Source organism: Faecalimicrobium sp. JNUCC 81, from assembly GCF_053667625.1.
In genome coordinates this window covers 1,441,023-1,556,365 of the sequence record NZ_CM132203.1, presented here as the reverse complement: position 1 = coordinate 1,556,365, position 115,343 = coordinate 1,441,023, and the positions used below count along the sequence as shown (strand labels likewise).

Here is a 115,343-nt window from a genome sequence, read left to right as displayed (position 1 = left end):
CATAAGTGTTTAAAATATTATCTATTCTTTTTGATACATCCATCTTGCTTATATTTTTTTCAAAAAATTTCCTTATGTATTTATTATGTATCTTTTTATCATTAGATGACACCTTTATATAGGATTCTATATATGCCTGCAAGTATTTATCACAATCATCTTTTTCAGCTAATTTATCCCAACTACTAGCTACTTTAGCAGAGTATTGACTTCCCTCTAACAATTGTAATGTATACGGTCTTAATAAGTCTACAATCCCTAAACTTCTCCCTCTATCATTTAATACTTGGAACATCGTATATGCAGAATCTTCATTTGTAGATATTATAGTAACAATATGCGTTTTTTTCATAAATGTATTAATCAAACTCATTAACTCTTCTATTTGTTCATTTCTATCTTCTATATTAATTATAGGCCTTATTAGTTCATCTTCTATAACATTCCATGCATCAACTATTTTCTTATGAGAAGTAATTTTTATATTTTCATATTTAAATGATCTAAATATATCTAAGTTTTCTTGTTCCTCTATTTCCACTTCCATTTCCATATCTTTTATATAATCATTTAATTTTATATTATATTTAGTAAGTTTTTCGTCTAAAAATTTTAATATCAAATCTTCTCTTAATTTATGTTTATCATACTTAAAATTAATATTTTTTGATAATTCGTTATATAAATCAATATATTTTATATTTTGTATTTCACTTATAACATTACTTCTTATTTTTTTATTTTCTGAGACTAATTCGTCTAACTCATCAAAATCTGTTAAAATTTCTTTTTCTTCTTCAATAGACTCTATTATAAGCTCTAAAATATTTAATATCTCTCTTTTATTTGATATTCTTATATATTCTTCAAAAAATGCTTTATCTGTATTTGATAACTCTAATTTATATACAGTTTTATTATTTAGTTCATTAAACTCAATGCACTGAGATAAGTCAGATATTTGCTCTCTTAATTGTTTTATTTGCTTTTTATACTTTGTCTTAACTTTATTATTTATCTCTAAGCTGTCAATAATCTCTTCACATAGATTTCTAAGTTGCGCTATTAACATTGTAAATGTAGTTATCCTTTGCTGACCATCTATTACATTCCTTATCTTTTCCTTTTCTGAATCTTTAATCATTATTACTGCTCCAAAAAAGTAATCTTCAGCCTTAGACTTATATGCATCATACAAGTCCTCACAAAAAGCCTTTACTTGTTCTTCCTTCCAACTATATGCTCTTTGATATTTAGGAATTCTATATTGTTCAACATCTGTATCTCTAAATAAATTCAGTATACTACCCGGTTTCGCTTCGAATGCCATTTTATTACTCCTTTATTTTTAATATTATAATTATTTATATCAATAAATTTATTTATCTAAAATTAAACATTAGATGATATTAAAAATAAATATCATCTAATTCCCTATAATCCAATTTTTAATATATATTTTGCAAGCAATAATTTGACCTAAATCATATTAATTGCATATTATACTAGATTAGCTCCCAGAATGCTCTATCCTTCATAAATATAGGTCTATCACTATCTCCCATCTTAACTAAACTATAATGCTTACTTAATCCTTTAATCTTAGTACATATAGTCTCTTGATCAGCTTTAGCTTGTGCATTGAATATATACTTAGCATCCTTAGTACTTATCTCTGCTACATTATGAACTATCCAAGTTAATATATAATCAGAATACTTATTCTCTCCTGTAGAGAAATGACTTAATAACTGAGTTGAAAGTATTGTACCTACTCCAAACTCTCTACCTTCTTTAAGTATTTTCTTCAACGTTTCAAAGTCTTTACTTAAGAAGTTATCAGCTTCATCAACTAATATCATCTTATTTAGCTGTCTTAGACTTCCATTCACTCCACTATGTCCATAAGATTGCATTTGTGAATAGAATAAATCTAATGTAATAGCTACTACTAAATTTTGAATATCTGGATCATACCCTGATAAATCTATTACTGTTACTCCATCTATTAATTCAAATAAACTCTTAGTATTTAATGGATCTGGTTCAAATATTTCAAAGTCTATTAAGTTACTAAAAGCTGCATATAAGCTATCTTCTTTTAAATCATCTCTATTTACATATATATCATATACATCTTTTAATGTTGGCGCTGGATTCTCCCATGTATCTGGTTTATGCTTTATTATACCTTTACTTTCATAAGCTTCCATTATTAAATCTCTTAATAATGTTTCTTGCTTAATTCCAAGTCCAAAAGCTTTTGCTAGTGTTACCTTTAAGCTATTTGCCGTATGAAGTGGTAACATTGGTTTAGAGTTAACAGCTTTTATAACTGATAGAGGGTTAAATGGTAAATGATATAACTCATATACGTTAGCATTTGTAGCTTCAATAAAATCAGTTTTAGATTTATTGTAATCCCCTTTGTAGTCAAATATTAATATTCCTACATCTTTTCCATCTACATTATTTTTAGATTCTCTATAAAGTTGAGTAATCATAGATTTTGTAAACTGAGTTTTACCCGTTCCCATAGTACCTATAATACCTGTGTTAGTATGGAATACTTTATCAGTATCATTTGGATACCATATTACTTCTTTATTATTCTTTTGATTAATTCCAAATAATATTTCCATATTTCTTTCTTTATCTTCAGCTTCAATATCATCTTCTTCAACTAAATGAGATGATATTGCTGTTTCTGGTAAATCTCTTGAATCTTGTGGTACTTTAACTTCGTATTCAAGTGTATCATCTGCTATTAAAGTTTTATCTACTAAAATTTCACCATCTTCATCAATTACTTTATCTTTTGGAGGTAATCCATCAGTATCTATATTTGTACCTTCAATCTTAATTGCTTCTACATGTTCTCCTATTTCTTCAACACTCTTAGTTATAAAATTAATTCCATCATCTTCTGACATTTCTATAACCATTACTTCATCTTCTATTCCTATATGAGTGTATGCCATTCCTTTTTTAAATGAAATTACAGACGCCTTACCTAAATAAGTTTCTATTGAATTACTTATTTCATATTCTTCATTAAGTAATTTTTTTCTTAAATCAGAATCAACAACGCTACTCCAATCCTCTTCAGTACAAACATTATATAAATTTAACTTTTCTGCACTTGTTATTACTAATTGCATTAAGAAGTTTCTATATACTTTTTGAGTACTGCTTAATTCCCCATTTTCATCTGGAAGTAATGTCTCATCAAACATAGATTTAGTAGCTTTAGCTTGTTCAATCCCTTTTTTTACATATGATGGATCATTTATTCCTATCTTAACTTCTACTGGATAATAGTGAACAAATACCCTATCATTTATTTCTTCTATACCAACAAATAATATATCATCACTACTTACTCCACCTTCAAAACCTAAGTTCTTAGCAGATAAGAAACCTTCACTTTGCTTTAATCCAGATCCTCCTGATACTCTTAGTATTTCTTCAAGTGATATAGGAATCCATATTATATTCTCATTTTTAAACTGAGCTAATCCTAATTTTATTGCTGATAATATGCTTATTTTTTCTTTTGGGAAATGTGACTTACTTGATAGTAATCTTAAAAGCCAATCTCCATTAATAGCATTAAACATATTTATTACTGATGGTGAGTATTCTTTTGCATTTTCTATACCTTTTTTGATTAAAAACTCTTCAATAACTCTTTGGTATGGTCCAGACTTTCTAGTCACTGTTATAGCATCATATCCTCCAGCTGTTGTATATTGATCACTATAATGTATTATTAGTAAGTCTTTTGCATCTGGATCATTCTTAAAGAAGTTTAAATCTACTTTAGGGTCTATAAAAGTAACCCAATGACTAGCATCATATATATCATCTAATGTTGTTTTATTTTTATTAGGTATTGATATTGCTTTACATTGATTACTATTAAATGGTTCTCCAGAAGATGCTGCATTTAAAGCATTTAGTTTTGTTGCTACATTCATGAGTATAGTTTCAGTATTAGTGTACTTAGTACCAAATCCAGTTCTATAAGAGTCCCCTAAAAATACAGACGGAACTCCTGATATACTTCCATTTAATATAACTCCCGATGGAATATCATCCATATTAGAAGTAATAGTTTTTACATCATTATTCATTTCTAAGAAAGTAATATGTGAGTACTCCATACCTTCTTCTAAATTCTTAGCATAAAAATGTACTTTTTCTCTATATAGATTTAATATATCTTCTTCTGACATACTATCTACTGATAAATCTAATTTATATATCTCTTTTAATGATTCTATATTTTCATTAAATGCTACTTCCTCAAAAGCATTAGTTATATTCTTATCAGAATATATAAATAAATCTATTGGTAATATTTCATCAACATTTTTGCTTTTAATCTTTTTGATATAGTATTTAAATATACCTTGTAATATTTCTTTACTATCACCTGTATTAATTAAATTAATTCTAATAGGTGCATTATTTGCCATTTCAAACATATATTTAAAATGTCCTATAAATTCTTCTATCTTTTCCGTAACTAATTTCGAAACGAAATCTCTTGAACTTTTGTATCTGGGTAAGTTTTCATCAACATAATACTTCCATTCAGGAGAATGATGTTGTTCCATTGGTATATATAGTTTATCATCTTCATCCATTATATATGGTAAAAGATATGTTGAAGTAAATTTCTTTAATACTTCTTCATCCATTTCTTCACAATCTATTCCATGGCTTAAATGTAACTGATATGCAATATTTAATGGATGTAGCGAAGTAAATATTAACTCTCTATCTTCTATATTTCTTTTTATTGTACCAATTCTAAATAAATTCTTTTGAGGTTTTGTAAGATAAGAACCTTCTTCTATTTTGTTTAATCCCTCTATATATGATTTTATAAAAGTTTTATATAATAATTTTAAATCATCATTTAAATATGCTAAACTTGGTAATTTCTTAGATCGTCTATAGTATTCTAATATATCTTTATATAGATTCTTTACGTGAGGATCTATGTCTATATCTAAAACTTCAAGACCTTCACTATTCTCCATAAAACATAGTCCATCCATATCTATAATCTGTTTTTCTATATTTAAGTTTCTTCTAAACTCATCTCTAGCAAAATACTCTTTTGTACCATGTTGAAGCTTATTATCACCTGTTAATCTAAAATCATAGCACTTTTCTCTTTTTAACTTCCAAACTTTAAATCCTTCAATTAGAGTGACTTTTTCACTAGTTCCAACCATTCCTAAAGGTACTATCTCATTTCCAATTTTTAAATTAAATCTAGCTAAATCACTATCATTTTCATACTCAAAGTTATCACTAATTTTAATAGTTAATCTTTCATCTTCTATTATATCTATTACATCATTGTTTGAATCTATTTCATAAGTTGTACTTTTGTCTACAAATTCATTGAATACTATACTTGATTCATTAGTATTAATTGATATATAACTATCTTTTTTCTTAATTATTAATGAATACCTAGATTTTATTGATTCAAAGTACTTAGGACTACATCTAAACATTACAATTTTGAATTCAAATTTAATATTGTCTACCTTATATATAACCTTATAGAAGTTTGACTTACCTTCTATATCTTTTATAGTAACTTTTAATTTATGTCCTGATGTTTTAGCTGCTGCTTCACCTTCAACTTTTTGTATATATTCATTTTTTAAACTTCTATCAAAGATAAATTCTAAATCAACTTCTTCTTTTTTATCTTCATTAAATACAATAATATTTCTGACTCTTGACTTAGCTTTAGAAGTTCCTTCTTCTTTATCCCATTCTTGAGAACTAGATTTGTATTCTAATGGTTTTGTTTCTTTCTTCTTTTCAACTGATTTTTGTACTACTTTATACTCTATCTCCATCCAATCTTTATTTTTTAATTTAGCAATTCCATTGTCATCAAAATATTTTTCCAACTGAGTTTCTGGATTTCCATAATTATGAATTTCATCAACTTTAGTAAAGTATGATGCATTATCTTTTATTCTCTTTTTTAGTTCTTTACCTTCAATATCACTAAGCTGTCCATCGTAAAAAAGTCCAAAATCTTTATATTGATATCTTTCTATATATCCTTTGTATAAAATATCAAGAACATCTTCATATTCAAATATAGAATTATTATCAGTAAATAAAGTATTCCTTTTTTTATCTAAGTCCATCTCTATAATAGCTTTATCAACTTCTGTAAATGAACCTATAGCTAGTTTTTTCTTTATATACTTTTGAATAGAATCTATATGAAAAGGCATCCCTTCTTTAGCAAATGATTCTGTTCCACCCATAATACTATCTAATGTAGTATTATGGATAAATAATATAGCTTTTCTCTCATATCCTTCTTCCATACCAACCATATTTCTAAGTCTAGTTAAAAAATCTGGCTGAACATTGTCCATTGTAGATGATACAATTAATGATACTTCATTAAATTTTAACTGATATGATTTATATTTAACCTCTCCACTTGGATCTGTATATTCATATTCTCTATATAAATTATTTTCTTGTAATTTCTCATACAAAGCCTTTACCTGTTCTTCTATTTCAAACTGAATATTGTACTTCGAACCAGGTACTAATGGATTTTGCTTAAAGAAATTAATTATCTTATTTGATAAATAATTATAAAACTGATTTGACATATTGCGCATCCCCACTATCTGATTTCTTTTCTAGTAAATTTAATTTTTCATATAATTGTATTATTTTCATCTTTGAGTCTCTGTCAAAGAATAATCCTCTTGATTCAAATTCTTTAAATAAAGTATTTAATTTAAGTTTTTCTTTATTATTAATACATATCTTTGTCATTAATATAATATCATCTTCTGTAAAGTTTAAATTATATCCTAACTGACCTCTTCTTTTAGAGAAATTCTTTTGAACAAACCATACAAACCAATTTTTGTATGCATCATTTGCTCTGCTTCTTTTAGAAATTTCAAATTGATATCTAACTACATTAAATAACTTATATACTGAGTTAAATCCATTAGATTCTGTCTCTTTATCTGTATATTTAAAGCCATCCCAGCTGATATCTTTAATTTGGTTTTTGTAAGACTCAATTAGTTCTTCTATCTGATCATTGATGTTCTCTTCATCAACTTCATTAAATAAATTAGATAGTTCTTTATATCCTAATTGCTCTTCTATTTCATTGTGATTTAACATTTCTAATACTATCACATGAGAAAATAATGAACCTGTGCTATTTTTTATTTTCTCCCACCCAAATTGGTATGCTATTCTAGTTTTTGATGTACGCTCCCAATCTAATGTATAGTATAATTTATCAGGTTTACTTAAATCTACATTTTCAAAGTTATTAAGCTTCATTACAAGTTGAGATACATAAAACATATAATAATATTCTAAAAATCTCTTTAATGAATCTTTATATAAATCTTCTTTTGAAAGAATAAATTTAAAATCTTTTATAAATTGCTCTTTAACAAAAGGTAAGTAGCAATTATATTCGCCTATATTAACTACTTTATCTTTTAACTCTGGTAATGATCTTAGTACTAATTTATAAAGTATATTATCTACATCTCTATCGTAATGTTTACTAACATCACCTTTTATACTTTCGTCAAATAAAACAGAGTATAAGAAGTTCGCTATCTTTTCATCGGAATTTGTTGATGATATATAATTTATAGTCTTTATATCAAAATCAACTAAGTTACCATTATCTATAAACATAGCTCTAACTATATCTTTGAATGACTCTCTAGACATATCACCTTCATATTCTCCAATTTGATCTGCTACTTCTTCAATAAAAGCTTCTACTTCAAATTCTCCATTAATCTTTTTATCTGATATAAGCCTAGAAAAAGCGCCTACAACCCCTGAAAACTCAGATACTAAAGTTTTTTCATTTGCTGCATATGGCAAAAGCTTATAGTTAACACCTTGTCTATGACCTAAACCTAATTCTCCATCTTTTACAATTTCTTTAAATTTAAATGTTTCTTTTATACCATCTAAATCTATATTAAAACTTTTTACTTCACACATATCTAAATCTCCATAAATCTATAAATTTCAAACTCATCATCGTATTCTAGTCTGAACTTTTTATTTTCATCTCTATTTTTTTCTGTAAAAATTAACTGACTATTTTGTGAACCTGCACTTTCAACTTTATTCATAAATTCTATAAACTTTATAAAATGATTTTTATCTTTTTTATTTGGTCTATATCCATTTCCAACTCTTATTAAAAGCTCATATAAAGGAAAATCAATATCTACTCCACAAGATTCATCTAATCCTTCACCTTTATATTTAATTTCTATTGTAGTTAAGAATTTATCTAACTTATTTTCTTTATTAATTGGTAAGTTAGTCGTATCAGCTTTTAATTCTAATTCTTCACTCACTTTGTATTTTATTTGATTCTTCCCAATAAATATATTAATTTGATTTTTATCAGCTTCACCGTTCCATTTTAATATACCTTGCTTTATATCTGAGTAAATCCCTTTTAACTTTGACTTATCTCCTTTGTTCCAGTAATAAACATATCTTATAAAGTCCTCATATATTTCATCATTAAGATTAAATATATCTCCTTTTCCACATAAGTAATAACTTCGGATAAATAGCTTTAGAAGTTCCTTCTTAATCTTTTTATCTACTTTGTCATTGAAATCAATGCTATTAAGTTTATTTATATATCCCTTTGGATAGTCTATATAATCATTAAAGAAATCCATAAGTTCTACCGAGTTATTAAATTTAATAATAAAATCATCAACTTCTTTATTTCTAACATTTAATGGATCTAAAGTATTTAATGCTTTAAATATAAATGATAATTCGCCATGATCAAATATTAAGTTTGGTGTTAATGAGTTTATATACTCCTCATTTTTAAGTCTTGCTATATCATTTTTAAACATTGGTGAATGTACATCTATATAAGTCCTAGCTATTAATAAATCATACATAAAGTTAAGTAGTGCCCTCGTTGATATAATAACTTTATTCTTTATAATACATTGAACAAGTAAATCTACTATAGCATCTTGTGTTTTTTCTTCACTAAGTAACTCATAGTTTGATTTTATAGGACACTTATCTTTATTTTTACAGTTTATACAGTTGTTTCGATAAGATTGATAAAAAACATTTATTTCTGATTTATCAGTAATCTTCTTTAAAAGTGATTTAATATATTCAGATTCTACTTTTTCATCTTTTAGTGTATATAAACTATAATCACTAAAGTTGACAAACTGAATGTTAGTGTCATTATTAAAGCTATTGTCAGCTATGCTTGTTTCTAATATTTTCTTATCATTAACAAATTGTCTTAATTTTGCGAAATTTTCACCATATTCAGAATCTATAAAATTATTTAAAGTGCCTAAGTTTATTGCTAATATTATCTTTTGGTTACTTGACTCTATCTTTTCATCAGTGAAATTTTCTAATAAGTCATTTAATGTATCCATAGATGTTTTATTAGGTTCTAAACTTTCAGTAGCATCATTATGTAATGTAAATTTCTTCATTATATCTGGATATCTATTTTTAAAGTATGAAATAATATGTGATTTACCGTCTCCAACACTACCACATACTAGGATTAATTGTGAATTATCTTGCTTTTCTGCTTCTAATATAATTTGTTCTAATTCTCTTTGTGCATTTCTATCAATATGCATGTATTTTTTAAATTCTGTAAATAAATTTAATCCTTCTACCGCTTCTCTTGATGATTCTTTAAGTCTAGATAATTCTTCTATAAGACATTCACTGCTTCTAGTTATAGCTATCTCCTCTTCAATTTGATTATTATCATTTTCAAAATTCTCTTTTGGTAATTCCTTATCTTCTATCTTTTCCACTTCATCTTCTTTATTCTTATTACTGTTTATAAAATCTTCAAACTTTCCCATTAATTTCATTAACATACTAGAGTTATTACTATCTTCAGTACTAGTTACAGGTTTTGGATTTTTATAAATTGGTGTTTTGAAATTATAATCTATGTATGTTTCAATAAACCACCCTGTAACTTTATATATATTTTTATGTACTTTTAATGCAAACACTATTTCTTCTTCAACTTCTTCATGCGCTGCTTGATTTCCGATTTTTCTTATTTCAAAGAAATAGTTATCTAATTCTTCATCTATAATATGATTTCTCTTTAACTCTGTTAATCTTTGTGCTAGATTTAAATCATTCAAGTTTTCCATTTTTTCTAACTTAGCTATTTCTTTGCTTAATTGTTCAATAAACACTCTTGATTTTACTATTACACTATGAGGTGATGTAAATACAAGGTTATTTATATCTACACTAAGACTATATAGTTCGCTATAATCTTTTTCTAAAAACTTATAAATATCTATACTCACTCCGTTACTTCCTTCCAATAATAATTTATAATCTATTTATCAATATATTTTATTAAATGCGCTTATCTATTATTTTTTTAGTAAAAATTAATTATATATAAATACACTATTTATATTATAATGTGTATTTATATATTTGAGATCCCTTAAAACAAGATAAACAGCATGTATCTCTATATTTTTTGTCATTATTAGATAGATAAATTTATATACATTTTTATTATATAATCTATTTACGTTTTATTTTGTCGAATCTTGTTGTTCCCTATTTATAAATTTTAATATATGTACTTGTAAATTGTTCAATAGCTTAGACAAATCTGTTAGTTGGTATGAATCAACTTATATTAGAAAAAATATATCTAATTATATTATGTTAAAACGATAACTTATTGCTAAAAAATAAGTTGCTTTTTTATAAAATATAAATCTCTACTTATTTTTATCTTTAATGTTATCTCTAACATATTCACCTACTTTATTTTTAGGTACTGAAGTTAATCCAATTTTATGACCACTTGAATATATAACAATATTTATTTAATTCATTATATGAAAATAAATTTATAAACAAAAAATAGTGTATATAAATACACTAAATAACTATATAAATTAATTTTTATTACATTTTATAACTCCAAGAATACTCCCTATAATTCTAGCTTCACGTAAACTTACTACTATAGGGTCATAATTCTTATTTTCCGGTATCAGTATTAACTTATTCTCCCTGTACATCAAACCTTTTAAAATAATGCTTTTTTACTAACATTATTATCTTTTCTTATGACAACATAATCTCCATCATCAATACCTGCATCAATCATATTGTTTAAACATAAATAAATCCTTATCCCTCTTTACAACACCCCTTGTTATATATCTAACATAAAAAGTGTGTGCCTCCATTTTAGATGATAATATTTAATATCTTAATTATTACTAATCATGGAAAATACACACTTTTTTATACTCTATAATTCTTTCTTTTTCTTAGATTTAAAATACCCAAATCCAAATACTCCAGCTACTACTACACCTGCACCTACTGCCAATTTCTCTGTGCTGTCTTTTTTAGCATCTGCTTTCCCCTTCAAATTGTATTTAGAGTATATATCTTCTACATCACCCATACCTTCTGGAACTTTATAAGAACCATCGTATCCATCATTATATGCTGTATCTTTAAGTTTTTTTAAATTTTCAACTCCCGATTCATACCCTTCTTTATACCAATTGTTATACTTTTCCTTATCATAATTTGCTGACTTGTATTCCTTTTGAGTAAATGCAAATTTATATCCATTTTCCTTATAGTGATTTAATAGTTCTTCTTGACCCTTGTTAAAATTTTCTATGTATACTTCTCTAAACTCTTCTTCTATAGTATTAATATCAAAATTATCTATATCCTTTTTCCCATTTTCTAGTCCTAAATTAGTATACTCATTTGATTTTTTCTCTTTGTATTCAGACATACCTGTACTATATCCTAAAACGAATGATTGCTGTAATACTTCATTTTCATATAATTTAGACTCTGAATTCTCACCTTTAATACCTATATCATACCCCTTTTTGTTTGCTAACTCTTTTTCACTGTTTAGATTTTTTTCTCCTATATAAAAGCCTTCATTATATTTTTCTTCATATAAATCAGTATAACTACCTGAATAATCTATATACTGTGTATTACCTTTATATCCATCTTCATATCCTGCATTATATGCTTTAGTTTTAACATCTTGTTTTATCTTCTCTTCATTATTTACACTAGATACTGAACTACTAGATTTACTACTATTATTTGAACTGCTACTGCTAGAACTATTATTGCTGGAGCCATTATATGGACATCCGTTTGTATGTAAATGTGCTGGGTGTCCACCACAATGATAGTGGTAGCTTCCTAATCCTGATTTATTTTTGTTGTCCTTATGACCTCCACTTGAATCAGTTCTACCTGAATGAGCATCTACTGATATAGCACTTATCATAAATATTGCAGATGCTAACGATATTAATTTTTTTGATTTCATGTTTTTCCTCATTGTATCCTCCTAATTTGTAGTCATTAGAAGTATATCATCATTTTTTCGCATTTTTTGTCAAATTTTGTATATTTTGTTTTATTTTCAAATTATTTTTCACTAACTTAATTTTTATAAAATAAAACACGTAAAGAAATTAATATCAGGTTAAGCATAACTCTATCTGTATTTTTAACAACAGTTGTTTAGTCCATTACATGAGAATCATTATATAAATACAAAAAAATAGTGTATATAAATACACTAAATAACTATATAAATTAAATTGTATTACATTTTATAACTCCAAGAGCACTCCCTATAATTCTAGCTTCATGTACATTTACCACTATAGTTTCATAATTCTTATTTTCAGGTATCAGTATTAACTTATTCCCCTGTACATCAAACCTTTTAAGAGTAGCATGTCCATCTACTTCTACAGCAACAATACTTTTTTTGCTAACATTATTATCTTTTCTTATAACAACATAATCCCCATCATCAATACCTGCATCAATCATACTGTCTCCCTTTACTTTAAGCATAAATAAATCTTTATCCCTTTTTATAACGTCCCTTGGAATATAGAAATATTCGTCATACTCTTCATTCATATATATTGGAGAACCTGCTGATATTTCACTTAATAAAGGTAATTTTAATGAATCAACTTCTTCTCCACTATCTGATGATATTACACATTGATTAAGTGACCAATCTTTTTCAAATAAGTACTCTCTCCCATTATCTATTCCTACATACTTATACTTTTCTATACAATCATATATATTAACAGGGGCATTATATTTAATTTCCTTTTTACTTTCACAAATATCAAATGTTAATTGCTCTTGGTTTAATTTATCTTTTTTATCTTTTTTAGTTTTATTATTCATAAATTCACCTTTTCTTTATTTTAAAATTAACACTATCTTAGTTATAATTATACAAAAGAATCTGATTTATATAAATAAAAATTATGCATTAAATCTATCAATTTTTACATAAAAAATGAGTAGCGGTTTATAAAATATAAATTGCTACTCATTTTTAGTATTATCTATTTCTTATATATAGTCTAAATCCTTAATATTAATTATTAATAAATTTCGCGTCTCCAAGTACGCCCCAATCTCCTGAATTCCCATTTCCACCATTATTTACAACTATCTTTAATTTTGATTCATTAGTTATATTAAAGGAAATATCTTTTTTAGGAGTATTAAAATTCATAACATCTGTACTTGCAACTAATTTATCGTCTAAATAAAATTCGTACTTTAAAGAGCTTGAATTTTTAGCACTACTATTTTCATTTTGTAATACTCCTACAGAAGTTTCAAATTTATTATATCCTTTATCTTTTAAATCAATTACTATTTCCCCATTAGCATGGATACCTACTCCTTTATCATAGGTAATTTTATTATTATCATCTACTTTTAATATTAATTTAGTTGCACCATCGTGTGCTATATCTCTTCTAATAGTACCATAAGAAGTTGTTGCTTTTTCCCAAGATATATCTGATAAATATGTTACATCTTTATCTGAATCATTATTGATTGATAAATAATAATCTGTTAAATCTTTATGAACTATATTTCCATCTGCTTCATAAAGTATACTTAATTTATCATTATTAAAAGATAAAGAAGAGTATCCTCCACCCTCTTTATTACCATTTTCAGGATAAGGAACACCTAATTCCTTAACACCCTTAGATAAATCATCAAAATCAATCATATAAACAGTTATATTATCTCTAACATATTGACCTACAGTATTTTTAGGTGCTGAAATTAATCCAATTCTATGACCATCTTTAGCAGTAACTTTAATAAATGATCCTTGGCAACCTGCTCCTGAACCAGTTGAAATTTTACGATGTAAAGGCTCATAAGTTTGCCATGTATTTCCTAAATCATGAGATATGTATGCTGATCTATATCCAGTTGAATCATGTCTTGTACTCATGATTAAAGCTCCATCTAATTCAATTACCATATTCTCAGAAGTTCTTGAATTAGGTACTTTATTTCCCATAGTCCATGTTTCACCATTATCTTTTGAATATATAATAGTTGAATAATAATTGTTAGTATTATTTTCTCTTAATGCAATTTGCGCTGGCATAACTATTGTTCCATCAGGCATTGTAATACCAGATCCAACACCACCTAACCAGCCAATTGTATTACTTGGTTGATTTTTTATTCTTTCAGTGTTTGTTGTTAAATCTATTTTATCAGACCATGTTAATCCATTATCATCAGAATAAGTCATTTGAACAGACCAATCACTTCTTAATGAAGTTGTGCTACTTGCCCAGTTACCATTTTTATTCCATGATCCTGCAATTAATATAATTCTACCTGTATCTGTAACGACTGTTGTTGAATCCATTACACGAGAAAAAGTTGAATTAACACGGTCATTTTCCATTACTGTTTTATAGTCCCATGTTTTTCCACCATCAGTACTTCTAGCAGCTCCAATATCAATAAATGCATGATCTGCTGCTCCATTATAGCGAATATCTGAAAATGCTAACATAGTTCCGTCTGATAACGTTTGCCCGCTGGGTATTCTAAAATATTTTGCATTCCATGAATTATTACTTCTATCAAATACAGTTGTTTGTTGAGGTTGATTACTTGTGTTTAAATTACTTGCAAATACACCACTGATATTACATACTGCTAAAACAATTGACATACTTAGAATTTTAAAGCTTTTGATAATTTTTTTCATTTTTATCCCCCTTTAATTAATTCTGTTGCAAAATTGCACCTATTTATGAAAAATTATACCATTTTTTTCCAACCAAGTATAGTATTTTATAATTTTTATTTATATAATTTTTTTTATATTTATAATAAATTGAAAATTCTATTAAAGCTAATTTATAAAATAAAAAAACACCTTAAACATTAAGGTGTTTATATAATACATATTTAGTTAAAATAGTTACTATTCAAAATCATCAATATCTTCGCTATCACTATTATTTCGATTTTTCTTTATTATTTTAGAAATTATTATATTAATCTCTATCAGTACAGCAGTAATTACAGCTAATCCATAGTAACCAAGACCGATAGTGACACCTATAGCTGCCAAACTAAAAATAATACTTGCCGTTGTTAAACCTCTTACAAGTTTTTCATTTTCATTTCTTTGAGTAAATATAACTCCACCACCGATAAAACCTATAGAGCTAATTATTGTTGATATAAGTCTTGATGGATCTGCTTCATTTCCTATTCCATAGGCTGATAGTACAGTCAATAATGTACATCCAACAGTTAGTGTTGACAATGTACCAAATCCAACTATTCCTTCACCTCTATTTGATCTTTCAATTCCTATTCCCCCACCAATAATAGCTGCTAGTATCAATTTTGGTATATGTTCTTGTAATAATATTAATTCTTCCATTTATATCTCCCTTTCTTATTATGTAAAATTTTATCATGCACAGTATATACCCTAATTTTATTTTCAGATTAATTTTGATATTTATATTAATTATATTACATATTTATCAATATCTAAACATCTAGTATAATTAAATCTAGAAAGATAACTATGGGGTGAATTAAATGAAGAAAAAAATCAAGGTCGTTGCGGCTGTCATAGAAAATGAAAATAATGAGATACTATGTGCTTTAAGGTCTCCTAAAATGTCAATTCCAAATCAATGGGAGTTTCCTGGTGGTAAAGTAGAAGAAAATGAGTCTCTACAAGAAGCAATAGAAAGAGAAATCCAAGAAGAGCTAAAATGTGATATAAAAGCTTTAGATGTTTATCATAACAACACACATGAATATGATACATTTATAGTAAACCTTACAAGTTTAAGATGTAAACTAATAAAAGGAACTCCTATAAATGAAGAACACTCTAAACTTGTATGGCTAAAAAGAGAAAATTTAGATTCGCTAAAGTGGGCTCCCGCTGATGTACCTACTGTACATGAATTAATAAAAGAAATATAAAAAATCTTAAGTTTTTAAATATAAAATAATAAATACAGGATAAATAGCTAAGTATATCACTATTTATCCTGTATTTTTATATAAACAATCTATACTTAAAAACTTTATTCATCAACAAACTTTGCTAACTCTTCATTAAATTTATCTTTTTGATCATAAAATGATGCATGACCACTGAAATTAAATGGCATAAGCTTTGAATTTTTAATACCTTTATGTTGTATTTGACCAAGTTCAAATGGAACAACCTTATCATGAATACCATGAATAATTAAAGTTGGAACATTTATTGTTCCTAAATCATAAAACAATACTTCATTTATCCAAGTGTTTGCAATAGCCGCAGTTGACCATCCAGCTGCCTGTAATCCTAATTGGAAGAACCAATCAGAGAATGGACCTGTTATATGCTGATAAAAAAATATATTTCCAAAATCCTGAAGCATTTTAGGTCTGTCTGTATGTGTTCCTTCTATAATTTGTAAAACTGTTTCTTTCTCCAATCCATAAGGAAAATTAGAACGCTTTATCAAGCTTGGCGCAGCAGCTGCAAAAAGAGCAAGCTTTGATACACCATGGCTATTATGTCTAGCCATATATCTAATAGCTATTGCTCCTCCAGTTGAATGCCCTGCTAATGTAATATCTTGTAATCCTAATGCATCAATTACATATCTAACATCATCTGACAATGTGTTATAATCATATCCGTCCCATGGTTTATCTGATTTTCCAAACCCTCTTATATCTATTCCTATACATCTATATCCCATACTTGGAAGTTCATTAAACTGATATTCAAATAATTTATGGCTTCCAGGCCAACCATGGATAAATAGTATTGTCTTTTTTCCTTCTGGATTAAGATCCTCTACATATATTTTTACATTTGTCGCAACCTTAACATAATATCCCATCTATAACCTCCAATATTTAAATAATTATACTAATAAATTATTCGATTAGATAATAATTTATGAATAATTAAGTATTTTTAAATACTGGATTATTTAGCCTCCAACAAATCATTCAGTAAAATGTATGGTTTTATTTTCTAAATCTAAAACCTTACTCTGCGTTCTCTATTTTATATATTATGTGAGATATAGTAATAAACCATGCAAATAGAAATATTACAATAAAAATTATTGCAATAAACCTATAAAAATCATTTGGGAATAAATCATATATAAATATTTTGGTTTCTAATGGTATTAGTCCAAATATAGGTACAAATATAATGTTTAAAAGTCTCAATATAAAAATTTTAATTTTTTTGATTACACTTTTACTAGAATTATTCTTCATATGCATTAGTTTCTCCCTTTCAGAGTTTAGATATTTGCTTTACTTAACCATATATTTTGAAATCCTTTCAATCACCGTTTTAGCAAAATCTCCCCTTGACTCTTTATAATCTACATCATCAAATTTGTTTTTGCCTATGATTTTTATGTATATTAATTATTAAATTAATTATAACATTTTATATTTTCTCATATATCCACTAAAACAAATGATTTATAGAAACTTTTGTTTTGAATACCTTTTATATCAAATTAATTAAATAATATTTTATTTTCATACAATAATATTTTTAATTTATAATATATTTAAAAATATTATTATAAAATATTTTTAAATATAGGTTACATTTCTCGACAAAATGCATATATTAAAATTAGGTTACCAAAAATAACCTATTTATAAAAATAGTTATACAAAACATTTAAATCGACTTAAAAATTTAGCCGACTCTAATTTAAAAGAAATAAGGTATGTTGAAAATCAAGTAGATATTTTAAGAAACTTTAGTGGTTTGGAGGTTTAAACACAAACTCTTTCTGCATCTTGTTCATTAACTCTTCCTATTTATTATATAAGATTGTCATCTCCTCAAAATAGAACAAATGCAAAATTTAAGCTTAATTTTTATTATAGTGCTCAACCACTTATTATTCTTACAGATATAGTGTTTATTTATTGGGTGACTAGACATTATTAAATTCCACCCTACTTTTACCTATATCAAAAGCTGGCAGTAGCTTTTGATATAGGTATGACTGCAACAAAAGTAGAAAATAACGGTCCAAAAGTATTTGGCTTAGGTTATAGATTTAAAATGAATTCACAAAATAGCACTTACTATTGAAGATATGATAAGTTCACATTTAATTGTTTATAATAATTACACTCGAAAAGATATAGTACTATATGCAGAATATGGTCATAGTACTATTTCAGTTTCGCCATCATTCTCAATCCCTGGAGGTGGTTCACTAACAATCACCCCTGGTTCAGTAAAAGTAATATCAAGACAGTGGAATAGCCGAAAATGTAGTTAAATATAAATAAAAATAGTCCCAAGATATATTGGGACTATTTTTTAGATTTATCATTGTGAAACAGTATAATCGCTATACTTAGCCGTTCTATTAGCAATATAATATTTCCCCTTTTCGTAAACTTTTCCTTTATAAGTTACATCATAATCAAACTTAACAAGTAAAGTATCAGATAATTTACCCCTCAATGGTTTATCGTTAATACCATAAATTTCACTGAAACTTGCAACCATATATGATTCGAATTCTTTTTTAGGATTAAATTTATAAAAATATTTCAAAGATTTTTTATCTATAGTCTTTCCAATAAGATCTAATACCCTTATATCTCTTTCTGAAGACACTTTATAAACATCATTTGAAACACTAAAAATAGAACCATTATATCTAAATATAGGTGTAGAAGGTTGTGCTATCTTAAATCTTACACCCATTACAACCATAATTAAAATTACAAAACTTATAAAAATATACATCTTTTTAACATTCACTCTATTGCCCATTTCAATTTACCCCTCATTTAGATTATATTCGTTTAATAGTTGATATCTACATTATAACATAACCGATTTTTTACTATTTATCACGAAATTGTTTAACTTAATTATATTGACAAATCACGAAAAAACGTATGATTTATAGACGGTAAAGATTATTTTGTTAATGCTGAAAAATAAAAATTATAGTTAGAATGTACGGATACATAAATATTATTATTAACTTTTTTAGTTACAATTATTAAATGACATTTTATAGCAGTAGATTTTTTGAAATTTTATTAGTATCTATAATTTAAATAACACTATTTAGAAAAAATTAAGTATACTTAATTTATTATCTATAAAAGTAATACGGTGGAGGTACTAATGAGGGCATTAGAAATTTTATTATATTTAATGAAAAAACATAAAACAACAGTAAAAGAATTATCTGAAGAATTTAATATATCAAAAAGAACAATACATAGGGAATTAGATAAACTTTCTATATTAGGTATACCTATCATAAGTAAACGTGGAAGTGATGGTGGAATATTTTTAGATAAGAATTATATGATATCAAAGGTTATCTTAACTGAACAAGAATATAAGTCTATGATTACATCATTATATATAGGTGAAAATATAGGTGAAAATATAGAATCAATATCCATTTTGAAAAAACTTTTTTTAATAAATCCAATTAAATTAAAAGAATTCCATGATGAAGTAGCTGAATATTTTGTTATTGACTTGGTTGAGAAAAAAATGAACATGTTTGAAAAATCTAATGAATCAATAAATTACGCTTTAGAAACTAAAAGTATAATTAAAGTTTATATAGGTAAAAGATCCTATAAAATAAAACCTATCAGCTACATATTAAAATCTGATAGTTTATATCTGTACGCTTATTGTGAAGATGAATATGTACTTATAAATATAAATGAAATTGATAATATAGAAATCTTAGAAGAAAATTATGATAGGAATTTCATACATTATAAGATTAATAAAGATATTAATATTAGAAAAATAATGAAAATTTAATATTTTTTGATAAAAAAGGTATAAATAAGACGTTATATGTCATATTTATACCTTATTTTATTTATATATACTAAATTAATAAATAAAATTAGTTTAAAAATTTTATAAGGAGGTTGCCTATTGAAAGTAAAAATAAAAGAAAGTAAGCGATTAAGCATTATTATCTTGCTATTAGTAGCATTAAATTTAAATGTTGTTTTCGCTAGTGAGGAAAAGCTGTATCAAGCATACAGTCTTGCATCGTCAAATAATATTAGAGTTCTTGATGGGAAAAATGGTGAAGAAAACATTGCTTACTGTTATAATCGTGACTATAATATTCCAGGGATAAAAGAAGGTGATGAAACAGAAAAAACATACTATACAAGAATCGAAAGCTATTTAGATTCAAACGATGAATCTACAGATCAATATGGTAAAGAGAAGAAAGAAAAAATAGCAGCAGTATTAGTTGCAGGATACCCATTAGATACATATGGATTATGTGCCAAATACAAACTAACAGAATTTAAAGCAAGATATATTACTCAAAAATTAATATGGGATATAAATGATGGAAAAGATGAATACATTAAATCAGATTCTAGTGATGACTTATATTATAATGAGCTATTGAGACATTCTAAGATAGATAAATTTAAACAAGGTAACCTTGATTTAATAGGTAATTTTGAATTTGAAAAAAAACAAGATTATTGGAGCACATCTAAATTGTCAACAATCGGTGAAAATGGTATTTTAAAGTTTGATAACTTACCTGAAGATATGAAAATAGTAGATTCTAATACTAATAAGATATTAGATAATGATATTAAAGTTGGACAAGAATTTTATATTGTATCTAAAAATAAGCCATCTGAAGATTTAAATTTAAAAATAAAATATGAATATCAAATAGTAAAACTTTATTTTTATAAGTATCATTCTGGGGGAATGCCATTTAATCCTAACAAGCCTTTTCAAAATTTAGTTAGAGGTGACTTAACAGATAAAATAAAAGAGATTCCTCTAGAAATAAAATTAAATGGAAATTTTGAGAAGCCAACTTTACCTGGAGATAGTGAAGAATCAGGTAAACCAGAAACTCCAGAAATAGGTGGCACTACACCTGACTTATCTGGAGAAGAAGGTACTACTCCAGATTTACCTGGAGATAGTGGAGAATCAGGTAAACCAGAAACAGGTGATTCCACTCCTGACTTACCAAGTACAGAAGAAAATACTCCTTCATTGCCTGAAGATAGCCAAGAATCAATTAAGCCAGAAACTCCAGAAACAGGTGATTCTACTCCTGACTTACCAGATATAGAAGTAAATACTCCTTCATTGCCTGGTGATAGCCAAGAATCAGATAAGCCAGAAACTCCAGAAACAGATGGTTCTACTCCTGACTTACCAGATATAGAAGTAAATACTCCTTCATTGCCTGGTGATAGCCAAGAATCAGATAAGCCAGAAACTCCAGGAACAGATGATTCTACTCCTAACGTACCAAACTTAGAAGAAACTAAGCCACCATTACTTGAAGATAATGAAGAGTCAATTGAATCCACACAAAACACAATAAATCCTAAGACAGGAGATACAAGTACTTTAGGATTTATTATGTTAGGATTTTCATCATTAATAGGACTTGCTTTAAATAATTATAAATTTAAATAATTATATTTATACGAAAAAACTTTATTTATAAACTAAATAGAATATATTTTTAAAATTTGATATATAAAAGAGTGAATGTATTGAAATTACTAAATTCCTTTGCATTCATTCTTTTTTCTTAGTTTATTATGAAACTTTAATTATAAAGTGTTTAGTTTGAAAAATTATCCTTTACTTTATTTGTAATTTCTTCAGTAGCATATGGAGAGTTTACACTAAAAAGTTGTAAGGCTTCTCTACTTTTTGGATTTATTACATCAACTTCTATAGTTTGTACTACTTCTCCTTTTGTATTAACCATTTCTCTTTTAGTCATTTTTCCTGTTTCAATATTGATATATACATTTCCGTACTCACTAGTAAACTTCTCAATTCCTTTTTCTGATGATTTAGTTTGTTTCCATTTACTATTACTAAGTGCGTCAGTTTCTACATTTAAATATGTATCTATTGTAGAAACATTAAATAAATCTTTATTCATCTCAGCTATTTCATGCTTAGTAGTTGTCTTGTGAGCTGAATATTTGAGTGTTCCATCTTCTTGCATATCTCCGCCTATTGAAATGAATGTTTTACCAAAATCTGTAGTTAAAATTCTAGATAAGAAACTTCCATCTGTATCATATGTATCAACTTGCTCTTTTCCATTTACACGATCCATATAAGTTTCAGTGTGTCCACCCTTAGAGTACGAAACCTTAACAACTTCTACCCCATCTTCTTCAACTAAATTATTATACGATGACATTATTTTGATTTTCATTTCTGCTAAAGAGTATGTGCTTTTTTCTGTATTAGCCATAGCAACTCCACCAATACTAACTAACCCTATTAGAGCCGTAACTGTTATATATTTTTTTAATTTCATATTTTATCTCCATTAATAATAATCTTTATTGATATGCATTTGCTACCATAAATTCATGTCCCTTCCAATCATTTAATTTAGATGCATTAATATCATATATTATATAACGTCATAGATTTAGTATTTGTGACAACTAAAAAAATAAGAAAAGTTATATATTTAATAAGTTGAATAATAAACAGATAATACAGAATTAACGAGTACTACTAGTAATGTATTTTGCATATCTACAAGTTTTGTTTATATAGTTTTAAGTATAATATAGAGATTTTTATTTATATAAAAACTGAAGTTAAAAAATAATTTTAATAAATTAAATAAACTTAATTTAAAGTATGCTTAATAAATTAAAAAGTTATCTAAATTTAATAAATAAAGTTTCAGAAGAAACGTATAAATAAAAAAGAGTGAACTTATAAGAATGCAATGATTCCAGCGTATTCATTCTTTTTTATTTATAACCACTCCCTAAACGTAAATTTAGAAACCAGTAGGTATTATTTAAATTGAATTTTTATATTGTCACTATTAAAGTACACCAAGTCACCATCGTCATAGTGCCATACCGCTTTAAAATGAGTTGGTTGAATTATACCATTATTATTTTTATACTCACTGCATAATGCAGACCACTTTCTTTTTTCATAACTACCATAACCTTTGTCAGCCCACCTATCGTCAGTTTCAAAAGAAGTCATTTCACCTTTTTCATTAAATGTAAAAATTCCACTTGCTGTTATCCCACCATATGATATAGTTGCCTTCGAATGTAAATCATCGATTGATTCCCATTGTATGAAGTCTTGTAATGCTGCATTTGGTACAATCAAGCATTCTGCAAGATAAGTTACCAATGCACTCTGATTCATTTCTTTACCAGTAACATCGAATATGCTAAATGTCTTCGCTACTACACCCTTCATTCTAGCAGTATTGTCTTTATATATATATTCTATCCCCTCAAATGGTACTCCAAATAGTGAACTATCTATATGTGCTATACGGTATGGTTTTTCAACTAGATTATATTGATTATAATCAATTGATAACTTCTTACCATCTTTTCCTTGTAAGAATGGTACATCTGTAAAAACAGCATTCATATATGACATCTTAGGTTTTCCAATAAATCCACAATACTTAAAGTATTTTTGTACGGGTTCTGGTAAATTCTCTATATCTCTTTGAGTAAATTCACCCACAAAGCTATTTTCTTCTTTAGTTATTTCTTTTACCATTTTTTTAAACTCTGTTCTTTCTTTTGAAATAGGTATATTAAAGTATAGTACAATAATCCCTATTAAGACTAATACTCCCCAAATAAATATTCTCATAGATCTTTTACTCCTTATCCTCATTTTTAATCTCCATTTTTTCTAAATTATTTATAAGTAAAGCAATTCCATTTGATAAATCCTCAATATTTTTTTGAGAAAATCCATAAAACAAAGATTCCATAAATTCTTCCTCCATTGATTGCCTATCTTGAAAGTACTCAAAACATTTTTGAGTTAAACTAATACGAGATATTCTTTTATCGCTTTTATCCTCTTGAATTATTAAAAATCCTTGATTTTCCAATAGTAATGCCATTTTTTTTACATTTTGTCTTGATGTTCCTATAAGCTTTGAAATTTCACTTATAGATGGATTTGAATTTATCATAGATACCGTTGCTATAAAAAACCACTGCTTAACAGTAATTTTTTCATCCATTTTATCCCCTAGTACTTGTAGTCGATTTGCAAGTGCAAATATTGAACCAAATACATACTCTCTATGTTGAATATTTTTCAAGTTAATCACTCCTTATATAATTAATACTATATATAAATAATAGGTAACTAGTTGCTCATTTGTCAATAAATAATATAACTAGCTACCTATTATTTAACTCTTCTTTAAAAACACATTTAAAGATATCTAGTAAAAATGCCCTTAGAATCAATTTATTTGGATTCTAAGGGCTTTAACTTTATCTCAAATACCTAAAACTACTTATCTATTTTACATAAAACGGTATTTTTGAATTTTAAAAAGATTATCAATTGTTAATGTCCTAGCTAAAATTAAATTTCATCTAAAAATTTTTTATATTTACCTAGAAATTCCTCTATATCTTTAGATTTATCCCAAATTTCTATTGCACAAGGATCAAGTAAATAAAGTATAGAATCATTTAAAAGTTCAACATATTCTCCATCTTGAGATCCAAGGGCATTTCTTCTAACTTTCAATCCTTTACTTTTATAATATCTTTTTGTTTCTTTATATAATTCTTCTCGTTTTGTTATATAATTTTTGACTTCATTGTTTGAAAAACTATAGGCATCTACTATTGTTTCCCCTTCTATAAAAGTTTCTTTTGGACCTATTTTTTTATCCCAAAGATGAATTTCACTCCAACTAAAATATATCTCATCTTCGCCTGGTACAAATGAGAATTTTGAAATAACATATAAATAATTATTATAATTTATTTCATAGTAATCAGGTAGATCTTCAAAGTTAAAAAAATAATTTGTATAATCATTTGAAAGAACTTCTTTTTTTACAAAAGGAATGCTTTCAATAAATTTGTATATTGATTCTTCACTTTCAAAAACTCCTATATCATAGCATTTTTCATATTGTTCAATTTTTAATAAATATGACATAATATCTCCTTAATCCTAACTTATTTATTTTTTAATTTCTTCAAATATTAAAATAATCTTTATTTCTCATTATACAGTAGTTTTTAGCTTAATTATAATAAAAATTAGATTTTAACAATAGTCGTTTAAATCAGTTAAAACAGATGTTTTCAGGGTCATTTCTGAAAATGCTATTCTCTAAAAACACATTTAAAGATATCTAGTAAAAAATCCCTTAAAATCAATTTATTTGAATTTTAAAGGATTTATATTTGTTTTAAATACATAACTAGTCCCTAAAGTAAAATTTTAAGACTTATTGTTTTAATATAAAAAAACTGCACATAAAATCATATGTTTTATTTAACAGTTTATTAAAATTTATGACTACTTTTTAATTAAATATTTTTTATCATTATTAAACATATATTTATTTCATCCCAAAGTTCTTTTATTTCTTCCAATGGATAAAAACCGACACTTTGATAGAATTTCCTTGTATCTGCATAGTACTTATTTGAATTTGATGGTCCTAGTGTTTTAACCTGAAGAAACTTAGTACCCATGTTGGATAATGTATTATTAGCAACCTCAACTAATGATTTTCCTATATGCTTACCTTGATATTCTTTTAATACTCCTATAACATATATTTCTGATGTATACTCATTATTATGCTTTATACTTATAAATCCAATAGGTTTCTCTAAGTCATAAGCTACATAGAATTTAGTATCTTTTACACCTTCTACATATTCAACTATAGCCTCTTCAATATCAAACCACTCAGGAAGTTTTCTTAATATACAATCAGTAACGTTAGACTTAACCTCAATATCATGTATTTCTATAATCTTAAACATAATTCCCCCCCTAGCATTTTTATCATTCATCTTGAAACATTTTCTAACTAAATTATATCAGAACTTTTAATTTGAGTGTGTTCACAATAACAGATGTTTTCGTAGCTATTATTTAAAATAATTTTTATTGATATGCATTTTCCACCATAAATTCATGTACCTCAATATAACTTATTTTGCTTTAGTAATTATAGTTTTTGCAGCCTCATAAGCAGATAAATTAGTTATATCTATTTTAGGATAAATCACATCATCAAAAGCTTTTCTTGATTCATTTAAAGCTCTTTGAATACGGTCATAACTTCTATTATCAATATTCATTCTATTAATATTTTCCTCTTCGCTACACCAAAGTAAAAACGGAATAAAGTTATATTCCAATTTAGAAATTTCCATTAAAACATTTTGAAATACTTCTTTCCTTCGACCATGAAATCCATACGAAAAAACTACAGTATTAATAGTAGAACATTTTAAATAATTAATTAGTAAATCGCTAATATTCTTTGATATTGTAGGTATTGTGTCATCATTTAAAATAAATGGATTCATCATCCTACATGAATCAGAATCAACATAAGCTGAATTTGGTAATTGTTTAATAATTTCCTTACAAATAGTAGTTTTTCCTATTCCATTTGGCCCATATAAAAATAAAATTTCTTTCATCAGAATACCTCTTCTTATTAAATTAATATTTACAATAAATATTAATTTAATTGTATCACAACTATTTTTATCAAGTCTTCGCTAAGATAGTTGTGATTGATATCATTTTTAATAAATACTATTTCCTAAAAACATATTTAAAGGAGTATTGCTATTAATACTCCTTTGTTGTGGTTAATATTTAATTAAATTCTTGATTAATTAATTCTAAAGATGATTTTATATTTTCTTTTTCGATTTCACTCAAATTCTCTTCCTTTAATCTTGATTCAAATTCTGTTTTAATGAATGTAATATTGTTTAAAAATAAATTTTTTTCAATTTCTTTATTAACTAATCTATCGTCAAACTTTTTATTCTTAATGTTTTTTAATTTATTTAATAGAGTAGCTTGTTTTTCTATGGGTATTTCTTCACCTGCATAACTGAAATAAATCAAATTAAAAACCATATATTTATTTAAATCTGTATATTCATATATCTTCTCAAAATTATCAGCTAAAACATCTGGATTAAAATATTGTTTTTCTTTATTTTCTTTACTCCATAATTTGTTAATTGTAAAAAATTCATTTAACTGATAATTTATATTAGTCTGATTCATAAATTCTCCAGCTGGATCAATACCATAATTAAAAGAATCTGAATACTTAATCAATTTTATTTGTTTTATTAATTTATCTTTTTGGGACATATCACTATAAAGGCAATTTGCAAATCCGACTAATTGATAATGGTCATTTCCTAAAATTGCTTTTTTTTGTTGATCATAATCACTTTTTTTTAATCCTTTTAATTCCTCATCAATTAATTTATCTCTTAGTTTAACTAAGTCACTACTATTCATATTTTTATATTCTTTAGTTTCATAATCCCAAGTATGGACATATTTATCATTATTATCAGAAGAATTACATCCAACAGATATTAATGATATTACCATACTCATAACTACAATAATTGCTTTTTTCATAAAATCATCCTTTACCAAAAACTTTGTAATATTTTATTTCATTATTTTTTGTTCCGTGAGAATTAGATACTTATAATTTTGCTAACAAGTTAGTTCTTTTTCCTTCATCTGAATGAGCAGCATAAGAAAAAGAATAAGTTTATTTTGTATAATAATAGCCCTTCTTATGATTATTCCAAGATTTATTTAGTTGAATTTAATCTTTTTATATAAAATATTCAAGATAAAGCCGTATATTAACCCTGATATAATATAACCACTTATTTTATCAAATTTTAAAACATCCATAATTATAAAAAATATTCCTATAGCAATTAAAGTTAATATAGCTATAATAGCAAATTTATTTTTCATCACTTGAAATCTCTCCCATCTCTATTTAAATAAATACCATACCTCAATAAAATTATAGTATATTGTTTATTTTATAAAGTAACACTAAAACATATGTTTTCGTGGTTATTATTAAAAAATATTGTTCTCTAAAAACATAATGCCCTTAAAATCCAAATAAATAGATTATAAGGGCTTTAACTTTATTTAAAATGCATAACTCTAGTCCCTAAAGTGAAATTTAATGACTAGTTACTTGTTTAAATCAATATACTTTATTGCTTTTTTTGCTTTTTTACTTAAATTATTATCTTGACAAGCCTTTTTGAAATCCTCTCTCAAAGATTGCTGTTGTTCTTGACTTTGCAATCCAATTGAGCTTTGAACAGACTCTAGGGCGTCTTTTAAAATATCAGAACCAACAAAGTCACATAGTTCTTGTAAATTATCAATTAGAAATTTTAAACTATCATATGATTCATAGTACTTAATATCTTTGCCTTTTTCTTGTAAATATTGGCTGATTTGATATATTGTATTTATACCCTCAAGGAAACTACCTGATGGATCTATCACATCATTTATGCTGTTTTCGTAGTCAACAATTTCAATTTGTTTTATTAATTTTTCTTTTTGGGTTAAATTGCAATATTTTTTATCAACAAATCCAACCAGTCCAACCTCAGGGTCTAAAATTGCATCTTTACGTATTTGAATATGTTCTTCCCCAAATTCTCTAAGAGGTTCTATATTTTTATCAATTGACTTACTCCTAATATCTATTAATTGGTTCATATTCATAGATTTTAAATCTTTTTGGTTCACATTTGTAAATTTTAAATCTTTTTGGTTTATATTTGTAGATTTTAAATCTTTTTGGTTCATATTATTTTTATTAAAAAATATTATAATTAATAAAAATAATATTGACAATAAAGTAATAAAGAGAACTTTATTTTTATTAATAAATATCACCACCTTATTTATGATTTATAAAATACGCATTAAAATCAATTACATATTATACGTGCCACTTTCCCAAAACGTTACATCATCTGTACGCAAGCATTGTGAAACAAAATTGGCACAGTCTCTATATCCATGCTTTCTTGCATAAGCTAAGGCATTTTATCTATAACTAGCAAAATTTGTTTTCAATGAAATTGAATAAACTTCACCATCATAATGATTTTTACTATTTTGGTAATGCTTTTAATGCACTTTTAACTTTATCACTTAAATTATCTTTTAAGTATACTTTTTCTAATTCCTTATTCAATGATGCTTTTTCTTTTTCTGAAATATATAGTTTTATTGAAGGATCAATACGTTCCACTACATTTTTTTCATCGTAATCAACAAAGTCACATAGTTCTTGTAAATTATCAATTAGAAATTTTAAACTATCATGTGATTCATAGTACTTAGGATTTTTGCCTTTTTCTTTTAAAAATTGGCTAATTTGGTACATTTCATTTGCACCTTCAATGAAACTACCTGATGGATCTATTACGTCACTTCTGTAGTTTTGGTGATCAACAATTTCAATTTGTTTTATTAATTTTTCTTTTTGGGTTAAATTAGGATATCTTTTATCAACAAATCCAACCAGTCCAACCAGTCCAAGATCAGGATCTAAAATTGCATCTTTACGTCTTTGAATATCATCTTCCCCAAATTCTCTAAGAGGTTCCAAGTTTTCATCAATAGCTTTATCCCTAATCTTTATTAATTGATCAACACTTAAATCTTCTAAATTTTGTACGTTTAGACTGTCGTTATAAAAATTTTTTTGATTTTCACTATCTAAATTATTTTGATTTTTACTATCTAAATTCTTTTCCACAAATGATGTACTGGTAAAAGTACAACATATTAGTAATGCTGATAATGAAACTATTAAGCTTCTTTTGATTTTTAATTTTTTTAATATCATAATATACCTACCAATTTTAAATTATATACTGTTGTATTTTCAAAATACTTAAAATCTCAATATTTGTTGCCTTCGTCCTGCAAACTCCCATAAACATGATATAAATCTGTCTATATTTATAGTTAAGTAATAAAAGGGAATTATAAAAATTAAACTGCTTTATTTAGACATGAGTTAATTATACAAAAACTTTCAAAAAAATAATTAAAAATGGATTAAAATGAGTTTATTTGGGAGTTAAATATAAAAATTAATATATTATACTCTAAAAACACATTTAAAGATATCTAGTAAAAAAGCCCTTAAAATTCATTTACTTGAATTTTAAGGGCTTTAACTTTATGTAAAATACATAAACTAGTCTCTAAAGTGAAATTTTAAGACTTGTTATTTTAATATAAATACTTATTTTGAATATAGAAAAACACTAAGTAATCTTACTAAGTGTTAGCTTTATTTTTTTCTACGATAACCATTACTAAAGAAATTGTTATTAGTACTATAAAACCAGTATAGTTACCAGTTTTCGCAAAGTTAAAGTCCCAATTCTTATTTCTAAGCTGTGATATAGGCATATAATATAACAGAATATGTATTATTATTGTTAGTTTATAACCAAATTTTTGCACTTATAATAAGAAATCCTAAAGTCATAATAGTGCAAATTAACTTACTTAATATCTTTTCATCTTTTTCTCTCCAAGTTTCCCATATATCTATTATAGCATCTACAATATCTATAATAAAATTAAACATATTTATAAATTTCCCCCTTTAAAATACTAGCAATATATAACAAAATTATATTATAAAATAGGATTTATCATATGTATACTAAAGTAGAACTATTTATCCACATTTAAGAAATACTATTGCCTAAAAATTTATTTAGTTAATAGTTATACTTATTTTGTTTTGTTAAGTGTTGTTGCATAGATACGAGATTCATCTCCCCATGGGTGATACCCCATACCTATGTGATCAAAATCGTAACGTTCATAATATCCTATGTGATCAGTACATAAATATAGTTTATTAAAGCCAGCATCTATTGCATCCTTCTTTGCCTCATTAAGTAACAGCTTACCGTAAGAATTTCCACGATATTTTTCTTCAATATATAATGCACACATCCAAGGATACAAATCCATTCTACTGATAAAATCATTAGTAATCAAACCTGCACCCCCAATAATTTCATCATTGCTGTAAAGAAGATACCACTGTGGAAGTGATCCCTGTGCTGTTATACAGTTATTGATACAATCTTCATACACTTTTAGAGTGTCTTCATTTGCCCACTTTTCTTGAAAATATTTTATTGCGATCGAAGCATACTCTGGTTGCTTTTTAATAGATATAATATTCATTTTTACCCCCTATTATTTAATTAATCTTCTCCACAAATCTCTATTTACATAATAGTTAAATAATATAATTGTCAATTCGATTATATATTACGTAATTAAAATTAACTACTCCCTAAAAACTTGTTTTAAAAATGCCCTTAAAATTCATTTATTTGAATTATAAGGGCATTTTATTTGTTTTAAATACATAACTTAGTCCCTAATATTAAATTTTAAGTATCGTTAGTTACATCTATAATTAATCTTATAAATTGTAACTTTTAGTATTTCTTTGATTTGAATTCAAATATTAAAGCAATTATTAATGATAAAGTAGAGAATATAAATTCCCATTCAAATCTAAGTATCTTCTCCCATGGTAAACCTAAAAAGAACTTAGTGTATATAAAACTTAATACAAAAGTAATTAATGGTGCTAAGAAAACTACTCTTGTTTTTCTAGATACAAAAACACCTAGTCCAATTGATATAAATGGAACTATTAAAAGTTGCATAATAAAAGGATCTACATTTGAATTTATAAATTTGATTATGTCCATAATTATATTCTCCTTATATATAGTTATATTATTACTCTGAAATTAACTCAATATTAGATATGGAATCAATTCTTATAACTCTTATTTTTGTACCATGCTTTTTATCTATATAAGAAAGTTTTATCCATTCATCATCAGCCTCTAATATTAAAAAATTTACTTCTCCGTTTCCACCAAAAAGTAATCCGTCCTCTGTTTTTATTTTACACTTTTTCCCTATAAGTGAATTTATTATATTTGACATCTCACAATCCCCTTTCTGATTTCTTTCAAGTTTTTTCACTTTATTTTCAAGTTTTTTTATTTTTCCTGGATATGAAGAATAAAACATGATGCAAATAAAACAAATCAAAATCATCCACTCCAAAACTTTCCCCCCTTATTATTAATAGCTAAATTCATAATATATAACAATTGTTAAATCTAATTAAATTATAACCTTAATAATAATTAAGGTAAATAAGTACTATTCTCTAAAACACTTTTAAAGATAACTAGTAAAAATGCCCTTAAAATCTATTTATTTTACTTCTAAGGGCATTAACTTTATTCGAAATATGTGTCAGAAATTTTAAGACTTGTTACATATTTAGACCAATTAGAGCTTATTCAAATCAAATATATTCATAAGAGATGAAACTATAAATGCAGTTGAAAATCCTAGTATTATTTTTCCAGTTATATATGTATAGGATTTACTGACTATTACAAGTGCCATTAATAATATACTAACTATTAAGATTGCAAAGTAAAACTTTTTATTTTTCATACTTATTTACTCCTTTCTGTTATACGAGTGGACCATTAAATCATACCATTGATAAGTAATCAAAATAAAACTAATACTAGTCTTTAAGAACTTATTTAAATATATCTAGTAAAATACATAACTTAATCCCTAAAGTAAAATTTAATAGGCTTACTAAAAAATTTATTATAAATCTATTTATTTTGTTTACTATTTATTTTATTTACTAAGTTTTTAAAAAATAATTGTAGTAATATACTTAATATAGTTATAAAAATTACAAAATCACTAGGCCAAAATGGTTTAAAATATCCTCCCCATCCACCACTTGTTACTCTATTAGCTAACAAATATGATAATAAAAATGATATAAAGTTTCCTAAAAAAATAATATATTTGTTATTATTAAGTTTATGTATACATGATAAGAATATATAGGCTAAAATCATAATCAAATATCCTAACATTGACCTTTGTGTATAATCTAAATACATTGATATAAATACAAAGGGAGTTGCATATATAAGTAAAATTAAAATGCTTACTATATTTTTTTTCATTTATTAACCTCCTTAGACGATGTCCAGCCTTAACGTATAAAAATTTTAAAATTATTTAATTTCTAAGATTAGTTAGTAATTATACAAAATAAAATGCAAAATAGGTTAAAAATGGACTAAGATAACATTTTTTCGGAGTGAAATATAAAATATAGTATAGTATAAAGATACATTTAGATATGTTATAGAGTAGTTAAGCATGTTCGTCAAAACATATGTTTTTGAACATTAAATTTAATTTACTTAATCATAAAAAACATTCTATTGAACATATTATACTCATCAAAATATACATGGATAAAGTCTTTTTCTTTAAAGTACACTGTCAATAAAATTCTCCATTTGTCTGTTGTCTGATTCCATAAAAGCATACCATCATCAATAAGATCATCTTCTATAACTTTTAGTTTAAGATCGCTAAACTTCTCTGGCTCTATATATGGATTAAGTTTTATCAAAACTTTGCCACCTTCTTTTAATATACGCTTAACTTGTTCTAAAACTGCTATAGAATCATTTGGTCTTAGATTATCAATTATATTTGAAAGAATTACTGCATCAATTGATTCACTTTTTATCTGATTTATTTCTGAAATACTTCCTAATATAAATTTATATGTTCCGTGTTTCATTAAATTTGCTCTTTCTTTAGCTAATTTAATTCCTTCATTAGATAAGTCAATGCCAATTAGTTTACTAACTCCCCGCATAGCACAATAAAACATCATACTTCCACTACCACAACCAAAGTCAAGTATAGTATTAGAACTTTCACTTATCCAATCAATTCCCCTATCTAATTGAATATTTCCTGTGCTTAGATTATCAGGAATATTTACTTTAGCATTTTTATAAATTTCATTTTCTATTTTTATAAATTCATCGTAGCCCTTTTCCATAATACCCCCACTTTTTATGAAAATTATATACTTATATATAACATACTATTACCTAAAAATATCTAATAAAAATACCATCAAAATCCATTTATACGAATTTTAATGGTATTTTTATTAGATATACTCTACTTTAGAAATTTTATTTATTTTTATTTTTGTTACTATCTAATACTACTCCAATAAGTAACCCCATTGATAAACCAATAGCTAAATTTTTAAATACTAAACCTAAAGTAACACCAAGGCATAGTCCTAATCCCAAATAACTTATATTTTCATTTTTCATATCTTTTACTCCTTCAAATTCCTATTTATTTATAATTATATTAAAATAAACGATATTAAACAAACAGTATACTAAAATAGATATAAAAAGAGATTAATAAGAGGATATATTAAAGTTGATTAATCCTTTACTATTATTTTTATATTTAGATCAAATAAGAAACTGTGCTTTAAATTAATAAAACTATTTTGCAATTGGAAAATAATTGAATATTCTGTATAATATAATTAAATTCGCAATTATTATATAATGCGAGTTAGCTATAAAATCTTATAATTCTCTTACTAAACTTTTAAGTAATGAATAAATATGTTTATAAGGAGGTGAACCTTATGCCATTTTCAATAGGGGATACGGTAATGTTTGTGATACTGTTAGGATTTTCATTACTCTCTATTATTAAATATCACAAATCAAAGCAACAAAAATATATATTATTTTTATTAGTTTGTATATGTGGAATATTTAATAGAAACAATATGATTTATATTAATGGGATAGAAATTAATAATACAATATATGTAGAGATATTTACGTATATCATACTAACTACAATAGTGATATTTGGATATAAACTATATAAGAAAAAAGAGTTGTTTTAAGTATATAAGATGTATTAGTACTTTCAGCTTAATGATTAGGCTCAATGAACAATATTAATATATTACGAACAATTTTAATAACAAAAAAGTAGGGGTATACCGATTGATTTATATACTCCTACTGTTCTGTTCGCATTATATTAATATTTTTTATAAAAACTGTCTTACAAATTGGAGGTATATATTCTTATTTCTTTCTATATTTTCCTTCAATTTTTATTGTATAGACAGCAATTAATATAATAACTCCTAAAATACTACCTATCGTTGAAATTATAAAAAGCGGAGAATTTTGTTCTGCTCCCAATAAAAATGGTGTTCCTAATAATATAAAGAAAAAACCAAATACACACCATAATTTGCCCAAGGCTTTGTTGTAGGCTTTTATATTTTTTTCTTCTATTTGAGGTTTTTTTCCATTTGTCCAAAAACCAAAAGCGACTTCTTTTTTAGATTTAATACAGTAAATTCCTTCCCCAATAAAGAACATTCCCAATAGTACGAATATTATAAAAAACATTATTTCTCCCCCCCCTTTTATTTATTAGATTTATACAATATCAAAAATATCTTTATTTCACATTATATACCAATTTTGTACTTGTTTTTATTATAGAAAGATATATCTGTAAGCATTGTCGTGCAAGCTTTGATGAGTTCATTTTTTCTCCATTCTCTAATACAAAACTAAGTTTAGATAAGCGGCTTAAATACTGCGAATTTGCGAATTAATGATATTAGGACTTTCTATAAGAAAATGTGCAGAAGAAGTATGTATATGTGTTAAAACATCTTTTTATATGCGTCATACAATACCAGATGTAATTAATTTATCATTAAAAAATGATAAAGTTGAAGTCATAGTTGAAGTTAATGAATGTTTTATCAAGTTATCAAGAGTAAATTTTAATAAATGTTAAAAAAACTTGATTATAATATATTATATATGTATAGTATGTTAAGATGAAAAAATCCATTTGATATATAATTATATATAATTAAATGGATTTTTCGGTTCGTAATATATTAAATTAGCGATTATTTTTTGTTTCTAAAAGTATAGGTACTATGTTAAGTATAATAGACATAATAGTCAAAATCCATAATGCAGTTTCCATATAAGGAACTACATCTAATAAAGCCGTCCAATCATTCAATTTTACCCATTCAGATACCATAGTGTATTCTGAACAAAGTGTCAATGCCGTAAATGATAACCCTATAGCCATAGCAAGTTTATAATTCTTTCCAGATTTATACATATAAAGATTTATAAAAGTAGATACTACAGCAATCCCTCCGAATACTATCCACATATTTTTACCCCCATTATAATTTTATTTATTTCGCATTATATAACAATTGCGAAGTAAACAGTTATAATATAATTATATTATAACTGTTTATATAAGTCAGTATAATTAACTTTAAGTTGTTCTTTAAGTTCTTTATTTTCTTCTTCAATTCTTTTGATTTTTCTTTTTAAACTTGCAATAATTGCATCTTTATTATTATCATTCATTTCTCTTTTAACTTGTGATTCCTAGAAAAAGATGTAAAAGTAAACACAATAAGAAGAAAAGAGAAATTTCAAAAGAACAGGCATGTATAGAAACAGCTATTGATAAAAAAAGAATTATCCTTATTGTTGGGATTTGTAATGGTAGGATTATGACAAATCAAATAGTTGACTTCTTTGACAATAAAATATGTAACTAGAACTAATATTAGAAATATATTAATTACCAGATTTGGCTTGAAAGTTGCATAAACGAGGGGTGGCAAAGTGGGTGCTTCCATCAGGTAAATATAATAGTAAAATTAATAAATTTGCTATAAAAAATGTAGAAGATACTAAGTATAATAGTTTTTATGAAACTGAATGGGAGTTTTGTAAGGAAGTTCTTGTAAAAAACGGAGTACATCTTGAAGCAATTCTCAAGGAAGATGAGTCAACTAATACATATGAAAATGCATTATTTTCCAAAAAAACAATAGATAATACTGATATTGAAATAAAGAAGGCAATTATAGTTTGCCAGTCTTTTCATGCAAGAAGAGTATTAATGACATATAGTGTTGTATTTCCACATGTAAAGTTTTATGTTTGTACTATAAATACTCAAGGTATTTCTAAGGATAATTGGTTTAAACATGAGTATGGAATTAAGAGAGTTCTTGGAGAAGTTGAAAAATGTGGTAAGTATTTTAGTGAATACATAAAAGAATTGATATTAGATTAATGAGTTTAATTGAGTAAATTAAATGAATAATATTAATATATTACGAACAATTTTAATAACAAAAAAGTAGGGGTATACCGATTGATTGATATATAGATAAATAGGAATTTGTAAAGGTGATATAGAATACGGATATTTAATAAACTGGTAAATTCCAATTTGTAATAATCTTTAGACATAATATGGGCTTTATAGTATAATAATTATATTAAATACGGAAGAGGTGCTGAAATGATTAAGTAATCTATTTTGGAATGACATAGTTTTTGGGCGTACTGAGGGTGCGTTTTATCGTGTTGCCAAAGTTAGATTATATATCATGGATGTGCTTAGTTAAATAAAAATAAGTACGTTTATTTTGTGTACATCTAAAAATCATTTGGCAGCAAATGATTTTTTTTATTGGAAATTATAGAAGATTAAAAAGGGGGAAATTATATGGATAAAAATTTAAATATAAAATTAATAGAAGATAAAATTAATAATATGAAAGAATTTTCAGGTGTCATAAGAATAAATAGAGCTGAAGAGGTATTATTTGAAAAGGCTTATGGCTTTGCTGATATTTCAAATGATAGGATAAATAATATTAATACAAGGTTTGGAATTGCTTCAGGAGCTAAGTTATTAACTGCAATTTCTATATGTAAGTTAGTTGAACAAGGAAAACTTAGGTTTGACTCATTATTAAAAGAATATATAGATTGTGATAATTTTGATCAAAATGTAACAGTAAGGCATTTATTAACACATACTTCAGGATTGCCAGATTATTTTTATGTAGATTTTACTGAAATAAGTACTCCTATGTATATGCTGAAAGAACCAAAAGATTTTCTTCCTCTTATTATAAGACAAAAAAGTATTTGTAAGCCAGGTGAAAAATACCAATATAATAATGGAGGATATGTAATCTTAGCTTATATAGTTGAAAAAGTAAGTGGAATAAGATTTGTTGACTTTGTAAAAGAACACATCTTTAATGTTTTAGAAATGAATTCAAGCGGTTATTTTAGTATGGACATGTTACCTAAAAACTGTGCTTATGGATACGAAGAAAATAGTGATGGTACTTTAAAAACTAATATATTTTCGATCCCAATAGTTGGCGGAGGAGATGGTGGAGTTTTTGTAACAGCTACTGATATAAGTAAGCTATGGGATGGATTATTAAATTATAAATTATTAAATAAGGATATTACTAATGAATTATTGACCCCACAAGTATATATTAATTCCGACGTATACTATGGTTATGGTATTTATATAGTAAAAAGAGATGATGGTATTTATAAATATTTTATAGCTGGTGGAGACCCTGGTGTTAGCTTTGAGTCAACAGTATATCCTAATAAAGAAATTGAGGTAACTATACTAGGAAATAGAAAATTTAATATCTATGAATTATTAATGGAAATAGAAAGCATAAATTAGATAATTAACAAATTTAAGGTTTTCAATATATAACCAAATTCCAATTTATAGGTCAGTTTTGATAAACAATATTAATATAATACGAACTAAAAAAATGCAATATACAATCTCTATTCAAGGGATATATATTGCGTTTTTTTATTGTGAAAACATGTGTGAATTTACTTGTGAAAGTGTATGATATTTCTATTGATAAAACAACTTTTTCACCTCAAAAGTAAACCCGTTAGCATCTGTTTCTACTCTTTTACAAAATTAAATTATTATAAATTAAGAACTTTAATTTAAATATAAAAAGGACATAATCCATTTTTGATATGACCTTTAACTTTATGATTAAAATTGTAAACCTCAATCTATTTTTTATACTTATATTTTTCGTTATCTATAAAAAAGTATTTAAATTTTATAACTTTTCATCGCTTTTGTTACTGTTACAACCTCTTCTTAAAATCTTTCTAGACTGTACTTCACTTATTCCATACATTCTTGAAATCTTTTTATAATCTCCACTAAACTCTTTTCTTATCCTTCTATTTCTAACAGCCTTTAACATATTATTCTCACTTGGAAAATAAACAGAAGTACCACCAACCACCTTAATCAGCTCAATAAAATTATCCATACCTATAACCATAGATATATCCTTTAAACTATCTGGAACATCATCATAAATCAAATCATCAACCCTCATCATATCCCCCCAATATTTACTTAAATTATATCATCTAAGATTATCCTATTTTTACAAATTAGTTTATTATCTTTATTAACTCAAAGCTTCTATACTTAACCTATAAGAAGATAAAACTTCTTACAAAAATTCTCTGCGCTTTAGATGTATGGGCGAACCATTTCATATCGCTCACACATGGCTAAAAAATTTAAAAGGAGGTAATTTAAATGGCTGTTATAGAAACAAAAAATCCATCTACATTAAAAGTGAAACTAGACCTAGGAATGGTAAATGGAAAAACAAAAACTAAAATCAAAAGCTTTTCAAATGTAAAACCTAATGCATCAGCTGAAGATATCTACTTTGTTGTAGACGCTTTAATGAGTCTTCAAGAACACAGCATACTAGATATTATAAAGCAAGATAACACATCACTTGATGCATAAAAATTAAAAGGAGGGTTAAATAATGGAAACTAACAAAAGGTTAATAATGACCTTTAAAACTAACGATGATAAAAAAGTATCTTTATCAATAGACGATCCAAGAGAAGATGTAACTGAAGAGGAAATAAAAACAGCAATGGAGGCAGTACTTTCTAAAGGAATATTTGCTCCAAACGGTGCACAGTTAGCATCAGTTCTTGATGCAAAAATTGTAGTTACAGATACAACTGAATATGACCTAGTTTTAAACTAATACATTAGGCTATGCTTTAAAAGCATAGCCTAAAATTATAGAAAGGATAGCTCCCACGCGGTGGCTTAAAGGATGATATTATGAACTTAGAACTTCAAGCACTTATAACCTCAGTAGGCTTTCCAATAGCAGTTAGTATGTACTTACTAATTCGAATTGAAGGCAAACTACAAATACTAAGTGAAAGTATAAATGAACTATCTAAAAACATAATAAAACTAAAATAAAATTCGCTTCGCTCATGTCGCCAACGATATATCTTCGCTACCGCTTCAGATACATCCGTTGCTCAAATTTCCTTCACTTGATCCATGTACGGGCGAATCATTTCTCTAATGTTTAGTTTTGGACTTAGATATAAATTTTTCTAAGTCCTTTTTTACCCGTAAAGTCTATAATTTAACTTCCTACCCTTTAGTTCTACTAGGTATCCCTTACTCATTTCTATTATTCTACTTCCAAGTGCCTCATCAATATCTATAAGTTCATCAAATCTTTTTTCACTACTTATAATCATTGCTAAGTTATTAAAGTATCTATAATTTATTATCTCAAACATTATATTAATATCACTTTTACTAATACTTCCCTTAAAAAGATCATCAATTAGAAGAACTTTCGCAAATTTATATCTACTTATAGTTTTTCTATAATACTCCTCATCCATTATATTTTGCTTTATCTGAGTTATAATATCTCTAAATGGCATGTATATAACACCAATACCGCTATCCATTAGATTATTAGCAATAGCCATTGATAAATGAGTTTTGCCTGAACCAACTTGTCCCATAAATAGTATTGAATTATTTCTTTTACTTTTTATTTCATTAAAATTTTTAACATAAGTTTTAGCTTTATAAAATGCATCTAGACTTTGTGTATCAAAAGAATAGTTGTAATTTTCAAATGTCTTTTTTCTAAATTCTTCACTTATTCCACTATTTTTAAGTATATTTTTAGCTTCTATTAATCCCCTACACTCACATGGTATTGCTGTATTATCTTTTATTATAAAAGTTAAATCTCTACATTTATTACAGTTATATCTTTTATAATCATCATCTTTGTAACATTCTTCTGACTTTTTCAAGTTGCTGTGAACTTGGCTTTTTATAAATTGGCTCATCTTCACCTTTAGGTGATTTGGCATATTCAGACTTTGAATACTTGTTTGTAAATCTTTCATAGTTTTTTTCATCCCCGTTTTTTATACTATCTTTAAAAGTTTTTAATTTATTTAATTCTTTTTCTTCATCTTTATCTTTTTCTTCTTCTTTTTCTTTTTCTTTTTCTTGTACACAATTTGGTGACGATTCGTATGACGTATCGTTATATACATTATCAAAGAGTACTTTTAATTCTTGCCTTTCTATATTCTCACTCACATAATGTATAAGTGATTTATCTTTTACATATTTTAGTTCCTTTTTAATACAGTCTATTATAGGCTTGCCTCCTCTATCTAGATTGTATTTCCCCCAATGTTTTATTGCTAGCTCTCTAGTTTCTTTGTTGTATTTTATTAGTTTGTACTTATTTTCAAATATGTCCATCAGAGCATTTATACTTTCAGTTGAAAATCCAAGTTCAAATGCCATCTGCTTTTTTGTTATTTTATAAATTCCTATTTGTGTAGTATTTGGGTTTGTTAATGTATATAAAAACAATAGTTTACCCTCTGGAGTCAGCTCTTCTAATACCTTAGGATCTCTCCAAAATTCTGTATGTACCTTTCTAAATATTGCCATAGCTCCTCCTATTTAATTTTAAAAACTCTATTGCTACTTACCTTTATATAATTACTAACTATATCTGGATGATCTTCTTTAAGCTTTTTACTGTCTATACTATTTTTAGTTACCTTTTTCCAAGTTATTTTTCTATCCATACAAAAGGCATTTTCATATTCTTTCATTTCATTTTGAAGTTTATGTTCTATTATCTTCTTCTTGCATTCAAGTTTACTTAAGCTATCTATTATTTCATCATACTCCAGTAAGTTAGAGTATAAATCTTCATTTAATAAAATTGTTTCATCAATACTTTCTTTATAAGTTTCTTTTAAAAAGCTTCCAAATTCTTTACTTCCAAATGGTAGGTTACATTCTTTAACATTTTTAGTTTTATTAATTATATTTGTAAGTATTTTCATATTCAAAATCCCCCTTTATAAGGTCTATAAAATGTTTTTGACCTTTCCCTGTTATATAAGTAGTTATTTTAATTTCACTTCCATGGTTTGTGTTTATTATAAATTGACGTGTTTTAAATAGACCTTGTTCTATGTATTTTTGTTTTGGATGATTTTCTATTCCTTGATTCATAAGATATCCATTATTTCTAAACCAAGCAAACAATCTATTTCTTCCTACATTGATTTCAAATGTGTTTAAAAGTTTTGCAAAAGCTCCTATACTTATGCAGTCTTCACAATCTCCTACTAATTTACCTATTTTTATATAAGGTTCATATTCCTTTATCCTTTTATTTAAGACTTTTACTTTTTCTTTTTCATCTTTTAGATTTAATACTAATTTAATTAAAAATTTTGGATTATTTAAAATTTCATCTAATAATTCATCTTCTACGTATGCTCCATATTTTCTTATACTTGGTAGTATTTCATCTATAACCCAAGCTTCAAACTTCTTAGCTGACGATAGTTTTGACTTTAAAATCAATCTATATAAATTACCTTCATCTATAAATTTTTTATTTACCCTTTGCTTAGCATCACTTCCATCTAACTTTTTGCCAGTAACAACCTCTACTGAACAAATCGTTAGCCCCTCTTTTTCACAGTGATTTCTTATTGCTTTATGAGGATTAGCGTACCCTAAAATCTTAGCTATTTTAGTTGATTCAAAGTATACTTTACTATCCTCAACTATTACACTTATTTGCCCATACTCTTCATTTTCGAAAATTTTTAAATCATACATTAAAATCTCCCCTTATTTTTAATTATTTAAAAATATAGCCTCTAAACTTACACCAAGAGCCTTAGATATTTCAATTGCCTCTTCTATTGAAAATGTACTCTTTTGATTTTCCTTTTTTGCATAAGTTGATCTTGACATATTTATAAGAATTGCCAAATCTTTTTGTGTAAAACCTTTGCTTACCCTTATTCCCTTTAGTTTTCTTTTATAAGACATTTTTTTCTCCCCTATTTTTATTTGTAACCACTTTGGTAACTTATTTCTCAAGTTCATTTTATTACCATTTCGGTTACACGTCAATCAAATTTTATATTTTTTTGTTAGAAAAAATTACAAATTCTCGCTTTCGATGCTTTTAGTTTGTATTTTGGTACATCTTGGTATAATTATGTTATAATTTTAATTAAGGTAGGTGAAATAATGGAAATCTTTTCAAATAGACTAAAGTCCTTGAGAAAGGAAAAAGGATTAACACTTGAGCAAATGGCAAAAGATTTAGGTACCACTAAGGTTACACTTTCTAGGTATGAAAATGGCTCTAGAGAACCTAAGGGAGAAACATTAAATACCCTTGCTGATTATTTTAATGTTTCTATAGATTATTTGTTTGCTAGAACTGATAATAAGACTTTTTTATCTACTAAAGATATTACTGATGTAAAAAAATCAATCGATGAAGTTCTATTAAGTTTTAAATATAGTGATGCCTTAATGTTTGACGGTGAGCCTATGGATAAAAATGAATTTGATAGTTTTTTACAATCATTAGAAGTTATTTTTAATATTGCTAAGAAAAAGCAACTTGATAATCTTAAAAATAAATAGAGATTAAAACTGTACATGAAAAGGTAATTTTAATTTCATGTACAGTTTTAATTATATTATAGATACTTTTAGATATTTTATTGTATAGATTAAAAATGTTCACGAAAAAATATGTTTTTTGAACAATAGAAATAACTGTGCAATTTACTTCACACTCTCTTTACTTATCTAAAAAATCAGGTGACTCTTTTGTCCAGTCTGTTGGTCCTTCATTTGGCTCAATGAATTTCCTCCAATAATCTCCTGTTTTAGAGTCAAAAATTATTATATTCGTTTGACTAGGACTTATCATTTTGTATCTATTTGTATCATCTTTGCTTCCATACGTATTTATTAAGAATAAACTTATAGATAATATACTAAACCCAACAATTATTGAAATGCAAATATATAATATCGACTTTTCTTTCATATCAAATCCACCCCTAATTTAATTATAGCAAAACTTAGGACCTAACATCATGTCCACTAAAACAAATATTTTAGTAGATATTTTGTTAATTTATAAGTTTTGGTATATTTTAGATAAATAGGCTAACTTGTGTTTTTCATGAAAAAATACAAATTAGCCTATCATATTAATATAAAAAGTATTTTGTAATTGACAAAATGTAAATAAGTGATTACAATTTAAAATGTAAACAATAGATTACATTTTGTAAAGGAGGTAATACCTTGATACAGAATCGAATTAAAGTTTTGAGAGCTGAGCGTGATTGGACACAAGCTGACTTAGCTGAAAAGGTAGGTATTTCTCGTCAAGCTGTTATATCAATTGAGAAATATAAATACACACCATCTTTAGAGTTAGCTTTCAAAATTGCAGATGTTTTTGATGTTTCAATAAATGATGTTTTTGAATACAAGGAGGATTAGTGTAATGAATGAACAACCTATTCTTTTATTTTTCATAATTCTAAGTATTGGAATTATGATTTATCTTGATGTGTGGAAGTCAAAAAAGGCAAAAGTTTATAAAAATGACGAACGCTGGCAATTAATTAAGAACAAAGCTAATGATGTAGCAAATCAATCACACTATGTAGTGATATTATTATTAGCTATCTTGCAAACTATATCAATTAATCATGATCTTAACATAACTATTACATTGAATCGCCTTATGACGTACGGGATGTATTTCATTGGATTAAGAAAGTTATTAGAGCTATTGGCATTGAAATATTTCGATAATCAAATATAATTTAGAGAATGATATTGAGTTTAGATGGTACTATTAAAAACATATGTTTTTGTGAACGTAAAATAGAGTAATACTTTCATTATTACTCTATTTCTATTTATTTAGTTACACTATAATTTGTATTATTTATTCAAATCAAATTTTATTTGTTGATCATATAATAATTTTAGATTATCATGGCTATACATTGATACAGACTTTATTTTACTTACCTTATCTTTATCTTCCTTACTGCTAAATTTGTAATACACTGTATACCTTCCATTTTCTCTATCTACAGATACTTCTCTAAGACCTTCCATCAATAAATTTTCTCCACTTTCATCAATAAAGCTTAAGTCAACAGTCCACGGAACTACGCCATCTTTATAATATGTATAACTTATTTCATCTTCTTTTATTTTCATATCTTCTATGATAACTTTACCGTATTTACTAGTTTCAAAAGTTATAGGTAAATTTTCAATACTTTTTGATTTTAGCATTTTATTTTCAATACTTTCATCAAATTCAAATGGAACCAAAGTCATTGACTTTATATCTCTATCAGCCTTTATAAATTCAAATGGATGAGTTGTTGAATTAGGATAGGCAGATTGACTAAAACCTTTATCTATTACATCTAAAGATTTATTATTTTCATCAAATAGTGCAAAACTATTACATATAGAAGGATAAAAATTATCATACATTGGATCTACTTTTTCAGTTATTGTTATCTGATCTCCAAGTGGTGCTAATACTACATTTTCTATATTCAAATCAAATTTTACATCTATATCTTTATTATTATAATCATAAGTTTTAACTATCCTTTTATTTTTATTTATAATATATTTATGAGTTTTATCTTGCGAAGATTTTTTATCTATACTAAATTTAATACTCCAATTTCCTTGTGTATTAAATATCTCATCAGTTCTAAGTTCTAGTTTTGTATTATCTTTTATATTATATTTACTTGAACTATATCTAAGAATTCCTTTAAGCTCATTATCAGATACAATGGTTGCTTCAGTTTCAATATTTCCATCAGGGATTATTTCTTCTTTTCCCATAAATAAAGACAGAAATGGCTTTGCTACAAATGGATCACTATACGATTTATCTATATCAGTTAACTTTTTATCACTCTTAATAGTATAAGTTATATTTATAAAACTATCATCTGCTGCTACATTATCTATAATTAACTCTATTCCTTTGTCACTTGAACTAGAATTAACTTGTTTTCCATAAGTTATAATATTTTTTTCTTCGTGTATATACATAGATTCTTTATTAAAATTAAAATAGTCAATTATTATATCTAAGCCATAAGCAGTAGTAAAAGTCGCTACTGATACTGATGCAACAATCATAGCTATCTTTAAAGGTTTTTTTGTTATTTTTTCTTTCTTTATTTCTTTACTTACACTATCAAATATATTTTTCTTATCATCATCAGATAATCTATACTCTTTATAATCACTATCATCTATAGACATATTGTTAAATACCTTATATTTGTTATCCATAATATCCTCCTTTATCTTTTAGCGCATATATTTTGTAATTTCTTTTTACCTCTAGAAATTCTAGAGTATATATTAAATGGTTCTGTATTCATCTCTTTTGCAATAGTTTCTACATCCATATCATCTACATATCTTTTAATAAATAGCTTTTTATCCTTTTCACTCAGATGTTTTAATAAATCATCTATACCATCTTTGATTTCTTGATCTAATAAATTTTCATCTATAACTTTTATATTCTCTGGTATATCTTCATATTTAAGTTCATTTAGATACTTTCGCTTATAATCAATAGTTTTATGCTTAGATACTACCCCTATCCAATTTTTAAATGTATTTTTTTTAATATCAAAACTCTTGATATTTAGCCATATTGCCAAAAATATATCATTAATACATTCTTCTTGATAATTTGAAATTGTCTTTAAGTTATTTCTAACTATTGTATTGATGTAGTCTCCGTATACATCAATTAACATTTTTATTCCCTCTTCTTTTCTACTTTTAATATTTTTAATAATTATTTTATCTTCCAAAATTTATCCTCCTTGTAAGTACTTACATATAAACATACGTTAAAATATTTTAATTTCTAACATAGAAACAAAAAAATTTTACAATAATAACTTATTTTTTAATTAAAACTTAAATAAAAAAGTGCTACGGCATAAATTTACTATACCGTAGCACTTTCATATATTATTTATTATACAAATAATTTATCTTTTTGATTTTTTATATCTTCGAATAAATATACATTAAATAATCCAGTATACACTACTGTAATTGTTGTTAAAACAAATGTAATTAGCATACTTAGTATATCTATAAAAATATATCCATTTACTAATAAATTTGGTGAACATAAAGATATTGTCACAGCACTTATTACAGTAATAAATAAATTAAATATAAATATCTTCCATTTAAATCCTTTACTAAGCTCTTTAGTTTTCTTTAAAATTTCCTTTGATGATAATTCTGGATGTTTACATAAAACATAATTTGCTGGTGCATATTTTAATCCTATTATTATTCCTGGTACTATAAATAATATAAGTCCTAATAAAATCTTTAATACTACTATTAAATTTACTTTTACAACTAATCCTAAAGATGCTCTCTCTATATTAGTATCAAATAAAACTTCATATACATTATTGTATAAATAATATGTTATTATAGAAACCAAAGTACCTATTACAAACATAATCACAACAAAAGCTAATATTGCTAATAATCCAACTACAGCTATTGCCCCCAAAATCTCATATTCATTTTCTAATATTTCATCTTCAGTTTGATATTTATCTTCATAAACAAAATCTGAATCTGTATCATAATTGAAGCTTTCCTCTAGCACAAGTCCCCCAGAAAATACAGCTATTATCACTCCTATTATCCATATTTTCTTATTTGTTTTCCGTAAAGCTAAAAAGCTTTTTTCAATTAGATTAAATAACTTTATTTTCTCCATATTTACTCTCCTTTTTATAATCTTAATAAATTAGACATACAGATTCAGATTATACTATAATTTATCAATTTTTTCAAATCATTGCATTTTTATATAAGTTAGATTTATTACATTATTGTAATGTACTAAATCTAACTTACCATGATATAATACATATCATGATATAATACAACAGTATTTTACATCATATAAATTAATCTTATATGTTTTAATAATACAATTATAGAAAGGACATTATATGGAAAATATTTTAAATTTTTTTACAACCAATACTGGTGCTAATAATTTTGTAACTTTTGGACCACTGCACTTATTTATATTATCTATCGCCTTAGTTATTAGCATTTTTATTAGTATAAGAAAAACTGAAAGTAGAAAGTTTGAGTTGTTTATAGGAAGTATTTTAATTTTTCAACAACTCTTTTTATATTCTTGGTACTTTGCTGGTAAATATAATACATTTACAGAAGGGTTACCTCTATACCACTGTCGTATAGCTATTATTTTTATAGGAATAGGAATGATTTTTAATAAAGAAATGCTTATGAAAATAGGATCTTATTGGGGTATATTTGGTTCAATATCAGCCTTATTATTCCCAGGACTTGACCCTTTTGCATTTCCTCATTTAACTCAATTTTCTTATTTTGTAGGTCATTTGTTTTTATTATGGGGGGCTATATACTTATTATCTGTAAAAAAGATAGGTATGTCAAAATCAGATTTAAGAAACGTTGCAATTTTTACAAATATTTATCATGTATTAATGTTTGTTATAAATAATGCACTTATATCTAATTATGGGTATATGAGTTCACCACCTATTAGTATAGGAGCTAAACTAAACCCTATAGTTTATGGTTTAGTAGTTATAGTAATATTTAATATTATATTATTTTTAGAATATATTTTAATTAATAAAACTAAGTACAGAGAAATCGATAGTGAATATAGTATGTTACAAGAAGCTTAGTAAAAGTAAATCTATATTAAAAAATCCTATATACTAGATACATTTAAAATGTGTCTATCTATATAGGATTTTTTTGTTCAATATATAAAAACTATTAAGATATAGATTCACTTAGTTTATATAAGCCATCTACTATTAAATCACCAATTTTCTCAGTTCCCACTACTTTTTTCCCATCTACATATAAATCTTTTGTCACGTATCCATTTTCTATTACCTCATCAACTGCTTTTTCTATTAAGCTAGCTTCTTTTTCTAAGTTAAATGAATATCTTAGCATAAGGGCTAATGACATTATCATTCCTATAGGATTTGCTTCATCCTTACCTATAATGCTTTCATCTGGATAATGTAGCTGATTCGGTGTAAATATACCTTTTCCACTTTCATCTATTTCTGCTGATCCTAACATAGAAGATGCTCCAGTTATTTGACTAAGCTCATCTGCTAATATATCTCCAAACATATTTGATGTTACTATTACATCAAATTTAGAAGGATTTATTATAACTTCCATAGCAGCACTGTCTACTAAGTGGTGTGTAACTTTAACACCTGAGTACTCTTTTGATTTTTCATTTATAACTTCTTTCCAAAGTTTTGAACTTGCTAATACATTTGATTTATCAATGCTTGCAACTTTATTTCTTCTTGTAAGTGCAGATTTAAATGCTCTATTAGCTGATTTTTTTATAATGTCTTCATTGTAATATTCTAAATCGCTTGCTTCCCTTCCATATTTTCCTCTTCCATAATTTTTATCTGCACACAGCATTCCTCCAGCTATGTCTCTAACTACTAATATATCTATACCATTTTTTATAATATCTGCTTTTAGAGGAGATAGCTCTATTAAATTTTTATTTAAAAATATTGGTCTTAAGTTAGTGCTAACTTTTAATGCTTCTCTTAATTTTAATATTGCTTTAACTGGCTTTTTATCAAGTTCAATATTGTCCCATTTGCTTCCACCTAAATTTCCAATTATAATGGCATCACTTTCTATACAAGATTTAAGTGATTTTTCTGGTAGAGGTTCTCCATATTTATCTACTGCTTCTCCTGCACCAACCACATTTTCAATTTTAAATTTATATCCATATATATCTGAAATAGAATTTAATACCTTTACAGCTTGTGCAGTTATCTCAGGTCCAATTCCATCACCTTTTATTAATGCTATTTTATATTCCATAAATTATCTCCAATCATTATTTTACTTATGTTTTTCATTATTTATTTTATACAAATAGATATATATAGTAAAATACATATTCATCTATATACCCTATATGAAAATACCTATAGGTAAATACTTTATACACCTATTTATTTTTGGTAAAATTATATAAAATATGTATTTTAATAAAGAGGAGACTTAAATGAACTTAAAAAAATTAAATTATATTATTACAATCGCTGAATTACAGAGTTTTTCAAAAGCAGCCTCTAAATTATATATATCTCAGCCATCACTAAGCCAAATAGTATTAAATCTTGAAAATGATTTGGGAATTCAAATTTTTAATAGAACTACAACTCCTATATCACTTACTTATGCTGGAGAAAAGTACATACAAACTGCAAAAGAAATTATTAGATTATCTAATAATCTTCAAAAGGAATTTAGTGATATATCTAATATGAAAAAGGGTAAGATTACTATTGGTATAACACCATTAAGAGGTGCTTTTATATTGCCTCTAATTTTACCTAATTTTATGAAAAAATATCCTGGAATCGAGATTAAAATTATAGAGGGTGATAAAAATTTAGAAAGTTATCTTGTTGAAGGTAAAGTTGATTTAGTATTTACATCACTTCCAACTACTGATAAAAGAATAACTCAAGAATTATTGTATAGAGAAAGAATTATGCTTGCTTGTAAAAAAGGTTATTTAAATGAATCTTATTTTTTAGATGATAAATCTAATATTATTGATATAAATAAACTAAATGATATTAATCTTATATTAACTAAAAAGGGACATAGGATAAGAAACTTTATGGATAGTATGTTTAATTCTCATGAATTTAATCCTAAAATTTTATTAGAAACAGATAATACTAGTACCGCTTTTAGACTTGCTACATCTGGACTTGGTGCATGTTTCGTTTCTGATATGGTTATAAATACTACTAAATCAATTGAAAAATATGATTTATTTAATATTGAAGATTCTAACTCTAAGTGGTCAGTTGCTATTTTATATCTAACAAATTCTTATTTGAATAATTGTGAAAGATATTTAATAGATTTATCTAAAAATATTTTTAATAATATAAAGCTTTAATAGTAAATTAAAGTTCTATATCATTAGAATAATACTATTTATAACTAACAAAATCAAGATTATTGCTCTATTTTACAACTTATTTACAACTTGTCTATAAGTCATTTACACCTAACACAATACTGTAATCTTATACCTATTGCTAACCTATATTTCTCTGTTATATACTAAAAAAAACAAAATAATTCAAAAGAATGGAGAAATTAAATATGAAAAAACAAGCATTAAGTATATTTTTATCAGGAGCAGTAGTATTAACTGCATCAATGGCTTTAACAGGATGTACACCTACAGATTCATCTAAAGACAAAAAAGCTCCTACAAACGCTTCACAATCAATAGATAAAAAAGATGATAAAACTAAAGACGATAAGTCTAAAGTAAATGAAACTAAAAAAGATGATAAAGTTAAAGACGATAAGTCTAAAGTAAATGAAACTAAAAAAGATGATAAAGCTAAAGATGATAAGTCTAAAGTAAATGAAACTAAAAAAGATGACAAAGCTAAAGATGATAAGTCTAAAAAAGTAAATGAAACTAAAAAAGATGATAAATCTAAAGATAATAAGTCTAAAAAAGTAAATGAAACTAAAAAAGATGATAAAGCTAAAGATGATAAGTCTAAAGTAAATAAGTCTAACTAAGGTCAAAAACCTTTGTAGAGAAACCAAAAGTATTAGCAACATCACAAGTTGGTGCACCAATACCTAAACCTATTAAAATCTAAAATGATCATTTAATTAAATAAATATAATAAAAAGGTTACTTTTAGTAACCTTTTTATTATATTTTTATACTCTCTCCAAAGCCAATTACTACAACTTTAGCATTCATATTTTTCTCAACATCTTCTTTAAACTTAATAGGATTCTTATTTAAATAATTGTGAAAGATATTTAATAGATTTATCTAAAAATATTTTAAATAATATTTATAACTAATAAAGTCAATATTATTTTTCTATTTTACAACTTATTTACAAATCATTTACATCTTACACAATACTGTAATCTTATACATATTGATAACCTATATCTCTCTGTTATATACTTAAAAAACAAAAGACAAAATTTCAAAACAGAAATGGAGAAACAGAATATGAAAAAACAAGCATTAACTATATTTTTATCAGTAGCAGTAGTACTAACTGCATCAATGGCCTTAATAGGATGTAAACCACAGGTTCATCTAAAGATAAAAAATCTCCTACACAATCTTCGCAATTAGTAGATAAAAAAGATAATTCTAAATAAGATCAAAAACCTATTTACAACTATAAAAGTTGATAAATTAACAACATCACCAGGTGGTTCGAAATATCTAGACATATTCTAATGGAAAATAATTATTTAATTAAATAAATATAATAAAAAGGTTACTTTTAGTAACCTTTTTATTATATTTTTATACTCTCTCCAAAACCAACTACTACATGCTTATATAAAAGTATTTTTACTACTATTTATAACTAATAAAGTCAATACTATTTCTCTATTTTACAACTTATTTACAACTTATCTATAAGTCATTTACACCTTACACAATACTGTAATCTTATACATATTGCTAACATATATCTCTGTGTTATATACTTAAAAAAAACAAAACAACAGAGAATATTATTCAAAAATAGAATGGAGAAATAAGATATGAAAAGACCAGCATTAAGTATATTTTTATCAGGAGCAGTAGTATTAACTGCATCAATAGCTTTAACAGGATGTACACCTACAGATTCATCTAATGATAAAAAAGCTCCTGTAAAAACTTCACAATCAGTAGATAAAAAAGAAGATAAATCTAAAGAAGATAAGTCTAAAGATAATTCTAAAGAGTCTAAAGAAAATGAATCTAAAGAAGAGAAAAAACCTTTTGTAGAGAGTGAAGAAGTATTAGCTCAACAAGCTAAAGTTAAATTAGAAAAACCTAGTTATAAATCATTAAATTATACTAATTTAATTGATAAAAAAACACAAGATGATGTAAAAAAAATATTAGCTAAAAATAATATTAAATCAGAATATGTTAATCAATATTTTGATTTAGTAGATGATTACAATAAACAATATAAAGTAAATTTAACTAATACTTCAGGATTTAGTACAACTGATAAATCACAAGTTCCATATAATGGAGATGATTTCCAAGAAAAATGGTTAAATTCAAATAAATATTCAGATGTAAACTGTAGAATATCAGCATTTACTCTATTTAGAGATTTTGTAGATTCTAAAGGTAAGTTTACTGGTGATACAGCTCTATTAGGTCAAGATCTTGACGCTTTAAGTGAAAATAAACTTGCTAAAGCTACTAAAATTGTTGACACTAAAGTTGAAACATTTAAAAGTTTATTTGCAAATATAAAAGTTGGCAAATTTGGTAGTGATGAAGAAATGGCTAAGCTAATAAGTAAAGAATTAAATAAAAGAGGTATTAAGTTTACTGATAATAAAGATGTAACTTTAATAAGTGGATTTATGAGAGATGAAGACTTAAAAGATGTATACGTTGGACATACTGGTGTTGCTGTTAAAAACGGTAGTGAGATACTATTTATAGAAAAATATACTCCAGGTATGCCTTTCCAAGCTACTAAGTTTAAAAACAAAGAAGAGTTAAGAAGCTATATGTTTGATAGATTAACAACATCACCAGGTGGTGCAAAAATGCCTAGACCTATTGTAATGGAAAATGATCATTTAATGAAATAAATATAATAAAAAGGTTACTCTTAGTAACCTTTTTATTATATTTTTATACTCTCTCCAAAATCAACTACTACAACTTTAGCATTCGTATTTTTCTCAACATCTTCTTTAAACTTAACAGGTGACTGAGATATAGGTTCCCAAGTATTATAATGTATAGGAATAACAACTTTTGGATTTAACATTTTTACTGCTTCAACTGCTTCCCTAGGTCCCATAGTAAAATTATCTCCTATTGGTAAAAGTGCATAATCTATATTATTCATACTACCTATAAGTTGCATATCTAAGAAAAGTGCTGTATCTCCTGCAAAGTATATAGTTTTTCCATAGAAGTTTATTACAAACCCACAAGCACATCCACCTTCTATACCTGCACTATGTATTGCTTGAGTAACTTTAACAAAACCAAATTCAAAATCAAACTTTCCACCTATATTCATACCATGAGCTCTACATCCTTGATTTGAAACCATATCTGCAATTTCTGCTGTACTTATAATTGTTGCATTAGTTCTTTTTGCTATGTCTATTGCATCTCCTATATGATCAAAGTGTGCATGAGATACTAATATATAATCGCAATCTATTTCATTTGGATTAACTTTATTTACTGGATTATCTGTAAAGAATGGGTCTATTAATACAGTTATATCATTCTTAGTTAAAGATATATTCGCATGTCCATTATACTTTAATTTAATCATAGATTTATCCCCTTATTTTATATTTAAAAGTTTTTAATTTATATTAATATAATTATTTTATCATATTATTCAAATAAAACTAAAATAATAAATATTTATAATTATCTGTGATATAATAAACCCATAAATTAACAAAGGATGGTAATATAAATGACTGAAAAAAGTAACAAAGGATTTTTCTCAAATTTTCTATCAAAACTAACAGGTTCAAATGGAAATATTGCAGATGAGGTTAGAACTCCTCCTGAAAATCTTCCTATAGCTACTATAGTATTTAAAGATTTTGGCACTATTGAAGCTGAACTTTATCCTCATATAGCTCCAAATACAGTAAATAACTTTATAGAACTATCTAATAGTGGTTTTTATAATGGCCTAACTTTTCATAGAATTATAAAGAATTTTATGATTCAAGGTGGAGATCCTGAGGGAAGCGGTTTAGGTGGACCTGGTTATAATATAAAAGGTGAGTTTAGTAGTAATAAATTTAGAAATGATTTAAAACACACTGAAGGTGTATTGTCTATGGCTAGAAGCCAAAGTAAAAATAGTGCTGGTAGCCAATTCTTTATAGTTACTAAATCTTCTCCTCACTTAAATGGAAAATATGCTACTTTTGGTAAAGTTATAAATGGCATGGATATTGTTCATACTATCGAAAATGTTGAAAAAGGTCCTATGGATAAGCCTATTAATGATGTTGTTATTGAGTCTATAAGTGTTGATACTAAAGGCGTTAACTATGATTCAGTAAAGAAAATGTAACTTTTACATAATATAAAAGACATATACAAAAATTTGTATATGTCTTTTTATTATTTATATATTAATATTCATTCATTGCAAGATAATCATTTTCATCTCTATTAAAATTAATATTTTTTCTAGATTTATTTGTATCTTTTAACTCAAAGTTTTCAATAAGTGATTTTAGCATTTGTGCTTGTCCACTTAATTCTTCACTAGCAGCAGCACTTTCTTCTGATGTTGCAGAGTTAGTTTGTACTACTTCTGAAATTTGTTCTACTCCTAATGTAACTTGAGCTATTGCACTAGCTTGTTCTTCAGATGCTTTAGCTATATCATCAACTAATGTAGTTGTTTTATTAGTTGTATTTATTATCTTTTGAAGTGATTCTGCCGTACTATCTACTATATCAGTTCCCTTATTAACTGCTCCTATTGAGTTTTCAATTAATGTAGCTGTATTTTTAGCTGCTTCTGCTGATTTAGCAGCAAGGTTTCTTACCTCATCAGCAACAACAGCAAATCCTTTACCAGCATCCCCTGCTCTAGCTGCCTCTACAGCAGCATTTAATGCTAATATATTTGTTTGGAATGCTATATCATCTATTGTTTTTATAATTCTTCCTATTTCATTAGAAGCAAACGAAATTTCTTCCATTGCTTTAACCATTTGTCCCATTTGTTCATTTCCATCTTTAACTTGTCTAGCTGAGCTTACTGTTAAATTATTAGCTTTTTTAGCATTATCTGCAGTATCTTTTATTTTATCAGATATTTCTATAATAGTTGCAGATAATTCTTGTATTGAACTTGCTTGTTCTGTAGCACCTTGTGATAACATTTGTGATCCACTTGCAACTTGTTCCGATGCTGCTTCAACTTCTTCAGATGCAACATTTATTTGTGACATTGTTTCACTTAAATCGTGAGTTATTTTATTTACTGAATCTTCAATTTCTTTAAATATTCCTATGTATTCTATTTGTGGTTGTGTATTGAAATTACCTAATGCTACTTCTCCTAAAACACGAGCTGTATCATTTATAATTTCTTTAGTTGTGTTACTCATTTTTCTCATACTTTCTGCTAAAGAGCCTAATTCATCTTCTGACTCATAACTAATTTCAATGTCATAATCACCAACAGCCATTTTTTCTGCAGCTTCTTCTATCTCTTCAATTGGATTTTTTAAGCTCTTTGTAATATATAAACATATAACTCCTCCTGATATTATAGTAAATACACTAATAGCAATTGAAGCAAAAGTTGCTTTTGATACTGTATCTTGTACTCCCTTACTAAATTTAATTCCATCATTTTCTGCATGCTCATTAAGAACCTTTGAATATTCTACACACTTATCGTATATACCACGATATACAGTATTTTCTTCTACCATTTGTAGTGTTCCTTTGTAATCACCACTTTCTGCAAGTGCAAAAGCTTTATCAAATTCTTGCTTTAGCTTTCCTACTTCATTTTCTAGATCAGTAAGAGCTTTTTCATCTGTATCAAAAGAATTTCTAATTAATTTAATACTTTCATTTATATCATCAAAATCCTTTTGAAGTATAGGTTTATACTTAGTATGATCCTCTCTAAGTATTGTATAAGCAAGATCTCTACCAATAGCAACTATACTTTCACGAATATTTACAGATTCAGTTGTTGATACATAAGGTCCAGTAAATAACTCCCTGCTTAGTTCTTCTGATTGTTTTAATTTAGATATTGTATAAAAACTTGTACTTGCCGCAAGTATTAACAATATAATAAAAGATATTCTTAATTTTCTACCTATTTTTAAATTCTTCATATACATATAAACGTCTCCTTATAATTTAATTTGTCATAATATTTCTACATTATTGCTGTAAACTTTATACATTATTAATGTAGCTTTTTAGTTTACTTATACGGACATATTTTTGTATACTTTATACATTAAATAAATTATTATCTTTTTTGTAACTTTATTTTGAATTTTAATTTAAATTAAAAAATAAAAAACCAGCAAAATTGCTGGCTTTTATAATGTATTTTTATTTTTTATCTAAACATTTTTCAGGATTAATATATACTTGTTCCCATTTACCTTTTTTATTCTTTTTATAATCAGAAATCTTAACGTCAACACCATTAGTTAATTGATAAAAAAGTACATAGTATTCATTTGAATTTTTATCTTTAAAATAAACTCTTTTTTCATATCCATTTTCCTCTACCTTAACATCTCCATCTATTAAATGACACCAATCACCGTATTCAATTTGGACAAATGACTCAGCATCATAAGACCAACCATGATAAGGGGCACAAAGATAGTTTTCTGGAGTGTATTTCATATCAACAATCTTATAAACTCCATCTATTTTTTTCAGATAAACATATCCATAATAATAAGCAAAAAGCCCTTTAGCTTCATTGCTACCTTGTATAATTTCAAGTTCAACAAAGTATTTTATAAGGTCAGGTCTATTTTCATCTGGACCTACTTGATTTGCTTTTATTAAGTTAATGTGTAAAGTATTTTCAAAAGACTTTAAATACTCATCATAAGAAACTCTCTTTTGATAAGAATCTGATAAAAACTTATAGGCAATTGGATAGGGTGCTTTAGTATCTCCTAAACTTCCACAGCCTGTTTTAGTATCGTCAAGAGGATTAGCCGCCTCTCTTAAAACACTAAAGTAATTTATTATAGTATCTTTGGGTGTTTTTAAAAATTTATTAGGTATTTTATAATTAGTCGTATCTGTCCCATATATATCATAAAAAGTTTTTTCTATTTTATTATTTAAAATAGGAGATTTAGATGGCCTAAAAAATCTTTCTAAACTATAATACTCATCACTATTTTCTACTGTCTTTTCTTTTGGTAGTTCAACTTCTTTTACATACTCTCCACCAAATATTAATTTTTCATGTTTATTATCATAACAATTACCTATTATAGTGCTTCCTATAAAAAACATTGCAATAAGTGTAACAACTTTTTTCTTGAACATAATTATAGTTGTCAAAGCAATATAATATTTTAATATTATATTGCTATTATCCTTGACAGTCTCCTTTCATTTTTTATCATAAATATTGTTTATCTTATTATGTTCTTCATTAAGTTTTTTAACTTACTTTATATAAATTTATTTTTTAATTTATATAATATTTAAAGTGTTATTATTTTTGTAGCTATTTTTTCTCCAAAATAACTGTCATGTTCTACAAATAGCATTGTAGGTTTTTTATCGAGTATAAGTTCTTCTATTTGAATTCTTGATATAACATCTATGAAATTTAGTGGTTCATCCCAAATATAAAGTTTTGCCTCTTCACATAAACTTTTAGAAATAAGTAATTTTTTCTTTTGTCCCTCACTCCACTCTTTTATATCTTTTTCAAATTGCATATTTTCAAATCCAAGCTTGTGTAGTGTACTTTTTAAATGCTGACTATTTATTTTTTCTTCTTTAATAAAATCATCTAAGCTACCTTTTAAAAAAGATGTTTCTTGGGAAATATATGATATTTTATCTGTCTTTTTAATATATCCACTATGAGAAATATCTTCACCTATTAATAATTTTATTATGCTAGACTTTCCACATCCATTTTTACCTTTAAGCCAAGCTCTTTCTCCTTGCTTTACATCAAAACTTAAAGAATCAAAAATTACTTTTTCTTCATAGTTTATCTTAAGATTTTCAACTTCTAATACATCGTCTATTTCATTTTTTAAAATTGATAAATCTAGTTTATCAGCTATATCTAAGTTCTTTAAAAGCTTAGATTTTTCTTCAATTGCTTTGTTTTGTCTAGCTTCAATGCACTTAGCACGCTTCATCATTTTAGCTGCTTTATGTCCAATAAATCCTCTATCACATGGTCCATTTCCTATCTTACTAGCTTCTAATTTATTAGACCATGATGATTTTTGCTTTGCAGTTTCACTAAGTCTTTTAATATCTTTTTGTAGCTTATCATTTTCATTTTTTTCAAACTCATCTTGTCTATCTTTGTTAAGCTGCCATGTTGAAAAGTTCCCCTTTTGAATTTCTATATCAGATTTATTAATAGAAAGTACATGATCTATGATATTATCTAAAAAATTTCTATCATGAGATACAATTATAAACCCTTTTTTGCTAGCTAGATACTTGCCTACAATTTCTCTTCCTTCGCTATCTAAATGATTTGTAGGCTCATCAATTAAAAGGAAATGATTTTTCCTTAAAAATAAGCTTACTAAAAGTAGTTTGGTTTGTTCACCACTACTTAAAGTTTCAAAATTTCTTTTAAGAATATTCGGTTTAAGTCCAATTTTTCGTGCTTCTTTTTCTATTATTTCATTAATTGTATAACCATCATTATCTATAAATTTTTCTAAAACTTCTCCATACATATCAATCTTTTCAGGAGTTTTAATATATTCATCCATTTGTTTTTCCCAAATACTAAAAGGTGCAATACTTTGTCTTACAACTTCTAAAGCTGTCTGATTTTTATTTTCAACTTCAATCGGAAAATACTCAAATTTCACGTTACTTGAAATACGACCACTATATTCATACTCTCCCATAAGAAGTTTTAAAAAAGTCGTTTTTCCTCTTCCATTACGGCCAATTAGTCCTAGTTTCCAATTTGTATCTATTAAAAATGATACATCTTTAAATATCTCTTCACCATGGGTATCATATTGAAAGCTTAAGTTATTTATATTAATCTGTGCTATAATAATCATCTCCTATCATAAGGAAGTTTTAGGCATAAAAAAACTTCCTTAATTTTAAGTAATTGTTAACTACTTTAAAATTAAGAAAGATATGATTATAAGTATATAAAAACACTCAAATAAAGCTATTTTGAGCAATTTTTACGTGGTGATTCCTATAACATGTAATCCTATTCTTAATCTAAAGTAGTTTTAGGCTCTTTTAATAAAGCATCTAAAAAATGCTTTTTAAACCTTTTTAAACTATCTTTAATTTTTTGAATAAGATTAACACTTCATTTTATCTAATCACCTCCGCATTATTATATTAATAATACACTTATCAAGTTCATATTTCAAGCATAAAAAAGTAAATAAATAAATATATTTAAGTGATACTATACAAAATAAATTTAATAATACATTTCAGTTTTATGTTTACTAATAGACTATTACTCTCTAAATTTTATGGAGGTTAGAGCATGAATCGATCGAGATTAAAAAGTAATAGAAAAAAGAAATTAGATGAAACATCTATTGAACTAAATGTAATTCAAAATGGAAGATTTTCCACTATACTTTTTATGATTGGATGCTTTCTTAACTTTATTGAATACAATTATTCTGAAAGAGCTATACTCCAATCAATATCTAATACAGATGGAGATAATCTAGACTTTGATGATGAAATTAAGGCTGCTGAAATAGCAGAAACTGTAAGTATAATATTTTTAATTGCTATGATTATATTTACAAATAATGCTCTAACTAATTTTATACTTCAACTTGACAATTCTACTTTTGTAATAGGTTCCGACCCTAAAACATCTGATACAAATAATAAACAAGGATCTAGAATTATTGCATTTTTTGATTTAATAAAAGTCCTAGGTTATGCAGGTGCTGCTATAGGATACCACATAGCTTTAGAAGAACTTAAAACTTCACCTAAACAAAAAAGGTATTAACTTTTTAGCTAATACCTTTTTATAGTTTTAATACATTTTATATTTAACTTTTATATTTAATTACTATATAATTTGTTATCATTACCTTATTGTACTGTCTCTGTTAATCTATCTATAATGCTAACAAGATTAGCTATTTCCGGTTTAGTTATTTGTTCATCTGCTCCAAGTGCTTTACCTTTAATATGTATTTCTTCACTTATTAAAGAAGAGAATAATATTAATGGAATGTCTTTAAGAACACTATCTTCTTTAACAAGTTTTGTTAATCTATGTCCGTCCATTAACGGCATTTCAATATCCGATACTATACATGAAACATGCTTTTTAATTGGATCACCTGAAATTTTACATTCTTCTAAATAATCCCATGCTTCTTGCCCATTATCTACTTTAACAGTATTTTTATATCCTGCTTTATGTAGACATTCAACAATCATTTTAGAAAGTAACATTGAGTCTTCTACAATTAATATAGTTTTATCACTATTTTCACGCTCACCTAGTTTATCTAAAGATTCAAATTGAATACTAGATTCAGGGCTAATTTCTGCAACTATTTTTTCAAAGTCTAAAATAGTTATAAGTCTGTCTCTATATTGTGCAATACCTGTTGCAACTCCTTCATCTCCACCATAAATAACTCTATCTGGTTTATTTATATCTTTCCAAGAAACTCGATTAATACCAACAACTGAATCAACATGAAAGGCAACATTTAATTTATTAAAGTAAGTAACTATAAATATGTCCTTACCTGAGTTTTCAGATTTAGGAATATTTAAATATTTTCCCAAATCTATTACCGTAATAATTTCATCCCTTGATTGAAATACTCCTTCTACAACATTATGTGCATTTGGCATTTTTTTGACATCTTGAACCATCATAATCTCACGAACTTTTGCTACATTTATACCAAACAGTTCTCCTAAAATAGTAAATTCCATAATTTCAAGTTCATTAGTTCCTGATTCCAAAAGTATTTTTGTTTGACTTGTATTTTCTGAAAAACTCATAGCAGCCTCCTATATTATAAACTCTTATATTATAAATTTTATAATTATCAAAATATTATTACTTATTTTTATATACGGACGTTCTCAATAAATCTAGAGTATTTTTATTTATTTTATGATAAAATCTTAAACTAATAAAATAAATAAAAATAAGTTTATAATATAATTTAATAAATCATAAAAAATAATGGGATATATTAAACTTTTAATATATCCCACTATTTTTATTTTCTATTATAATCTGCTAAAAACTTTTCTATTCCTATATCTGTAAGAGGATGCTTAGCCATTTGTTTTAATACGTTAAATGGTATTGTAGCAATATCTGATCCTGCTAATGCACATTCTGATACATGTATAGGATTTCTTATACTTGCTGATATTATTTCTGTTTGCATATTGTGAACTTCAAATATGCTAGCAATTTCTGTTATTAATTCAACACCTCTAGCTCCTATATCATCAACTCTTCCTACAAAAGGACTTACATATGTAGCTCCTGCTTTTGCCGCAAGTAATGCTTGCTGAGATGAGAATATTAAAGTTACATTAGTTTTTATTCCTTTATCAGTTAATACTTTAACAGCTTTTAATCCTTCTATACACATAGGTATTTTTATAACTATATTTTTATGTAATTTAACTAATTCTAGAGCTTCTTCAACCATTTTATCAGCTTCTAAACTTATAACCTCTGCACTTATTGGCCCATCTACTATAGAGCATATTTCATTTATAACCTCTTGTAAATCTCTGCCTTCTTTAGCTATCAGAGAAGGATTTGTAGTAACTCCATCTATTATTCCCCAACTATTAGCTTCTACTATTTCACTTATATTTGCTGTATCTATAAATATTTTCATATCCTTAATTTCCCCCTATTTATTTAAATTTTCTTTTATTAACTTAACTATGTTTTCACTAGTTAATCCATGCTTTTCTAATAATTCTTTCGGAGTTGCTGATTCTCCAAATACATCATTAACACCTAATTTAACTACTTTAGTAGGTACTGTTTCTGATGTAACTGATGCCACAATTTGTCCTAATCCGCCTATAACAGAATGTTCTTCACAAGTTAATATAAAATTAGTTTCTTTTGAAGCCTTCTCTATTATTTCTCTATCTATAGGCTTTATAGTAGGCATATGTATAAGTCTAACATCTATATTTTCCTCTTTTAGTAATTCACAAGCTTTCTTTGCTATAGCTGTCATAAGACCTGTAGCTACTATTGTACAGTCTTTACCATCCTTTACACAAACGCCCTTACCATATTCAAATTTATAGTCATCTTCAAATATATCTTCACTATTTAATCTTCCTAATCTTATGTAAACAGGTCCATTATGATTTGCAGCATATTTTATTATTTCATTTGTTTCTTTTGCATCAGCTGGAACTAATACACTCATATTTGGAAGAGAATTCATTATTGCTATATCTTCTATTGATTGATGAGATCCACCATCTTCTCCTACTGTTATTCCTGCATGAGTTGCGGCTATCTTTACATTAGCATTTGGGTAACATATTGAGTTTCTTATTATTTCAAAAGCTCTTCCTGATGCGAATACTGCAAATGTACTTGCAAAAGGTATTTTACCATATCTAGCTAAACCTGCACTCATACCTAATAAATTTTGCTCTGCTATACCTGCATTTATAAATCTTTCTGGATATGCTTTTGAAAAATCTGCTGTTTTAGTAGATTTTGAAAGGTCTGCATCTAATACAACTATATCCTTATTTTCAGCTCCTAATTCAACTAATGCCTTTCCATATGCTTCTCTTGTTGCTAATCCCATTATAAGCACCCCTTTCTCATTTCTTCTAATTCATTTATTGCCATGTCTCTTTGCTCTATATTTGGTGCAGTTCCATGCCATCCTGCATTATTTTCCATAAATGATACGCCTTTTCCTTTTATAGTGTTAGCTATTATTACTGTTGGCTTTCCTTTTGTTTCTTTTGCTTTATTTAATGCACATTCTATTTCTTTAAAGTCATGTCCATCTATAACTAATACATTCCATCCAAAGCTTTCAAACTTCTTATCTAATGGTTTAATTCCCATTACATCATCGTTATTTCCATCGATTTGTAGTTTATTATAATCTATAAAAGCCACTAAATTATCTAATTTATAATGAGCTGCACTCATAAAAGCTTCCCATACTAGTCCTTCTTGTAACTCTCCATCTCCTAATAATGAATATATTCTAGAACTATCTTTATCTATTTTAGCTCCTATTGCAAGTCCCACTGCATTAGATATACCTTGTCCTAGTGAACCGGTTGCTATATCTACTGCTTTTATTTTTTTACTATCTGGATGTCCTTGTAATTTAGAGCCTAACTTTCTTAAAGTCATTAAGTCTTCTTTAGGTATAAACCCTTTTTCACTTAATGTTGAATATAATACTGGAGCAGCATGTCCTTTACTAAGTACAAAATAATCTCTTTCTTTACTATCTAGATTCTCCTTATTTATATTCATTTCTTTAAAATATAAATATGTAAGTATTTCTACTGCCGATAATGATCCACCTGGATGACCTGATTTTGATTCAGTTACCATATTTACTATATTTTTTCTTATATTTATAGCATGATTTTGTAAATTATTATACATATAGCTTCTCCTTTTTAGTTTTCGATTTTTTATATATTTTTAAACAAATTCGCCCACATATTTATTAGAACTAATGAATATGTGGGCAAAATAGTTATCAATTAAATTATTAATTGTAGTAAATTTATATTATATAGCTATTATTAAACCTACTATTAAAGAACTTAATAAACTTACACAGAATCCACCTAACATTCCTCTAAATGCTAATCTTGATAATATATCTCTTTTTTCTGGGCAGAATACTGATATACCTGATATACATATACCCATACTAGCAAGATTTGCAAATCCTGCCAGAGATATTGATAGCATTAAACCTGTTCTATAATCTAATGTATTTAATATCTTCCCTAATTCTCCAAAAGCAACAAATTCATTTAATATTAACTTACTTCCAAGTAATTGACCTGCTGTAAATGCATGTTCTTTACCAAGACCCATTAAGTATCCTATTGGTGAAAATATCCATGATAAGATTTGTTCTAATGATACTCCAACTATACCTAATATACCATTAACAAGTGCTACTAAAGATATTATTGCAATTAGCGATGCTCCTATACCTAAAGCCATTTGAAGACCTTCATTAGCTCCTTGAGATATTGCAGATATAAGATTTGCATTGTCACCTTTATTATCCATACTTACTTCCTCTGTAGCCGTTGTTGAAGCAATTTCAGTTTTTGCTATAACATCTACATCACCATTTTCTACTTTAGTGTTAGTAACACTAACTCTATCAATAGCAACTTCTGGAAGTATCATTTTTGATACTATTATACTACCTAATGGAACTAGCGCTCCAGCTATTAAAAGATTCTTCATAGGTATACCCATTGCCGTATATCCCATGAGTACAGTTGCAGACATACTACCCATTCCTGATATTAAAACTAACATTATTTCACTTTCAGTCATACGCCCTAAATACTTAGATACAAGTATTGGAGACTCTGTTTGACCTAAAAATACGTTCGCAACAGCAACAAAACTTTCTACATTACTAGTTCCAAGAGTTTTACCTACTATTCCACCAATTACTTTAACTATTGCTCCAAGAATACCAAGATAGTATAATGCAGCTACTAATGATGATATAAATATTATATTACCTAAAACCTGAATACCAAATATAAAACCTGTTGGAGCACCTGCATCTTCTAATGAACCAAATATAAATGTTAATCCTTGTGCTCCGTAATTTAAAATACTAGTTACACCATCAGATACCTTTTCTAAAGCCATTTGGCCTAACGGGAACTTTACTAATAAAAATGCTATTACAAACTGAATTAAAATTGCTTTTAATATCATTTTTTTATTAACATCTTTTTTATTAGATGATGTTAGGTATAGTACACCTAATAGTACTATTATTCCTAATATGTTTAATATTATTGTCATCTTATCACCCTCTGCTTTTAGATTAACTATTATATTTTACTAACTATTTTCTTTACTAAATTTAAAAACTGTTGTTTTACTCTTTGAGTTGTTTCTATAACTTCTTCATGATTTAGTGGTTGTTCTAGTATTCCCGATGCCATATTAGTTATACAAGATATACCTACTACTTTAAGTCCACTATGTGATGCAACTATAACTTCTGGAACTGTAGACATTCCTACTGCATCTGATCCCATTATTCTTGCCATTTTTACTTCAGCTGGTGTTTCATATGTTGGACCTGTAAAGAATGCATAAACACCTTCTTTTACATCTATTCCTAATTCTTTTGCACATTTTCTAGTTAATTCTATATACTCTGGAGTGTATGCTGTTGACATATCAGGGAACCTAACACCTAATCTATCATCATTTTTTCCTATTAATGGATTATATCCTCCAAAGTTTATATGATCTTTTATTATCATTAAATCTCCTGGTGTATAGTCTTTATTAACACCACCTGCAGCGTTTGTTACAAATACAGTTTCCACTCCTAAAGCTTTCATAACTCTTACTGGGAATGTTGTTTCTTGCATTGCATATCCTTCATAATAGTGAAATCTTCCTTGCATAGCTACTACATTTTTACCTTGTAATTTACCTATAACTAGTTGTCCCTTATGACCTTCTACAGTTGATACTGGGAAATTTGGTATATCATGATAGCTTATTTCTACTGGATTTTCTATTTCATCTGCTAAAACACCTAAGCCCGATCCTAATATTAATCCTATTGTTGGTACCACATCTATTTTAGATTTTATATACTCTGCACTTTCATTTATTCTATCAAATAAGTTATTCATATCGTCCACCTCAATTATTTTATATTTTGTAAAAATGATTTTCCTATTTCAAAATCATATTCTTTATTATTGTCATTAAAATTATCTAATATTGTTACTCCTATATCTGCCATACTTTCTAAAATAGGCATTTGATTACATTTTTCTATTTGTTTACTGTAAACTAATACTGGAACATATTCTCTAGTATGATCAGTTCCTTTAAATGTAGGATCATTTCCATGATCTGCAGTTATTATTAAAAGATCCTCTTCTTTAAGTTCTTTGATAAGAGTTCCTAATTGAGAATCAAATTCTTCTAATGCTCCCTTATATCCTTCACTATCTCTTCTGTGTCCATATAATGCATCAAAATCTACTAAGTTTAAGAATATTAAACCTTTATAAGATCCATCTCTTGCAATCTCTATAGTTTTATTCATTCCATCTTCATTGCTCTTTGTTTTTATACTCTTTGTTATTCCTTGATATGAGTATATATCTCCTATCTTACCAATTCCAACTACATCTAAATTATTCTCATAAAGTGCATCTAAAATTGTTTTAGTTGGTGGTTTTAGAGCATAATCTTTTCTATTTGAAGTTCTTGTAAAGTTTTCTTTATTAGTTCCAACAAATGGTCTTGCTATTATTCTTGCTACTTTGTATTCTTCCTTTAAAGTAATTTTTCTTGCTACTTCACAAACTCTATATAGCTCTTCAAGTGGTATTATTTCTTCATTTGCAGCAATTTGTAAAACACTATCTGCTGATGTATAAAGTATTAAACTTTTAGTTTTTAGATGTTCTTCACCTAAATTTTTTATTATTTCTGTACCTGATGCAGAAATATTTCCTATAAATTTATGACCACTTTTTTCTTCAAGTTCATCTATAAGTTCCTTTGGAAAACCCGTATCTGTAAATACTTTAAAAGGTTCTTTTATAAGAATTCCTGCCATCTCCCAATGACCTGTTATTGTATCTTTACCTTTTGATAATTCTCTACATTTAGTCGTATATGAAGTTTGACTCTCTGTTGGATTAACACCTTCTATATTAGATATATTACCTAGACCCATTTTTTGTAGGTTAGGAAGGCTAAGCCCTCCTGTTGCTTTAGCTATGTTGCAAATAGTATTAGCACCTAAGTCACCATAATCATTTGCATCTTCTAGAGCACCTATACCTACTGAGTCTAATACAGTTAAAAATACTCTATTAAACTTTTTCATTTTAATACCCCGCTACTTCTTCATTATTGATTATTTTTATTATAGAACTTGTCCCAAGTCTTGAAGATCCTTTAGCTATAAAATCCTTAGCCGTATCTAAATCTTTTATTCCTCCAGCTGCTTTTATTGAAACATTTTCGCCTACATTCTCTTTAAATAAAACTATATCTTCAGCAGTTGCTCCACCTGTGCTAAATCCTGTAGATGTTTTTATAAAATCAGCCTTTGCATCAGTTACACACTTACACATTTTTATTTTTTCATCTTCTGTTAAAAGGCAAGTCTCTATTATAACTTTTAATATATTTTCACCACAAGCTTCTTTTATTTGTCTTATTTCTTTAGTTATTTCATCGTATTTTTTATCTTTTAACATACTTAAATTTATTACCATATCTATTTCATCTGCACCATTTTGTATAGCATCCTTAGTTTCAAATACTTTTACTGCTGTTGTATTATATCCATTAGGGAATCCTATAACTGTACAAACTTTCATTTTGTTCCCTACATATTCTTTAGCTTGTTTTACAAATGATGGTGGTATACAAACTGATGCTACTTCATATTTAATTGCATCATCACATATTATTTTTATATCATTCCATGTTGCTGTTTGCTTTAATAAAGTATGATCTACTGCTTTTAAAATTATTTTGTTATCCATAATTCTTATCTCCTTATTTATAACTTTTTAGATGCATGATTTAGATTTTTAGTTATGTTTAAATTTTAAGTACTTTATATTCTTTGTTTACTATCTTATTATTTTGTGTATTATTGGACTCTTTTCTGGTTTTTGATTTTGTATATTGTAAGCTCTTTGTAATTCTTCTTCTGCTTTTTCAAATTTAGATTCATCACTTGAATATAATGTAGCTAATATATCTCCAACTTTTACATAGTCACCCATTTTCTTTTCAAGTATTATACCTGCTCCATAATCTAGATCATCATCTTTTGTATGTCTTCCAGCTCCTGTAAGTAATGATGATACTCCAACACCTTCTGCATTTAAATCATATACATATCCTTCTTTAGTAGCTTTAACTTTATGAGTTAAAGGTGCTATTGTGAATAATTCAGGGTTATCTATAACTTTTGGATCTCCACCTTGAAGTACTACTAATTCTCTTAATTTAGATAATGCACTTTTATTTTTTAATATAGATTCTAATTTAACTCTTCCTTTTTCAACATCTTGTTCTATATTTCCAAGCTTAAGCATTTGAGCTCCTAATTGTAAGCATAATTCTCTTAAGTCTTCTGGTCCTTCACCCTTTAGTACTTCTATAACTTCTTTTAATTCAAGTGCATTTCCTATTGCATAACCTAATGGTTCTCCATTTAAAGTTATTGCAGCTGATGTATTTCTTCCTACGCTCTTACCTATATCAACCATTGCAGTTGCTAATTTTTCAGCATCTTGTGCTGTTTTCATAAATGCACCTTCACCATACTTAACATCTAAAACTATTGCATCTGAACCTGATGCTATTTTTTTACTCATTATACTTGCTGCTATTAGAGGTATACTATCTACTGTTGCAGTAACATCTCTTAAAGCATATATTTTTTTATCTGCTGGAACTAAATTTTGAGTTTGACCTGCTATAACTAGTCCTGCATTTTTTACCATATCTATAAATTTATCTTCTTCAACTGATATATTAAATCCTGGGATTGATTCTAATTTATCAAGAGTTCCTCCTGTATGACCTAATCCTCTACCTGATAACTTCGCTACTTTTCCACCTGCAGCTGCAACCATTGGTACTAATATAAGAGATGTTTTATCTCCAACTCCTCCTGTACTGTGCTTATCAAGTTTTATGCCTTCTATCATACTAAGATCTACAACATCTCCTGAATTTACCATTGCCATTGTAAGATTTGCAGTTTCTTCTTTAGTAAATCCATTTAAATATATAGCCATTAATAATGCTGATGCTTGATAATCAGGTATTTTACCATCAGTGTATTTTTCTATGAAAAACTCAATTTCTTCTTTAGATAATTCCTTTTTATCTCTTTTTTTAGCTATAATATCGTATAGTCTCATGATACTCTCTCCCTTATAGTTTAATTTTTATATTGATTTTCTTTATTCCATTTTTCTAACTCTTTTTCATTTGAAGGTATTTTTATTTTATCTTCTATTATTTGAGTTTTAATTTTTTCTACTATTTCTATTATTTTTGGTGATACAGAAACATTTGAACCTTTTGTTGTATATCCTATAACGTTTTCCTTTATTCCAAATTGATGTACTCCATTTTTCCAAGTATTATTTGTAATGGACTTAATTTCATTGTATATAATTTCATTTGCATATCTTGTTGCTGTAGATACTATATGATTTGGTTCAAATAAATTTTGATTATCATCTATTCCAAATGCATACTTATCTGTTTCTTTAGCTGCAGCAAAAACTCCAAGGCCAGACTCTCCAGCTATATGTTGTATATAATTTACACCTTTACTATACATTGAAAGTGCTATTTCTTTTGCTTTTGCTGGATTATCAAAATCATCTACAACACCTACTATTACATCTATATCTGGATTTACATACTTAGCTCCTGCTTCAAATCCAATTGTACCTTCTCTAAGGTGCTGCATATCTTTTCCTAATATTACACCTAATGAATTACTTTTATCTAAACTCTTATTTTCATATTTTGTAATTAGCCCTGCCATAACACCATTTAAAAATATTTGTTCAGGCCAATTTGTATATGTAGAGCTTACATTTGGTAATTCTATTTTAGAGTCTATTATTGAAAATTTCTGATTTAAAAATTCTTTAGAAACTTTACTAACAGATTTTTCATGATCTAATCCAATTGATATGATTAGTTCATAATTTTGACTTTTTGCATATTCTCTACAAATTTTTTCATAATCATCTTCAGATTTAGGTTCTGAATAATCAAACTCAACTCCTAACTCTTCTTGAGCTTTTAATGCTCCATCATAGCATAGATCATTAAATGACTTATCGCCTAAGCCTGCTGTGCTAAAAATAATAGCCACCTTTTTATTTCCAACTGTAGTATTTGTAAATAAACCATTTTGCATTTCTTTATTATATTTACTAGAACTTATTATTATAAGGACAGCTACTATTGTTAGTAAAATTATCATAGCTATTTTTTTGTAATGCTTTAACATGTTGTGCCCCCTATGTTTGATCATAGCAAAGCAGCTTTTAAATTTTTTCTTTCTACTTTACTAAGATTATATTAAATAAAACGTTTTCTTTCTATAGATTATATTGATAACTCTCTCAATAATATTGATGTATATTTCTTAAAAGAGTTACCTTTAATGTAAAATTTTGATATTTGTGAAATATATTAATTTTAGTATCTATCTTCATCTGGAGATACACCTTTATATTTTTTATATGATTTAGAAAAATATCCTGAGTTTGAATATCCTACTTCATTTGAAATTTGAGCAATTTTCATATCTGTGTTTTTTATAAGATATTCTGCTTTTTTCATTCTATATAAAGTTAAATACGTTATAAAATTTTCTCCAACTTCTTCTTTAAAAAGACGAGAAAAATACTCTGGCGATAAATAAACATATTTAGATATAATGCTTAAAGATATATGTTCTTTATAATTCAAGTTAATATATTCTATAGCCTTGTCTATAGCTTTAGAGTACTTTTTACTTTGAATACCTTCAGTATCACTATTTTTATTTGTTAATATTTCCTCTTCTTTATCATTTTTTATGTTACTATCTATACGATCTAATAACTCTTTTAACTCCTTTGGTCTTATCTCTGATTTTATTAAATATTCGTATACACCACAGCTAATTGCTTGCTTTGCATATGAAAACTCTGCATAATTAGTTAATAATACTACTACAACATCTGGCATTACATCCTTTATTTTTTTTGTTAACTCTATTCCATCCATTATAGGCATCTTTATATCGCTAATTATTACATCTGGTTTTAACTTAACAGCTAATTCATACGCTTCTTTTCCATTACATGCACTTTTCAAAACTTTAAAGTTACTTGATATATTTGAAATTGTATATACTACCCAATCTCTGATCGGTGCTTCGTCTTCTACTACTAATATATCTAACATATTAACCTCCCTAATTTGGTAATATAAATGTTACTTTACTTCCTTCTCCTTCTACACTTTCTATTTCTAAACCATATTCTAATCCATAATTTAATTGAACTCTTTCTTGGACATTTATAAGCCCAACTCTGTTTATACTTGCTTCTTTACTTAAAATGCTTTCTAACTTATTTCTAGACATTCCAATTCCATTATCTTCTATTACTATTCTTATACCATCTTTGCTTCTATATCCAGAGACACTTATTTCACCTAAATTATCTTCTTTTTCCATACTATATAAAATTGCATTTTCTACAATTGGCTGTAATATAAATGATGGAACTTTAAAATCATTTATATTGGAATCTATATCATAAATAACTTCAAAACAATCTGGATACCTCATTTTTTGTAGTTCAGTATAATTCTTTATATTTTCAATTTCTTCTTCTAGACTTATCATCTCACTTGCTTTAGGTAACAAACTTCTAAGTAATTTCGTAAATCTATAAAGCATCTCTTCAGATTCTTCTATTTTATTCATTGAAACTAAAAATCTTATACCACTTAAAGTATTGTATAAAAAATGTGGATTTATTTGAGCCTGAAGGAAACTTAATTCTGCAGTTCTTTTTTGTTCTTCTTTATTTTTAATCTCATCTATAGATTCTTCTAACCATCTAACCATACCATTAAAAGATTTTTCTAGTTGTCCTATTTCATCATATCTATTCTCTTTAATTTGTATTTTCAAATTACCTTCCATAACTTCATTCATATTATTTCTTATATTTAATATTGGTCTAGTTATACTTACGGATAATCTATAAGATACTATAATCGATACTATACTTACTAAAAGCAAAACTAATATTGCCTTTTCAGTTAAATCATCTATAGGTTGTCTTATAACACTTAAGGGAATTTCTTCAACTATAGCCCATCCATATTCATTTAAATTAGAGGTAACTTGCATATACTTGACGTTATCTCTTTCGACTTTATGTTCATCTTCATAAATTAAAGATTTTTTTATTTTAATTCCGTTGATATAGTTAGTTCCTATTAATCTTTTATCTTTTGTTGATATTATACTTCCATATTCATCTATAATATAAATATAACTTCCTTCTGTCAGTACTTCTGAGTATTTATCATATAAAATAGTTTCACTTATATCTATTATAAGTACACCTAAAGTTTCTCCTGTTATCAAGTCTTTTATCAATCTTCCCATCTTAAATATACATTTATATGGTCCAATTGCATTTTCATCTTTATATGTATTTATCAATATTGTTTTTCCATCGGCCTTAACAATTTTCTCATACCAGTTATTTTGCTTTATATCATTAAGATTATATTTTGTTTTTGAATAAGTATCATAAACTAATCCATTTTCGCCTATAACATATAATTCTGGTTTCATATTAAAATTTCCATATTTCCAAACTTCATCGGTTAAAAGCCCCTCTGCATAAGAGTCCATTTCTTTATTGTGTAATTTATATTTATCTAAATCTTTTTTTGGAATTGATAATATTTCGATTAACTTACTGTCTATAGAAATTCTTTTTGCTATACTTTCCACATTAGCTAATAACAAAGAAACATTATTGCTTATTTGATTTAAAGTTTGATTGCTCATATTATACATTTCTTTTTCTACAGTTCTATTTGTATCCTTTATAAACCATACTCCTAAAATCATGGAAACAGATACTGAAAGCCCAAATAAAACTAAGAATAACTTATATGTTATACTCTTTTTTTCTAACTTTATATTTACCATCTCCTAATCAAATATAAATATATTAATACTGTACATTGTATAATATTAATATATTTATATTTTTTTATCAATTAAATTCGACCCTTTATCTATTTAATACTTATATTAACTTATTTATTTTAAATACATTAATGTATCTTTAATTACTCATAAAAATAATATAAAACCAATAATAGCTTTTTTAATAATCATAATAAAAAAGCTATATTAAGATATTTACATAAATATCTCAATATAGCCATTACATATTTTATAAATGAAATATCAGTTCGTAAAATACGAAGTAAATTTATTGCATATGAGAATAAATTAAATTTTCTCCCCCTAAATTAAACATACTATTACTTAAATCCAATGATAACACACCAGAACTTAAATCATGTGGTGTATTTTCTACAAATCCTTTTATTGCTAGTCTCCTATTTTTTTCTGAATGAGATAACTTTAAATAATCTCCATCACTATACGAAGCATTATTTAGCCTTTGTGCTATACTATCAGCTGCTTCATTACCTTTTACTAAGTATTTACCTTGCAGCTCTCTGTCTTTATTGTAATGCTCTATTGTTGTATACACAGCTCCACCCATATATGTATTAGCTATTTTTCCAGATGATATTGCTATAAACCTTTTATTTTCTGTATCAAATCCTAACTTTAAGAATATTTCATTGTTATATCCCTTAAACTGTATCTCATTTATTTCTCTTAATTCATTAATTGCTTTATCTATATTTGATATAGCTTCTGTTATATCTTCTTCATATAGGTTTGGTTTTTCTATTAATAACACTCCTGATGATATTGCATTTTGTAACTTCTCAAATGATGATTTTGTATATCCTTCATTTAAGATTTTTTTAGCTTTTTTTAATTTTTCAACTAATTTTAATTTATCTGATGATAAGTCTAGTTGAGTATTTGAATATCTTAGATTTTCTCCATCTATATAGAATAAACTCTTAACTAGATTTAAATCTCCTACTCCAGCACTTAAATCAGATGGTTGATCTATTATATATCCTTTTATTACTAATCTTCTATTTTTTTCTGAATGACTTAGCTTTAAATAATCTCCTTCTCTATATTGAACTTGATTTAATTTTTCTGCTATACTGTTTGCATTTTCATTTCCTTTTATTGAGTATTTATTTTGTAACTCACCTTTTTTATTGTAATGTTCTATTGTTGTATATACTGCACTTCCCATATATGTATTAGCTACTTTTCCAGTTGATGTTACTACAAATCTTTTATTTTCTGTATCAAATCCTAACTTTAAGAATATTTCATTGTTATATCCTTTAAACTGTATCTCATTTATTTCTCTTAAATTTTCTATAGCAGATTTTATTTTACTTATCACTTCTTGAATTTCTTCTTCATATACATTTGACGCATCTATTACTTTTTCTCCTTCTGTTATTGCATCTTGTAATTTTTCATAAGTTAATTTTGTATATAAACTTCCTTTTATCTCTTTTGCTTTTGATATTTGTAATATTAATTCGTTTTTATCTGCTGATATATCTAATTTCTCATTTGAGTAATAGATATTGTCTCTTCCTAGATAAAACATACTTTTATTTAAACTTAATTCACCTACTCCATTACTTAAATCATGTGGTGTATTTTCCACATATCCAATCACGGCCAATCGTCTATTTTTTTCTGAATGACTTAGCTTTAAATAATCTCCTTCTCTATATTTAACTTGATTTAATTTTCCTGCTACATTGTTTGCATTTTCATTTCCTTTTATTGAGTATTTATTTTGTAACTCACCTTTTTTATTGTAATGTTCTATTATTGTATATACTGCACTTCCCATATATGTATTAGCTACTTTTCCACTTGATGTTGCTACAAATCTTTTATTTTCTGTATCAAATCCTAACTTTAAGAATATTTCATTGTTATATCCTTTAAACTGTATCTCATTTATTTCTCTTAAGTCCTTTATAGCTTTTTCTATATTATTTATGGCACTTTCAACTTCTTCTGCATCAACATTTTCAGTGTTTACTACTACTTGGCCTTCTTTTATTTTTTCTTTAAGGTTTGTCCAAGTACCATTTGTATATTTACTTTCTTCAATTTTATTCGCTTTTGATATTGTTTCTTTTAAATCATCCGTATTTGCACTTAAATCCAATTTTTTATCTGAGTAAATTAAACTTTCTCCTGTTAAATAGAATAAACTATTATTTAAATCTAAGTTTCCTACACCATTACTTAAATTATTTGGTGAATTTTCCATATATCCATTGATTACTAATCTTAAGTTTTTCTCTGCATGATATAACTTTATATAATCATCTTCTTTAAAAACTAAATTATTAAGTTTACTTGCAACATCATTAGCATTTTGATTTGCTAGCATCTTATAACTTCCTTTTTTCTCTCCTTTTTTGTTAAAATGGTCTATTCTTACATATTCATTTGAATGCATATATGAATTTGCTACTTTACCACTTGATTTTGCTATAAATCTATTTTCATCAGTATCAAAGTCTAATGTCAAAAATGTTTCATTATTGTATCCTTTAAATACTACTTCATTTATTTTTCTTAAATTATCTATAGATTCTTTAAGGCTTATAGTTGCATTACTTATTTCTTCATCACTTGCTTGATTGTTGTTATATACAGCATTAGCTTCATTTGATTTTTCTATCATGTTAGCCAAAGTAGTTTTTGTATAATCTTGTTCTTTAAGTGTTTTCACATTTTTTAATAAATCTTCTAAGTCATCTTTATTAAATCCTAAATCTAGCCTTTTATCTGAGTAATTTAACTTACCCTTTTGAATATAAAAATAACTACTATTTAAATTAACATTAGTAAGACTGTCATTTATATATCCTGGAGCATTTTTTACATTACCTTTAATAGCTAGTCTTCCTTTTTCAATATGATCTAATTTTAAATAATCTCCATCTCTGTATTTAGCTGAATTTAGTCTTTTAGCTAATTCATTAGCATTTTGCCCACCATTTAAAGTATACGTAGCTTTTTTATTTCCGTGCTTATCATAGTGCTCTATTTTAATATATTGACCTCCTATGAAAGAGTTTGCTACTTTTCCACTTGATGTAGCTTTAAAACCTTTATTTTCATCATCAAATTTTACTGTTAAAAAAGTTTCCTCTTTATATCCTTTGAATATTATTTCATTTGTTGAATCTTCTATTTTTAATTTTTTATAAAAACTTTTTTCTTTGCCATTTTCTTTAGATGCTACTTTTATATCACTATTTAAAGATATAGATTCACTTAATTCATAACTAAATTTTCCATTTACATCAGTAGTAGTTTTATATTCTACTCCATCTACATTTATAAATATTTCTGAATTAGGATTACTCATTCCTGATAATATTATATTACTTCCATCAAATGCTGATTTTAATGTTGGAGGTATAGATATATTTTTATATTCATCAAAATTTTCTGTATCTGACATATATATAAAGCTTGACGTTGAATTCTTTATTACATCATCTATTACCTGTTTTCTTGTTATACTATTTCCTGTTGCTTCTATATATGGAATTACATTTAATTTATACTCTTTTGCAATAAAATAAGCTATATAATCCCATCCACCATATGGGTATCCATTTTCTCTATAATAAGTTTCAGCCTTTGCCATAAATTCACTATCTATGTTGTCTATGAAACTTAAGAAGAAGTACATAGAGTGTATACTTCCCTTAGAACCAGACTTTAAATACTTTTCATAGCTAGGAACTACTGTTTTAGCATCATAATTATTTTTTGTATCACCATAAATCCAAGCCCATTGAGGTTTTTCAAAGTCTAATCTTCTAAGTGTATTTGCAAACATATTATTCCAATACTCTACAAATCCCCAACCTTGTTCATATATGTGTCCATACTCATGATACATTCCCCATGTATCTGATTTTTTTGGGTCTTTTAAATATTCATGTATATTTTTAGGAAGAGTATCTAACATCTGTCCTCCAGCAGACATATATCCAACTTGTTCATTTCTTGCACTAACTAATACAAAATTTTCTCTTGGTCTATTTATTTCTTTATCGTTACCTTCTTTTAATCCTGCTGTTTCATTAAATGTTGATATAATTCTTTCATGTGTATCTAGTGTATCACTAGCATCTATATTCTTTGGTATGTATTTTGATTTAGGAACATAAAGTCTTACATTATCACTTATAAATAAAGCTCCATCTTCTTTATTTTCATTAGAGTAAATAGCGTTTTCAAATTCATCCTCATCTACAATGACCTTATCAGATAATTTCTCTTTTCTCATATCATAAGTAGGTGTAATTTTATAATCACTACCATCTAATGTGATTACTACATCTACAGAGAAATCATCATCTACATTACCATCATATTTAATATTTCCTACTTCTAAAAATAATTGACCTTTTCTAGGAACTTCTACAGTAGTTTTTTCTCCTACTTTAATAGTTTTTAATTCTCTTAAGTTATTTACATCATGTAAAGATAATGTTGCGCTACCTGATACACCTTTACCTTTGATGAAAATATCCACTTCAGTTTTTTCCATTACTTCTATACCTAGTGGTTCACTGGCATGAAAAGGTATATTGAATTTTTTGTTGTCCTGATTAGGACTTAGACTTGTCTTTCTATAAACCTTTAAATTTTCTACACTATCTTTTTTTACTTTACTATCACTTGCAAAAACTGTTGTGATATTAACATTTGTTGCTAACATAGTTACTAATAATCCTGTCATGATAAATTTTTTATTCATGGCTCATCTCCCTTTAAAATAAATTTTATAATAAAATTTACCCTAAGAGCAAAAAAGACTGCACTAAAGAGCAGTCCGCAATATCTTAAAATACAAAGAATATTTACTCTTTGGCAACTGGCTGGCATAGTATAAAACCTTAGCCCCTATAGCTTTGCGTCATTAGATTTCCCTAATTTTGCCTATTTATTTAAAAATTATTTTAACATATTTTTTATTTTAATTCTATCTTTTTCATAATGTTTTTCTGAATATACTAAAAAATCAATTTATTCAAGATTATAATAAATATATTTCTATTTTAATTTTATGATATTTATACTTTATGTAAAAAAAAGATATCACCATAATTTTGGTAATATCTTTTCATAACTAATAAATATTATTTTTAATAACTTAACTATTTTTAATTATTTTATCAAATAATTTATAGATACCATAACCTAATACACTACCAATAAAATTCATAATAATATCGTCAATATCGCAAGATCTGCCTATAAAATATTGTACAAATTCTATTAAAAAAGTAAATAATAATGCGTATAAGCATATATACTTAAACTCTCTACATTTTTTTAATACTATAGGTAATAATAACCCAATCGGTATAAACATTATAATATTAGCAACTACTTGTGACATCATTGCTTTATATCCCATATCATAGGTTTCAATTAAAAACTTAAATGGAACAATATTTATAAATCGGTATGGTGGATTAAAATCTATTCCTCCTAAAAATATTGTCACTGTTAAAATAATAAAAATACTAAAACCTAACAATAAACAACTAAACTGTCTCATAAATGGTATCTTCTTTTTTCTCAAAATAAAGTATACTGGTGAATATAAAATACATACACCTAAAAATCCAATTATAGCTATTACAAAATACCCTAATATTCTGTCCATAAAATCACGTCCTTATATTAACTAACTATTGTTGTTCTTTGATTATATTTTTGCTACATAGATAGGTAATAATAAAGTATCCACCATATATTACAAATAAAAATATAGCTGTCATAATAATAGATTTAAGAATTTTTGCTTTACCAAATGTTTCTAACATCATATTACATACTTGTATTCCAAATATAGAGTGAATAGCTGCAAGTATTAATGGAAAAGCAAAGAACACTCCTATTTGTATAAATAAAGATTTATTAATCATCTTTTCATCTAAGCCAATTCTTCTTAAAGTCATATACCTGTCCTTGTTATCCGCACTTTCTGATAATTCCTTTAACGCAAGGATAGCTGCACTAGATATTAAGAAAACTATTCCTATATAAAGACCTATAAATGTTGCCATTGCACTAGTTCCTATATTGTCGTTATAAATATCTATCTTGGTATTAATATAGGTATTTAATTTTTCATCGTATAACTCATTCTTTATATCAAATATTTCATCTTCAATATTTTGTTTATCTACTTTACTATTCCCTTTGTAATTTGCAGCTAAAATTTCTTGACTATGCATACTTTCATCTACTGCATCATCTGGAACTAAAACTATACCCATATTACTTGGATCTGATGATATTGTAATAAATCCATTTTTACATTCTTCATATTTTGGTTTGTAAGTTTTTCCCTTTAAATTTATAGAAGGGCTATCTTTTAAACCTTGATTACGCATTTCTATAGAACTTTTATAATCACAAATAATCATATACTCATTATCTTTTAAAGTGTATGTTGTATTTCCATACAACTTTGCAATTTTATTATAATCACTTATTTTTATAATGTCCTCTGGTGTATCAAAATAAGAATAAGGATCATCTTTTCCTATTTCTTCATAATAATTACCCAATGTATCTTTTAAAGATACCTCTTTAGTAGAGTAAGTATTAAATTTAACTATATCCTTAAAATTTTTATCTACATCAAAATTCATATCAGTTAAAGTTTGATTAATACTTTGCTTTGAACTTTCTATTTGATTATTAGAATATTCATTTCCCTCATTATCTACTTTTTCTAAATTTACAAGTTTTTTAATAGTTATATCTACTTTTGCTAATTCTTTTAAATTATTTTTAAGAGTAGAATTCATGGAAACTGAACTAGAAAAAATACATATTGTTAAAAATAGCATTAAGCATATTATAGACATCGAAACTACTGTTGTATTTATTTTGCTACTAATTTGTCTTAAGGTAAAATTATTTAAATTTTTGTAATAAACATTCTCCATAGACATTATTATTTTCAAAATAAGTCCTGAAATAGACCAAAATACTAAAAATGTACCTAATGCTCCATAAATTATTTGCATTAAAACACTGCTAAACTCAACTAAGTTGCTAGCGCCAACAGTTACATTGTAGTAAGCATAAGATAACAAACAAACTGCAAATATAAATACTAATATACAAATATATGGATTTTTAATTTTAACTTGTTCTGATTTATTTATTCCTTGTATCAAGTCAATTAACTTACATCTACTGACCTGTATAACATTAAATATCATTACTATCAAATATATTATGCAAAAATAAACAGATGTTTTTAAAATAGCACTATATGAAACTACAAATTTAAATTTATTCATATCTGCTTCAAACATATTTGCTACTACTATTGACATTACTTGTGATAATGCTAGTCCTAAAACTAATCCTACAATTAAAGAAATTATACCTATTAAGATAGTTTCAAATAAAATTATTTTTGATATACTTCCTTTTCCCATACCCAATGTCATATATATACCAAATTCTTTATTTCTTCTTTTCATCAAAAATCTATTAGCATAGATAATTAAAAAACCTAAAATAAAAGATACAAATACACTTATACCAGACAATGCACTATTAATCATTTCCACTGCATTATTAGTAGATTTAGATAAATTTAACATTACAGTTTGACTTTCTATTGAGTTAAATATATAAAATATTGAAATTCCTATAATAAGGGTAAAAAAGTAAATAGCATAATCTCTAAAACTTTTATTTATGTTTTTGAAAGATAGTTTAAATAACATCATTCACATCGCCTCCTAGCAATGAAACAATATCAAGTATTCTTTCAAAAAATTCTTTTCTACTATCATTTCCCCTCATAAATTCATTAAATATTTTTCCATCTTTTACAAAAACTACGCGAGAAGCATAGCTAGCAGTAAAAGCATCATGTGTAACCATTAATATAGTTGATTTTAATTCTTGATTTAAGACTTGAAATATTTCTAACACTTTTCTCGCACTGCTAGAATCTAGTGCACCGGTTGGCTCATCTGCTAATACTAGCTTAGGATTTGTGATTATTGCTCTAGCACTAGCAACTCTTTGCTTTTGACCACCTGACATTTGGTATGGATATTTATCTAACACCTGTAAAATATCAAGTTTAGTAGAAATTTCATTAATACATTCTTTTATTTCATCTGCTTTAATATTTTGAATTTGTAGTGCTAATGCTATATTTTCATAACCAGTTAATGTATCTAATAAGTTAAAGTCTTGAAATATAAATCCTAATTCTTCTCTACGAAATTTATTAAGTTCATTTCCCTTTAATTTTGTTATATCCTTACCATCTAAAAAAATATGACCACTTGTAACTCTATCAATGGTAGAAATAGTATTAAGTAATGTAGTTTTTCCAGAACCACTAGCACCCATAATAGCAACAAATTCTCCTTTTTCTACTTCCAAAGAAATATTATCTATTGCCTTAGTGAGATTTGATTTATTTCCATAATACTTGCTAATTCCATCAATTTTTAAAACACTATCCATATTTTGTATCCTTTCTTATCTAAATAATTATTTTACTAACTCTTACTATTTAATTATATAAAAAAGGAAATATAACTAACATCGAATTATATTACATTATCTTACATCACTGTAATATTTATTATCTTTAAAGTAAATTGATACTTTTGTAAAACAGTCTTTATTAGATTCTATTTGTATATTGTGACCTAATTTATTGCATAGCTTTTTCGATAAGTACAGTCCCATACCTGTTGAATTTGCAATTTTTCTTCCATTTTCTCCTGTAAATGATTTATCAAATACTTTTGAGATATCTTTTTCACTTATACCTATTCCATTGTCTTTTATTTCTAAAGCAATAATATCTCCAAAGGTTTTAGTATTAAACTTTATTTTTGCATTTTCTTCTTTTGAGTACTTTATACTATTGCTGACAATTTGATTTATAATAAACTCTATCCATTTGCTGTCACTTAAAATAATTTTATCTACATTACTTATTTCTATTGAGATATGTTTTAAAAGTAAGCTATCTTTATTTTTCCTTATTACACTATTTATTATTTGCTCAAGATTGCAAGACTTAATTAAATAGTCTTTTTCTGAATTTTCGCTTCTAACAAAATATAGCACCTGTTCTACATAGTTTTCAATTTTATTTACTTGTTCTTTTATTTTTTTATTTGAATCTGGCTTATTATTATGTAAGATTAAGGTCGTACTAGCTATTGGTAGTTTTACTTCGTGAATCCACATTTCAATATATTCCTTAAAGTCATTAATGTTATTTTTATATACTTCTATTTCTTCATACATAGATTTATCTATTTCATAAAGAGAATCATAAAAAATCTTTCCTTCAATAAAATTAGGTCTTTTAGATATTTCTGTAATTAAACATTTTTTATCTAGCTGGTTTAAATTATCAATAAAATCATTATAAAAATTTCTTTTTCTAAAATAATCATAAAAAATAATTGATATTATAAACATTAACATTACTATTACTATTGATATTATTAAAGAATTTGGAACTCTAAACATAAATAGAAAGAATAATATAAAAGTCATCAATGCTATATACATTAAAATATGTACAATTTTATCATTTAAATAATCTTTTAATCTCATATAAGTATATATCCTTGTTCTCTTCTAGTTTCAATTACTCCGCTTAATTCTATTTCTTCTAGCTTTTTTCTTAATCTATTTATATTAACTGTAAGAGTATTATCATCTATAAACCTGTCATTTCCCCATAAATAATTCATCATTTCATCTCTAGTAACAATTTCTCCCTTATTCATAAGTAAGAAATAAAATATTGTTATTTCATTTTTAGATAGTAATAATTCTTGTTCCTTTGATTCTATAGTACTTTTTAACAGATTAATCTTTACATGTCTGTAGGTAAGATTTTTGTTATTTTTATTTATTCTTTTTAATAATGTCTCTATTCGAAGTAATAATAATATAGGACTATAAGGCTTTGTTATGTAATCATCTGCTCCATAACTCATACTAAGAACTTCATCTACTTCAGTATTTTTACTTGTTAGCATAATAATTGGTATATCTGATTCTTTTCGAACTGCTTTTAGTATTTGTTGTCCATTTATGTGTGGTATTTTAATATCAAGAAGTACTAGATCTGGATTTATATTAAGTATATCCTTTTTTACATTTTCAAATGAATGTAGTATTATAGCACTATATCCATTATCCTCTAACAAAATTTTTAATTCTTCTCTTAATTCAATATCATCTTCTATAATTAAAATTTGCATATATTCCCTCCTATTTACATTAGCTCATATATTTACTATTCCTATTTTAACATAAAATAAAAAACCATATTGACTATTATATCGATATGTTTTTTGAATAATCTTTCTTATTAATACTCTCTTTTTTATTCATTTTTTCTATACTTTAAATCTTAACTAGCTTGTGTTATATTTATATAGCTATATTTAACTAACTATTTAGGAGGTCATTCATATGAGAATTTACGAAAATTCAAGTGACATTGTAATCGAAAATATTAAAGATTTTGATATACATAATATCTTTTCCAGTGGTCAAAGTGTTAGATGGAAAAAACAAAAGGACAACTCATATACTTGTGTAGTGAAAAATAAGATTGTAAATGTTTCTCAAATAGATGATACTCTTTATTTAAAAAATACTAACTTAGAAGATGTTAAAAACTTTTGGGTTCATTATTTTGGACTTAATATTAATTATTCGCTAATAAAAGAAGAAATTTTAAACATATCTCCTAACTTATCTCATATTATAGATTTTGGATCTGGACTTAGAATTCTTAATCAAGATGAATGGGAGACTTTAATTACACTTATACTATCTGCCAATAACTCTATACAAATGCTTGAAAAGATAGTTGATAACCTATGTTCTAGTTATGGAGATTATATAGGCGAATACGAAGGAGAAAAATACTACTCATTTCCTACTCCTGACAAGTTATCTTCTCTTTCATTAGATGAACTTAGAGAATGTAAGGTTGGATTTAGAGATAAGTATATAAAATCTACATCAATAGTTATTTATAACAATGATATTGATTTATATAACCTAAATAAACTAGATACTAAATCGTGTCTAGAAAGTTTAAGAAAACTAAGTGGTGTTGGCGAAAAGGTCGCAGATTGTGTTGCCATGCTATCAATGAAAAAGTACGATGTATTTGCCGTTGATATATGGATAAAAAGAATAATGGAAGACATATACTTTAACAACGAAAACAATTCAGCAAAGAAAATTAGATTATTTGCAATCGATAAATTCGGTGATTTATCAAGTTTTGTTCAACAGTATTTATTTTTCTTTGCAAGACAAAATGAAGTAGGAAAATAATAATTTAAATATAAAATAGCTATGTTTAGTAAAATTTTATAGAGGCTAAGCTTCTCTTCATACTAAATATAGCTATTATCATTTTTAATTAATTTATAATTATAGTAGTTTTATCTAATACATTATCATAAATCCACTGAGCATTATCTACAGCTAATCTAACACATCCATGACTCAAAGCCATTCCCAATCTATCATCTATTATTTCAGTCCCGTCTGAGTTAAATAAAATTGAATGATAATAATAGGCACCTCTAATTCTAGTAGCGTATTTTACTCTATAAGTATCAGAACCAAAGTAAGGCTTTCTACCACTAACATAAAAAGTACCCTTAATAGTTGGTGTACTAGGTTTACCTATTGTACATGACCACTTGTGAAGTAAATTCCATGAGCCATCATTGTTTTTTTCAAATACATAGGTAAGCTTATTTTCTAAATCTGTTGTAATCAAATTTATAGTTGGACTTTTAATTTGATTGTCGTTTACAAACTTTGTCATATCCGTATAAAAGTATTTAAAATCATATCCTTGCGGTGGATTTCCATCATCAGAAAGAAAATAGCTAAATATATATCCTTCTTGATTATCATACATAACATTACTCCAGTCTCCATTTACATATAACACTTGTACTATAGATTTTGGAGGAATTGTAGTTACCGGATTTGACTCAGCAGATGGATAAGACCTTAAAGTAACATCTGTCCATGTATATTTTGTTTTAGATAAGTAATCACTATATACATACCCTCTTTGTCCATTATATGATACTTCATACCAATCTTCTTCAGCGTCAATAACTTGAACCTTAGACCCTCTAGGTATTACAGTAATTATATTTGAAGAAGTAGATTTTTCTTCCCTTAAGTTAGTATTAGCTAAGGTGTATTTTTCTGAATTTTGTTGTTGTCTTTTATATTTTCCCATACTTCACCTCTAAATTTACTTTTTGTAATATCCTATGAGATTTTTTCTTTATTTGATACCATTATACTCAAAACTAGCTGATACAAATTTTATTAAGCTAGAATAAATATATTTGGAATTAATCTTTCAAAGCAAAAGACGACTAATAAAAATATATTTGTAGATTTAAATGATGGGGATAATTCTCAAGAGTAATATACACTATAAAAAATGTAGTTACTAAGTTTTTATACTTAATAACTACATTTTATTTAATAGGCTACTATTTCTTTAATTATAAACTCTTTTCCACTAAGTAAATCCCACCTTTTACTGCTACAATGAATACACTTACCATTATTTTCCTTTACATTAAATACTTTATTGCAACTTTTACATATACCATTTGCAGGTATAACTTCTATTTTCAGCTTCGTATCTTGCAAACTTGTATTATCTACTGCTACTGGAAAACAACTTTCTATATATTTAGGTATCATAGAAGATAACTCTCCTATCTGCAATACCACGCTATCTATTTTTGTTAAATTATTTTCTGATGCTACCTTTTCCACTGTTTTTACAACCTCTATAACTACTCCTAGCTCGTGCACTATTTTCACCTACTCCTGTTTTACGTCTACTTGTTTTCAGCAAGTACATCTCTATAAGCATTAGTATCTGTGTAAATTTCATCCTTTATTGGATTAAGTTTATTTTTTCTTATTTTACTAAATTGATAAACTGCTAAAGCTGCATTAACAATTAAAGATATTAAACTTACCACAAAGAACGCACTCTTGTTATGTGTTGTAGCAACTGGTGCTATTCTATCAGCAAATTGTGGCACAGTCATAACAAACATAATCCAAAGAGCTAATGTTTGAGCACGATGTTGTAACCAAGCACCTCTTTTTATAAAGAAAGTTGGTATAGTACATGAAAGTAGTAACGCCGCACCACAATAAATTGAGTGATCTGATATACAGTTATAAGTATAAGCAAAGTTCCATACATCATAAGCTATAATCCATGTCCATATCATATCTGGCCATATCATATCCTTTGTTTTATCTTTCGATATAAATATCCCATAACAACCACAAATTGTAATTATATTTAATATTCCTGCTATACCATTCATAATATTCCAAGGTCCAGATATTGTCCAAAGATTATCTACAACTCCACCATCAATTAATCCATAAGTAAAAATTTGGAAGTCCCTAATAGAAGCTTCAAATATATTTAATGCTAAAATCACTGCTGGAAGAGCCAATGCCCATTTTTTCTTTTGTAATGATGGAATATATCTAAGCGCCATAAACCAAATACACCCAGCCAGTGCTGAATAAGTTTTCACCCAGTTAAACCAAGTTCCCGTTCCATATTCATTGCCTGGTGCTGCTGTAGTTGGCCAGACAAAAATAGTTAAAAATATAGGTACTATTATAAACAATAGTATCCCTGCCCATTTTGTTGATCTTCCAAATTCATTGAATACCATCAATGCAAGTAATACAAATAGGAAAATTCCCCCTCCTTCAAAGGTCATTTTTTCATATAAAATTCCCATAATGCACCTCGTATCTATTATATTTTTATTTTACAAATACATCCTTAACTTTCTTTGTTATTATTCTACCTTTTCGTCTTATAATTGTTTTAACTATTGCGGGTTTCATATCTTCATAAGCTAAACCTTCTGCATCATATTTTCTAACAAGTGATATGGCATCAAACTTACATTTTGTAGTACATTGACCGCAACCTACGCACATATATTCATCTACAATAGTAGCTCCACAACCTAAGCATCTTTCTGTTTCTTTTTTTACTTGTTCCTCTGTAAAAGTAAGACGTGTATCCTTAAAAGATTCTTCTGCCCCTACATCAGATTTATGATGTGGTTTTTGTCTTGGAATATTGTCGTATCCTTCTAATTGCAAGCTTTCCTTATCAAATTCATGATAATCTCTTCTGTCACGTCCATTTACTAAACTTTGTCCTGGTTGAACAAAACGATGAATTGATATAGCTCCTTGTTTACCTGCTGCTATAGCATCTATGGCAAATCTAGGACCAGTATATGAGTCTCCTCCAGTAAATATATCAGCTTCATTTGTTTGATAAGTAAATCCATCAGCTTTTATTGTATTGTTAGGATTTAACTCTACCTTACTACCTTTAAGTAAATTGCCCCAGTCAATACTTTGCCCCACTGAAATTAAAACGTAATCAGCATCTACTACTTTTAAATTAGTTTCATCAAATATTGGAGAGAATCTTTTATTTTCATCAAATACAGAAATACATTTTTTAAATTCTACGCCTACTACTTTTTCATTTTCTATAATTATTTTATTTGGTCCCCAAGAGTTATTTATTACTATTTCTTCTTCTAACGCTTCTTCTATCTCTTCTTCTAGTGCAGGCATTTGTTCACGATTTTCTAAGCAGAACATATCTACACTATCTGCACCTACTCTTGTTGCATTTCTTGCCACATCTATAGCAACATTACCTCCACCAATAACTACTACTTTTCCATTTAGCTTTATATCTTTTCCTAAATTGACATCACGTACAAATTCTATTCCAGGAATAACTCCTTTTGCATTTTCACCTTCTATATTCAATCTTCTACCAGCCTGTGCACCGATTGCTAAATAGAAAGCTTTGTACCCTTCTTTTCTCAATTCATCTAATGTAATATCATTACCTACATCTACACCTGTTTTAAACTCTACTCCCATTTGTCTTAGTATGTCTATTTCAGCATTAACTACTTCTTTTTCCAATCTAAAAGAAGGAATCCCTAAAGTTAACATACCACCAAGATCTTTTTGCTTTTCAAACACTGTTACCTTATATCCATCTATTGATAAATAATAAGCACATGAAAGTCCAGCAGGTCCACCGCCTATTATTGCAATCTTCTTACCATAATTATGTCTTTTTTTAGGGATAAATCTATGTTCTTCTTTTAAATCTTGTTCAGCTATAAACTTTTTGATTTCATCTATGGCAATTGGTGAATCTATATCTCCTCTTGTACATGCTGATTCACATTTTCTAGGACAAATACGACCACATATAGCCGGGAATGGATTTTCTTGCTTTATAAGTTGTAAAGCTTCTTTATATCTTCCTTGTGATGCAAGTTTAATATATCCTTGAACAGCTATATGAGCAGGACATGCGCTCTTACATGGACTTGTTCCACTTTCTACCACATCTTCTCTATTAGTTCTATAATTCTCATTCCATTTATCTGGTCCCCAATTAGTATTTCTTGGTGTCTCTTTTCTTTCTATTTTATCTACAATAGGTTTGTTGGAACATAGTTTTTGTCCTAGTTTCAAAGCATTAGTTGGGCAATTTACTACACATTCACCACAAGCAACGCACTTATCTTTATCTACTTTAGATACATAATTAGAACGTACCATGTCCATATTAGCAAACATATTTCCTCCCTTTAGTGCTAAACAAGAACATCCACAACAGTTGCATATAGCATGAGTTTTTCCTGAACCATCTAAGTTTGGTATTTGGTGCATTAAACCATTTTCTTCAGCTCTTTTTATTATCTCAAAAGCTTCTTCTCTAGTTATTTCTCTACCTCTTCCTGTTCTTATGTAGTACTCTGCTGCATGACCTAATTGAATACACATATCCTCTTTTAAATGACCACATCCTTCTCCCATACTTTCTCTCGCTGTACGACATGAACAATCTGATACAGAAAATTTATCACTATCATATAGATATTTTGATATTTCCTCATATGAGGCTCTTCTTGTTTCACCATCTATGGCAGTTTCTATTGGAATAACACGCATAAGTCCCACACCTGGAGGAAAACTTCCTGTAGATCTTGGTCCATTTTCCACACCATAATCATGAAATGCCTTAGGGATTTGTGGATATTTTTTAGCCTGCTCCTTATTATTAACCATCATCTCCATAATTCCTGGTACCCAAGTTTCATACCAGAAAGTATCTACACCATCTATCTCATTAACAAAAACTACCCCTATTTCTGATAATTCTAATAATAACTCTGTGCACCTACCAACACTTTTTCCACATAAAGGTGCCACTTTCTCAGCCGTTGTTTTTTGTCTAATCTTCATACAAAGCAAAACTTCTGCCATTTCATTTGTTACAACTGGCTCTAAGATTTTATAACGTGCATCATTTTCATCAAAGTATCCTCTAGACCCTGGCTTCTTACCACTAACTTGATTTGCAAACTGAAGAACTTTTTCTTTAACTCCCATCATAATCCTCCCCCAAAATTTAAGTCTTATATTACTGATTCCATACTTTTATTTCTTTTCTTATCCAATTAACCCATTCATCCATACCTTCACCAGTTTTAGCTGATACCTCTATAACTTTTATATTTGGATTCAATTTTTTAATATATCTTCTAACTAAATCTAAATCAAAGTCAAAATACTCCATAGCATCAATTTTATTTATTAAAACCACATCCACTATGGAAAACATTAATGGATATTTAAGAGGTTTATCATGTCCTTCCGGTATGCTAAGTATCATAGCATTTTTTGAAGAACCAGTATCAAATTCTGCTGGACATACTAAATTCCCCACATTTTCTAATATTACAAAATCTACATCCTCTGTTTGAAGTTCTACTAAACCTTGCTTGGTCATATCCGCATCTAAATGACACATTCCACCTGTATGCAGCTGTATTACTTTTGCTCCTGTTTTTGAAACAGTATTAGCATCAACATCTGAATCTATATCAGCTTCCATAACCCCTATTCTCATTTCATCTTTTAATGCCTCGATAGTTCTTAAAACCGTTGTAGTCTTACCTGAACCTGGAGAAGACATTAAATTTAATAAAAAAGTATTATCCTTCTTTAAATCTTCTCTAAGCAAGTCTGCTTGTTTATCATTGTTTTCAAAAACGCTTTCCTTTATCTCAATAACTTTATATTTTTCCATAAAATTCCCCCTTAATATTTCTAATCAATCATTTAATTTTGCTTAATTTCACATAACTTATTTGTTAATTTTATAACATTTTTAATTGCAGAATCATTTTCACCGAATCTCATTCTGTAATTAAAATATATCAGTTTTAACATATTTTGTAAATATATACTTACAGTTTTCATTTATTTTCTTTCACAACTTTTCATTATATATTTCCTTTTTTTATGCTATACTAAATAATTATATAATTTACTGTATTGACATTGCAGTGCTATAGAAAGGTATTTGTCATGAAAAAATTAACTAATAGACAAAAACAAGCTATTGCAACCAAACTTAGAATTACACAAGTAGCAACTGAACTTTTTAAATTAAATGGCTTTGACAGTGTGAAAATTCAAGATATCTGCCAAGCTGCAGAAATTTCAACAGGAGCTTTTTACCATCATTTCAAATCAAAGGCAGAAATAATTAATACAGCTTACGAACAAGTTGATATTCTAGTAATGGATAGACTTGAAACAAGAAATTTTTCTTCAAATCTTGATAAATTATTATTTTTATTAGGTGAAGGTGCTAATATGATGGAGGAACTTGGATGGGTATTTGTAAGTGAAATATATAAAAATTTACTTTCAATAGAAGGAAAGTATTCTACTAAACCTGACCGTTATATAGCATTAGAAGTTAAATCTATTGTAGAAGATTCACTAAAAGATGGTGAATTGGATATCTCTATTTCTTCATTAGATTTGACTATGATAATTATGAGAATATCTAGAGGTACTATATTTGACTGGTGTCTTCATGAGGGAAGTTATAATCTTAAATCTAGAATGGAATTTGAATTAAACTTAGTTCTTTCTAATTTCAAAACTCAAAACTAGATGGAAAGAGTCGCTAATAAGGCGACTTTTTTTATTTTAATCTAAATATTAAAAGTATCTAAAAATTCATATTTTTTAGTAAATACCAAAAACTCCCAAATATATTTCGATTTCTAACTAAAAGTGCTACAATAATCCTGATTCATAACTTTATATATTTAATTGGGAGGTAAAATTATGTTTTTATTTGAATCACAACCAATTACCAATTGGCTTATGTTATTTTTAGTGTTCATTTTATTAATTATATTAAACGAAATTGGACGACGTTATAAATGGGGTGGGGTTTTTCTATTTATAATATTACCAATCATTCTTACATTATTTGTATGGCCTAATACCACTAAAGGTACTAGTGTGAATGACTGGTTTCACTACGCAAAAGTTTATTCTGCTTTAGCCGGATGTATCGGCTTTTGGCTAATACGTCATTTAAAAGATGCTACTAGTCATAAATGGGTTTTATATTTTCCACCATTAATTCTTGCAATTAATATTCTTGAGGCTGTTTCTCGTGATTTCCAAATTGGTTCACTAGGTCTTACAAAAGAAGTATTTGAAGGAATAATGTTGTATAGTGGTTCTTGGAACTACTTAAATGGTATTGCAGGTATATTAAATATAATTACAATCACAGGTTGGGTAGGAATCTGTATTAGTAAAGATAAGAGCAAAGATATGTTATGGCCAGATATGTGCTGGTTCTGGATTATTGCTTATGATCTTTGGAACTTCGCATATACTTATAACTGTTTAGGTGATCATGCTTGGTACTGTGGTATTGCATTACTAATCGCACCAACTGTAGCTGCCTTTACGCTTAAAAAAGGTGCTTGGTTACAACATCGTGCACAAACCCTTGCTCTTTGGTGTATGTTTGCAATGACATACCCTGCATTCATTGATGAATCACAATTTGCTGTTAAATCAACACAAAATCCAACTGCATTATTTATTATAAGTTTAATTGCACTTCTTGCTAATGTAGCATTATTTGTTTATATGATCTACAAAGTAAGAAAAACAAAACTAAATCCATACAAAGGTGAGCTTTATACAGATCTAAAGTGCTATGAAGAAGTAAAAGCATTTGCCGAATAATAAAAAAATCAAGCTTTGCATGAATCTGCAAAAGCTTGATTTTTTCTTCTATTTAAAAGCTTATATTATTTTTTATCATCTATCAATTAGAATACCCTGATTTACTTTGTCTAATAATTGATTCAAGGATAGACCTATAACTCTCTTTCAGCAGTAATATATACAACATCTAAACCTGTTGTATCAACTGTAAATGCTGCTTCTCCTTTTTTATTTTTAACATTAACAATCTTAACATCAACAGTACCGTCTGTCTTACCTAATGTTACTTTATAATTTCCTGACTCTTTGGCAGAAAGTGTTACAGTTACTGTTCTCTTTGTACTTCCTGCTGAACCATTTCCACTGTTTGAATTTCCAGGGAAGTGAAGTACACCAAGAGCCCTTGCATCTACCCCTTCAAGTACATCTAAAGTAGGTTGCCCTTGATTTCCTTGACCATTACTTATTTCTTTTATTTCCATAAATATATTTGTTGTCATATCTTTTGTAACTGGTAATCCTGAATGGATAAGCTCTTTGTTATCTTTTAATACTTTAAGCATTGTTTCAACTGTTCCAAGAACTGATTTTGGATATTTTGTTCCATTTGCTTCAAAGTTATTATATAGTTCTCCATAACAGTATAAACCTATTCCTTGACCACCTCTAGCTATTGTCTGAGCTGTAATCTGTTTTGTAACACTTCCATCATTCATCGTTGCACTGATTTCTGTTGGAAATAAAATAGGGAATCCTGTTGCATATGTATTTTCTGTATCTCCATTTTTATAAGTATTATAAACTGTATCAAGATTTTTATATAATGAGCTAGCATTTCCATAGAACATACTTCCTATCATATCAACACTCTTGTAAAAATCCATAGTCGTTCCATCATTAGAATATCTATCATCTCTAATATTATTTTGTTCTGTATACCCACTTTGAGTATTTGTAGTAGTCGGCTTATAAGGATCACCTTTATGAAGAGAATTGCTAAAACATTTCCATAGATTATTTATTGTCTCTGCACGGAACTTGTTATCATCTTTACCAGCATTTTTCGGATCAACCTTATACATTTTTTTCAATTCTTTATAATATGGATTTTTATCGTCTCCACTATCAACATAAAAATTAAATCCTTCTTCATTTCCAATTTGATATCCTACAATATTAGGTGAATTTACAAAATTTTTCCCAAGTGCTTCTAAAGCATTTGTAATTCCTTCAAATACAGTTGGATGCCAATACGCTAGGAAATTTTCAATTCCTGCATGATTTCCACCATGCTCATCTCTATCAGCTCTAATATCTGCTGAAGATGTAAAGTTATTTCCCCACTGCATAGATAATGCATAATCACGACCATCAATATTATGTTTATCAAAATTATATCCCCAGAAATTATCCATTTCTCTTGGAATATTATCTGTTTGACTGTGGAAGAAAATTACAAGCTCTGTCTTTAAACCATTTTTAGCTGCAAGATCTGTCACATGATTTAAGAAAGTAAAATCATATTGTCCTTGTACAGGCTCCCAATCACGCCAATATGTCATCAGCTGAACTGTATTAAAACCAATATTTTTCATATCTGAAAAATATAAATTCCATTCATCATCAGTAACTTCTTTAAAATTATCTCCTACATCAGCTGGATTTGGACTCATCTGTCCATTGTCATCTACACGAGTATCCCACCATCCCGTTTCTATAGCTAATGGATAATATGGCTCACCATTAACATAATAAGCTACCTTTCCATTCTCTAACTTTACCATAGCAACTGGATGATCTTTAGCTTCATCTTCAGGTACTATCTTAACATCTTGCTTGATAAGATTTTCATTGAATATTGTGTCATAAACCTTCTTTAATCCCTCTTTATCAACATACTTATCTAGTTTATCATATGGCAATCCAGCAGCCTGTGCCTTATAAGGTCCAACCATAAATACTGAAAGACATACAAGCATAAAAAAAGATATTATTTTTCTTCCCATATTCCCTTTCATCCCCCTTTTATTATTATGTTATGACTAAATATTTGTTGTATAACTAAGCTTATTTTACTTTCCTGTTTGACTTATTACAAAATCAACAGCCTTTTTAGGATCTCTTGTTAAATTAATATACTCTGCTCCTTTTGTAGCTGCTAATTTAATTCCTAGACGATCAGTATCTTGCTTTATATCATCATAGTAAGAACCAACTTGTGGTGCTAGAATTATCATATCAAAATCTTTCATAATTTCGTAATGTGAACCATATGCTCCGGCTGCTGAGGTTATAGGAACATTACACTCTTTTGAACCTTCTTCTAAAGCATTTGCCAACATAGCACTAGTTCCTGCCCCTGCACATAAAACTAATACATTTATACTTTTTTCTACTTTATCTGATAAACTTGAACCAACTTCCGCTTCAACTTCACTAGTACTTAAAACAGCTTTAGCTTCTACTTCAGCCTTTTTATTTTCTTTTTTCTCTAATTTTATATTCTCTAATTCTACTTCTAAGAGATGTGTATCATACGCTCTACAAAATGGTAAGTATATTATAAAGTCTACAATAATTAAAACTGCCATTAATACAACTGCCCATAAACTAAATCCTGTGCCTAATATTAGTCCCATTGGAGCTGGCGTTGCCCATGGTAGAACATACATAAAACTATTCATTCCAATTACATCTACAAAGAATTTAAATAAACAAACATTTACTATTGGTGTTAATAAAAATGGTACAAAGAAATATGGATTTAATATAATTGGAGCTGCGAAAAGTAAAGGTTCATTTACTGCAAAGCATACAGGTACTACTGAAGCTTTACCAACTGTTTTTAACTGTTTAGACCTTGCACATAATAAGAATATAAAAGGTACAATTAAAGTAGCTCCTGTTCCTCCCATTGTTCCTACAAAGTTACCTAATCCAACTGTTAAAACATTTGATGCATGTTCTCCTGCCTGGAATAATTCTAAGTTAGTCGCAACATTTGCATATATAATAGCTGCTATTGCAGGCTCTACTATTGATGGGCCATGAACCCCAACAAACCAGAAAAATGCCATAGCTCCCCAAATTATTGAAATTCCTAAATATCCATCTGCTGCTGTAAATAATGGTTGCAAAAGATTTATAATAGCTTCTGCAAAAGAAGTTCCTACAGTACTTCTAACAGCTAAGTCAATACAAACCATTGCTAATACAGAAAAACCAAAAGGGAAAACATCCTTAAATGTTTGAGAAATTGTTCCTGGAACTTCTTTTGGCATTTTTATAGTTATGTCTTTTTTTACGCAAAACTTATAAATATTAACCGTAATAAATGCTGATACAAATGCAGCCATAAGCCCCTTTGTTCCCATGTATTCAGTAGAAAAACCACCTTCAATTTGATTTACACTTAAAAGTAAAAATCCTACTATTGATGCTAACATAGTTGAAGTAGAGTTTATAACTTTATTCTTTGGCATAATTCTATTCATCGACTCAGTTAAACATCTAGCTGTAGTTCCAGCAACTAATAAGCCAACTACTCCCATTGAATATCCATAAACCTTCCATAACCAGTTAGAAATATTATCCGGCCAATAAAATCCAAATGAATTTGGAACTGCTGCAATTAATATAAATATACTTGAAAATAAAATGACTGGCATGGCTGTCAAAAATCCATCTCTAATAGCTGATAGATATATATTTCTAGAAATCTTTTCAAAAAACGGTTTACCCTTTTCAATTTGCTTTATTATAAAATTCATAGAAAAATCCCCCTATTAGATTCTTTTTACTTTGTTTTTTTATAAAGCTCAATAAAATCTTGAACAAGATCCCTTAATAAAAGAGTTGTCATTAAGTGATCTTGACCATGAATAAATATTATACCTAAATCCATGCTTTTTCCTGAAGCTTCTTGTGCTAGCATTTTAGTTTGTGCATTATGAGCTAATGAAAGATTTTCATCTGCATCTTTTAGTTTTGCCTCAACATTATCAAACTTGCCATTTCTAACTTCTTTTAATAATTCCATTAATGAACTCCTTGCATCTCCTGCATAAGCAACTATCTCAAATCCAAGCATTTGTAATTCTTCTTTGTTCATATCAATTCCCCCTAATAAGTATTAAGTATAATATTTTTATATTATTGTTTTAGTTTCGCTAACACGCTTATACCAATATGCAGATTCTTTCGGATATCGTCTTTGAGTTTCGAAATCTACATAGAATAGACCATAACGCTTGTTATATCCATTTGTCCATGAAAATAAATCCATTAAAGACCAAAGGAAGTATCCTTTTACCTCTACTCCATCAGATATTGCATCACTGATTGCTTCTAGATAAACTTTTATATAGTCTATACGTTGTTTATCCATTATTACTCCATTATCAAATTCATCCTTATATCCCATACCATTTTCTGTTATATAAATTTTATTGTAATTAGGATAATCATTTTTAATTCTCATAAGGATATCATACATACCTTCAGGGTAAATTAACCAATCCCAATCAGTCCTAGCTAAACCTTCCTTATATACACGTTCTCCTATACCTTTAACTCTATATACCGAACTTCCTTTATCACCTGTTCCATTATGATAGATCATACTCTCACCATCATATGCTTTAACAAAATGGCATTGATAGTGGTTTATTCCTAGATAATCATTTCTATTAGATGCTTTTTTCATAATCTCAAAATCTTCATCTCTAAAATCATAAGTTGCATTATTATTTTTGCAAATATAATCAATAGCTTCCATAGTTTCATCAGAATAATATCCAAGGTATGTAGCATCTAATAAAAATCTTATTGATAAGGCATCCTCTAGAAAACAAGCTCTTTTATCTTCTTTTGAATTACTATTTGGATATTTAGTTTCTAAAGAATGGACAACCCCAATCTCTCCAGGATATTCATTTTCCTTAAATAAATTAACTGTCATAGCATGAGCTAACATCATATTATGTAAGCATTGAATAATTTTAGTAAAATCAAATTTTATTGATGGAGGAAAAACTCCTAATAAGTATTGATTTGTAGCTACTGGATAAATTTCATTAAATGTAGCCCAGTATCTCACTTCGCTAAACTCTTTAAAACAGAATTCTGCGTAATCTACAAAAGCACTTATAGTATTTCTATTAAGAAAATCCCCTTCATCAAATAAAGTTTTTGGAGTATCAAAGTGATGTAGAGTTACAAATGGAATTACGTTTCTCTTTTTACATTCTTCAAAAATTCTATGATAGTAGTCTACTCCTTCTTTATTTACTTCCCCAGTTCCAGTTGGAAAAATCCTAGTCCAAGCTATAGATATCCTTATACCATTGACACCAAACTTTTCACATAATTCTATATCATCTGCAAATTTATTATAAAAATCACTTGCAGGATCTGGACTAAATCTTCCTTGCTTTTCTAAAAATTCATCCCATGCAACAGCTCCCTTCCCGCCTTTTTTTGTAGATCCTTCTGCTTGGTATGCCGCTGTAGCACCACCAAATATAAAGTCATCAGGTAATTTTTTGAACATAAGTAATACCCCCTATTTTTTAATTAACAACTTAAGAGTTTTTAAGCACTGTATTAAAAAAACAAGATTTTCTAACCTTGAACTTTTAAACTCTAGAATTAATCATTCTTGTTTTATTTTGTTTACTTATATTTTATTTTTGTTTTCTTTTGTTTTAATTTTAACTCTACATTTTCGTTTAGTCAAGCGTTTTCTTGAATCTTATTTTTTTGTATTATAAGCTAAACTTTAGCTATATTACTACACTTCAAACATTTATATCAAAATAAAATACAGTTACTCTTTTTTGTTCGTTTTTTGTTTGTTTACATTGACTTAGTTTTATTTATGTGATAAATTATGTTTAAAGTTATAAATAAATTATATTTAAAGTTAGTGAGTGATAAATTATGTTAAAAAGAGAACGATTAGTTAAAATATTAAACAAAATAAATAATCAAGGTATAGTAACAGTTAACGAAATAATAAACGACATAAATGTTTCTGATATGACTGTAAGAAGATATTTAGATGAATTAGATAAATCAGGCAAAATAATTAGGATACACGGAGGAGCACAAAGTATTTCTTATGCCATAGACCAAGAGCTCTCACACTCTGAAAAGCTAAACCTTCAAATAGATGAGAAAGAACAAATTGGAAAAGTTGCAGCTTCCTATATACACGATGGAGATACAGTCTTTCTTGGTCCTGGAACTACGATTGAATTATTAGCTCATCATCTAATAGATAGACGTATCCGAATAGTTACTAATAGCTACCCTGTCTTTGATATACTAAAACAATCTATTTCAGCTGATATAATACTAACAGGTGGTGATTTCAGAAAAAATACAGGAGCACTTGTAGGACCTATTGCAAATTCTACTTTGAAAAACTTAAACTTCACAAAGGCCTTTATAAGTTCAAATGGAATTCATAACGAAGATATTTCCACTTATAATGTGGAGGAAGGCGAAGCTCAAAGAATAGCACTTAATAATTCAAGGACAAAATACTTAGTTGCAGACAACAAAAAATTAAATAAAGATGATTTTTATGTGTTTTACGACCTACATGATATAGATTATCTAATAACAGATTATACAATCAGTAAAGAAGTAAAACAACACTATGAACAATATGTAGACATAATAGTAGCAGATAGACATAATTAAAATCTAAAAATATAAAGGGGAATAGTTATGAAGGGAATAATTTTTGATTTTAATGGTACAATGTTTCAAGATTCACATTTACATGAAGAGGCTTGGATTTATATGGTAAATAAATACACTAGTGGATTTATGACAGATGAAGATATTTTAATTAATTTACATGGTAGAACTAACAAAGAAATATTAAATCACTTTATATCAAGTTCGCTAACACCTGATGAAATTGAAAAGTTATCTTTCGAGAAGGAAGCATATTATCGTGAGCTTTGTCTAAAATATCCAAAAGATCTTAAACTAACCCATGGTTTAATCGATGTTTTAAATGAACTAAAATATCAAGGAATTCCTATGACCATTGCAACTGCAACAGTTAAAGAAAATGTAGATTTTTACTTTGAAGTATTTAATCTAGGAAATTGGTTTGATTTAGACAAAGTTACCTTTGATAATGGTAGCTTTCCAGGTAAACCAGAGCCTGATATATTCCTAATAGCTGCAGGCAAGCTTAAATTAAAAGCTGAGGATTGTTTAGTTATTGAAGATGCATATTCAGGACTTTTAGCTGCAAAAAAAGCTGGAATAGGAAAAGTAATAGCAATAGATCCATTTAATAAAAATTCTGATTTGTTTATTAAAAATCAAATGTGTAAAAATGGGATAATCAATGATTTTACAACATTTTTTAAAGTACTCAACGAGTCAGATGTAGATATATCTTGTTAGTAAACAGGGTACTGTAAGTAGATTTAAGTAAAAACTACTTACAGTACTTTTTCATGCACTAATTTCATCATCTAATTTTCTATATATATCTTTTTCATAACTTCACCCCGGTTATATATTTACTTAAATAAATTATAAATATCCTCATCTGATAAACTTCTAAGAGCTCCTCCATCAGATAAATTCCCATCTATTATATTATCTATTAATTCCTTCTTACTTTCCTGTAAGATTACAATTTTTTCCTCAATAGTTCCTTTGGCTATAAGTTTAACAACTTCAACTACTTCTCTTTGCCCAAATCTATGAGCTCTATCGCTTGCCTGATTTTCAACTGATGGATTCCACCAAGGGTCAAAATGAATTACAGTGTTGGCAGATGTTAAGTTAAGTCCTGTTCCTCCTGCTTTTAATGAAATTAAAAATACTTTCTTTTCTTTACTTTCATTAAATTCGTCTACAAGCTTTATTCTATCTTCAGCCTTAGTTTGTCCATCTAAATAAAAGTATTCTATATTATTCTTAGATAGCTTTTTACCTATGTTTTTTAGCACACTTGTAAACTGAGAAAATACTAATATCTTATTATCTATTTCTATATATTCTTTTATTATTTCTAAACAAGCATCAATTTTAGCACTTTTACCTTTATAATCTTCTATTATTACACTCGGATCTAGGCAAAGTTGTCTTAGCTTAGTTAAATAAGATAATATAGTAATCTTATCTCTAATCTCTTCTTTTTCTTTAAGTTTTCTTTTTATATCATCTACATATACACCATATATTTTTCTTTGTTCTTTACTTAGTTCTACTAAATACTTTCTTTCTATCTTATCTGGTAACTCTTTTATTACTTGCTTTTTAGTTCTTCTTAATATAAACGGTCTTATAATTCTTTTTAGATTTTCTATTTGACTTTCATCTTTTATAAATATTGCATTAAATTTAGATAAACCATATAAATGTCCTGGCATTACAAAATCAAATATTGACCAAAGCTCAAGTAAATTATTTTCTATCGGAGTCCCTGTAAGTGCAAATCTATTTTTAGCTTTTATTGACTTTACAGCATCAGTGCTTATTGCTGTTGGATTTTTAATATTTTGAGCTTCATCTATAATACAATAATCAAAATTAATATCCTCATAATACTCTAAATCATTTCTAAGTGCTCCATAAGTAGTTAATATAACATCATATTCATTAATATTTTTTATTATATTTTCTCTTTCCTTTTTAACAGAGTGTGCTATTCCTACTTTTAGATTTGGTGCAAACTTATCAATTTCATTTTTCCAATTATGTATAAGAGATGTTGGAGTTATTACTAAACTTTTCTTTCCTTTTTTTGATAATAAAAATGTTATAGTTTGTAATGTTTTACCTAATCCCATTTCATCTGCAAGTATTCCTCCAAAACCACAATAATCAAGTGTTTCAAACCAATTAAATCCTTCTACTTGATAGTCACGAAGGTTAGCATTTAAGTCTTTTGGAAGTTCATATTTTATATTATTAATATTTCTAAATTTATCTACAATAGTTTTAGCATTATCTATCCCTTCTATAATATGCAACTTCTTCTCTGATATTAAGTTATCTATAAATAATGCCTTACTTATATGTATTTTCATTTCATCTAATGTATTTGTAAAGCCTAGACTCTCCATTAACTTAAACATTTCTATAGTTTCTCTATCTTCTAAATTTACAAAGCTTCCATTTCCTAACTTATAAAATCTCTTGTTTATCTTAAAAGCATTTATTATGCCTTTATATTCATTTTCATTTACACCTTCAATTTCAAATTTAAATTCAAGATAATGATTAACTTCTTCCCCTAAACCTACCTTTATTGAGCTAGAGTTATATACTTTCTTTTCTTTTAATTTATCTGAATAATATACTTCACCTATATTTTTAAGTCTGTCTATTTCTTTACTTAAAAAATCATATAGTTGAATGTCATTACCTCTAAATATATACTTATCATTATCTTTTTCAAAATAATAAGTGTGTAGTCTATATATTGCCTCTTCTTCTTTTTCTATTTCTTTTATTACAAACTTACCTTCATTTTCTCCTTCATATACAAATTTTAAATCACAAGTTATATTTGAATCTTCTAAATCAAAGTAATACTTAACTACTAACCCCTCACTTATGTTTTCTTCAATTTTTGGATCAACTAAAACCTTATTTGATATATCTTTTAGTTTTGGAATCATATTAGTAAGAACTTCACTTACTTCATCTTTTTTAAAGCTTATTTCTTTATATTCATTTAGTACTTTATATAATTTTTTATAATAAATTCCACTTTCTATGCTTAATAAATATATATCACCATCATAAAAAACTACATCACCTCTTTTAGATAATGGAGTAGGTAAGATGTCTTTACTTTTAAGTAATATTTCATCATTTGCCATTTCAAAATCTATATTTATAGGAAGTTCTCCATTTATTATTTTGGGTGTATGATACATATTTTTATATTTAAATTCAAAATCCTTATACTTAAGTATTTCAATAAATCTTCTAACCATATTTCCATTTATATTCATATATCTGTAATTCATATTTGAAGATAAATTAGATAAATTTATACCATACTCTTCAATCATCTCAACTAGCTTCTCATCTTCCTCAGAAAAATAGCTACTAGTAGGATCATATAAAAAATCTATTCCATAAATTATTTCATTTCCTTCTACTCTTGAGTATGCAAATTCTCTAAGGTTTTTTAGTACATACATTTTATCTATTCCTATTTTAAAATCTGCACTTATAGTTCCATCTCCATTAGTTTCTAAACTTACTTCTAAGTTTACTTTTTCCTTAGGTTTACTTTTAAAAAAGTTTAATAAGTCTTTATTCATAAAACCCATATTTCTAGATAGTTTATGTTTATTTTTTACTATAGAAGTCTTTTGTTTAAGATTATTAATTATATCTTTTTTTAATGAGTTTATAACATCTAAAGTTATTGCTACTATATGTTTACATATGGCTGGTTTGTATGGTGTAGTTCTTGATATACAATCTTGGCAATCACACATTGCAGATACTATACTTTTATTTTCTAAGTCCATAATTATATGACTAGTATAAGTACGATTTTGATTTTCTGAATTTACTTGTCCATATATACTTAGAATTTCTTCTTGATTTTCATAATTTACTTCATCTATATATCCATCTTTTAAGTAGTCACTACCTCTACTTAACCTTAGATTATCTGTATTTTTAATTAATATTTCATTTACTATTTTAAAGTCCACTTTATCACCTATTTTCTTAAGTTATAAGTTTTATTATATATTTCTTAAATGTATCAATCAACTTTATTATTAGTTATATAATATATCAACTGAAAAATTATAATTAAAATAAAAAACTATATACCTATTGAACAAATTGCTCAACAATGTATATAGTCTCTCAAATTTAAAATCTATAATTTAATTTCTTTTAGTACGTTCATCTTTCCTAAATTAGTCATTTCTATATTTACAGGTGTTATAGATATATATCCATTCTTAACTGAATAGATATCACTATCTTCATCTTGTTCTTCGTCTCTAACATCTCCACCTATCCATACATATCTTTTTCCACGTGGACTAAATCTATCTTCTATTACATTATCATACTTTCTTTCACCTAACTTAGTTACCTTAAATCCTTTTACTTCAGTCTTTGGTATGTTCATATTTAGTACACAGTCATCTAAAAGTTCTAATTTATCTTTTATACTGTTTATTAAGGTTACTACATACTTAGCTGATTTTCTATAAACTTCTTTTTCTATATTAAAATCATCATAAGATACAGCTATTGATGGCTTATTTTGAATAAGACCTTCTATTGCTGCTGATACTGTTCCAGAATAAACTACATCCGTTCCTAAATTAGGACCATTATTTATTCCACTTAAGACCAAATCTATATTAATATCTTTAAATAGTGCTTCTATTCCAACTTTAACACAATCTGCTGGTGTTCCAGATATTGAATACGCTTTTATGTTTTTATCTATAAATTCATCATTTACCATTATTGGATTATGTATTGTTATAGCATGTCCTGTTGCACTTTTTTGACTTTCTGGTGCCACTACATAAACATTTCCTATAGTTGATAGTTCTTTAGCTAGTTCTATTATCCCATCCGCTCTTATTCCATCGTCGTTTGTTATAAGTATATTCATAATAATCTCCTTGTCTTTTTATTGATTATGTTATAAAACTTTTATTTTTATATGTGTACTTGCTCTATATAACTATAATATAAAACTTTTATTAAAAATAGAACATATACATTAGTTAACAAATAGTTTTATATAAAAAATATAAATTCATGATTTATCTCAATACGATTTTAATTTAATATATCGATTTATAAGCTATATATAATATCTTTATTAAGATTTAAAAACTCAGCCTTTCTTTCTCTATATAAACATACATATTTAAATCCTAGAGATTCTAAAATAGCATAAGACATATCAAAGTCTCTACATACATCAACAGCTCTATGAGCATCAGATCCTAGAGTAATTATTTTTCCACCAAGTTCTTTGTATCTTTTTAATATATCAATTTTAGGATGTGTTGCATTTAAATTATATCTATAACCAGATGTATTTATTTCGATTCCTTTTCCTGAATCAATTATACTTTTTAATAAATTATCTAATACATCTTTATAATCATTATAAATTATTTTATTATCTTCATACTTTCCATATCTTATTATATAGTCTAAGTGACCATAGGTATCATAGTCGTTAAATTCTTTAGTAGTTTTTATTATACTTTCAAAGTATTTTGTATAGGCTTCCTCTTTACTTAATCCATTAAAAAATTCCGATTGAACTAATCTTTGTTTATCTACTCTATGAGTTGAGCATAATACAAAATCAAAAGGATTTGAATTTAATACATCCTCTATTTTATCCTTTATATAACTTTGATACCCAACTTCTATACCTATTAATATTTCTATATCTTTTTTATATTTTTCTTTATATTTTTGTATTTGCTTAACGTACTCATTACAGTCTAAGCTAAATCCAGTATCACGATACTCTAAATGGTCTGTAAATGTTAAATGTTTAACCCCTATATTTATAGCTCTTTTTATTACATCTTCCATATTATCTTTAGCATCACTTGAAAAATGTGTGTGCACATGATTATCTAATATATTCATCCAAGGCCTCCTTAAAAATTTCTACTTTTATATTATAATACTTTTATAAATTAAAAATTTATATTTATGAAAAATAACTCCACCGTTATAGTAATTTACTACTTAGGAGGAGTTAACCTATATTATTAAAATTTACTTTTATCTAAATCTTTGATAACAATTTTTATTTTATATTTTTATGCATCCTGTTGTATTTATCTACTTCAAATCCATATTTTTTATATAAATTTATTAAATCATTTTCTTCAATTATATTTTTGTCAGCTACTACTAAGCCTTCTACTAGCTTTATTTCTTTTAAATTATACTTATTTAAAACATTATTTATCTCTTTTATATTAAAATCTAAATTAGAAAGTAGAATGCTTCCATATCCTCTATTGCTTATTCTTGATTTAAAATTATTTATATAAAGCATTGAATAATCATTTATCTTATAACATGTACAGTCCATATGAGCTTTATTTAAACTTCCAGTTAGTAAGATTATATCCATTTGTATTCCTATATCTTTTGAATTAAAATCAATAATATTTAATATTCCTACTAAAAATTTATTTTTATCTTCTTTTATATCTAATATAATATATTTACTTTTATTTGATTTTATATACTTTTTTATTTTTTTTATTAATTTTATATAGTATTCATATTCATTTAATAAATTTGTGCTTTCTAAATCTAGATTATCATACTTTGTACTTAATTTAAGCTTTTTAATTTTACTTATGTCTTTGTCCATTAAATGCTTCTTCATTTCTTTTATTTTAATATCTAGAGTACACATATCTCCTCCATATAAAATTAACCTTTATTAATTTTATATGGTTAAACAAAAAAAATATGAACTAATCATTCTTAGATATATGATTATATTTTGTATATTTATCCTTTCTCAACCATATAACGAAGAACTGTCTTTAGTTTTGATTGTTCAGTTTTTCTAAAATCTGAAATATATATTTCTCTATGTACCTTACTTCTTAGTGCTAAATTATTCTCTTCACAATATTTTTTCATAACTTTAAATGCCTTTTCTTCTTCATCAAAAGGCCCTATATGCATCATTTGAACACATAGACCATCTTCTATAGTTGAAAACTCAACTTTATCTAACAATTTATTTGGCTTTTTCCTTTTAACAATATTTATTGCTTCTTTAAATATATCCTCTGTTACAAATTCAGGTTGTCTTATCATTATAGTATAAATTAGTTCACTTTTATCGAAACTATCTTTATTCCTAGCCTCTTCTTTTAAATCCCATAAACCTTCTAGTGGATAAACTACATACTCAAAATATCCAGGTATTTCAACATTATTTCTAGGCATCATTTTTATAGCATATGCAACTGAGTACAAAACTCCTACTGCTTCAGAAAAAGCTTCTTCATTTGGATTGCCTTCTCCTTTTATTTGGATAAATTTCATACTTTCGATATTTACCAGTTCTGCCTTAGTCTTTGGAATATAATATAACTTCTCCTTTTTTCTCCATTCATGCTTCATAATTTATCCTCCTATATAGTATACTTTATTATAGTATACTTTGTTTTTATTATCTAAATTTCATGCTTATTAACTAAAAAAATATTATATATTTTTATATAATGATATCATCAATAAGAAAATAAGTATCATTAACTTACTAAATATATTAAAATATAATTAACAAATTATATTTTAATATATTTAGTAAGTATGCTATTTATTTTATTGGAGGTGCTTTAATGGAAACAAGTAATTTTAATAATGAAAGGATTTTATGCTCTATTAACTGCTATAAAACGGTAAAAAACTCTGAAGTAGCAGTAAACTTTATAGCAAATTTATTTTCAGAAGGGGTTGCAGGTTCTGTTGCAAGTGATTTTAGACTAACTCTAACTGAAGAAAATTTATATATAGAAGCCATAAATTACTGTGCTTGGGGTGGTTTGCCCGAAGTTAGGTCTGTAGAAAAAATTCCTAGAACTAATATAAAATCATTTAATGTTAAATCTATAGATTCTAATGAAGTTGTTGAATTAACTACTACTCAAAATAAAATTATAGTTTTTATAAGAGATAATGAAAAAAATGATAATTTAGCTTTAAAAATGTCTAGTATTATCTAAACAATTCATTTATTATATTTATCCTATCATCTTAAGTTTTAAATCACCTTAGTTCTTAAGTATATACCATCTCTTTTTATTTAGAAAATACTTTTAAAATGCAAAATTAATACCTAATGGGGGGTGAAGTTGTTATGAAAAATAAGTTTTTTTCATACACTTTTGAACTAATGATACTATCCCTAGGTTGCTTTATAATGTCAGTTGGTCTTAATATGTTCTTAGAACCATACACAATAGCATCTGGTGGACTTACAGGTCTTGCAATTGTACTTAAAAGTCTTTTTAATACTCCTTTATGGCTTATAAATTTAGTTTTTAATATACCTTTATTTATATTCGGTGTTAAAATTCTCGGAAAATCTGATGCAATAAAAACTTTAATAGGAATTCTTTTACTTACATTTTTCCTAGGACTTACACAACCTTTAACTACTACTTTTAATACTGATGATATTTTATTATCTGCTATTGCAGGTGGAATTGTACTTGGTATAAGTCTTGGGATGTTATTTAGAATAGATGCTTCAACTGGTGGTACTGAACTTGCTTGTCTTATTTTAAATAAGATATTTCCATCTATTAGTATTTCAGTATTTATGTTTATAATCGATGGTACTGTAATTCTTTTAGCTGGAATTGTTTCTAAAAATATTGAAACAGCTTTATATGCTACAATATCTTTATATATTTCAGTTAAAATATCTGACGCTATTGTTGAAGGATTTGATTTTTCAAAATCCTTTATTATCGTTACTGATAAGCCTAATATAATTGGAAACTCTATTATGGATAGTTTAGGAAGAGGAATTACTTTTTTAGAGGGCCGTGGTGGATATTCTAATGATAAGAAAGATGTTTTATTAGTTGTAGTTTCTAGACGTGAGGAAGTTATTCTAAAGAAACTTGTTAATGAAATTGACCCTATGGCATTTATTATTATAAATAATGCTCATGAAGTACTGGGAGAAGGATTTAGTAGAAAAGCATAAATTTTGTTTAATCCCCTAATAATTTGTGTATAAATTAAAATATAAATTATTAGGGGGCAAATTATGCAAAAATATTTTAAATTATCAACATTTTATTTAATACTAGGATTAATATTAGGGGTATTTTACAGAGAGTTTACAAAACTAAATAATTTCACAGACCCAACAACTTTAGGATTACTTCACGCTCACACTTTAGTTCTAGGATTTGTATTTTTTATATTAGTCTTATTACTTGAGAAGAACTTTGAAATTTCTAAAGTTAAAAATTTCAAATCATGGATTATAACTTACAACATAGGACTTATATACTTACTTTCTACTTTAACATTTAGAGGCATTTTAGAAGTTAATAATTCTGACTTTGCCGGTCTTAGCCACATAGCTGGCCTTGGACATGCTATTTTAGGAATATCTTTAATCTGGTTTATTGTAATAGTTAATAAATCTTTAAAAAATTATGACTTATTAAAAACTTCTAAAAATAAATAATAAAAAGCTCAAGTATATACTTGAGCTTTTTATTATTTATTTTTGTAATTTCATGTATTATGTATTCTACAAGTGATTTAGTTATTAAAAATAATAAATTTTAATATTAATTAATAAAGGTAGGTGCTTATATATGATTAATATAGTAAATTTTCCATTTAATACTAGAGCTGTTGCAAGAATTGATGACGATAATGTAGTTCACAACCACATTTATCACAATTGTCCAATTGGAAAAGTTGATAAAAATATAGTTTATAATAATAATAATTTCCCTATAGGAAGAGTTGATGAGGATGGCTTTATACATGACCACACTCAAAGAAATAGCCCTATAGGTAAAGTTGATAACGATGGTTTTGTTTATAAAAACAATTCATTAGTCGGAAGAATAGATAGTAATATTAATTTATGTGCAGGAGCTGCTTATTTATTGTTAGTATATAATAATAGATAAAATTAAAATTTAATTTTATCTATTATTATATAAAAAGGTATAGATTATATAATCTATACCTTTTTATATATTTTCTAGTTATCAAAATCTACCTTAATTTTTCCTTGTGGTGTATTTATATCTATATAAGATAAGTTAAAGTTATCATCCATAACATCTATTTTATATTCAAAGAAAACATCATCATCTCTCTTTGACATAAATATATAACTTCCATTTTCTGCTTCTTCTATTTGATCACATATTTCATCGTAAATATCTTTTCCACTTACATTACCTTCATAACCTGCTGCTTTTATTTTTTCTTCTATTAATCTGTATATTTCTTCCATATTAAAAACCTTCTTTCTATTTTATAATATAAACATTATATACCCAAATACTATGTATTTACAAATATGTTTTAGGTTATATTAATATATATCAATAATTATTAAATTTAAAATAAAAACACTACTTGTATTATTATAAGTAGTGTTTGATTTCTTATTTTCCTTGTATAACTCTTGTTGCAATATTTTTTGAGTGGTCTGATATTCTTTCTAAGTTACTTAATAACTCTATATATGCTATACCAGAGTCTATACTACATAGATTTTTCTTTAATCTACTTCTATGGCTTGATCTAAAAGATTTTTCCATGTAGTCTACTTCTTCTTCTAATTCCAATACTTTACGTGCTAATACTTTATCATATTCTTTCATAGATTGAAGTGCTAAAGTATATACCTTTAAAACTTTATCATAAATACATACTATCTCATCTTTAGCTTCTTTTGATAAATTAGAATTTGAATTTATAAGATCTTGTGCTAATTCTGCTATATTTTCAGAATGATCACTAACTCTTTCTATGTCATTTACTGTATTAAATAGAAAATCTACTTGAACTATTAACTGATCATCTAATGATTTTGTAGATAATTTAACTAAATAATCTATAACTTTCTTTTGTAATTGATTTACTATACGTTCTTTTTCAAATGTTTTTTTCACATCTTCTTCAGAACTTTCTATCACAGATTTTATTGAGGTTTCTAATGTTCCTTTTGCTTTATTTCCCATTCTTAATGTTTCTTTTACTATATTTCCAAGAGCTATAGATGGAGTTTCTAACATTCTTTCATCTAAATACTTTGTTGTTTTTTCATCGTATTCTTCATCTCCATTATCCGGTATAAGCCTCATAACTAATTTCACTATGTACTTAGAAAATGGTAATAATATTAAAACATTAATTATATTAAATAACGTATGTGAGTTTGCTATTTGTCTTGATACATCTGATGGATCTAAATTTTGAACTATCATAGTTATAGGTTTATTTAACACTAACATAAATAAAAGTGTACCTATTAAATTGAATATTAAATGCATAATCGCTGCTCTTTTTGCATTTTTATTAGTACCTATACTTGATATTAAAGAAGTTGTACAACTACCTATGTTATCACCATATAATATTGGTAATGCTCCAGCTAATGGCATTAAGCCTTGTGATGCTAAAGCTATTAATATCCCCATCGATGCACTTGAACTTTGTAAACAAGTTGTAAGTGCAAAACCTGCTAATAATGCTAAAATTTGATGGTCTGCAAGACCTTGTAATAAATTTCTAAAACCTTCATATTTAGATAAAGGCGCAAGAGCATCCTTCATAAATTGCATACCTATAAATAATATAGCAAATCCTATTAATATTTCAGATATATTTTTAAGTTTTGGCTTTGATTTCGAACCTACCATATATAATATAATACCTATTCCAAGAGCTATTGACGATATTATGCTTGCATCAAATGATACTAACTGTGCAGTTACTGTTGTACCAATATTTGCCCCCATTATAACACCTATAGCTTGATATAAACTCATTATGCCTGCATTTACAAATCCGACTACCATTACAGTAGTAGCTCCACTACTTTGTATAATACCTGTAACAACAGCACCAACTAAAACTCCCATTACTACGTTGCTAGTTAGAAGCCCTATCGCTCTTTCTAATTTAGGTCCTGTTGATTTTTGCAGTCCTTCTCCCATTATGTTCATTCCATATAAGAAAAGTCCTAAGCCTCCGATAAGACTTATGAATATCTTCACTGTCTACTCCTCCTCAAAATAATAGTTCTTTTCCTTACTTTTTTCACTATTTTATATTAGCAGAAAATTCGACTCTTTTGTTAATTTTTTTTTATTTTTTTTGATTATACTTAAATATAAAATAAATTAAATAAAGCATTTTTACGAAAAAACACTACTTATATTAATATAAGTAGTGTTTTTTCCCACTGTTGTATCTATATATAAATCAATACTTAACCATGCCTCATAATATATTATTTAACATTATTTTCTCTAGTTAATCCAAAATTTTCATCTTCTTTATCTATTATATCCTTAATATCATAAATTTTATTTTGTTTTTTCCTGCTTATCTTATTCCATTGATTCTTTCTTTTTCTATATCCCATAAATCCTGTCAATCTATACCATGAACAAATTTGCCTATATCCAAAGCTTTCAAATACTGAAAATAACATAAGCTTTAATAACGTAAATCCACTTGATATATGCTTAAATATATAATTTTCAAGAATTACAGATGTTATAGATATTATAGTTCCATATAATATATAAACAAATAAAAATGTAAATAAAAATTCCATATTTAATAATCCTGAAAAATAGGATATTAAAATTATAGCTAGTCCAAATATGTCTATTATACAAGAAAATAATTCATATACAACAAAATATAAAAATGAAAAAACTCCTACTATTCCATATTTAGGGTTTAAAAATATATATCTATGATTTAATAAACTTGTAATAAGGCCTATGTGCCAACGCCTTCTTTGATTTTTTAAATCTTTAAATTTCTCTGGAACTTGAGACCAACAAATAGCCTTATGAGCATATTTTATATTGTATGGAAGATGGTTTTTCCTATAAAAAGAATGAAGTTTAACAACAAGATCCATATCTTCTCCTATAGTTTTTGTATCATACCCTCCAATATTTATAGCTGCACTTTTTTTAAATAGTCCAAATGCGCCTGATATTATCAAATTACCATTAAAACTATTAAACCAAACTCTTGTTGTTAAAAATACTCTGTAATATTCTATTGTTTGAAATATTACAAGCAACCTTTTAGGTGATAGTGCTTTTACAACTTCGCCTTTGTCTAAAACAACTTGATTAGAAACTTTTATATTTCCTCCAACTGCAACAGTTGTATCATCTTCCATAAAAGGTATAGCTATATTACTTAGTGAATCTCTTTGAAGTATAGAGTCTGCATCAAGAGATACAAATAATGGATACCTAGATACGTTTATACCCATATTAAGCGAATCTGCCTTACCTCCATTTTCTTTTTTAACAAGTGTTAATTTTATATTGTCTTTAATAGTTTCTTCATATATAAATTCTTCTTTTTTACAGTTTACTACTCTTCTAATTGGTCTTGATATTTTTTTTAAATTAAACTTATCTATTATTATTTCAGACGTAGCATCTTTTGAGCCATCATCTATAACTATTATTTCATACTCTGGATAATCTAAGTATAATAATGAATCTATACAATCTAGAACTGTTTGTTCTTCATTATATGCAGGTACTAGTATAGATATTGGTATATAGTTATCTTCACTTTTTATTGATAATGCATTTAAGTACTTTCTTTTTCGTTTATCTTCATTTAACTCTAAAACTGAAAATATTGTAGATATGAAAAATACTCCTGCATATATTAATATATAATACATAAAAAATATATTTAAATAATCAATAACTAACTTTAACATCGCTATCTTCCTCTATCTTTCTTGACCTTTCTAGGCACTCTTCATAAGATATTTTATTTTTCATAAACATTACGTAAAAAAGTATATCCCTTGAATATTTATCATTCTTTCTAAGTACCATATCTATTATATAATCTTCTTCAAATCTTAATAAAGATATTGCTGAATTATATCTTACATGCCAGTTTTTATCTCCTATACTTGTAAGCAAAGCATCTATACTTTCTTTATCTTTATAATTTCCTAAAGTAGCTGAACAAATTGCTCTATACTCCCAGTCATATTCTTTTAATATCTTTATAACTTCATTTTTAGCATTTTCATATTTTACAGTAGAAAAATATTTTATTACACTTATTCGTACTTCTTTATCACTACTTTCGTCTCTTAGTATATCTAACATATTATTTTTAACTGACATAATCTTATTATTTTTAAAGTGTTCTACAATTGTCTTTTGTATATTTTCATTAAATGAACCAAACTTATTCATAAGTTGTTTATTTAATAGATTTTTATTTCCATCAAATTGACCTAATATATCAATTAAAATTTTATTATTTATATACTTATCTTCATCTGATATATATATTAAAGCTTCTATAAAGTTTTTAAGATTACCTATTTTAGATATAGATTTTAATGATGATACCCTTAAATAAATAGATTTTGTATTAATGCAATTAAATAAAAAGTTATTCACTTCAAAATTATTTAATTTATACTCACCTAATAATACTGCATAATAACTTTTTATTGTATCATCTTTTCTTTTACACTTTTTTATATATCCTAATATTACATCTTCAAAATTTGACATATATATTTTAGTAAATTTATGATTTTCTTCATTTTCATTAAACTTAAATATATGATTATTAAAAACTTTTATATATGTTTTTTTATTTAAATTTTCTTTTATATATTTTATATCTATTTTAGATATCTCTTTATTTAATTTAACATTATTTAGTTGTCTTAGAACTTCTTTTCCAAAAGTATCTTCTAATTTATCTACTTTTTTATTAAATCGTATGTTAAGCATATCTTTTACTATCATATAAACAATTGAACATGAAATTATATATACAAAAAAACTCAATATTATATATATCTTAGCAATACTTTTCATATTATTTTCCTCTTTGACTGTTT

General features: G+C 26.5%; 112 protein-coding genes, 2 pseudogenes and 1 riboswitch (2 of these 115 cut by a window edge). Of the genes and pseudogenes, 30 read left to right on the top strand and 84 right to left on the bottom strand.

What is annotated here, in order from left to right:
* From JNUCC81_RS07710 to JNUCC81_RS07675, 8 genes are all read right to left on the bottom strand, one after another.
* On the bottom strand, positions 1–1,330 hold the 5' portion of the coding sequence (locus JNUCC81_RS07710; protein WP_454096053.1) for a DUF262 domain-containing protein. The gene continues 821 nt to the left of window position 1, outside the view; only the first 1,330 of its 2,151 coding nucleotides appear in the window; the start codon lies at positions 1,328–1,330; its stop codon lies off the left edge, out of view.
* Between the two features lie 175 nt (positions 1,331–1,505).
* Entirely contained in the window at positions 1,506–6,674 is a 5,169-nt protein-coding gene (dptH, locus tag JNUCC81_RS07705; protein WP_454096052.1) for a DNA phosphorothioation-dependent restriction protein DptH, read from the bottom strand.
* Positions 6,655–8,058, bottom strand: a complete 1,404-nt coding sequence (gene dptG, locus JNUCC81_RS07700) for a DNA phosphorothioation-dependent restriction protein DptG (RefSeq protein ID WP_454096051.1) — start codon at positions 8,056–8,058, stop codon at positions 6,655–6,657. The genes dptH and dptG overlap by 20 nt, the downstream gene beginning before the upstream one ends.
* Positions 8,059–8,060: 2 nt before the next feature.
* Entirely contained in the window at positions 8,061–10,412 is a 2,352-nt protein-coding gene (gene dptF / locus JNUCC81_RS07695) for a DNA phosphorothioation-dependent restriction protein DptF (RefSeq protein ID WP_454096050.1), read from the bottom strand.
* Between the two features lie 974 nt (positions 10,413–11,386).
* Positions 11,387–12,463 (bottom strand): YHYH domain-containing protein, encoded by a 1,077-nt coding sequence (locus JNUCC81_RS07690; protein WP_454096049.1) that lies wholly within the window; start codon positions 12,461–12,463, stop codon positions 11,387–11,389.
* A gap of 260 nt (positions 12,464–12,723) precedes the next feature.
* On the bottom strand, positions 12,724–13,341 hold the full coding sequence (gene lexA, locus JNUCC81_RS07685) for a transcriptional repressor LexA (RefSeq protein WP_454096048.1): 618 nt from the start codon (positions 13,339–13,341) through the stop codon (positions 12,724–12,726).
* 196 nt (positions 13,342–13,537) lie between these two features.
* Positions 13,538–15,199 carry an NPCBM/NEW2 domain-containing protein gene (locus tag JNUCC81_RS07680; RefSeq protein WP_454096047.1) on the bottom strand — a complete coding sequence of 554 codons (1,662 nt, stop codon included), beginning with the start codon at positions 15,197–15,199 and terminating at the stop codon, positions 13,538–13,540.
* 219 nt (positions 15,200–15,418) lie between these two features.
* Positions 15,419–15,886 (bottom strand): MgtC/SapB family protein, encoded by a 468-nt coding sequence (locus JNUCC81_RS07675; RefSeq protein ID WP_454096046.1) that lies wholly within the window; start codon positions 15,884–15,886, stop codon positions 15,419–15,421.
* Positions 15,887–16,050: 164 nt separating this feature from the next.
* On the opposite strand from JNUCC81_RS07675, the gene JNUCC81_RS07670 reads away from it, so the two are divergent.
* On the top strand, positions 16,051–16,446 hold the full coding sequence (locus JNUCC81_RS07670; protein WP_454096045.1) for a (deoxy)nucleoside triphosphate pyrophosphohydrolase: 396 nt from the start codon (positions 16,051–16,053) through the stop codon (positions 16,444–16,446).
* A gap of 104 nt (positions 16,447–16,550) precedes the next feature.
* Here JNUCC81_RS07670 and JNUCC81_RS07665 read toward each other — a convergent pair whose 3' ends face one another.
* Positions 16,551–17,363, bottom strand: a complete 813-nt coding sequence (locus JNUCC81_RS07665) for an alpha/beta fold hydrolase (RefSeq protein WP_454096044.1) — start codon at positions 17,361–17,363, stop codon at positions 16,551–16,553.
* Between the two features lie 1,478 nt (positions 17,364–18,841).
* Positions 18,842–19,294, bottom strand: a complete 453-nt coding sequence (locus JNUCC81_RS07660; protein WP_454096043.1) for a hypothetical protein — start codon at positions 19,292–19,294, stop codon at positions 18,842–18,844.
* A 363-nt stretch (positions 19,295–19,657) separates the two neighbouring features.
* Here JNUCC81_RS07660 and JNUCC81_RS07655 point away from each other — a divergent pair, with 363 nt between their 5' ends.
* Both JNUCC81_RS07655 and JNUCC81_RS07650 read left to right on the top strand, forming a co-directional pair.
* Positions 19,658–20,320, top strand: a complete 663-nt coding sequence (locus tag JNUCC81_RS07655; protein WP_454096042.1) for a helix-turn-helix transcriptional regulator — start codon at positions 19,658–19,660, stop codon at positions 20,318–20,320.
* Positions 20,321–20,440: 120 nt separating this feature from the next.
* Complete coding sequence (locus JNUCC81_RS07650; protein WP_454096041.1) at positions 20,441–21,982, top strand: Cys-Gln thioester bond-forming surface protein; 1,542 nt, start codon at positions 20,441–20,443, stop codon at positions 21,980–21,982.
* A gap of 151 nt (positions 21,983–22,133) precedes the next feature.
* On the opposite strand, the gene JNUCC81_RS07645 is transcribed toward JNUCC81_RS07650, so the two are convergent.
* The 19 genes from JNUCC81_RS07645 to JNUCC81_RS07555 form a co-directional block, all read right to left on the bottom strand.
* Positions 22,134–22,850, bottom strand: coding sequence for a hypothetical protein (locus tag JNUCC81_RS07645; protein WP_454096040.1), 717 nt, complete (start codon positions 22,848–22,850; stop codon positions 22,134–22,136).
* A 497-nt stretch (positions 22,851–23,347) separates the two neighbouring features.
* Entirely contained in the window at positions 23,348–24,184 is an 837-nt protein-coding gene (locus JNUCC81_RS07640) for a DUF6544 family protein (RefSeq protein ID WP_454096039.1), read from the bottom strand.
* Positions 24,185–24,191: 7 nt separating this feature from the next.
* Positions 24,192–24,647: a MarR family winged helix-turn-helix transcriptional regulator gene (locus JNUCC81_RS07635; RefSeq protein ID WP_454096038.1), complete on the bottom strand. Its 456-nt coding sequence runs from the start codon at positions 24,645–24,647 to the stop codon at positions 24,192–24,194.
* A 272-nt stretch (positions 24,648–24,919) separates the two neighbouring features.
* Positions 24,920–25,507 carry a hypothetical protein gene (locus JNUCC81_RS07630; protein WP_208333839.1) on the bottom strand — a complete coding sequence of 196 codons (588 nt, stop codon included), beginning with the start codon at positions 25,505–25,507 and terminating at the stop codon, positions 24,920–24,922.
* A gap of 377 nt (positions 25,508–25,884) precedes the next feature.
* On the bottom strand, positions 25,885–26,349 hold the full coding sequence (locus JNUCC81_RS07625) for a GNAT family N-acetyltransferase (protein ID WP_454096037.1): 465 nt from the start codon (positions 26,347–26,349) through the stop codon (positions 25,885–25,887).
* Positions 26,350–26,520: 171 nt separating this feature from the next.
* Entirely contained in the window at positions 26,521–27,018 is a 498-nt protein-coding gene (locus tag JNUCC81_RS07620; RefSeq protein ID WP_454096036.1) for an AAA family ATPase, read from the bottom strand.
* 181 nt (positions 27,019–27,199) lie between these two features.
* The gene (locus JNUCC81_RS07615) at positions 27,200–27,991 is read right to left on the bottom strand and encodes a hypothetical protein (RefSeq protein ID WP_454096035.1); all 792 of its coding nucleotides are present in this window, start codon (positions 27,989–27,991) and stop codon (positions 27,200–27,202) included.
* Between the two features lie 186 nt (positions 27,992–28,177).
* On the bottom strand, positions 28,178–28,348 hold the full coding sequence (locus tag JNUCC81_RS07610; protein WP_454096034.1) for a hypothetical protein: 171 nt from the start codon (positions 28,346–28,348) through the stop codon (positions 28,178–28,180).
* A gap of 228 nt (positions 28,349–28,576) precedes the next feature.
* The gene (locus JNUCC81_RS07605) at positions 28,577–29,257 is read right to left on the bottom strand and encodes a hypothetical protein (RefSeq protein ID WP_454096033.1); all 681 of its coding nucleotides are present in this window, start codon (positions 29,255–29,257) and stop codon (positions 28,577–28,579) included.
* Positions 29,258–29,519: 262 nt separating this feature from the next.
* Entirely contained in the window at positions 29,520–30,260 is a 741-nt protein-coding gene (locus JNUCC81_RS07600) for a hypothetical protein (RefSeq protein ID WP_454096032.1), read from the bottom strand.
* Between the two features lie 440 nt (positions 30,261–30,700).
* Positions 30,701–30,835, bottom strand: coding sequence for a hypothetical protein (locus tag JNUCC81_RS07595; RefSeq protein ID WP_454096031.1), 135 nt, complete (start codon positions 30,833–30,835; stop codon positions 30,701–30,703).
* 34 nt (positions 30,836–30,869) lie between these two features.
* Complete coding sequence (locus JNUCC81_RS07590; protein WP_208332097.1) at positions 30,870–31,016, bottom strand: hypothetical protein; 147 nt, start codon at positions 31,014–31,016, stop codon at positions 30,870–30,872.
* Between the two features lie 149 nt (positions 31,017–31,165).
* Positions 31,166–31,630, bottom strand: coding sequence for a GNAT family N-acetyltransferase (locus tag JNUCC81_RS07585; RefSeq protein WP_454096030.1), 465 nt, complete (start codon positions 31,628–31,630; stop codon positions 31,166–31,168).
* Positions 31,631–31,890: 260 nt separating this feature from the next.
* Positions 31,891–32,169 (bottom strand): hypothetical protein, encoded by a 279-nt coding sequence (locus tag JNUCC81_RS07580; protein ID WP_454096029.1) that lies wholly within the window; start codon positions 32,167–32,169, stop codon positions 31,891–31,893.
* A 31-nt stretch (positions 32,170–32,200) separates the two neighbouring features.
* Positions 32,201–32,536, bottom strand: coding sequence for a hypothetical protein (locus tag JNUCC81_RS07575; protein WP_454096028.1), 336 nt, complete (start codon positions 32,534–32,536; stop codon positions 32,201–32,203).
* A 231-nt stretch (positions 32,537–32,767) separates the two neighbouring features.
* On the bottom strand, positions 32,768–32,938 hold the full coding sequence (locus JNUCC81_RS07570; RefSeq protein ID WP_454096027.1) for a hypothetical protein: 171 nt from the start codon (positions 32,936–32,938) through the stop codon (positions 32,768–32,770).
* 173 nt (positions 32,939–33,111) lie between these two features.
* A complete protein-coding gene (locus tag JNUCC81_RS07565; protein WP_454096026.1) occupies positions 33,112–33,477 on the bottom strand; it encodes a hypothetical protein in 366 nt (121 codons plus the stop codon).
* 239 nt (positions 33,478–33,716) lie between these two features.
* On the bottom strand, positions 33,717–34,376 hold the full coding sequence (locus tag JNUCC81_RS07560; protein WP_454096025.1) for a class I SAM-dependent methyltransferase: 660 nt from the start codon (positions 34,374–34,376) through the stop codon (positions 33,717–33,719).
* Between the two features lie 139 nt (positions 34,377–34,515).
* On the bottom strand, positions 34,516–34,662 hold the full coding sequence (locus JNUCC81_RS07555; protein WP_454096024.1) for a hypothetical protein: 147 nt from the start codon (positions 34,660–34,662) through the stop codon (positions 34,516–34,518).
* Between the two features lie 332 nt (positions 34,663–34,994).
* Here JNUCC81_RS07555 and JNUCC81_RS07550 point away from each other — a divergent pair, with 332 nt between their 5' ends.
* Positions 34,995–35,264: a hypothetical protein gene (locus JNUCC81_RS07550; RefSeq protein WP_454096023.1), complete on the top strand. Its 270-nt coding sequence runs from the start codon at positions 34,995–34,997 to the stop codon at positions 35,262–35,264.
* Positions 35,265–35,451: 187 nt separating this feature from the next.
* Here JNUCC81_RS07550 and JNUCC81_RS07545 read toward each other — a convergent pair whose 3' ends face one another.
* Complete coding sequence (locus JNUCC81_RS07545) at positions 35,452–35,784, bottom strand: hypothetical protein (RefSeq protein ID WP_454096022.1); 333 nt, start codon at positions 35,782–35,784, stop codon at positions 35,452–35,454.
* Between the two features lie 95 nt (positions 35,785–35,879).
* Between JNUCC81_RS07545 and JNUCC81_RS07540 the strand changes: the two are divergent.
* Positions 35,880–36,160: pseudogene (locus JNUCC81_RS07540) on the top strand (IS1595 family transposase); the annotation flags it as partial.
* A gap of 135 nt (positions 36,161–36,295) precedes the next feature.
* Here the strand turns inward: JNUCC81_RS07540 and JNUCC81_RS07535 are convergent.
* Positions 36,296–36,580 carry a hypothetical protein gene (locus JNUCC81_RS07535; RefSeq protein WP_454096021.1) on the bottom strand — a complete coding sequence of 95 codons (285 nt, stop codon included), beginning with the start codon at positions 36,578–36,580 and terminating at the stop codon, positions 36,296–36,298.
* A 77-nt stretch (positions 36,581–36,657) separates the two neighbouring features.
* Entirely contained in the window at positions 36,658–36,786 is a 129-nt protein-coding gene (locus JNUCC81_RS07530; protein ID WP_454096020.1) for a hypothetical protein, read from the bottom strand.
* Positions 36,787–36,806: 20 nt separating this feature from the next.
* Between JNUCC81_RS07530 and JNUCC81_RS07525 the strand changes: the two are divergent.
* The 3 genes and pseudogenes from JNUCC81_RS07525 to JNUCC81_RS07515 all read left to right on the top strand — a co-directional run.
* Positions 36,807–36,977: pseudogene (locus JNUCC81_RS07525) on the top strand (IS1595 family transposase); the annotation flags it as partial.
* A gap of 65 nt (positions 36,978–37,042) precedes the next feature.
* Positions 37,043–37,507, top strand: coding sequence for a YdcF family protein (locus JNUCC81_RS07520; RefSeq protein ID WP_454096019.1), 465 nt, complete (start codon positions 37,043–37,045; stop codon positions 37,505–37,507).
* Between the two features lie 438 nt (positions 37,508–37,945).
* Positions 37,946–38,941, top strand: coding sequence for a serine hydrolase domain-containing protein (locus JNUCC81_RS07515; protein ID WP_454096018.1), 996 nt, complete (start codon positions 37,946–37,948; stop codon positions 38,939–38,941).
* 406 nt (positions 38,942–39,347) lie between these two features.
* Here JNUCC81_RS07515 and JNUCC81_RS07510 read toward each other — a convergent pair whose 3' ends face one another.
* Positions 39,348–39,638, bottom strand: a complete 291-nt coding sequence (locus JNUCC81_RS07510) for a Mor transcription activator family protein (protein ID WP_454096017.1) — start codon at positions 39,636–39,638, stop codon at positions 39,348–39,350.
* A gap of 206 nt (positions 39,639–39,844) precedes the next feature.
* On the opposite strand from JNUCC81_RS07510, the gene JNUCC81_RS07505 reads away from it, so the two are divergent.
* The 3 genes from JNUCC81_RS07505 (at position 39,845) to JNUCC81_RS07495 (ending at position 40,543) form a co-directional block, all read left to right on the top strand.
* Positions 39,845–40,063, top strand: a complete 219-nt coding sequence (locus tag JNUCC81_RS07505) for a DUF1659 domain-containing protein (RefSeq protein ID WP_454096016.1) — start codon at positions 39,845–39,847, stop codon at positions 40,061–40,063.
* Positions 40,064–40,085: 22 nt separating this feature from the next.
* Positions 40,086–40,316 (top strand): DUF2922 domain-containing protein, encoded by a 231-nt coding sequence (locus tag JNUCC81_RS07500; RefSeq protein WP_454096015.1) that lies wholly within the window; start codon positions 40,086–40,088, stop codon positions 40,314–40,316.
* Positions 40,317–40,396: 80 nt separating this feature from the next.
* Entirely contained in the window at positions 40,397–40,543 is a 147-nt protein-coding gene (locus JNUCC81_RS07495; RefSeq protein WP_208332084.1) for a YvrJ family protein, read from the top strand.
* A 152-nt stretch (positions 40,544–40,695) separates the two neighbouring features.
* On the opposite strand, the gene JNUCC81_RS07490 is transcribed toward JNUCC81_RS07495, so the two are convergent.
* The 5 genes from JNUCC81_RS07490 to JNUCC81_RS07470 are packed head-to-tail and all read right to left on the bottom strand — an operon-like array spanning position 40,696 to position 43,477.
* A complete protein-coding gene (locus JNUCC81_RS07490) occupies positions 40,696–41,445 on the bottom strand; it encodes an ATP-binding protein (RefSeq protein WP_454096382.1) in 750 nt (249 codons plus the stop codon).
* Positions 41,378–42,067, bottom strand: a complete 690-nt coding sequence (locus JNUCC81_RS07485; protein ID WP_454096014.1) for a hypothetical protein — start codon at positions 42,065–42,067, stop codon at positions 41,378–41,380. Before JNUCC81_RS07485 ends, JNUCC81_RS07490 begins: the two co-directional genes overlap by 68 nt.
* An 8-nt stretch (positions 42,068–42,075) precedes the next feature.
* Positions 42,076–42,471 (bottom strand): hypothetical protein, encoded by a 396-nt coding sequence (locus JNUCC81_RS07480; RefSeq protein WP_454096013.1) that lies wholly within the window; start codon positions 42,469–42,471, stop codon positions 42,076–42,078.
* Positions 42,446–43,261: a phage antirepressor KilAC domain-containing protein gene (locus tag JNUCC81_RS07475; RefSeq protein ID WP_454096012.1), complete on the bottom strand. Its 816-nt coding sequence runs from the start codon at positions 43,259–43,261 to the stop codon at positions 42,446–42,448. The genes JNUCC81_RS07480 and JNUCC81_RS07475 overlap by 26 nt, the downstream gene beginning before the upstream one ends.
* A gap of 18 nt (positions 43,262–43,279) precedes the next feature.
* Positions 43,280–43,477 carry a helix-turn-helix transcriptional regulator gene (locus JNUCC81_RS07470; protein WP_454096011.1) on the bottom strand — a complete coding sequence of 66 codons (198 nt, stop codon included), beginning with the start codon at positions 43,475–43,477 and terminating at the stop codon, positions 43,280–43,282.
* Positions 43,478–43,711: 234 nt separating this feature from the next.
* Here JNUCC81_RS07470 and JNUCC81_RS07465 point away from each other — a divergent pair, with 234 nt between their 5' ends.
* Positions 43,712–44,086 carry a helix-turn-helix domain-containing protein gene (locus JNUCC81_RS07465; protein WP_454096010.1) on the top strand — a complete coding sequence of 125 codons (375 nt, stop codon included), beginning with the start codon at positions 43,712–43,714 and terminating at the stop codon, positions 44,084–44,086.
* Positions 44,087–44,246: 160 nt separating this feature from the next.
* On the opposite strand, the gene JNUCC81_RS07460 is transcribed toward JNUCC81_RS07465, so the two are convergent.
* Entirely contained in the window at positions 44,247–44,498 is a 252-nt protein-coding gene (locus tag JNUCC81_RS07460) for a hypothetical protein (protein WP_454096009.1), read from the bottom strand.
* Positions 44,499–44,761: 263 nt separating this feature from the next.
* Here JNUCC81_RS07460 and JNUCC81_RS07455 point away from each other — a divergent pair, with 263 nt between their 5' ends.
* Together JNUCC81_RS07455 and JNUCC81_RS07450 are read left to right on the top strand one after the other, a co-directional pair.
* Positions 44,762–44,962 carry a helix-turn-helix transcriptional regulator gene (locus tag JNUCC81_RS07455; RefSeq protein WP_208334835.1) on the top strand — a complete coding sequence of 67 codons (201 nt, stop codon included), beginning with the start codon at positions 44,762–44,764 and terminating at the stop codon, positions 44,960–44,962.
* A gap of 4 nt (positions 44,963–44,966) precedes the next feature.
* Complete coding sequence (locus JNUCC81_RS07450; protein ID WP_454096008.1) at positions 44,967–45,290, top strand: hypothetical protein; 324 nt, start codon at positions 44,967–44,969, stop codon at positions 45,288–45,290.
* Positions 45,291–45,412: 122 nt separating this feature from the next.
* Here the strand turns inward: JNUCC81_RS07450 and JNUCC81_RS07445 are convergent, their stop codons facing one another.
* The 3 genes from JNUCC81_RS07445 to JNUCC81_RS07435 form a co-directional block, all read right to left on the bottom strand.
* Positions 45,413–46,807 carry a DUF4179 domain-containing protein gene (locus JNUCC81_RS07445; RefSeq protein ID WP_454096007.1) on the bottom strand — a complete coding sequence of 465 codons (1,395 nt, stop codon included), beginning with the start codon at positions 46,805–46,807 and terminating at the stop codon, positions 45,413–45,415.
* 11 nt (positions 46,808–46,818) lie between these two features.
* Positions 46,819–47,343 (bottom strand): sigma-70 family RNA polymerase sigma factor, encoded by a 525-nt coding sequence (locus JNUCC81_RS07440; protein ID WP_454096006.1) that lies wholly within the window; start codon positions 47,341–47,343, stop codon positions 46,819–46,821.
* A 170-nt stretch (positions 47,344–47,513) separates the two neighbouring features.
* On the bottom strand, positions 47,514–48,284 hold the full coding sequence (locus JNUCC81_RS07435; RefSeq protein ID WP_454096005.1) for a DUF975 family protein: 771 nt from the start codon (positions 48,282–48,284) through the stop codon (positions 47,514–47,516).
* A gap of 238 nt (positions 48,285–48,522) precedes the next feature.
* On the opposite strand from JNUCC81_RS07435, the gene JNUCC81_RS07430 reads away from it, so the two are divergent.
* A complete protein-coding gene (locus JNUCC81_RS07430) occupies positions 48,523–49,257 on the top strand; it encodes a TMEM164-related integral membrane acyltransferase (protein ID WP_454096004.1) in 735 nt (244 codons plus the stop codon).
* A 94-nt stretch (positions 49,258–49,351) separates the two neighbouring features.
* On the opposite strand, the gene leuB is transcribed toward JNUCC81_RS07430, so the two are convergent.
* Complete coding sequence (gene leuB / locus JNUCC81_RS07425) at positions 49,352–50,452, bottom strand: 3-isopropylmalate dehydrogenase (RefSeq protein WP_454096003.1); 1,101 nt, start codon at positions 50,450–50,452, stop codon at positions 49,352–49,354.
* 187 nt (positions 50,453–50,639) lie between these two features.
* On the opposite strand from leuB, the gene JNUCC81_RS07420 reads away from it, so the two are divergent.
* The 4 genes from JNUCC81_RS07420 to JNUCC81_RS07405 all read left to right on the top strand — a co-directional run bounded on the left by JNUCC81_RS07420 (position 50,640) and on the right by JNUCC81_RS07405 (position 54,262).
* Positions 50,640–51,551 carry a LysR family transcriptional regulator gene (locus tag JNUCC81_RS07420; protein ID WP_454096002.1) on the top strand — a complete coding sequence of 304 codons (912 nt, stop codon included), beginning with the start codon at positions 50,640–50,642 and terminating at the stop codon, positions 51,549–51,551.
* A 209-nt stretch (positions 51,552–51,760) separates the two neighbouring features.
* A complete protein-coding gene (locus JNUCC81_RS07415; protein WP_454096001.1) occupies positions 51,761–52,195 on the top strand; it encodes a hypothetical protein in 435 nt (144 codons plus the stop codon).
* Positions 52,196–52,649: 454 nt separating this feature from the next.
* A complete protein-coding gene (locus JNUCC81_RS07410; protein WP_454096000.1) occupies positions 52,650–52,778 on the top strand; it encodes a hypothetical protein in 129 nt (42 codons plus the stop codon).
* Between the two features lie 422 nt (positions 52,779–53,200).
* On the top strand, positions 53,201–54,262 hold the full coding sequence (locus JNUCC81_RS07405) for a DUF4300 family protein (RefSeq protein WP_454095999.1): 1,062 nt from the start codon (positions 53,201–53,203) through the stop codon (positions 54,260–54,262).
* A gap of 35 nt (positions 54,263–54,297) precedes the next feature.
* On the opposite strand, the gene JNUCC81_RS07400 is transcribed toward JNUCC81_RS07405, so the two are convergent.
* On the bottom strand, positions 54,298–54,966 hold the full coding sequence (locus JNUCC81_RS07400; RefSeq protein ID WP_454095998.1) for a metal-dependent hydrolase: 669 nt from the start codon (positions 54,964–54,966) through the stop codon (positions 54,298–54,300).
* 150 nt (positions 54,967–55,116) lie between these two features.
* Here JNUCC81_RS07400 and JNUCC81_RS07395 point away from each other — a divergent pair, with 150 nt between their 5' ends.
* Positions 55,117–55,731 carry a peptidylprolyl isomerase gene (locus tag JNUCC81_RS07395; RefSeq protein WP_454095997.1) on the top strand — a complete coding sequence of 205 codons (615 nt, stop codon included), beginning with the start codon at positions 55,117–55,119 and terminating at the stop codon, positions 55,729–55,731.
* A 61-nt stretch (positions 55,732–55,792) separates the two neighbouring features.
* On the opposite strand, the gene JNUCC81_RS07390 is transcribed toward JNUCC81_RS07395, so the two are convergent.
* The 3 genes from JNUCC81_RS07390 to abc-f form a co-directional block, all read right to left on the bottom strand.
* The gene (locus tag JNUCC81_RS07390; RefSeq protein ID WP_454095996.1) at positions 55,793–57,535 is read right to left on the bottom strand and encodes a methyl-accepting chemotaxis protein; all 1,743 of its coding nucleotides are present in this window, start codon (positions 57,533–57,535) and stop codon (positions 55,793–55,795) included.
* Positions 57,536–57,755: 220 nt separating this feature from the next.
* Positions 57,756–58,721, bottom strand: coding sequence for a hypothetical protein (locus JNUCC81_RS07385; protein ID WP_454095995.1), 966 nt, complete (start codon positions 58,719–58,721; stop codon positions 57,756–57,758).
* A 161-nt stretch (positions 58,722–58,882) separates the two neighbouring features.
* Complete coding sequence (gene abc-f / locus JNUCC81_RS07380; protein WP_454095994.1) at positions 58,883–60,454, bottom strand: ribosomal protection-like ABC-F family protein; 1,572 nt, start codon at positions 60,452–60,454, stop codon at positions 58,883–58,885.
* 452 nt (positions 60,455–60,906) lie between these two features.
* Between abc-f and JNUCC81_RS07375 the strand changes: the two genes are divergently transcribed.
* Positions 60,907–61,392, top strand: coding sequence for a hypothetical protein (locus JNUCC81_RS07375; protein WP_454095993.1), 486 nt, complete (start codon positions 60,907–60,909; stop codon positions 61,390–61,392).
* A gap of 86 nt (positions 61,393–61,478) precedes the next feature.
* Here the strand turns inward: JNUCC81_RS07375 and JNUCC81_RS07370 are convergent, their stop codons facing one another.
* From JNUCC81_RS07370 to JNUCC81_RS07285, 18 genes are all read right to left on the bottom strand, one after another.
* A complete protein-coding gene (locus tag JNUCC81_RS07370; RefSeq protein WP_454095992.1) occupies positions 61,479–62,411 on the bottom strand; it encodes a chemotaxis protein in 933 nt (310 codons plus the stop codon).
* A gap of 224 nt (positions 62,412–62,635) precedes the next feature.
* Entirely contained in the window at positions 62,636–63,274 is a 639-nt protein-coding gene (gene fsa, locus JNUCC81_RS07365) for a fructose-6-phosphate aldolase (RefSeq protein ID WP_454095991.1), read from the bottom strand.
* A 15-nt stretch (positions 63,275–63,289) separates the two neighbouring features.
* Complete coding sequence (locus JNUCC81_RS07360) at positions 63,290–64,222, bottom strand: transketolase family protein (RefSeq protein WP_454096381.1); 933 nt, start codon at positions 64,220–64,222, stop codon at positions 63,290–63,292.
* On the bottom strand, positions 64,219–65,046 hold the full coding sequence (locus JNUCC81_RS07355) for a transketolase (RefSeq protein ID WP_454095990.1): 828 nt from the start codon (positions 65,044–65,046) through the stop codon (positions 64,219–64,221). Before JNUCC81_RS07355 ends, JNUCC81_RS07360 begins: the two co-directional genes overlap by 4 nt.
* Before the next feature lie 129 nt (positions 65,047–65,175).
* Positions 65,176–66,453, bottom strand: a complete 1,278-nt coding sequence (locus JNUCC81_RS07350; RefSeq protein WP_454095989.1) for a NupC/NupG family nucleoside CNT transporter — start codon at positions 66,451–66,453, stop codon at positions 65,176–65,178.
* A gap of 29 nt (positions 66,454–66,482) precedes the next feature.
* Positions 66,483–67,304 carry a purine-nucleoside phosphorylase gene (locus JNUCC81_RS07345; protein ID WP_454095988.1) on the bottom strand — a complete coding sequence of 274 codons (822 nt, stop codon included), beginning with the start codon at positions 67,302–67,304 and terminating at the stop codon, positions 66,483–66,485.
* Positions 67,305–67,318: 14 nt separating this feature from the next.
* The gene (locus tag JNUCC81_RS07340) at positions 67,319–68,518 is read right to left on the bottom strand and encodes a phosphopentomutase (RefSeq protein WP_454095987.1); all 1,200 of its coding nucleotides are present in this window, start codon (positions 68,516–68,518) and stop codon (positions 67,319–67,321) included.
* 1 nt (position 68,519) lies between these two features.
* Positions 68,520–69,185 carry a deoxyribose-phosphate aldolase gene (deoC, locus tag JNUCC81_RS07335; protein ID WP_454095986.1) on the bottom strand — a complete coding sequence of 222 codons (666 nt, stop codon included), beginning with the start codon at positions 69,183–69,185 and terminating at the stop codon, positions 68,520–68,522.
* 90 nt (positions 69,186–69,275) lie between these two features.
* The gene (locus JNUCC81_RS07330) at positions 69,276–70,580 is read right to left on the bottom strand and encodes a pyrimidine-nucleoside phosphorylase (protein ID WP_454095985.1); all 1,305 of its coding nucleotides are present in this window, start codon (positions 70,578–70,580) and stop codon (positions 69,276–69,278) included.
* Between the two features lie 20 nt (positions 70,581–70,600).
* Positions 70,601–71,692, bottom strand: a complete 1,092-nt coding sequence (locus JNUCC81_RS07325; RefSeq protein ID WP_454095984.1) for a BMP family lipoprotein — start codon at positions 71,690–71,692, stop codon at positions 70,601–70,603.
* 191 nt (positions 71,693–71,883) lie between these two features.
* Positions 71,884–72,636, bottom strand: coding sequence for a response regulator transcription factor (locus JNUCC81_RS07320; RefSeq protein ID WP_454095983.1), 753 nt, complete (start codon positions 72,634–72,636; stop codon positions 71,884–71,886).
* A gap of 10 nt (positions 72,637–72,646) precedes the next feature.
* A complete protein-coding gene (locus tag JNUCC81_RS07315) occupies positions 72,647–74,410 on the bottom strand; it encodes a cache domain-containing sensor histidine kinase (protein ID WP_454095982.1) in 1,764 nt (587 codons plus the stop codon).
* A 289-nt stretch (positions 74,411–74,699) separates the two neighbouring features.
* Complete coding sequence (locus JNUCC81_RS07310) at positions 74,700–79,187, bottom strand: putative mucin/carbohydrate-binding domain-containing protein (protein WP_454095981.1); 4,488 nt, start codon at positions 79,185–79,187, stop codon at positions 74,700–74,702.
* 109 nt (positions 79,188–79,296) lie between these two features.
* Positions 79,297–79,380: riboswitch (cyclic di-GMP riboswitch) on the bottom strand.
* 203 nt (positions 79,381–79,583) lie between these two features.
* Entirely contained in the window at positions 79,584–80,102 is a 519-nt protein-coding gene (locus JNUCC81_RS07305) for a VanZ family protein (protein ID WP_454095980.1), read from the bottom strand.
* Between the two features lie 25 nt (positions 80,103–80,127).
* Complete coding sequence (locus JNUCC81_RS07300; RefSeq protein WP_454095979.1) at positions 80,128–82,194, bottom strand: ABC transporter permease; 2,067 nt, start codon at positions 82,192–82,194, stop codon at positions 80,128–80,130.
* Positions 82,181–82,948 carry an ABC transporter ATP-binding protein gene (locus tag JNUCC81_RS07295; RefSeq protein WP_454095978.1) on the bottom strand — a complete coding sequence of 256 codons (768 nt, stop codon included), beginning with the start codon at positions 82,946–82,948 and terminating at the stop codon, positions 82,181–82,183. Before JNUCC81_RS07295 ends, JNUCC81_RS07300 begins: the two co-directional genes overlap by 14 nt.
* A 96-nt stretch (positions 82,949–83,044) precedes the next feature.
* Entirely contained in the window at positions 83,045–84,061 is a 1,017-nt protein-coding gene (locus JNUCC81_RS07290; protein WP_454095977.1) for an ATP-binding protein, read from the bottom strand.
* Complete coding sequence (locus tag JNUCC81_RS07285; protein ID WP_454095976.1) at positions 84,058–84,717, bottom strand: response regulator transcription factor; 660 nt, start codon at positions 84,715–84,717, stop codon at positions 84,058–84,060. Before JNUCC81_RS07285 ends, JNUCC81_RS07290 begins: the two co-directional genes overlap by 4 nt.
* A 214-nt stretch (positions 84,718–84,931) precedes the next feature.
* On the opposite strand from JNUCC81_RS07285, the gene JNUCC81_RS07280 reads away from it, so the two are divergent.
* A complete protein-coding gene (locus JNUCC81_RS07280) occupies positions 84,932–85,810 on the top strand; it encodes a DNA-3-methyladenine glycosylase family protein (protein WP_454095975.1) in 879 nt (292 codons plus the stop codon).
* Positions 85,811–85,898: 88 nt separating this feature from the next.
* Here JNUCC81_RS07280 and JNUCC81_RS07275 read toward each other — a convergent pair whose 3' ends face one another.
* The 5 genes from JNUCC81_RS07275 to hypB all read right to left on the bottom strand — a co-directional run bounded on the left by JNUCC81_RS07275 (position 85,899) and on the right by hypB (position 91,706).
* Complete coding sequence (locus JNUCC81_RS07275; RefSeq protein WP_454095974.1) at positions 85,899–86,741, bottom strand: L,D-transpeptidase family protein; 843 nt, start codon at positions 86,739–86,741, stop codon at positions 85,899–85,901.
* A gap of 251 nt (positions 86,742–86,992) precedes the next feature.
* Positions 86,993–87,343 carry a hydrogenase maturation nickel metallochaperone HypA/HybF gene (locus JNUCC81_RS07270; RefSeq protein ID WP_454095973.1) on the bottom strand — a complete coding sequence of 117 codons (351 nt, stop codon included), beginning with the start codon at positions 87,341–87,343 and terminating at the stop codon, positions 86,993–86,995.
* Between the two features lie 17 nt (positions 87,344–87,360).
* The gene (locus tag JNUCC81_RS07265) at positions 87,361–88,296 is read right to left on the bottom strand and encodes a DUF5692 family protein (RefSeq protein WP_454095972.1); all 936 of its coding nucleotides are present in this window, start codon (positions 88,294–88,296) and stop codon (positions 87,361–87,363) included.
* A gap of 25 nt (positions 88,297–88,321) precedes the next feature.
* Entirely contained in the window at positions 88,322–91,009 is a 2,688-nt protein-coding gene (locus JNUCC81_RS07260) for an FAD-dependent oxidoreductase (RefSeq protein ID WP_454095971.1), read from the bottom strand.
* A gap of 28 nt (positions 91,010–91,037) precedes the next feature.
* Complete coding sequence (hypB, locus tag JNUCC81_RS07255) at positions 91,038–91,706, bottom strand: hydrogenase nickel incorporation protein HypB (protein WP_454095970.1); 669 nt, start codon at positions 91,704–91,706, stop codon at positions 91,038–91,040.
* A 281-nt stretch (positions 91,707–91,987) separates the two neighbouring features.
* Here hypB and JNUCC81_RS07250 point away from each other — a divergent pair, with 281 nt between their 5' ends.
* Together JNUCC81_RS07250 and JNUCC81_RS07245 are read left to right on the top strand one after the other, a co-directional pair.
* Positions 91,988–92,584, top strand: a complete 597-nt coding sequence (locus JNUCC81_RS07250; protein WP_454095969.1) for a TetR/AcrR family transcriptional regulator — start codon at positions 91,988–91,990, stop codon at positions 92,582–92,584.
* Between the two features lie 177 nt (positions 92,585–92,761).
* Positions 92,762–93,685 (top strand): DUF5692 family protein, encoded by a 924-nt coding sequence (locus JNUCC81_RS07245; protein ID WP_208334095.1) that lies wholly within the window; start codon positions 92,762–92,764, stop codon positions 93,683–93,685.
* A gap of 134 nt (positions 93,686–93,819) precedes the next feature.
* On the opposite strand, the gene JNUCC81_RS07240 is transcribed toward JNUCC81_RS07245, so the two are convergent.
* The 4 genes from JNUCC81_RS07240 to lacG form a co-directional block, all read right to left on the bottom strand.
* Positions 93,820–95,673 (bottom strand): beta-galactosidase, encoded by a 1,854-nt coding sequence (locus tag JNUCC81_RS07240; RefSeq protein ID WP_454095968.1) that lies wholly within the window; start codon positions 95,671–95,673, stop codon positions 93,820–93,822.
* A gap of 66 nt (positions 95,674–95,739) precedes the next feature.
* Positions 95,740–97,437, bottom strand: a complete 1,698-nt coding sequence (locus JNUCC81_RS07235; protein WP_454095967.1) for a lactose-specific PTS transporter subunit EIIC — start codon at positions 97,435–97,437, stop codon at positions 95,740–95,742.
* Positions 97,438–97,463: 26 nt separating this feature from the next.
* Entirely contained in the window at positions 97,464–97,778 is a 315-nt protein-coding gene (locus tag JNUCC81_RS07230) for a PTS lactose/cellobiose transporter subunit IIA (RefSeq protein WP_454095966.1), read from the bottom strand.
* 36 nt (positions 97,779–97,814) lie between these two features.
* Entirely contained in the window at positions 97,815–99,218 is a 1,404-nt protein-coding gene (gene lacG / locus JNUCC81_RS07225) for a 6-phospho-beta-galactosidase (RefSeq protein WP_454095965.1), read from the bottom strand.
* 389 nt (positions 99,219–99,607) lie between these two features.
* Here lacG and JNUCC81_RS07220 point away from each other — a divergent pair, with 389 nt between their 5' ends.
* Entirely contained in the window at positions 99,608–100,375 is a 768-nt protein-coding gene (locus JNUCC81_RS07220) for a DeoR/GlpR family DNA-binding transcription regulator (protein WP_454095964.1), read from the top strand.
* 27 nt (positions 100,376–100,402) lie between these two features.
* A complete protein-coding gene (locus tag JNUCC81_RS07215; protein WP_454095963.1) occupies positions 100,403–101,098 on the top strand; it encodes an HAD family hydrolase in 696 nt (231 codons plus the stop codon).
* Between the two features lie 119 nt (positions 101,099–101,217).
* Here JNUCC81_RS07215 and JNUCC81_RS07210 read toward each other — a convergent pair whose 3' ends face one another.
* The 5 genes from JNUCC81_RS07210 to JNUCC81_RS07190 all read right to left on the bottom strand — a co-directional run bounded on the left by JNUCC81_RS07210 (position 101,218) and on the right by JNUCC81_RS07190 (position 107,827).
* Positions 101,218–104,385 carry an SNF2 helicase associated domain-containing protein gene (locus JNUCC81_RS07210; RefSeq protein WP_454095962.1) on the bottom strand — a complete coding sequence of 1,056 codons (3,168 nt, stop codon included), beginning with the start codon at positions 104,383–104,385 and terminating at the stop codon, positions 101,218–101,220.
* Positions 104,386–104,558: 173 nt separating this feature from the next.
* Positions 104,559–105,314: a 5'/3'-nucleotidase SurE gene (surE, locus tag JNUCC81_RS07205; protein ID WP_454095961.1), complete on the bottom strand. Its 756-nt coding sequence runs from the start codon at positions 105,312–105,314 to the stop codon at positions 104,559–104,561.
* 188 nt (positions 105,315–105,502) lie between these two features.
* The gene (locus JNUCC81_RS07200; RefSeq protein ID WP_454095960.1) at positions 105,503–106,318 is read right to left on the bottom strand and encodes a histidinol-phosphatase HisJ family protein; all 816 of its coding nucleotides are present in this window, start codon (positions 106,316–106,318) and stop codon (positions 105,503–105,505) included.
* A 163-nt stretch (positions 106,319–106,481) separates the two neighbouring features.
* On the bottom strand, positions 106,482–107,105 hold the full coding sequence (locus JNUCC81_RS07195; RefSeq protein WP_454095959.1) for a hypothetical protein: 624 nt from the start codon (positions 107,103–107,105) through the stop codon (positions 106,482–106,484).
* Positions 107,106–107,203: 98 nt separating this feature from the next.
* A complete protein-coding gene (locus tag JNUCC81_RS07190) occupies positions 107,204–107,827 on the bottom strand; it encodes a GyrI-like domain-containing protein (protein WP_454095958.1) in 624 nt (207 codons plus the stop codon).
* Positions 107,828–108,048: 221 nt separating this feature from the next.
* Between JNUCC81_RS07190 and JNUCC81_RS07185 the strand changes: the two genes are divergently transcribed.
* From JNUCC81_RS07185 to JNUCC81_RS07170, 4 genes are all read left to right on the top strand, one after another.
* Entirely contained in the window at positions 108,049–108,432 is a 384-nt protein-coding gene (locus JNUCC81_RS07185) for a hypothetical protein (protein ID WP_454095957.1), read from the top strand.
* A 134-nt stretch (positions 108,433–108,566) separates the two neighbouring features.
* Complete coding sequence (locus tag JNUCC81_RS07180; RefSeq protein ID WP_454095956.1) at positions 108,567–109,424, top strand: YitT family protein; 858 nt, start codon at positions 108,567–108,569, stop codon at positions 109,422–109,424.
* Between the two features lie 63 nt (positions 109,425–109,487).
* Positions 109,488–109,916 carry a DUF2871 domain-containing protein gene (locus tag JNUCC81_RS07175; protein WP_454095955.1) on the top strand — a complete coding sequence of 143 codons (429 nt, stop codon included), beginning with the start codon at positions 109,488–109,490 and terminating at the stop codon, positions 109,914–109,916.
* Between the two features lie 133 nt (positions 109,917–110,049).
* Positions 110,050–110,373, top strand: a complete 324-nt coding sequence (locus tag JNUCC81_RS07170) for a hypothetical protein (protein ID WP_454095954.1) — start codon at positions 110,050–110,052, stop codon at positions 110,371–110,373.
* Between the two features lie 74 nt (positions 110,374–110,447).
* On the opposite strand, the gene JNUCC81_RS07165 is transcribed toward JNUCC81_RS07170, so the two are convergent.
* The 5 genes from JNUCC81_RS07165 to JNUCC81_RS07145 all read right to left on the bottom strand — a co-directional run.
* A complete protein-coding gene (locus JNUCC81_RS07165) occupies positions 110,448–110,705 on the bottom strand; it encodes a hypothetical protein (RefSeq protein ID WP_454095953.1) in 258 nt (85 codons plus the stop codon).
* A gap of 154 nt (positions 110,706–110,859) precedes the next feature.
* Positions 110,860–112,476 carry a Na/Pi cotransporter family protein gene (locus JNUCC81_RS07160; RefSeq protein WP_454095952.1) on the bottom strand — a complete coding sequence of 539 codons (1,617 nt, stop codon included), beginning with the start codon at positions 112,474–112,476 and terminating at the stop codon, positions 110,860–110,862.
* A gap of 236 nt (positions 112,477–112,712) precedes the next feature.
* The gene (locus tag JNUCC81_RS07155; RefSeq protein ID WP_454095951.1) at positions 112,713–114,188 is read right to left on the bottom strand and encodes a glycosyltransferase family 2 protein; all 1,476 of its coding nucleotides are present in this window, start codon (positions 114,186–114,188) and stop codon (positions 112,713–112,715) included.
* A complete protein-coding gene (locus JNUCC81_RS07150; protein WP_454095950.1) occupies positions 114,169–115,320 on the bottom strand; it encodes a HEAT repeat domain-containing protein in 1,152 nt (383 codons plus the stop codon). The genes JNUCC81_RS07155 and JNUCC81_RS07150 overlap by 20 nt, the downstream gene beginning before the upstream one ends.
* A 1-nt stretch (position 115,321) precedes the next feature.
* Positions 115,322–115,343 carry the final stretch of a hypothetical protein gene (locus tag JNUCC81_RS07145; protein WP_454095949.1) on the bottom strand. Its footprint extends 2,090 nt past the window's final position, so the window shows 22 of its 2,112 coding nt (coding positions 2,091–2,112); the start codon falls outside the window, past its right edge; its stop codon occupies positions 115,322–115,324.

What these genes read in the sequence shown, in the direction of transcription:
- JNUCC81_RS07415 (WP_454096001.1), top strand. Translation starts at nt 51,761, where the DNA reads ATGAAAAAACAAGCATTAAGTATATTTTTATCAGGAGCAGTAGTATTA.
- lacG (WP_454095965.1), bottom strand. Translation starts at nt 99,218, where the DNA reads ATGTTCAAAAAATTACCTGATGACTTTATATTTGGTGGTGCTACAGCG.
- lexA (WP_454096048.1), bottom strand. Translation starts at nt 13,341, where the DNA reads ATGAATAATAAAACTAAAAAAGATAAAAAAGATAAATTAAACCAAGAG.
- JNUCC81_RS07250 (WP_454095969.1), top strand. Translation starts at nt 91,988, where the DNA reads ATGAAAAAATTAACTAATAGACAAAAACAAGCTATTGCAACCAAACTT.
- JNUCC81_RS07385 (WP_454095995.1), bottom strand. Translation starts at nt 58,721, where the DNA reads ATGTTCAAGAAAAAAGTTGTTACACTTATTGCAATGTTTTTTATAGGA.
- dptG (WP_454096051.1), bottom strand. Translation starts at nt 8,058, where the DNA reads ATGTGTGAAGTAAAAAGTTTTAATATAGATTTAGATGGTATAAAAGAA.
- dptH (WP_454096052.1), bottom strand. Translation starts at nt 6,674, where the DNA reads ATGTCAAATCAGTTTTATAATTATTTATCAAATAAGATAATTAATTTC.
- abc-f (WP_454095994.1), bottom strand. Translation starts at nt 60,454, where the DNA reads ATGATTATTATAGCACAGATTAATATAAATAACTTAAGCTTTCAATAT.
- JNUCC81_RS07215 (WP_454095963.1), top strand. Translation starts at nt 100,403, where the DNA reads ATGAAGGGAATAATTTTTGATTTTAATGGTACAATGTTTCAAGATTCA.
- JNUCC81_RS07275 (WP_454095974.1), bottom strand. Translation starts at nt 86,741, where the DNA reads ATGGGAAAATATAAAAGACAACAACAAAATTCAGAAAAATACACCTTA.
- JNUCC81_RS07550 (WP_454096023.1), top strand. Translation starts at nt 34,995, where the DNA reads ATGCCATTTTCAATAGGGGATACGGTAATGTTTGTGATACTGTTAGGA.
- JNUCC81_RS07660 (WP_454096043.1), bottom strand. Translation starts at nt 19,294, where the DNA reads ATGGGCAATAGAGTGAATGTTAAAAAGATGTATATTTTTATAAGTTTT.
- JNUCC81_RS07655 (WP_454096042.1), top strand. Translation starts at nt 19,658, where the DNA reads ATGAGGGCATTAGAAATTTTATTATATTTAATGAAAAAACATAAAACA.
- JNUCC81_RS07545 (WP_454096022.1), bottom strand. Translation starts at nt 35,784, where the DNA reads ATGTTTTTTATAATATTCGTACTATTGGGAATGTTCTTTATTGGGGAA.
- JNUCC81_RS07265 (WP_454095972.1), bottom strand. Translation starts at nt 88,296, where the DNA reads ATGGGAATTTTATATGAAAAAATGACCTTTGAAGGAGGGGGAATTTTC.
- JNUCC81_RS07405 (WP_454095999.1), top strand. Translation starts at nt 53,201, where the DNA reads ATGAAAAGACCAGCATTAAGTATATTTTTATCAGGAGCAGTAGTATTA.
- JNUCC81_RS07315 (WP_454095982.1), bottom strand. Translation starts at nt 74,410, where the DNA reads ATGGTAAATATAAAGTTAGAAAAAAAGAGTATAACATATAAGTTATTC.
- JNUCC81_RS07570 (WP_454096027.1), bottom strand. Translation starts at nt 32,938, where the DNA reads ATGAAAAATAAAAAGTTTTACTTTGCAATCTTAATAGTTAGTATATTA.
- JNUCC81_RS07510 (WP_454096017.1), bottom strand. Translation starts at nt 39,638, where the DNA reads ATGATGAGGGTTGATGATTTGATTTATGATGATGTTCCAGATAGTTTA.
- JNUCC81_RS07555 (WP_454096024.1), bottom strand. Translation starts at nt 34,662, where the DNA reads ATGAAAAATGAAAATATAAGTTATTTGGGATTAGGACTATGCCTTGGT.
- JNUCC81_RS07260 (WP_454095971.1), bottom strand. Translation starts at nt 91,009, where the DNA reads ATGATGGGAGTTAAAGAAAAAGTTCTTCAGTTTGCAAATCAAGTTAGT.
- JNUCC81_RS07450 (WP_454096008.1), top strand. Translation starts at nt 44,967, where the DNA reads ATGAATGAACAACCTATTCTTTTATTTTTCATAATTCTAAGTATTGGA.
- JNUCC81_RS07430 (WP_454096004.1), top strand. Translation starts at nt 48,523, where the DNA reads ATGGAAAATATTTTAAATTTTTTTACAACCAATACTGGTGCTAATAAT.
- JNUCC81_RS07220 (WP_454095964.1), top strand. Translation starts at nt 99,608, where the DNA reads ATGTTAAAAAGAGAACGATTAGTTAAAATATTAAACAAAATAAATAAT.
- JNUCC81_RS07665 (WP_454096044.1), bottom strand. Translation starts at nt 17,363, where the DNA reads ATGGGATATTATGTTAAGGTTGCGACAAATGTAAAAATATATGTAGAG.
- JNUCC81_RS07190 (WP_454095958.1), bottom strand. Translation starts at nt 107,827, where the DNA reads ATGAAGCATGAATGGAGAAAAAAGGAGAAGTTATATTATATTCCAAAG.
- JNUCC81_RS07230 (WP_454095966.1), bottom strand. Translation starts at nt 97,778, where the DNA reads ATGAACAAAGAAGAATTACAAATGCTTGGATTTGAGATAGTTGCTTAT.
- JNUCC81_RS07165 (WP_454095953.1), bottom strand. Translation starts at nt 110,705, where the DNA reads ATGGAAGAAATATACAGATTAATAGAAGAAAAAATAAAAGCAGCAGGT.
- JNUCC81_RS07235 (WP_454095967.1), bottom strand. Translation starts at nt 97,437, where the DNA reads ATGAATTTTATAATAAAGCAAATTGAAAAGGGTAAACCGTTTTTTGAA.
- JNUCC81_RS07320 (WP_454095983.1), bottom strand. Translation starts at nt 72,636, where the DNA reads ATGTTAGATATATTAGTAGTAGAAGACGAAGCACCGATCAGAGATTGG.
- JNUCC81_RS07590 (WP_208332097.1), bottom strand. Translation starts at nt 31,016, where the DNA reads ATGTTTAATTTTATTATAGATATTGTAGATGCTATAATAGATATATGG.
- JNUCC81_RS07330 (WP_454095985.1), bottom strand. Translation starts at nt 70,580, where the DNA reads ATGAGACTATACGATATTATAGCTAAAAAAAGAGATAAAAAGGAATTA.
- JNUCC81_RS07300 (WP_454095979.1), bottom strand. Translation starts at nt 82,194, where the DNA reads ATGATGTTATTTAAACTATCTTTCAAAAACATAAATAAAAGTTTTAGA.
- JNUCC81_RS07530 (WP_454096020.1), bottom strand. Translation starts at nt 36,786, where the DNA reads ATGAATGATAATAATAAAGATGCAATTATTGCAAGTTTAAAAAGAAAA.
- JNUCC81_RS07670 (WP_454096045.1), top strand. Translation starts at nt 16,051, where the DNA reads ATGAAGAAAAAAATCAAGGTCGTTGCGGCTGTCATAGAAAATGAAAAT.
- JNUCC81_RS07490 (WP_454096382.1), bottom strand. Translation starts at nt 41,445, where the DNA reads ATGAGCCAATTTATAAAAAGCCAAGTTCACAGCAACTTGAAAAAGTCA.
- JNUCC81_RS07475 (WP_454096012.1), bottom strand. Translation starts at nt 43,261, where the DNA reads ATGTATGATTTAAAAATTTTCGAAAATGAAGAGTATGGGCAAATAAGT.
- JNUCC81_RS07155 (WP_454095951.1), bottom strand. Translation starts at nt 114,188, where the DNA reads ATGTTAAAGTTAGTTATTGATTATTTAAATATATTTTTTATGTATTAT.
- JNUCC81_RS07535 (WP_454096021.1), bottom strand. Translation starts at nt 36,580, where the DNA reads ATGTGGATAGTATTCGGAGGGATTGCTGTAGTATCTACTTTTATAAAT.
- surE (WP_454095961.1), bottom strand. Translation starts at nt 105,314, where the DNA reads ATGAATATACTTATAACAAACGACGATGGAATAAGAGCGGATGGGATA.
- JNUCC81_RS07625 (WP_454096037.1), bottom strand. Translation starts at nt 26,349, where the DNA reads ATGTTTAAGATTATAGAAATACATGATATTGAGGTTAAGTCTAACGTT.
- JNUCC81_RS07180 (WP_454095956.1), top strand. Translation starts at nt 108,567, where the DNA reads ATGAAAAATAAGTTTTTTTCATACACTTTTGAACTAATGATACTATCC.
- JNUCC81_RS07495 (WP_208332084.1), top strand. Translation starts at nt 40,397, where the DNA reads ATGAACTTAGAACTTCAAGCACTTATAACCTCAGTAGGCTTTCCAATA.
- JNUCC81_RS07175 (WP_454095955.1), top strand. Translation starts at nt 109,488, where the DNA reads ATGCAAAAATATTTTAAATTATCAACATTTTATTTAATACTAGGATTA.
- JNUCC81_RS07340 (WP_454095987.1), bottom strand. Translation starts at nt 68,518, where the DNA reads ATGAAAAAGTTTAATAGAGTATTTTTAACTGTATTAGACTCAGTAGGT.
- JNUCC81_RS07500 (WP_454096015.1), top strand. Translation starts at nt 40,086, where the DNA reads ATGGAAACTAACAAAAGGTTAATAATGACCTTTAAAACTAACGATGAT.
- JNUCC81_RS07390 (WP_454095996.1), bottom strand. Translation starts at nt 57,535, where the DNA reads ATGTATATGAAGAATTTAAAAATAGGTAGAAAATTAAGAATATCTTTT.
- hypB (WP_454095970.1), bottom strand. Translation starts at nt 91,706, where the DNA reads ATGGAAAAATATAAAGTTATTGAGATAAAGGAAAGCGTTTTTGAAAAC.
- JNUCC81_RS07675 (WP_454096046.1), bottom strand. Translation starts at nt 15,886, where the DNA reads ATGGAAGAATTAATATTATTACAAGAACATATACCAAAATTGATACTA.
- JNUCC81_RS07565 (WP_454096026.1), bottom strand. Translation starts at nt 33,477, where the DNA reads ATGAAAAAAAATATAGTAAGCATTTTAATTTTACTTATATATGCAACT.
- JNUCC81_RS07370 (WP_454095992.1), bottom strand. Translation starts at nt 62,411, where the DNA reads ATGAGTTTTTCAGAAAATACAAGTCAAACAAAAATACTTTTGGAATCA.
- JNUCC81_RS07375 (WP_454095993.1), top strand. Translation starts at nt 60,907, where the DNA reads ATGAATCGATCGAGATTAAAAAGTAATAGAAAAAAGAAATTAGATGAA.
- JNUCC81_RS07195 (WP_454095959.1), bottom strand. Translation starts at nt 107,105, where the DNA reads ATGTGTACTCTAGATATTAAAATAAAAGAAATGAAGAAGCATTTAATG.
- JNUCC81_RS07435 (WP_454096005.1), bottom strand. Translation starts at nt 48,284, where the DNA reads ATGGAGAAAATAAAGTTATTTAATCTAATTGAAAAAAGCTTTTTAGCT.
- JNUCC81_RS07290 (WP_454095977.1), bottom strand. Translation starts at nt 84,061, where the DNA reads ATGAGATTAAAAGATTATTTAAATGATAAAATTGTACATATTTTAATG.
- JNUCC81_RS07615 (WP_454096035.1), bottom strand. Translation starts at nt 27,991, where the DNA reads ATGAAAAAAGCAATTATTGTAGTTATGAGTATGGTAATATCATTAATA.
- JNUCC81_RS07350 (WP_454095989.1), bottom strand. Translation starts at nt 66,453, where the DNA reads ATGACAATAATATTAAACATATTAGGAATAATAGTACTATTAGGTGTA.
- JNUCC81_RS07680 (WP_454096047.1), bottom strand. Translation starts at nt 15,199, where the DNA reads ATGAAAAAAATTATCAAAAGCTTTAAAATTCTAAGTATGTCAATTGTT.
- JNUCC81_RS07505 (WP_454096016.1), top strand. Translation starts at nt 39,845, where the DNA reads ATGGCTGTTATAGAAACAAAAAATCCATCTACATTAAAAGTGAAACTA.
- JNUCC81_RS07410 (WP_454096000.1), top strand. Translation starts at nt 52,650, where the DNA reads ATGAAAAAACAAGCATTAACTATATTTTTATCAGTAGCAGTAGTACTA.
- JNUCC81_RS07185 (WP_454095957.1), top strand. Translation starts at nt 108,049, where the DNA reads ATGGAAACAAGTAATTTTAATAATGAAAGGATTTTATGCTCTATTAAC.
- JNUCC81_RS07690 (WP_454096049.1), bottom strand. Translation starts at nt 12,463, where the DNA reads ATGAGGAAAAACATGAAATCAAAAAAATTAATATCGTTAGCATCTGCA.
- JNUCC81_RS07170 (WP_454095954.1), top strand. Translation starts at nt 110,050, where the DNA reads ATGATTAATATAGTAAATTTTCCATTTAATACTAGAGCTGTTGCAAGA.
- JNUCC81_RS07560 (WP_454096025.1), bottom strand. Translation starts at nt 34,376, where the DNA reads ATGGAAAAGGGCTACGATGAATTTATAAAAATAGAAAATGAAATTTAT.
- JNUCC81_RS07280 (WP_454095975.1), top strand. Translation starts at nt 84,932, where the DNA reads ATGAGAATTTACGAAAATTCAAGTGACATTGTAATCGAAAATATTAAA.
- fsa (WP_454095991.1), bottom strand. Translation starts at nt 63,274, where the DNA reads ATGAAAATATTTATAGATACAGCAAATATAAGTGAAATAGTAGAAGCT.
- JNUCC81_RS07620 (WP_454096036.1), bottom strand. Translation starts at nt 27,018, where the DNA reads ATGAAAGAAATTTTATTTTTATATGGGCCAAATGGAATAGGAAAAACT.
- JNUCC81_RS07305 (WP_454095980.1), bottom strand. Translation starts at nt 80,102, where the DNA reads ATGGACAGAATATTAGGGTATTTTGTAATAGCTATAATTGGATTTTTA.
- JNUCC81_RS07400 (WP_454095998.1), bottom strand. Translation starts at nt 54,966, where the DNA reads ATGATTAAATTAAAGTATAATGGACATGCGAATATATCTTTAACTAAG.
- JNUCC81_RS07420 (WP_454096002.1), top strand. Translation starts at nt 50,640, where the DNA reads ATGAACTTAAAAAAATTAAATTATATTATTACAATCGCTGAATTACAG.
- JNUCC81_RS07355 (WP_454095990.1), bottom strand. Translation starts at nt 65,046, where the DNA reads ATGTATAATAATTTACAAAATCATGCTATAAATATAAGAAAAAATATA.
- deoC (WP_454095986.1), bottom strand. Translation starts at nt 69,185, where the DNA reads ATGGATAACAAAATAATTTTAAAAGCAGTAGATCATACTTTATTAAAG.
- JNUCC81_RS07445 (WP_454096007.1), bottom strand. Translation starts at nt 46,807, where the DNA reads ATGGATAACAAATATAAGGTATTTAACAATATGTCTATAGATGATAGT.
- JNUCC81_RS07630 (WP_208333839.1), bottom strand. Translation starts at nt 25,507, where the DNA reads ATGTCATATTTATTAAAAATTGAACAATATGAAAAATGCTATGATATA.
- JNUCC81_RS07600 (WP_454096032.1), bottom strand. Translation starts at nt 30,260, where the DNA reads ATGATATTAAAAAAATTAAAAATCAAAAGAAGCTTAATAGTTTCATTA.
- JNUCC81_RS07245 (WP_208334095.1), top strand. Translation starts at nt 92,762, where the DNA reads ATGTTTTTATTTGAATCACAACCAATTACCAATTGGCTTATGTTATTT.
- JNUCC81_RS07460 (WP_454096009.1), bottom strand. Translation starts at nt 44,498, where the DNA reads ATGAAAGAAAAGTCGATATTATATATTTGCATTTCAATAATTGTTGGG.
- JNUCC81_RS07325 (WP_454095984.1), bottom strand. Translation starts at nt 71,692, where the DNA reads ATGTTAAAGCATTACAAAAAAATAGCTATGATAATTTTACTAACAATA.
- JNUCC81_RS07295 (WP_454095978.1), bottom strand. Translation starts at nt 82,948, where the DNA reads ATGGATAGTGTTTTAAAAATTGATGGAATTAGCAAGTATTATGGAAAT.
- JNUCC81_RS07310 (WP_454095981.1), bottom strand. Translation starts at nt 79,187, where the DNA reads ATGAATAAAAAATTTATCATGACAGGATTATTAGTAACTATGTTAGCA.
- JNUCC81_RS07345 (WP_454095988.1), bottom strand. Translation starts at nt 67,304, where the DNA reads ATGAATAACTTATTTGATAGAATAAATGAAAGTGCAGAGTATATAAAA.
- JNUCC81_RS07200 (WP_454095960.1), bottom strand. Translation starts at nt 106,318, where the DNA reads ATGAATATATTAGATAATCATGTGCACACACATTTTTCAAGTGATGCT.
- JNUCC81_RS07640 (WP_454096039.1), bottom strand. Translation starts at nt 24,184, where the DNA reads ATGAGAATATTTATTTGGGGAGTATTAGTCTTAATAGGGATTATTGTA.
- leuB (WP_454096003.1), bottom strand. Translation starts at nt 50,452, where the DNA reads ATGGAATATAAAATAGCATTAATAAAAGGTGATGGAATTGGACCTGAG.
- JNUCC81_RS07515 (WP_454096018.1), top strand. Translation starts at nt 37,946, where the DNA reads ATGGATAAAAATTTAAATATAAAATTAATAGAAGATAAAATTAATAAT.
- JNUCC81_RS07480 (WP_454096013.1), bottom strand. Translation starts at nt 42,471, where the DNA reads ATGAAAATACTTACAAATATAATTAATAAAACTAAAAATGTTAAAGAA.
- JNUCC81_RS07395 (WP_454095997.1), top strand. Translation starts at nt 55,117, where the DNA reads ATGACTGAAAAAAGTAACAAAGGATTTTTCTCAAATTTTCTATCAAAA.
- JNUCC81_RS07595 (WP_454096031.1), bottom strand. Translation starts at nt 30,835, where the DNA reads ATGCCTATATCACAGCTTAGAAATAAGAATTGGGACTTTAACTTTGCG.
- JNUCC81_RS07485 (WP_454096014.1), bottom strand. Translation starts at nt 42,067, where the DNA reads ATGGCAATATTTAGAAAGGTACATACAGAATTTTGGAGAGATCCTAAG.
- JNUCC81_RS07240 (WP_454095968.1), bottom strand. Translation starts at nt 95,673, where the DNA reads ATGGGAAGAAAAATAATATCTTTTTTTATGCTTGTATGTCTTTCAGTA.
- JNUCC81_RS07645 (WP_454096040.1), bottom strand. Translation starts at nt 22,850, where the DNA reads ATGAAATTAAAAAAATATATAACAGTTACGGCTCTAATAGGGTTAGTT.
- JNUCC81_RS07470 (WP_454096011.1), bottom strand. Translation starts at nt 43,477, where the DNA reads ATGTCTTATAAAAGAAAACTAAAGGGAATAAGGGTAAGCAAAGGTTTT.
- JNUCC81_RS07580 (WP_454096029.1), bottom strand. Translation starts at nt 32,169, where the DNA reads ATGGACATAATCAAATTTATAAATTCAAATGTAGATCCTTTTATTATG.
- JNUCC81_RS07585 (WP_454096030.1), bottom strand. Translation starts at nt 31,630, where the DNA reads ATGAATATTATATCTATTAAAAAGCAACCAGAGTATGCTTCGATCGCA.
- JNUCC81_RS07285 (WP_454095976.1), bottom strand. Translation starts at nt 84,717, where the DNA reads ATGCAAATTTTAATTATAGAAGATGATATTGAATTAAGAGAAGAATTA.
- JNUCC81_RS07150 (WP_454095950.1), bottom strand. Translation starts at nt 115,320, where the DNA reads ATGAAAAGTATTGCTAAGATATATATAATATTGAGTTTTTTTGTATAT.